Annotated in this window: 108 protein-coding genes, 1 pseudogene and 2 riboswitches (2 of these 111 running past the window's edge); of the genes and pseudogenes, 55 read left to right on the top strand and 54 right to left on the bottom strand. The window is 66.9% G+C overall.

What is annotated here, in order from left to right; all coding sequences use genetic code 11:
* The 5 genes from AC5RW2_RS01050 to AC5RW2_RS01030 form a co-directional block, all read right to left on the bottom strand.
* A protein-coding gene (locus AC5RW2_RS01050; RefSeq protein ID WP_494073474.1) for a 3'-5' exonuclease crosses the window boundary here: on the bottom strand, positions 1-672 show its 5' end (the start). 1,614 nt of this gene lie to the left of the window's left edge; the window shows 672 of its 2,286 coding nt (coding positions 1-672); the start codon lies at positions 670-672; the stop codon falls past the left edge of the window.
* A 2-nt stretch (positions 673-674) separates the two neighbouring features.
* Entirely contained in the window at positions 675-7,055 is a 6,381-nt protein-coding gene (locus tag AC5RW2_RS01045) for a DEAD/DEAH box helicase (RefSeq protein WP_494073473.1), read from the bottom strand.
* Positions 7,052-11,686: a DNA methyltransferase gene (locus AC5RW2_RS01040; protein ID WP_494073472.1), complete on the bottom strand. Its 4,635-nt coding sequence runs from the start codon at positions 11,684-11,686 to the stop codon at positions 7,052-7,054. Before AC5RW2_RS01040 ends, AC5RW2_RS01045 begins: the two co-directional genes overlap by 4 nt.
* Entirely contained in the window at positions 11,686-14,532 is a 2,847-nt protein-coding gene (locus AC5RW2_RS01035) for a helicase-related protein (protein WP_494073471.1), read from the bottom strand. The genes AC5RW2_RS01040 and AC5RW2_RS01035 overlap by 1 nt, the downstream gene beginning before the upstream one ends.
* Before the next feature lie 662 nt (positions 14,533-15,194).
* Positions 15,195-15,926 (bottom strand): DUF2306 domain-containing protein, encoded by a 732-nt coding sequence (locus AC5RW2_RS01030; RefSeq protein WP_494073470.1) that lies wholly within the window; start codon positions 15,924-15,926, stop codon positions 15,195-15,197.
* 108 nt (positions 15,927-16,034) lie between these two features.
* Between AC5RW2_RS01030 and AC5RW2_RS01025 the strand changes: the two genes are divergently transcribed.
* Positions 16,035-16,727: a TetR/AcrR family transcriptional regulator gene (locus AC5RW2_RS01025; protein ID WP_494073469.1), complete on the top strand. Its 693-nt coding sequence runs from the start codon at positions 16,035-16,037 to the stop codon at positions 16,725-16,727.
* A 17-nt stretch (positions 16,728-16,744) separates the two neighbouring features.
* Here AC5RW2_RS01025 and AC5RW2_RS01020 read toward each other — a convergent pair whose 3' ends face one another.
* Entirely contained in the window at positions 16,745-17,365 is a 621-nt protein-coding gene (locus AC5RW2_RS01020; protein WP_494073468.1) for a phosphoribosylanthranilate isomerase, read from the bottom strand.
* A gap of 291 nt (positions 17,366-17,656) precedes the next feature.
* On the opposite strand from AC5RW2_RS01020, the gene AC5RW2_RS01015 reads away from it, so the two are divergent.
* On the top strand, positions 17,657-18,598 hold the full coding sequence (locus tag AC5RW2_RS01015; RefSeq protein ID WP_494073467.1) for a DMT family transporter: 942 nt from the start codon (positions 17,657-17,659) through the stop codon (positions 18,596-18,598).
* Between the two features lie 153 nt (positions 18,599-18,751).
* Entirely contained in the window at positions 18,752-20,152 is a 1,401-nt protein-coding gene (locus AC5RW2_RS01010) for a dihydrolipoyl dehydrogenase family protein (RefSeq protein ID WP_494073466.1), read from the top strand.
* On the opposite strand, the gene AC5RW2_RS01005 is transcribed toward AC5RW2_RS01010, so the two are convergent.
* From AC5RW2_RS01005 to AC5RW2_RS00995, 3 genes are all read right to left on the bottom strand, one after another.
* On the bottom strand, positions 20,149-20,370 hold the full coding sequence (locus AC5RW2_RS01005; protein WP_494001636.1) for a hypothetical protein: 222 nt from the start codon (positions 20,368-20,370) through the stop codon (positions 20,149-20,151). The genes AC5RW2_RS01010 and AC5RW2_RS01005 overlap by 4 nt on opposite strands.
* Positions 20,367-20,711, bottom strand: a complete 345-nt coding sequence (locus tag AC5RW2_RS01000; RefSeq protein ID WP_494073465.1) for a hypothetical protein — start codon at positions 20,709-20,711, stop codon at positions 20,367-20,369. The genes AC5RW2_RS01005 and AC5RW2_RS01000 overlap by 4 nt, the downstream gene beginning before the upstream one ends.
* 103 nt (positions 20,712-20,814) lie before the next feature.
* On the bottom strand, positions 20,815-21,558 hold the full coding sequence (locus AC5RW2_RS00995) for an ANTAR domain-containing protein (protein WP_494073464.1): 744 nt from the start codon (positions 21,556-21,558) through the stop codon (positions 20,815-20,817).
* A gap of 178 nt (positions 21,559-21,736) precedes the next feature.
* On the opposite strand from AC5RW2_RS00995, the gene AC5RW2_RS00990 reads away from it, so the two are divergent.
* Positions 21,737-22,729, top strand: a complete 993-nt coding sequence (locus AC5RW2_RS00990) for a serine/threonine-protein kinase (protein WP_494073463.1) — start codon at positions 21,737-21,739, stop codon at positions 22,727-22,729.
* Here AC5RW2_RS00990 and AC5RW2_RS00985 read toward each other — a convergent pair.
* Positions 22,726-23,175, bottom strand: a complete 450-nt coding sequence (locus AC5RW2_RS00985; protein ID WP_494073462.1) for a YkvA family protein — start codon at positions 23,173-23,175, stop codon at positions 22,726-22,728. The two genes, AC5RW2_RS00990 and AC5RW2_RS00985, sit on opposite strands and share 4 nt — an antisense overlap.
* A gap of 170 nt (positions 23,176-23,345) precedes the next feature.
* Between AC5RW2_RS00985 and AC5RW2_RS00980 the strand changes: the two genes are divergently transcribed.
* Positions 23,346-23,738: a VOC family protein gene (locus AC5RW2_RS00980; protein WP_494073461.1), complete on the top strand. Its 393-nt coding sequence runs from the start codon at positions 23,346-23,348 to the stop codon at positions 23,736-23,738.
* On the opposite strand, the gene AC5RW2_RS00975 is transcribed toward AC5RW2_RS00980, so the two are convergent.
* The 7 genes from AC5RW2_RS00975 to AC5RW2_RS00945 all read right to left on the bottom strand — a co-directional run bounded on the left by AC5RW2_RS00975 (position 23,683) and on the right by AC5RW2_RS00945 (position 29,871).
* Positions 23,683-24,558, bottom strand: coding sequence for a glycosyltransferase family 2 protein (locus AC5RW2_RS00975; protein WP_494073460.1), 876 nt, complete (start codon positions 24,556-24,558; stop codon positions 23,683-23,685). The two genes, AC5RW2_RS00980 and AC5RW2_RS00975, sit on opposite strands and share 56 nt — an antisense overlap.
* A 62-nt stretch (positions 24,559-24,620) precedes the next feature.
* Positions 24,621-25,478 (bottom strand): prenyltransferase, encoded by an 858-nt coding sequence (locus AC5RW2_RS00970; RefSeq protein WP_494073459.1) that lies wholly within the window; start codon positions 25,476-25,478, stop codon positions 24,621-24,623.
* Positions 25,475-25,831, bottom strand: coding sequence for a lycopene cyclase domain-containing protein (locus AC5RW2_RS00965; protein ID WP_494001644.1), 357 nt, complete (start codon positions 25,829-25,831; stop codon positions 25,475-25,477). Before AC5RW2_RS00965 ends, AC5RW2_RS00970 begins: the two co-directional genes overlap by 4 nt.
* On the bottom strand, positions 25,828-26,208 hold the full coding sequence (locus tag AC5RW2_RS00960; RefSeq protein WP_494073458.1) for a lycopene cyclase domain-containing protein: 381 nt from the start codon (positions 26,206-26,208) through the stop codon (positions 25,828-25,830). Before AC5RW2_RS00960 ends, AC5RW2_RS00965 begins: the two co-directional genes overlap by 4 nt.
* Entirely contained in the window at positions 26,205-27,890 is a 1,686-nt protein-coding gene (crtI, locus tag AC5RW2_RS00955) for a phytoene desaturase family protein (RefSeq protein ID WP_494073457.1), read from the bottom strand. Before crtI ends, AC5RW2_RS00960 begins: the two co-directional genes overlap by 4 nt.
* Entirely contained in the window at positions 27,890-28,774 is an 885-nt protein-coding gene (locus tag AC5RW2_RS00950; RefSeq protein WP_494073456.1) for a phytoene/squalene synthase family protein, read from the bottom strand. Before AC5RW2_RS00950 ends, crtI begins: the two co-directional genes overlap by 1 nt.
* A 5-nt stretch (positions 28,775-28,779) precedes the next feature.
* On the bottom strand, positions 28,780-29,871 hold the full coding sequence (locus AC5RW2_RS00945) for a polyprenyl synthetase family protein (RefSeq protein WP_494073455.1): 1,092 nt from the start codon (positions 29,869-29,871) through the stop codon (positions 28,780-28,782).
* Positions 29,872-30,170: 299 nt separating this feature from the next.
* Between AC5RW2_RS00945 and AC5RW2_RS00940 the strand changes: the two genes are divergently transcribed.
* Together AC5RW2_RS00940 and AC5RW2_RS00935 are read left to right on the top strand one after the other, a co-directional pair.
* Positions 30,171-30,446: a hypothetical protein gene (locus AC5RW2_RS00940; RefSeq protein WP_494001649.1), complete on the top strand. Its 276-nt coding sequence runs from the start codon at positions 30,171-30,173 to the stop codon at positions 30,444-30,446.
* 81 nt (positions 30,447-30,527) lie between these two features.
* Positions 30,528-31,346 (top strand): CPBP family intramembrane glutamic endopeptidase, encoded by an 819-nt coding sequence (locus AC5RW2_RS00935; RefSeq protein ID WP_494073454.1) that lies wholly within the window; start codon positions 30,528-30,530, stop codon positions 31,344-31,346.
* 185 nt (positions 31,347-31,531) lie between these two features.
* Here AC5RW2_RS00935 and AC5RW2_RS00930 read toward each other — a convergent pair whose 3' ends face one another.
* From AC5RW2_RS00930 to AC5RW2_RS00905, 6 genes are all read right to left on the bottom strand, one after another.
* On the bottom strand, positions 31,532-32,092 hold the full coding sequence (locus AC5RW2_RS00930; protein WP_494073453.1) for a Dps family protein: 561 nt from the start codon (positions 32,090-32,092) through the stop codon (positions 31,532-31,534).
* Between the two features lie 125 nt (positions 32,093-32,217).
* Positions 32,218-33,021, bottom strand: coding sequence for a TspO-related membrane protein (locus tag AC5RW2_RS00925; protein WP_494014582.1), 804 nt, complete (start codon positions 33,019-33,021; stop codon positions 32,218-32,220).
* Between the two features lie 68 nt (positions 33,022-33,089).
* A complete protein-coding gene (locus AC5RW2_RS00920) occupies positions 33,090-33,878 on the bottom strand; it encodes an anti-sigma factor (protein WP_494073452.1) in 789 nt (262 codons plus the stop codon).
* On the bottom strand, positions 33,865-34,437 hold the full coding sequence (locus AC5RW2_RS00915; RefSeq protein ID WP_494073451.1) for an RNA polymerase sigma factor: 573 nt from the start codon (positions 34,435-34,437) through the stop codon (positions 33,865-33,867). The genes AC5RW2_RS00920 and AC5RW2_RS00915 overlap by 14 nt, the downstream gene beginning before the upstream one ends.
* Before the next feature lie 64 nt (positions 34,438-34,501).
* Complete coding sequence (locus AC5RW2_RS00910; protein ID WP_494073450.1) at positions 34,502-35,197, bottom strand: class F sortase; 696 nt, start codon at positions 35,195-35,197, stop codon at positions 34,502-34,504.
* 96 nt (positions 35,198-35,293) lie between these two features.
* Positions 35,294-36,115: a DUF4397 domain-containing protein gene (locus AC5RW2_RS00905; protein ID WP_494073449.1), complete on the bottom strand. Its 822-nt coding sequence runs from the start codon at positions 36,113-36,115 to the stop codon at positions 35,294-35,296.
* 188 nt (positions 36,116-36,303) lie between these two features.
* Between AC5RW2_RS00905 and AC5RW2_RS00900 the strand changes: the two genes are divergently transcribed.
* From AC5RW2_RS00900 to AC5RW2_RS00890, 3 genes are all read left to right on the top strand, one after another.
* Positions 36,304-36,819: a DUF6328 family protein gene (locus tag AC5RW2_RS00900; RefSeq protein ID WP_494014587.1), complete on the top strand. Its 516-nt coding sequence runs from the start codon at positions 36,304-36,306 to the stop codon at positions 36,817-36,819.
* A 64-nt stretch (positions 36,820-36,883) separates the two neighbouring features.
* Entirely contained in the window at positions 36,884-38,425 is a 1,542-nt protein-coding gene (locus AC5RW2_RS00895; RefSeq protein WP_494073448.1) for an SDR family oxidoreductase, read from the top strand.
* A complete protein-coding gene (locus AC5RW2_RS00890) occupies positions 38,409-38,873 on the top strand; it encodes a hypothetical protein (RefSeq protein ID WP_494073447.1) in 465 nt (154 codons plus the stop codon). Before AC5RW2_RS00895 ends, AC5RW2_RS00890 begins: the two co-directional genes overlap by 17 nt.
* 75 nt (positions 38,874-38,948) lie before the next feature.
* On the opposite strand, the gene AC5RW2_RS00885 is transcribed toward AC5RW2_RS00890, so the two are convergent.
* Together AC5RW2_RS00885 and AC5RW2_RS00880 are read right to left on the bottom strand one after the other, a co-directional pair.
* Positions 38,949-39,755 carry a cache domain-containing protein gene (locus tag AC5RW2_RS00885; RefSeq protein ID WP_494073446.1) on the bottom strand — a complete coding sequence of 269 codons (807 nt, stop codon included), beginning with the start codon at positions 39,753-39,755 and terminating at the stop codon, positions 38,949-38,951.
* Positions 39,752-40,537: a winged helix-turn-helix domain-containing protein gene (locus tag AC5RW2_RS00880; RefSeq protein ID WP_494073445.1), complete on the bottom strand. Its 786-nt coding sequence runs from the start codon at positions 40,535-40,537 to the stop codon at positions 39,752-39,754. The genes AC5RW2_RS00885 and AC5RW2_RS00880 overlap by 4 nt, the downstream gene beginning before the upstream one ends.
* A gap of 184 nt (positions 40,538-40,721) precedes the next feature.
* On the opposite strand from AC5RW2_RS00880, the gene AC5RW2_RS00875 reads away from it, so the two are divergent.
* From AC5RW2_RS00875 to AC5RW2_RS00860, 4 genes are all read left to right on the top strand, one after another.
* A complete protein-coding gene (locus tag AC5RW2_RS00875; protein WP_494073444.1) occupies positions 40,722-41,789 on the top strand; it encodes an ABC transporter ATP-binding protein in 1,068 nt (355 codons plus the stop codon).
* Between the two features lie 46 nt (positions 41,790-41,835).
* The gene (locus AC5RW2_RS00870) at positions 41,836-43,035 is read left to right on the top strand and encodes an ABC transporter substrate-binding protein (RefSeq protein ID WP_494073443.1); all 1,200 of its coding nucleotides are present in this window, start codon (positions 41,836-41,838) and stop codon (positions 43,033-43,035) included.
* A gap of 182 nt (positions 43,036-43,217) precedes the next feature.
* Positions 43,218-44,147 (top strand): ABC transporter permease, encoded by a 930-nt coding sequence (locus AC5RW2_RS00865; protein WP_494073442.1) that lies wholly within the window; start codon positions 43,218-43,220, stop codon positions 44,145-44,147.
* Positions 44,148-44,158: 11 nt separating this feature from the next.
* Positions 44,159-44,962 carry an ABC transporter permease gene (locus tag AC5RW2_RS00860; protein ID WP_494023477.1) on the top strand — a complete coding sequence of 268 codons (804 nt, stop codon included), beginning with the start codon at positions 44,159-44,161 and terminating at the stop codon, positions 44,960-44,962.
* Positions 44,963-45,013: 51 nt separating this feature from the next.
* On the opposite strand, the gene AC5RW2_RS00855 is transcribed toward AC5RW2_RS00860, so the two are convergent.
* On the bottom strand, positions 45,014-46,081 hold the full coding sequence (locus AC5RW2_RS00855; RefSeq protein WP_494073441.1) for an enoyl-CoA hydratase/isomerase family protein: 1,068 nt from the start codon (positions 46,079-46,081) through the stop codon (positions 45,014-45,016).
* A 144-nt stretch (positions 46,082-46,225) separates the two neighbouring features.
* On the opposite strand from AC5RW2_RS00855, the gene AC5RW2_RS00850 reads away from it, so the two are divergent.
* Entirely contained in the window at positions 46,226-47,332 is a 1,107-nt protein-coding gene (locus tag AC5RW2_RS00850; RefSeq protein WP_494073440.1) for a copper resistance D family protein, read from the top strand.
* Here the strand turns inward: AC5RW2_RS00850 and AC5RW2_RS00845 are convergent.
* From AC5RW2_RS00845 to AC5RW2_RS00830, 4 genes are all read right to left on the bottom strand, one after another.
* Positions 47,329-47,691, bottom strand: a complete 363-nt coding sequence (locus AC5RW2_RS00845) for a hypothetical protein (RefSeq protein WP_494001668.1) — start codon at positions 47,689-47,691, stop codon at positions 47,329-47,331. The genes AC5RW2_RS00850 and AC5RW2_RS00845 overlap by 4 nt on opposite strands.
* On the bottom strand, positions 47,637-49,076 hold the full coding sequence (locus AC5RW2_RS00840) for a glycosyltransferase family 2 protein (protein WP_494073439.1): 1,440 nt from the start codon (positions 49,074-49,076) through the stop codon (positions 47,637-47,639). Before AC5RW2_RS00840 ends, AC5RW2_RS00845 begins: the two co-directional genes overlap by 55 nt.
* A 603-nt stretch (positions 49,077-49,679) precedes the next feature.
* Entirely contained in the window at positions 49,680-51,482 is a 1,803-nt protein-coding gene (locus AC5RW2_RS00835) for a DUF4389 domain-containing protein (RefSeq protein ID WP_494073438.1), read from the bottom strand.
* Between the two features lie 402 nt (positions 51,483-51,884).
* On the bottom strand, positions 51,885-52,328 hold the full coding sequence (locus tag AC5RW2_RS00830) for a glutaredoxin family protein (protein WP_494023471.1): 444 nt from the start codon (positions 52,326-52,328) through the stop codon (positions 51,885-51,887).
* A 160-nt stretch (positions 52,329-52,488) separates the two neighbouring features.
* On the opposite strand from AC5RW2_RS00830, the gene AC5RW2_RS00825 reads away from it, so the two are divergent.
* On the top strand, positions 52,489-53,241 hold the full coding sequence (locus AC5RW2_RS00825; RefSeq protein WP_494073437.1) for a SurA N-terminal domain-containing protein: 753 nt from the start codon (positions 52,489-52,491) through the stop codon (positions 53,239-53,241).
* A 107-nt stretch (positions 53,242-53,348) separates the two neighbouring features.
* Here AC5RW2_RS00825 and AC5RW2_RS00820 read toward each other — a convergent pair whose 3' ends face one another.
* The 3 genes from AC5RW2_RS00820 to AC5RW2_RS00810 all read right to left on the bottom strand — a co-directional run bounded on the left by AC5RW2_RS00820 (position 53,349) and on the right by AC5RW2_RS00810 (position 55,140).
* The gene (locus AC5RW2_RS00820; protein WP_494073436.1) at positions 53,349-53,783 is read right to left on the bottom strand and encodes an Hsp20/alpha crystallin family protein; all 435 of its coding nucleotides are present in this window, start codon (positions 53,781-53,783) and stop codon (positions 53,349-53,351) included.
* Positions 53,784-53,938: 155 nt separating this feature from the next.
* Positions 53,939-54,499 carry a GNAT family N-acetyltransferase gene (locus AC5RW2_RS00815; protein WP_494073435.1) on the bottom strand — a complete coding sequence of 187 codons (561 nt, stop codon included), beginning with the start codon at positions 54,497-54,499 and terminating at the stop codon, positions 53,939-53,941.
* An 80-nt stretch (positions 54,500-54,579) separates the two neighbouring features.
* Positions 54,580-55,140, bottom strand: coding sequence for a type 1 glutamine amidotransferase domain-containing protein (locus tag AC5RW2_RS00810; protein WP_494073434.1), 561 nt, complete (start codon positions 55,138-55,140; stop codon positions 54,580-54,582).
* Positions 55,141-55,355: 215 nt separating this feature from the next.
* On the opposite strand from AC5RW2_RS00810, the gene AC5RW2_RS00805 reads away from it, so the two are divergent.
* The 5 genes from AC5RW2_RS00805 (at position 55,356) to AC5RW2_RS00785 (ending at position 58,931) form a co-directional block, all read left to right on the top strand.
* Positions 55,356-56,414 (top strand): iron-containing redox enzyme family protein, encoded by a 1,059-nt coding sequence (locus AC5RW2_RS00805; RefSeq protein ID WP_494073433.1) that lies wholly within the window; start codon positions 55,356-55,358, stop codon positions 56,412-56,414.
* The gene (locus AC5RW2_RS00800) at positions 56,411-57,445 is read left to right on the top strand and encodes a glycosyltransferase family 2 protein (protein WP_494073432.1); all 1,035 of its coding nucleotides are present in this window, start codon (positions 56,411-56,413) and stop codon (positions 57,443-57,445) included. The genes AC5RW2_RS00805 and AC5RW2_RS00800 overlap by 4 nt, the downstream gene beginning before the upstream one ends.
* A complete protein-coding gene (locus AC5RW2_RS00795; RefSeq protein ID WP_494001678.1) occupies positions 57,381-57,590 on the top strand; it encodes a CDGSH iron-sulfur domain-containing protein in 210 nt (69 codons plus the stop codon). Before AC5RW2_RS00800 ends, AC5RW2_RS00795 begins: the two co-directional genes overlap by 65 nt.
* 55 nt (positions 57,591-57,645) lie before the next feature.
* Positions 57,646-58,509 carry a phosphatase PAP2 family protein gene (locus AC5RW2_RS00790; protein WP_494026232.1) on the top strand — a complete coding sequence of 288 codons (864 nt, stop codon included), beginning with the start codon at positions 57,646-57,648 and terminating at the stop codon, positions 58,507-58,509.
* A gap of 122 nt (positions 58,510-58,631) precedes the next feature.
* A complete protein-coding gene (locus AC5RW2_RS00785) occupies positions 58,632-58,931 on the top strand; it encodes a hypothetical protein (RefSeq protein ID WP_493979599.1) in 300 nt (99 codons plus the stop codon).
* A 120-nt stretch (positions 58,932-59,051) separates the two neighbouring features.
* On the opposite strand, the gene AC5RW2_RS00780 is transcribed toward AC5RW2_RS00785, so the two are convergent.
* The 3 genes from AC5RW2_RS00780 to AC5RW2_RS00770 form a co-directional block, all read right to left on the bottom strand.
* Positions 59,052-59,600 carry a DUF488 domain-containing protein gene (locus AC5RW2_RS00780; protein ID WP_494073431.1) on the bottom strand — a complete coding sequence of 183 codons (549 nt, stop codon included), beginning with the start codon at positions 59,598-59,600 and terminating at the stop codon, positions 59,052-59,054.
* 13 nt (positions 59,601-59,613) lie between these two features.
* The gene (locus AC5RW2_RS00775) at positions 59,614-60,051 is read right to left on the bottom strand and encodes a LapA family protein (protein WP_494001682.1); all 438 of its coding nucleotides are present in this window, start codon (positions 60,049-60,051) and stop codon (positions 59,614-59,616) included.
* Between the two features lie 192 nt (positions 60,052-60,243).
* Complete coding sequence (locus AC5RW2_RS00770; protein WP_494023462.1) at positions 60,244-61,038, bottom strand: hypothetical protein; 795 nt, start codon at positions 61,036-61,038, stop codon at positions 60,244-60,246.
* A gap of 147 nt (positions 61,039-61,185) precedes the next feature.
* Between AC5RW2_RS00770 and glsA the strand changes: the two genes are divergently transcribed.
* A complete protein-coding gene (glsA, locus tag AC5RW2_RS00765) occupies positions 61,186-63,000 on the top strand; it encodes a glutaminase A (RefSeq protein WP_494073430.1) in 1,815 nt (604 codons plus the stop codon).
* 4 nt (positions 63,001-63,004) lie between these two features.
* Here glsA and AC5RW2_RS00760 read toward each other — a convergent pair whose 3' ends face one another.
* Entirely contained in the window at positions 63,005-64,468 is a 1,464-nt protein-coding gene (locus tag AC5RW2_RS00760) for an aldehyde dehydrogenase family protein (RefSeq protein WP_494073429.1), read from the bottom strand.
* A gap of 287 nt (positions 64,469-64,755) precedes the next feature.
* On the opposite strand from AC5RW2_RS00760, the gene AC5RW2_RS00755 reads away from it, so the two are divergent.
* Both AC5RW2_RS00755 and AC5RW2_RS00750 read left to right on the top strand, forming a co-directional pair.
* A complete protein-coding gene (locus tag AC5RW2_RS00755; RefSeq protein ID WP_494073428.1) occupies positions 64,756-65,826 on the top strand; it encodes an MBL fold metallo-hydrolase in 1,071 nt (356 codons plus the stop codon).
* The gene (locus AC5RW2_RS00750) at positions 65,823-67,184 is read left to right on the top strand and encodes an MFS transporter (protein WP_494001687.1); all 1,362 of its coding nucleotides are present in this window, start codon (positions 65,823-65,825) and stop codon (positions 67,182-67,184) included. The genes AC5RW2_RS00755 and AC5RW2_RS00750 overlap by 4 nt, the downstream gene beginning before the upstream one ends.
* A gap of 75 nt (positions 67,185-67,259) precedes the next feature.
* On the opposite strand, the gene AC5RW2_RS00745 is transcribed toward AC5RW2_RS00750, so the two are convergent.
* Complete coding sequence (locus AC5RW2_RS00745) at positions 67,260-68,192, bottom strand: LysR substrate-binding domain-containing protein (protein ID WP_494014614.1); 933 nt, start codon at positions 68,190-68,192, stop codon at positions 67,260-67,262.
* 249 nt (positions 68,193-68,441) lie between these two features.
* A riboswitch (cyclic di-AMP (ydaO/yuaA leader) is annotated at positions 68,442-68,606 on the top strand.
* 3 nt (positions 68,607-68,609) lie between these two features.
* Between AC5RW2_RS00745 and AC5RW2_RS00740 the strand changes: the two genes are divergently transcribed.
* The 5 genes and pseudogenes from AC5RW2_RS00740 to AC5RW2_RS00720 all read left to right on the top strand — a co-directional run bounded on the left by AC5RW2_RS00740 (position 68,610) and on the right by AC5RW2_RS00720 (position 73,364).
* On the top strand, positions 68,610-69,518 hold the full coding sequence (locus tag AC5RW2_RS00740) for a C40 family peptidase (RefSeq protein ID WP_494073427.1): 909 nt from the start codon (positions 68,610-68,612) through the stop codon (positions 69,516-69,518).
* 381 nt (positions 69,519-69,899) lie between these two features.
* On the top strand, positions 69,900-71,420 hold the full coding sequence (locus AC5RW2_RS00735; RefSeq protein WP_494014717.1) for an MDR family MFS transporter: 1,521 nt from the start codon (positions 69,900-69,902) through the stop codon (positions 71,418-71,420).
* A gap of 295 nt (positions 71,421-71,715) precedes the next feature.
* A complete protein-coding gene (locus AC5RW2_RS00730) occupies positions 71,716-72,435 on the top strand; it encodes a DUF222 domain-containing protein (RefSeq protein ID WP_494014616.1) in 720 nt (239 codons plus the stop codon).
* Positions 72,436-72,524: 89 nt separating this feature from the next.
* A pseudogene (locus AC5RW2_RS00725) lies at positions 72,525-72,839 on the top strand (DUF222 domain-containing protein); the annotation flags it as partial.
* Positions 72,825-73,364, top strand: coding sequence for an HNH endonuclease signature motif containing protein (locus AC5RW2_RS00720; RefSeq protein ID WP_494014718.1), 540 nt, complete (start codon positions 72,825-72,827; stop codon positions 73,362-73,364). The pseudogene AC5RW2_RS00725 and the gene AC5RW2_RS00720, both read left to right, overlap by 15 nt.
* A gap of 95 nt (positions 73,365-73,459) precedes the next feature.
* On the opposite strand, the gene AC5RW2_RS00715 is transcribed toward AC5RW2_RS00720, so the two are convergent.
* The gene (locus AC5RW2_RS00715; RefSeq protein WP_494014617.1) at positions 73,460-73,843 is read right to left on the bottom strand and encodes a hypothetical protein; all 384 of its coding nucleotides are present in this window, start codon (positions 73,841-73,843) and stop codon (positions 73,460-73,462) included.
* Positions 73,844-74,270: 427 nt separating this feature from the next.
* Between AC5RW2_RS00715 and AC5RW2_RS00710 the strand changes: the two genes are divergently transcribed.
* The 3 genes from AC5RW2_RS00710 to AC5RW2_RS00700 all read left to right on the top strand — a co-directional run bounded on the left by AC5RW2_RS00710 (position 74,271) and on the right by AC5RW2_RS00700 (position 76,429).
* On the top strand, positions 74,271-74,741 hold the full coding sequence (locus AC5RW2_RS00710; protein WP_494014618.1) for a ferritin family protein: 471 nt from the start codon (positions 74,271-74,273) through the stop codon (positions 74,739-74,741).
* Entirely contained in the window at positions 74,738-75,559 is an 822-nt protein-coding gene (locus AC5RW2_RS00705) for a family 1 encapsulin nanocompartment shell protein (RefSeq protein ID WP_494014619.1), read from the top strand. Before AC5RW2_RS00710 ends, AC5RW2_RS00705 begins: the two co-directional genes overlap by 4 nt.
* A 219-nt stretch (positions 75,560-75,778) precedes the next feature.
* A complete protein-coding gene (locus tag AC5RW2_RS00700; RefSeq protein WP_494014620.1) occupies positions 75,779-76,429 on the top strand; it encodes an SDR family oxidoreductase in 651 nt (216 codons plus the stop codon).
* Positions 76,430-76,483: 54 nt separating this feature from the next.
* Here AC5RW2_RS00700 and AC5RW2_RS00695 read toward each other — a convergent pair whose 3' ends face one another.
* Together AC5RW2_RS00695 and AC5RW2_RS00690 are read right to left on the bottom strand one after the other, a co-directional pair.
* A complete protein-coding gene (locus AC5RW2_RS00695; RefSeq protein ID WP_493979582.1) occupies positions 76,484-76,786 on the bottom strand; it encodes a DUF4193 domain-containing protein in 303 nt (100 codons plus the stop codon).
* Positions 76,787-76,994: 208 nt separating this feature from the next.
* A complete protein-coding gene (locus tag AC5RW2_RS00690) occupies positions 76,995-77,744 on the bottom strand; it encodes a M50 family metallopeptidase (RefSeq protein WP_494001697.1) in 750 nt (249 codons plus the stop codon).
* 72 nt (positions 77,745-77,816) lie between these two features.
* On the opposite strand from AC5RW2_RS00690, the gene AC5RW2_RS00685 reads away from it, so the two are divergent.
* Both AC5RW2_RS00685 and AC5RW2_RS00680 read left to right on the top strand, forming a co-directional pair.
* Entirely contained in the window at positions 77,817-78,431 is a 615-nt protein-coding gene (locus AC5RW2_RS00685; RefSeq protein ID WP_494073426.1) for a GyrI-like domain-containing protein, read from the top strand.
* A gap of 218 nt (positions 78,432-78,649) precedes the next feature.
* Positions 78,650-79,078, top strand: coding sequence for a DoxX family protein (locus AC5RW2_RS00680; protein WP_494001699.1), 429 nt, complete (start codon positions 78,650-78,652; stop codon positions 79,076-79,078).
* 374 nt (positions 79,079-79,452) lie between these two features.
* On the opposite strand, the gene AC5RW2_RS00675 is transcribed toward AC5RW2_RS00680, so the two are convergent.
* Entirely contained in the window at positions 79,453-79,935 is a 483-nt protein-coding gene (locus AC5RW2_RS00675) for a helix-turn-helix domain-containing protein (protein ID WP_494073425.1), read from the bottom strand.
* 215 nt (positions 79,936-80,150) lie between these two features.
* Here AC5RW2_RS00675 and AC5RW2_RS00670 point away from each other — a divergent pair, with 215 nt between their 5' ends.
* Entirely contained in the window at positions 80,151-80,570 is a 420-nt protein-coding gene (locus tag AC5RW2_RS00670) for a MarR family winged helix-turn-helix transcriptional regulator (protein WP_494073424.1), read from the top strand.
* 30 nt (positions 80,571-80,600) lie between these two features.
* On the opposite strand, the gene AC5RW2_RS00665 is transcribed toward AC5RW2_RS00670, so the two are convergent.
* Positions 80,601-81,077 carry an acyl-CoA thioesterase gene (locus AC5RW2_RS00665; RefSeq protein WP_494001702.1) on the bottom strand — a complete coding sequence of 159 codons (477 nt, stop codon included), beginning with the start codon at positions 81,075-81,077 and terminating at the stop codon, positions 80,601-80,603.
* A gap of 110 nt (positions 81,078-81,187) precedes the next feature.
* On the opposite strand from AC5RW2_RS00665, the gene AC5RW2_RS00660 reads away from it, so the two are divergent.
* Genes AC5RW2_RS00660 through AC5RW2_RS00650 form a run of 3 tightly spaced genes read left to right on the top strand, consistent with a single transcriptional unit; the run spans position 81,188 to position 82,308 of the window.
* Positions 81,188-81,505 (top strand): hypothetical protein, encoded by a 318-nt coding sequence (locus AC5RW2_RS00660; protein WP_494073423.1) that lies wholly within the window; start codon positions 81,188-81,190, stop codon positions 81,503-81,505.
* Between the two features lie 60 nt (positions 81,506-81,565).
* Positions 81,566-81,964, top strand: a complete 399-nt coding sequence (locus AC5RW2_RS00655; protein ID WP_494001704.1) for a YidH family protein — start codon at positions 81,566-81,568, stop codon at positions 81,962-81,964.
* The gene (locus AC5RW2_RS00650) at positions 81,964-82,308 is read left to right on the top strand and encodes a DUF202 domain-containing protein (RefSeq protein WP_494073422.1); all 345 of its coding nucleotides are present in this window, start codon (positions 81,964-81,966) and stop codon (positions 82,306-82,308) included. Before AC5RW2_RS00655 ends, AC5RW2_RS00650 begins: the two co-directional genes overlap by 1 nt.
* Before the next feature lie 167 nt (positions 82,309-82,475).
* Here the strand turns inward: AC5RW2_RS00650 and AC5RW2_RS00645 are convergent, their stop codons facing one another.
* Positions 82,476-82,883, bottom strand: coding sequence for a YchJ family protein (locus AC5RW2_RS00645; RefSeq protein WP_494073421.1), 408 nt, complete (start codon positions 82,881-82,883; stop codon positions 82,476-82,478).
* Between the two features lie 2 nt (positions 82,884-82,885).
* Positions 82,886-83,557: a TetR family transcriptional regulator gene (locus AC5RW2_RS00640; RefSeq protein WP_493979572.1), complete on the bottom strand. Its 672-nt coding sequence runs from the start codon at positions 83,555-83,557 to the stop codon at positions 82,886-82,888.
* Positions 83,558-83,637: 80 nt separating this feature from the next.
* Here AC5RW2_RS00640 and AC5RW2_RS00635 point away from each other — a divergent pair, with 80 nt between their 5' ends.
* Positions 83,638-84,135 carry a CarD family transcriptional regulator gene (locus tag AC5RW2_RS00635; RefSeq protein ID WP_494014631.1) on the top strand — a complete coding sequence of 166 codons (498 nt, stop codon included), beginning with the start codon at positions 83,638-83,640 and terminating at the stop codon, positions 84,133-84,135.
* 146 nt (positions 84,136-84,281) lie between these two features.
* Here the strand turns inward: AC5RW2_RS00635 and AC5RW2_RS00630 are convergent, their stop codons facing one another.
* Positions 84,282-85,340: an App1 family protein phosphatidate phosphatase gene (locus tag AC5RW2_RS00630; protein ID WP_494073420.1), complete on the bottom strand. Its 1,059-nt coding sequence runs from the start codon at positions 85,338-85,340 to the stop codon at positions 84,282-84,284.
* 170 nt (positions 85,341-85,510) lie between these two features.
* Here AC5RW2_RS00630 and AC5RW2_RS00625 point away from each other — a divergent pair, with 170 nt between their 5' ends.
* Positions 85,511-85,906, top strand: coding sequence for an SRPBCC family protein (locus tag AC5RW2_RS00625; RefSeq protein ID WP_494073419.1), 396 nt, complete (start codon positions 85,511-85,513; stop codon positions 85,904-85,906).
* Between the two features lie 260 nt (positions 85,907-86,166).
* Complete coding sequence (locus AC5RW2_RS00620; protein ID WP_494073418.1) at positions 86,167-86,571, top strand: DUF4383 domain-containing protein; 405 nt, start codon at positions 86,167-86,169, stop codon at positions 86,569-86,571.
* Between the two features lie 545 nt (positions 86,572-87,116).
* Here AC5RW2_RS00620 and AC5RW2_RS00615 read toward each other — a convergent pair.
* Positions 87,117-88,304, bottom strand: a complete 1,188-nt coding sequence (locus AC5RW2_RS00615) for an MFS transporter (protein ID WP_494073417.1) — start codon at positions 88,302-88,304, stop codon at positions 87,117-87,119.
* Positions 88,291-88,974, bottom strand: coding sequence for a FadR/GntR family transcriptional regulator (locus AC5RW2_RS00610; RefSeq protein ID WP_494073416.1), 684 nt, complete (start codon positions 88,972-88,974; stop codon positions 88,291-88,293). The genes AC5RW2_RS00615 and AC5RW2_RS00610 overlap by 14 nt, the downstream gene beginning before the upstream one ends.
* Before the next feature lie 91 nt (positions 88,975-89,065).
* Between AC5RW2_RS00610 and AC5RW2_RS00605 the strand changes: the two genes are divergently transcribed.
* The 8 genes from AC5RW2_RS00605 (at position 89,066) to AC5RW2_RS00570 (ending at position 98,660) form a co-directional block, all read left to right on the top strand.
* Complete coding sequence (locus AC5RW2_RS00605; RefSeq protein ID WP_494073415.1) at positions 89,066-90,124, top strand: amidohydrolase family protein; 1,059 nt, start codon at positions 89,066-89,068, stop codon at positions 90,122-90,124.
* Between the two features lie 92 nt (positions 90,125-90,216).
* Complete coding sequence (locus AC5RW2_RS00600) at positions 90,217-91,869, top strand: ABC transporter substrate-binding protein (protein WP_494073414.1); 1,653 nt, start codon at positions 90,217-90,219, stop codon at positions 91,867-91,869.
* 4 nt (positions 91,870-91,873) lie between these two features.
* Entirely contained in the window at positions 91,874-92,824 is a 951-nt protein-coding gene (locus AC5RW2_RS00595) for an ABC transporter permease (protein ID WP_494073413.1), read from the top strand.
* Positions 92,821-93,705 (top strand): ABC transporter permease, encoded by an 885-nt coding sequence (locus AC5RW2_RS00590; protein WP_494073412.1) that lies wholly within the window; start codon positions 92,821-92,823, stop codon positions 93,703-93,705. Before AC5RW2_RS00595 ends, AC5RW2_RS00590 begins: the two co-directional genes overlap by 4 nt.
* Positions 93,702-94,559, top strand: a complete 858-nt coding sequence (locus tag AC5RW2_RS00585) for an ABC transporter ATP-binding protein (protein WP_494073411.1) — start codon at positions 93,702-93,704, stop codon at positions 94,557-94,559. The genes AC5RW2_RS00590 and AC5RW2_RS00585 overlap by 4 nt, the downstream gene beginning before the upstream one ends.
* Positions 94,556-95,392, top strand: a complete 837-nt coding sequence (locus AC5RW2_RS00580) for an ATP-binding cassette domain-containing protein (RefSeq protein ID WP_494073410.1) — start codon at positions 94,556-94,558, stop codon at positions 95,390-95,392. Before AC5RW2_RS00585 ends, AC5RW2_RS00580 begins: the two co-directional genes overlap by 4 nt.
* A complete protein-coding gene (locus AC5RW2_RS00575) occupies positions 95,356-96,951 on the top strand; it encodes a chlorohydrolase family protein (RefSeq protein ID WP_494073409.1) in 1,596 nt (531 codons plus the stop codon). Before AC5RW2_RS00580 ends, AC5RW2_RS00575 begins: the two co-directional genes overlap by 37 nt.
* A 602-nt stretch (positions 96,952-97,553) precedes the next feature.
* The gene (locus AC5RW2_RS00570) at positions 97,554-98,660 is read left to right on the top strand and encodes a hypothetical protein (RefSeq protein WP_494073408.1); all 1,107 of its coding nucleotides are present in this window, start codon (positions 97,554-97,556) and stop codon (positions 98,658-98,660) included.
* Positions 98,661-98,910: 250 nt separating this feature from the next.
* Here the strand turns inward: AC5RW2_RS00570 and AC5RW2_RS00565 are convergent, their stop codons facing one another.
* Together AC5RW2_RS00565 and AC5RW2_RS00560 are read right to left on the bottom strand one after the other, a co-directional pair.
* On the bottom strand, positions 98,911-99,627 hold the full coding sequence (locus AC5RW2_RS00565) for an NADPH-dependent FMN reductase (RefSeq protein WP_494026255.1): 717 nt from the start codon (positions 99,625-99,627) through the stop codon (positions 98,911-98,913).
* A gap of 289 nt (positions 99,628-99,916) precedes the next feature.
* A complete protein-coding gene (locus tag AC5RW2_RS00560) occupies positions 99,917-100,426 on the bottom strand; it encodes an Lrp/AsnC family transcriptional regulator (protein ID WP_494073407.1) in 510 nt (169 codons plus the stop codon).
* 132 nt (positions 100,427-100,558) lie between these two features.
* Here AC5RW2_RS00560 and AC5RW2_RS00555 point away from each other — a divergent pair, with 132 nt between their 5' ends.
* Both AC5RW2_RS00555 and AC5RW2_RS00550 read left to right on the top strand, forming a co-directional pair.
* Positions 100,559-101,806, top strand: a complete 1,248-nt coding sequence (locus AC5RW2_RS00555; RefSeq protein ID WP_494001715.1) for an NAD(P)/FAD-dependent oxidoreductase — start codon at positions 100,559-100,561, stop codon at positions 101,804-101,806.
* Positions 101,807-101,905: 99 nt separating this feature from the next.
* Positions 101,906-102,118 carry a FitA-like ribbon-helix-helix domain-containing protein gene (locus tag AC5RW2_RS00550; protein ID WP_494014636.1) on the top strand — a complete coding sequence of 71 codons (213 nt, stop codon included), beginning with the start codon at positions 101,906-101,908 and terminating at the stop codon, positions 102,116-102,118.
* A gap of 189 nt (positions 102,119-102,307) precedes the next feature.
* Here AC5RW2_RS00550 and AC5RW2_RS00545 read toward each other — a convergent pair whose 3' ends face one another.
* The 3 genes from AC5RW2_RS00545 to AC5RW2_RS00535 form a co-directional block, all read right to left on the bottom strand.
* A complete protein-coding gene (locus AC5RW2_RS00545; RefSeq protein WP_494026257.1) occupies positions 102,308-103,618 on the bottom strand; it encodes an Nramp family divalent metal transporter in 1,311 nt (436 codons plus the stop codon).
* Between the two features lie 401 nt (positions 103,619-104,019).
* The gene (locus AC5RW2_RS00540; RefSeq protein ID WP_494073406.1) at positions 104,020-104,547 is read right to left on the bottom strand and encodes a PIN domain-containing protein; all 528 of its coding nucleotides are present in this window, start codon (positions 104,545-104,547) and stop codon (positions 104,020-104,022) included.
* Positions 104,544-104,693: a hypothetical protein gene (locus AC5RW2_RS00535; protein ID WP_494001719.1), complete on the bottom strand. Its 150-nt coding sequence runs from the start codon at positions 104,691-104,693 to the stop codon at positions 104,544-104,546. The genes AC5RW2_RS00540 and AC5RW2_RS00535 overlap by 4 nt, the downstream gene beginning before the upstream one ends.
* A gap of 29 nt (positions 104,694-104,722) precedes the next feature.
* Positions 104,723-104,844, bottom strand: a riboswitch (SAM riboswitch).
* 222 nt (positions 104,845-105,066) lie between these two features.
* On the opposite strand from AC5RW2_RS00535, the gene AC5RW2_RS00530 reads away from it, so the two are divergent.
* From AC5RW2_RS00530 to AC5RW2_RS00520, 3 genes are all read left to right on the top strand, one after another.
* A complete protein-coding gene (locus AC5RW2_RS00530; RefSeq protein WP_494073405.1) occupies positions 105,067-108,651 on the top strand; it encodes a TM0106 family RecB-like putative nuclease in 3,585 nt (1,194 codons plus the stop codon).
* A gap of 225 nt (positions 108,652-108,876) precedes the next feature.
* The gene (locus AC5RW2_RS00525; protein WP_494073404.1) at positions 108,877-109,506 is read left to right on the top strand and encodes a superoxide dismutase; all 630 of its coding nucleotides are present in this window, start codon (positions 108,877-108,879) and stop codon (positions 109,504-109,506) included.
* Positions 109,507-109,651: 145 nt separating this feature from the next.
* Positions 109,652-110,077, top strand: a complete 426-nt coding sequence (locus AC5RW2_RS00520; protein WP_494023436.1) for a pyridoxamine 5'-phosphate oxidase family protein — start codon at positions 109,652-109,654, stop codon at positions 110,075-110,077.
* Positions 110,078-110,176: 99 nt separating this feature from the next.
* Here the strand turns inward: AC5RW2_RS00520 and AC5RW2_RS00515 are convergent, their stop codons facing one another.
* The gene (locus AC5RW2_RS00515; RefSeq protein WP_494073403.1) at positions 110,177-110,800 is read right to left on the bottom strand and encodes an FMN reductase; all 624 of its coding nucleotides are present in this window, start codon (positions 110,798-110,800) and stop codon (positions 110,177-110,179) included.
* Positions 110,801-111,069: 269 nt separating this feature from the next.
* Between AC5RW2_RS00515 and fdhA the strand changes: the two genes are divergently transcribed.
* On the top strand, positions 111,070-111,090 hold the 5' portion of the coding sequence (fdhA, locus tag AC5RW2_RS00510) for a formaldehyde dehydrogenase, glutathione-independent (protein WP_494001723.1). 1,191 nt of this gene lie beyond the right edge of the window; the window shows 21 of its 1,212 coding nt (coding positions 1-21); the start codon lies at positions 111,070-111,072; its stop codon lies off the right edge, out of view.

The raw sequence follows: 111,090 nt of genomic DNA, 5'->3' as shown, positions 1-111,090 counted from the left end.
TAGGGCTAGCTTGTCCTGAACCTCAGCGACGGAGGTACCCGCGGCGAGTTCCAACAGCGCGGTAGCTTGCCACTCGGGAGCGTCACCCAGGACGTCCAGGAGCTCTTCATCTGACAAAGCGGCAAAAGTCCGGTCCACAAGATCAGGTGCGAGACCAAGAGTTGCGACAAGCTCCGATTTGGTCATTCCGCACGCCGCCAGCGGATTCGTCCAGAGCTGTGGCTGATCCTGCCCAACTTCGTGCTCTGCCTCTGTCTCCTCCACCGTCTCCACAAGGGGAGCTTCCGGGGCGTTCCCCGTGGAAGTCGGTGTATCCGTCGACGTCGGTGGCTGTGCCGCCGGAGTTGACGCCTGTAAGACTTCGAGAACACCGTTGACGGAGTTGACCTGAAGCACGCTTGAGCGTGCGATCTCAATGGCTTCATCGTGCGGCCACGCACCGTAGTAGAAATAGTGCGGTATGTTCTCGAAGGCGACTTTGAACAGCACGGCACGGTAGTTAAGGTCAATGCGCCCGGTGCGGACCCGGGGGTCTGCAGGCGTGTGCATCGGCTCTATGTGCAGACCGGGGGCGGTATCGTCCTTCTGGAGCTTTTCAAAGAAGGAATAGACCTTGGCCTTCATTGCGCCGTCGATCTTATCTTTCTTCTTGATCAGTGTCAGTAACGGCACCGTCAAGCCTCCTTCATTTTGAGCAGTCCGCGAATATCGTCAACATTAGGTCCCACCGTCGTCCAACCGGCGGCCTGGAGTTCCGAGTGCCCGTCGTCGTCGAACACAACCCCGATTTGGTAGTCGGGCCACGCTATGGAGACCGGTAGGCCATCCACCTCATATCCGAGCTCCGGCAGAACAGCGAGACCGGCATCGGCAAGTTGGAGCAACAGGGTTTTCTCAAGCACTGTCGCCTGCTCAAGAAGTTGTTTCAAAGCCGTGTTCGTCGCGTCAGCCGTCTCTTGGCGCGCCACTTCTTCTAGCACTGAGGTTCCAGCACTTACGGCCGAGCTGACGGACCCGATGGTCAAACCTATCGGCTTGAAGGCCAGTAGGTTGGACAGCTGCAGCCATAGTCGCCAAGACGCCTCATGAACGGAGGACGTCAGTGCTTCGGCTCGGTCGTCGAGGCAGAGGCCGACGGCAATAGTGGACAGGCTGTTGGGGGACCCAGCAGCGGCAAACCCAACGCTTCCGGACTGGAAGGTCCAACCAGTGGTCGCACCCTGGGGCAACGTGAGTTGTTGACCCTGTGCCAACGCTATGGCGTGCCCATACATGGAATCCGGGTCGGCCGGCTGAGGCTTCTGCTGCATTAGCATGAGCGGCACCAGTTCGGAGAACTTGGTCCAGGCTTCGGGGTCGGGCTTATTGACCCATTGCCAAAGAATACTCATAGCGTCCCGTCCCAGCACGCCCATGATGGAGGCATCCACGGGGTACTTCGCCATAAGCTGTGCGTTCAGCTTGGCGTTCATCCAAGACGGCAGCGCCGCCGGGGCCGAAGGTCCTGCCTCGAAGGCGTCCACGTCCTGCCAGGTCACGGCCCAAGGAATTATCGCTGAGGACAGCTCTGACGTATGCCGGAGCTTGTCGCGCTTTGCTGCGTCATCCGCAATCCGATTATGCTCGGGCGACGCATGGAAGGTAAACCCATCAGTGTAGATGGCGAGCACTGGGAAGTTCGGGTCCGGCGGCCCCTTCAGCAAGAAGTCGGGCCGTGTGCCGGCAACATCCACCTGGGGCAGAAGCTGCCACTGGAAGTTCTGGCCGGGCATCCGGAAAGTAATGGTGTCCGCAAGCGCTCCCGGCGTCACCTTTGTATGAGCCCCGACGGCCTTGAGCCGGTCCATCCAGGCCTTGCGGAACCGCTTTTCCAGCAGCGATTCGATCGACGTTTCGCCGCTCGGTGCCTCTTCAGTTACCGACCAATCTGAGTACGACGGCGGAGCGCCACCGTCCGCGGGCTGCTGCCCGGAGCGCAGCAGGATTCCAAGCAACCGTTCCGCACTGGCCCTGGCAACCTTGTCGACCTGCCATGGCTCGGCGTGAGGTAGGAGGCAATGGTGGCAGGCAAGCCGCTCCTCAAATCGGCAACTGCAGTCGCGCACGGTCTCCCATGCGGCGTACAGCAGCTCCCAAACACGTTTCGCATCGGCGAACTCGGCCAGGTAGCCCGTGCCTCCGGGGACCTTGTCGTGGAGCATGAGGGCGATCCGGCCGCCGCCATGTGCCGGATCGTTGATCCGCAGCACACCGAGGTGGTCCGGCGCACCCCCCAGCACTTTCTGCAGTCCCAGGAGCAGCGCTGCCTGGAGACTTGGCACTGAGAAGTCGTCGCCATAGGTCACGTCGAGCGGAAGGTGGAGCACCACGCCCTGCGTGTTGAGCTCACGGGCCAGGACAACTTCCTTAACGCTCTCTTGAAGCTCCTTCCGGAACTTGCACCAGAAGCGGTGCTCGCTCGGACGGTTCTCCTTGGCAGACTGGTCCAGCTGGCCGCAGTAGGAACACAGCCGGAACATCGGGGTCCGGACGTCGTCGCCCGCGATGATCCTCACGCCGCCATTTGAGGCGGTCCGCCCGGTGTTGATCCACCGGATGTCCACCCGGTTGAAGTACTCCGCGCCGAAGTCGTTGCCTTCGACGAACCAGCGCTTTTGCAGATGCTGCTGGTCAATGTCCGCCGCGGCCACGATGGTGAACCGTTCGCGGACCCTGTTGTCGCGGCGGTCATTAATGGCGGCCTCGTCGCGTCGAACTTCAGCGGAGACCTTCTTCATAACCACGACGTCGAGGATCTGGCCCATGTCGGCGATAGCCGGCGTCCCGCACCGCAGGCAGCTCGCCACAGGGGCGCCCGTGCCGGCGTCGGTCTTGATCCAGCCGCATTGAGGACATACCTGCCACTTCTGTACGTGGCTTTGCTGCGGCCCAAGGTCCACTGCGTCGATGAGTATTTCCATGCCTTGGGCGTAGAAGGTGGCCCCGGGGGCGAACTCGCTGAGTGCTACGGAGGCGCCGCGGTTGTACGTCACGGTGTCCGTGACGAACTCCTGTGTGTCGGCGTCCTTCCAGGACAGCCCCACATCCAGGCTGACGGAATCGTCCAGCAGGGTGTAGTTCGGAAGCACGCCGTAGGCCTCCAGAACGGAGATCCAGTAGTCGCCTCTGAGCTGCTTTAGCTGGGCGCCGATCATGCGGAGAGTCGCTTTAGCGGTCCGCAGGGCTTGAAGCGAGTCAGAGGACTTGTCACCAAGGCGCTCCGCTTCCTTGGCCGCGGTTTCGAGCTCCGGCAGGGCCTTGTCGATTTCCTTACGTCGGCCTTCAAGCTCGTCGATGTCGGCCTTCCACTCTCCCGCCGCCCGGATGAGATGCCGGGCCAGACCGCTGGGCTCGCCGTCGTCGTGCTCGGATGCCCAGGCAATCAGCCGCTGTCGGCTTCCCTCCGAAATCCGTTCGCCGAACTGGCCGAGGAATTCAGGCAGATAGACCTTGGCATTCTCCGTGGCATCCCGGATCAGGTCTCCGATGAACGATCCCGGCGCAATGCTGCCGAGTGCCTGGACGGCGTCACGAGGGTGCGGTCGGCCAACCGTCCGGGCGAATCGGTCTGCCACGTGGGCGACGTACTGGCGTCCCAGGATCTCTTCCGCATCCAAATAGGTTGCCGGCGGCCGGACCTCCCCGTTGATGACCGAGAGGGGGTCGTGCAGTTTGGGCAGATGCTCGCCGCGGCCGCGCACGAACGCGAGGACCAACGAGTTGCCGGTCATTCGGCCGGCGCGGCCAACCCGCTGAAGGTAGGAGGCCACTGAAGTGGGCAGCGAGGCGAGCATGACGCAGGACAGGTCGCCGATGTCGATGCCCATCTCCAGGGTGGGCGTAGCGACTAGGACGTTAGGCGCCTGCGGATTGTCCGAGCCGGACTTGAACTCGGTCTCGTAACGGATCCGGGTCTTGTCGTCCAACAGCGAGGTGTGTTCGCGGGCCACCACGCGCTTGCTTTCTCGTGAGGAGTAGAGGTCCCGATAGAAGTTCCGGGGGTCTCCTGCCTGGCGCTCCAGCCTCCCGCTGCACCGGATCAAGGTGCATGGTGCGCCCTCCAGCTGGTCGATGACGGTCCGGCTTCCAGGGGTCAAGGCCTTGCAGACCTTGCACGCCAAAATGTGGCGTCCGGATTCGAGGTCGTCGACGATAGGTACCGAGAGCATGATCTTCTCGGGATCCAGCCAATAGACGTCTGCTCCGGAGTTGGTGCTGCTCTTGCCCAGCACCCCGTCTTCGGCCAACGCCGTTATCAGTGCCTTGGACAGGTAGCCGCTGTCGGACGGCGCAACGCCGAGGCAGCGAGCAGTCCACCGTGAGTACCAAGACGTCGATGGCGTGACGGTGTCAAGGTTATCGGTGGCCGCGGCCGCGCTGCCGATCCGTGGGAATGCTGGCGCGGGACGACCGGAAGGGAAGGCTGGCATGCCCTCGCCCTTGGGCCGACCGCCCCAGATCTGCCAGCGTTTGCCGTCAGTGGCGATGTAGCCCTTAAGCCATTCATGGTAGATGCCGCCCTGGAGGCGAACGCGTTCCACCGTGCCGCGGAGCCACTGCAGCAGCTGCTGCTCGCTAGGCGCGGTGTCCCTCACCATCGTCTGGTGCTGGGCGGAGTCGTAGGCCTTGCGGGCGACGGCGAGCATGCGCGTCGCGCTGCCCGCGTCGGTCTCGACGGCGAGAGAACCGGTGAGCTCCAGGGTCCTGCCAGTACGCGATTGCAGACCGAGCTCCAGGAGGGCGTCGAACTGAAGCCGGCGCCTCGCGAATCGGCGTCCGCGGGCCTGTTCCGGCGGCGTTGCCTTTGGATCCCAGAATTGTCTGAAGCTCTGGCGGTCGACGTAGTCCGGTGCCACCAGCTGATGACGCTCCGCCGGTGTAGTCGCCCCGGCGATGGCGGCATCAACTACCTCCGGCAGGGTGGCCGTCTGTTCCCCCAACGCTCGACGCAAGGCGGTTCGGAGCGTCATGGTGTGGGAGCGGGATTGGACATAGCCGGCCCGGTGGGCAGCATCCTGCACACTATCGGTGAAAACCAGCGCCTTCTTCTCGCCCTCGTCCAAGCCTTCGGCCCCGAACAAATTGGAGATGCTCACGGAGAGCATTGTTGCAATGGCACTGCCCATGAAGGCGATGCCTTCCTTGGCCAGGCAAGCAGGGCAGACGTCCCGTTTCGAATGGTCGTCCGCGTCCTGTCCGGTTAGCATCAGCACGGGAATGACGCGGCCTTCGGCAAGATCGGCGCTGTCCGCTGCTGGCGGTGTTTTGGAAAGCCCCCGGTTTACCGTATGTAGCCAGTGGAGCCCTTGGACCTGTTCCGCCCCGTCCTGATCGAACTCCATGATGTCCGCCTCGGCGGCGGCAGAAATAAGTGTTCTGAAGCGCGGGTTATTCGCCAGCCGCGCCTCGCGGATTTTGGAGTCGTCCAGCTCTAGGTCCATACCAGTGGGTGCGAGAACCGCACCCCAGCCGGAGCGGCCGCAATGCCTGCAGTAAACGGCGGGCAGAAACATATCGTTCGACTGATCCACTCCGTCATCCGACCAGCGGAACCGCGGGACGGTATCCACGGCGGCATCCACGCGCGACATCTCCCGGATCCACAGATGTGTTTCGACGGTCAGGGCTTCGCGACCATAACGGGCACGGATGTGACTGAGCAGCGCGATGACGTGCGAAAGGAACTCCTCGGCGTCGGTCGATCGCACTTCCTTTGGAAGCGCGTGGTCCGGGAAGATGCGCTGGGAAAGCTCGGAGAGTTCGACGGCGGTGGTCGTGTGCTCCAGCAGGGCCGTCGTGAGTGGGTGGGTGCGTATCGCGTCCAGCAGGTCGGCGGGGCGCTCCTGAAAGAGCGCATTCACGGTGGGATCAAAGACGACGACGGCCTGGTTGCCGGGTGCCTCCCGCAATCCGGCTACAGCTGCGTTCGCTTCGGCAATCTCCAGGGCCACGGCGTGGAGATTCCTGGGCCGGGAAGTGCTGGTACCAATGGCTGCCCAGTCCTCCGCGGTCAGACGCGATTCTGTCACTACGGCATCGGGCGGAAATACCTCGCCGAAAACGGTTTCCGCGAAACGGAGCATGGCTCCGGGATCTCCCTTACTGCCAAGCGTTGCTGACGTGGCGACAGGAGTGACGCGGCCCAGCGGCCTCTCCCGGTCCGTCTCAACCAATCCGTAGGGCTGATCGGTCAGGTCCTCCGGCCAATGGCTCTTCAACGCAAGGCCGAGCCGCCGCAGCAGCATGGCCACATCGGTACCCTGCGCACCGTCGTAAGTGTGGAACTCGTCGAGGACTACGTACTGCAGACTGGTGGCGGACTTTTGCCACAGCGGCGCATCCTCGTGGCGCAGCAGAAGCATGTCCAGCATTTTGTAGTTGGTCAGCAGTATGTCCGGCGGATCCTCGCGGAAGACCTGGCGATCATTGATCAGGCCCTCCGGCGACACCTTAGTGCGGCTGGTGTCCTGCTGGCCAGTGTAGATTCCAGCGCTGACGCCTGACAGTTCGGCGTGCTTCGTCAGCAACTCTGCCAAACGCTTGGCCTGGTCGTTGGCCAGGGCATTCATCGGGTAAAGGATGAGCGCCTTCATGCCAGTGACACCCGTCCGCTTGGCACGCAACACGTGGTCCAGGATTGGGTAAAGGAAGGCCTCGGTCTTACCCGAGCCGGTGCCCGTGGTGACCAACGTGGGTGCAGGCCTCCGGTACCCACCCTTCGTGCCGGTGCCACCGTTGCTTTTACTGCTCAACCGTCGAAAAGCCGCCGCCTGATGGCCATAGGGCTCAAAGCCCTCATACCATTCCAGACAATCGCGCCATCCGGGATGGGCAGTCTCGAAAGGCAAGCGCATGCGAACGTACGGGCCCTTAAATAGGCCGTTCTCGGGATCTGCCAGAAAGTCCTTGATCGCCTGCTGGGCATTGCCATCCGTCAGCGCGAACGTAGTCGACAGATAATCGGACAATCCCCGGCGCAGGTCCCCAGCCTGACTAGTGGGTAAAAGTTCAGTCATGATGACTCCTCCGCCAGCATCTTTTCAAAATGCGCGTAGGCCTTCCGCATGTCCTCTTCGCGGTCAAAGCTCCGGAATGGGAACTCGAACGCATACTCGACGCCACTCTGGGGATGTGTCCACGTCCGTTCAACGAGCGTTAAAAGGTTTCCCTGCTTTCGATACATCCGATTCAATTCACCGGGAACTTTGCGACCGTTGGCATCATAGAGGTCGCTCTGCTCGTAGGCTCGGAGCACAGGAAATTGAGTTCGATAAATAGTGCACAGCTCGTCCCCCGATATGCCAAATTCGATGGCCGCCAGCGCGTCTAGCTCCACCTCTGCTGCCCGTCGTTGGACGCCGCTCTTGAAGCTGTGTCCGGGTGACCACGCGCTATCCATCGCGGCTTCCCATAGCTGCTCGTACTGGCTGGTTAGGCACACCAGACGAGCGGCACGTTCAATTATGGCCTTAGCCAGCGGAGATTCGACGCTGAACTTGGGAAGCTGATTGAAGAGCCCGAATTGAATCTCGCTGGACCCGGAGGACTTAACGAAGAAGTCGGCCGAGATACTGGACAGCAGCCCGAGTTGCCCAAGTAATACCTTCGCATCCGGGAACGGCCCTGCAGAATAGACCGGGTGGACATGTGATGCTCCGGGAGGGATCAGCCCGACATGTAGGGTCCTTTTACTAGCAATGGCCGCCATTCGGCGCCACGCGATCCGGAAGTGAGCGCGGACAGGCGTTGCACTCCCGTCGGGATTATTCCAGTTACCGTAATCTCGAGCGTACTTGCCTTGCTCATTATTCGGTTGATAGACCGTCCGGGGAATGAAGTCTACAGGAATTGCTTCGAGATCAATTTCGTCCCAGTCATTGTTGCTTCTGACAGTTTCGCGAGGCTGTTTGGAAAAGGGGTTAGCCACAGTAAAATGCGGGCCTTGAAGGATAACTTCGCTCCAAGAGTCCGGAACACTGGTCCCCAGTTCAAAGTACCCCTTCTTACGGTCCGCGGTCTCATGCCAACCTGCCGAATACTGAAGACCGAGTTCCCTAACACGGGCAGCCTCGCTCAGCTTTTCGAGAACCCCGGAGCTCGCCCGGTTGATCGGATAGACCATACGAGCCTCAATGGCTGGTGTGTTCGGCTCATCAAGAACGTTTGCCCAAACGGATAGAACTGAAGAATCTACTTTCAATATACGTTCGGCGTGGGGCCGAGAATCCCAGTCACCCTCGATCGTCTTGAGTGCAGGCGCTTCGCCAGAACCGTCATGAAGTAGCGAGCGCTCTGCTGTGTCCGGCTGGTACAAAGATGCAGCCATGATGAACTTGGGATCATCACGTCGATCTGAATAGACGTGAACTCCGAACTCAAGCTGGTCAGTAAGGTCTGAAAACAACTTCTTCTTGTTGCGGAAGTGCCAATGTCGTCGAAGCCGTCGATAGGTATCGGCTCGGAGGTGCGCGGCCCTCTTTTCGGTGAAGTGGGATTCAGGATGTATCAGGCCTACTGCACCCTGCAAGGACGCTGACCACCAGGTGCGCACCATGAACGCACGGTAAAGGTCGGGCTGTAGTCCACTTAGCAGCGGGTATTCACCGTGCGATCCCAAGTACTCCGCGACCACGGCAGTGGGCACGGCCGCTTCGACGAAATAGTCGCGCATTCCAGTTCGAGCAAGCGTTTCGTCGCGTTTGACCTTAACCTGCGCCTGGGTAGGCTTCTCGGACAGCTGCCACCAAGGGTCTCCTTCGGCGAGGAGCGCAGCTTCGTCTGAACGTGGACGGACCCACGGCGGATTTCCCACTTGGAGATCAAAGCCACCTCGGCCGAAGGCAGACGCAAAGTCGAGCTCCCAATGAAAGAATCCTTGCTCCTTCGCGATTTGCGCACAGACTTTGAGCCATGGGTGTTCCTCAATAGCTAAAGGGATGCGCTTTGCTTGCGATGCGCTGAGGTCGAACGACTCGATGGATTCCAGTTCTCCCCATGACGCCATCGTCAAGATGGACGTTTGTCCCCTCGTATGGCCGAACTTACCCGGTGCCTTGCCAGCCGATGCCTCGACACCGAGGATGGCTTCAAGCGCAGAGATCCATGCTTCAAGTGTTGGCGGCTCCACGCCGCCTGTCGCATTTTCGGTCAGCGGCCAGAACCAGAGGGCGTTCCACGCATCCATGACCTGGCGTAGACGTTGATATGACCCATCGGGATCATTGAGCGTTTTCTCGATTTCTTCCCGGGTGACGCCCCGCGCCTCGGAAGAATCGGCTTCCGCTGCACCCTTGCCAAAGTAGTCGATGTCCCGGCGGGCCTCGGACTCGGCCACCTGAAGCCGACGCAGGGTCAGTTTCCACAGTGATTCCGCCCGACGGCCTAGAGCCACGAGCCGGTCGACCTGGGTCTTGCTGGGCTTGGCCTTAATCTTGTTGCGCCATGATTTGAGGTCCTTCTGCGCATCGGCAGCCAAGTTCTTGACTTCCTTGGCGTCCGCGGCAGCCCCCCACCCTTCAGCGGGAAGCAGGAAGTGGTGGATGCGACCAGCGACGTTCAGGTCTTCGGCGTCTTCACGCATGGCCTCAACCAGCCCAGTGAGGGGCGCTTCCTGCGGCTCCGATTTCAGCCAGGACTTGTCGTTTACAGCTTGCCGCGAATAGGTGGCTCGTCTGGCGCCAATGAGCGAGTTGCCACGGCGTAGCCGCAGTCCGAACCAGGGCGCTTGCAGGTCCTTGACCATGGTGTCCAGCCACAGCGATACTTCGGCGAGCTCGACCGCCGTCGCATTCAAGTCAACGCCGTGTACTTGATGCAGCGCAATCTGCGCTTTGACCTTTTGCAGTTCCTGAGGGTACTCATCTGCGGGAATCTGAACGTCCAGTTCCTTCTGCTTGCGCTTGAGATATTCGTCGGCCAGCTGGCGCACGGCCTCGATTGCGAACGCCCCTGAACCTAGAGCAGGCTCGCACACGGTCAGCTTGAGGATGTTATCCGCTGGCGTCACCGTACCGTCCTGGTCCAACAGCTCCTCGAGCGCCTGAGAGACGACGAATTTCGTCAGCACTTCGGGAGTGTAGTAGGACGCCGATTGCTGGCGCTCCCGCCCGGCCAGACGGAAAACAAAAGATCCGGCCCGATGCACAACAGGACGCTTCTCCCCCGTCTGCTCGTCCACTTCCATGACGAAATGCCTGGCTTCTATGGATTCGGAGCGGTCCACGGGCACGACCCAGGAACCCTTCTCCGAGTTCCCGTCCTTGGCTACTTCGTACAGGTCCGTCTCGGCAATAAAGCCGGTGTAGGACATGAGTCCTTCGTACACCGCGCCCAACTGGTTGATGCCCAGCTCGGCATAGGAGATAAACCCTCGATCCCTGCCACGCGTTTCCTTGCTCAGCAGCAGGTGCTGAAGGACCCGCTGGAGCTCCCTGTTGCTGAGCTTTACCTCGTCGATCAAAGACGTCGCGGCGGGGAGGAACAGATCGGCCTTGAGCGGTTGGAAAACCAAGCCCTCGTTCACCGCGGAGGCTTCCTCCGACGTCGAGTCGTCCCCATGCCTGTGGCCGTCATCCACTAAGCGGAAGAGCCGCTCCAGCGACTGGTAAATATGGGTGCCTCGCTGCGACGCTGGCGATTGCACATTGACGAGGGTCAGCTCCCGCAGGCGGTCCAGGCCGTAGCCTTCGCTATATTCGCCCGCCCCAACCGGGAGAACTCCCATTTCAGGGGAGGCCTCCGCGTAGAGCAGGAACAGGATCCGATAGAGGAACCGCAGGGACTGGCGGGCAAGTATCTGCCCGTCTACGCCGTCCGCGGAGAGGCCCTGTGCGGCGCGACGTTTCAGAACATCATTGGCGATGATTTCGATGGACCTGCGGATGCCCTCGCGCAGGTCCTGGGACACGCCCACCGTATGCTTCACGGACGCTTCGAGGACGCCCTCCCACCAGATTGCTCCATCCGGTGACGGCATTAGGGAATCGCGGCCGAAGATGGCGAGGAACCGGTCTGTTTCCCCGTGTCTCTTCGTGTCATTGCGGTCCGCCACCAACAGGACGTCGGCGCCCAGATACCGCCCTTCGGCCCAGCGTTCCTGCTCGGTCAGCACCAGCCACCGGCCTGCCATGACGACCACGTACTTCGGCGCCTGCTCCGACAGGTACATCTCGGAGACGACCTTCGCGACGGTCAGGGCCAGCTTCGGCTCTTTGCTGTCCACCAGCACCTGGCCGAGTGGCAGCACGGTGGACAGCACGTCCTCCGCGGCGTCGGCCGGGGCTGCTTCGACGAACAGCACCTCGGAGTTGTCCGTCGCCCACACGCCGGGGACCAGCATCTCGGTGCCGCTGCGGTCGAACGCGACGTCCGCCGTCGTGCCCTTGAAACCGAGCGCGGTGCGCAGGAGGTCGTACGCCTCGGGTGCACCCGCGGCATCTTCGGACAACCCCGCCAGCAAAATCTGGAGGCGGCCGCGGACCTCCGAGAACCGGCTCAAGGCGCTGGAGTGGCCTTCCTTCCCCTGCTCGTCCCAGGACTTCCTGAGCTTTACTACTTCAGCCTGGAAAGACTCCCTAACTGAGTCCGTGGTGAAGAAGTGCTCACTGATCCAGTTTTCACCGACGACAATCGAATCAAAGGACGGCATTACTGGTCAGCACCTTCCAGGTCTGCGACGGGAGTATTGCGGGGAACGACGACGAGGAGCGGGCGGACTAGCCGCTGGGCGGGGGCCAGGGACTCGGCGATGTGCTGTTCCTCGGTGACACGCTCGCGCTGCCTCCTAACCTCGGCACGCTGTGTGAACTCGAAGGAGAGCTGGGTCCAGCCTTTAGCACGGTTCTTCCAGTCGTTAAGCCGCTGGTTTGCCGCAGCAGCGGCTGACTCGAAGGTCAGCTGCATGGTGTGGCGGGCTGACTCCACTGCATGTGGGAGCAACGCCTGGAAACCGTCAATCGCCACCGGGCCGGGGTTGTTTGCCTTGGCTTCGATTCCAATGTTCCTCAAGTGCTCCCCCAGGTCCTCCAGCGGTTCCGAAAGGCAAAAACTCGGATTGGCGAGGTCGGGGAAGTCGACGGCCATAAAGGCCTTGGAAACAACCTGACCGCGTCGGTTCATCAGAGTTCCCATCAGCAGGATCTGAGTGACTTCGACGTCACCGCGGACAGCGAGCACTTCGCTGCGCGACATAGAGGCCAGGGCACGGTCGCTGGCCCAGTCCAGCACCGGGTGCAGCGGTCCCAGGTAGTGGGCCTCGGGCCAGCTCATGTCATCAGATTCGCGCGCACGGTCAAGCTCCCGGGTCCCAGCTTCCACCGTGGTGGCAAGCTTGAGGCGCTCGCCCACGCGCCGCTCTGAGAGGTAGTCCTGCGGAAGGTAACCCAGACGGTGCTGGAGATCGGCCGGAGGTGTCAGCTCTGCCAGCCCGTGCGCCGCGTGGACGGTCCAACCGACCTTCTTCTGCGGTTCCTCAAATGCTTCGTTGAGGGCCTCATCGAGAAATTCCAAGTCTGACGGATAAAGACCCAATGGCTTCTCGACGGCGATGTCTTCCACCGCTGGATTGCCCTGCAGGGCCTCGAAGTCGAGGAAGTCCCAGACGTCGCCTGACTCCGGATCCGGGTCCGGAGTGCCGACGGTTTCCTCGAAGTCCTTCTTGCCCATCAGGACGTCGCGGATGGCGTCCTCTTCCTGCTTGACGCTGTACTGGCCCATCAACGAAGCCACGTCATTCAGTACGGCATGGGCCTCATGTTCGCGTTCCATTAGGCGGGTCAGGACCTTGATGTCGCCGGAGAAGCGAGTGTTATGCGGATTTAGGAGAAGCGTAGTGATTTGCGGCTTGTGCCGTTGACCGAAGCGGTCGATGCGGCCGTTCCGCTGTTCGATACGGATGAGGCTCCACGGAATGTCGAAATGGATCAGGTGGTGGCATTCAGCGTGTAAATTGACACCTTCGGATGCGACGTCCCCAGTGACAAGAACGCGCAACGGGCTTTTGCCTCGCTTGAACTTGTCGACGATGTCCTGCTGTTCAACATCGCTCAGGCCACCGTGCAGCAAGCCGACGTTCTCGGGCTTGAGGCCGAGCGCCTTCGGCAACTTCTCCTGAAGCCATTTGAGCGTGGCGACGCGCTCGGCGAACACTACCGCGCGCATAGAAGATCCCTTGGCGACGCCGATCTTTTTCAGGTAAGAGACCAACTCGTTGTACTTGGCGGACTCGCCGGTGTTGGCGTCCTCGGCGAGGCGTTTGAGGCGGCTCAAAGCCTCCGCTTCCGCGGCCTGGGTGGGTGCATCGCCGTCGAGCTTCTTGAGGCGCTCTGTCACAGTTTCGAGCAGCGCAGCCGGGCTGGACAGGAAGGCCTTGGCGAGCGTCCAGGAAAAGAGGGATCCGGTTTGCCCTGAATAAGGGGTTGGCCGGCCCTCAGGGTACAGCCAGACGTCTGAAAGCTCCTCGGCAATCGCGTTCTCGGCTGCAGACGCTGACACCAGCCGGTTATCCGGTTCCTCCCGCTCGGCCCAGTCGGCGCCCACTTCCTGGGCGACCTCCGGACTGTGCCGGTGCCGGCGGATGATCAGGTTCTCCACCTGCTTGGGATCAAAGGTCCCGTCCGGGCGGACCACGGTGGGATCGAGCAGGCGGAGCAGCTCCGCGAAGGATTCGTTGCGGCCGTTATGCGGAGTGGCCGACGCCAGGATCAGGGCCTCGGAATTCGGCGCCAGAATCCGGGCAAGCTCGTTATTGAGGGTGCCCGTATTGGTCAGGTTGTGGGATTCATCGATGACCACGGCGTCCCAGCGAAGCTTGCCCAGATGCGCGCGGTAGCGTGCACTCTTCAACGTGTCGATGGAGATGATCGCGCGTTTGTAGTACGTGAACGGGTTCCGGGTGGCCGGAAGCTTCTGCCGGACTTTTTGAATACCGGCGGAGTCCAGACGGACGAATGGCAGGGCGAAGCGGCACCACAGCTCGTGCTGCATCTGCTCTAAGACATGGCGGGGCGTGACAATGAGGATGCGCTCACCCCGACCGCGCTTGACCAGCTCGCTCAGGATCATGCCGATTTCGAGAGTCTTGCCCAGGCCGACGGCGTCCGCGATCAGAATGCGCGGGCGGATGTTCTTGGTATCGAGCGCCTTGGCGACAGCGATCTGCTGATACTTCAGGTTCCTCGAGAGCATCCGAGTGGAGACGGTCAGGTGCTCTGCCGACTGGGGCGTGGGCGTCTTGCGAAGGGTCGTCTCGAGGAACAGCCGCGCCCTGCGGTAGTTGGGGGTGCAGTCCGCGACGACCTTCGACTTGGCTGGATCGACAACTGCGATGTCGTCCAGGGCGCTGTAAAAGGCAGCTGTTGTGTCGCGAACGAGTTCCGTGAGCCCCTGAACGCGAACAAGCGTCCCATCGACGGACGGCTCCGTCGCCGTCACCATCCAGTCCTCGTCGCGGATCCGGACAACCGATCCGGGTGCAACGTTTAGGTCAGGTGTCAACGTATCCGTCAAAGAACTTCGCTCCCGTGCGATAGGTGCCCCCTGCAATCACATGCAGCTCATCCAGAATAGGCGCTTTCCGCACCGAACATCCCACCGCACTTAACGTTTTGGCTCCGATCTTCCTTCGGTGGCGGCACAGGAGATGGACCCAGCGACTAAGGTTGGACGGCCATTGGCGTGGTATGTCCTGCATAAGTAATTCTCACGTACTGGCTCAACCCTGCGGATTAGAGCTGGAGGCAGCGCTGAAACGAGCCCGAACCTTGGCCTCCAGCACTGCCCGACGCTGAAGATACTCCGGTGGCCGTAGGACCGTGAGCTGCGTGGGCCATGGAAGCTAAACCGTCGGTCCCGGACGCTAGGTTTACCGCATGAGGAGCAATCAGGCGCCGGAAGTGGCTGGCGACGGTACGACGACGTGTCCGCGCTGCAGTCACGAAGCCTGGCCCGTGGTCTACGGCATGTGGGTACCATCTCTCGATGATCCGGAGCCCAAGGTGATCCGTGCAGGGTGTGTCATCGAACCGGACAGCCCTCATTGGCAGTGTCTGAATGATGACTGCGGCTACTCTTGGCGTGTTTGGGAACTTTGACCTGGACGGATCGCATTCTGTAGCGACCGGTGATTTGCGAGACGACATTGCCGGCTTGGCTCACGGTCATCGCGCAGTCCCCGTCGGGAGTGCCGTGGCCCTGCCGGACATGGGCCGCGGGTGCCCGGACCTTCGGGCGCGGCGGCGGATGAAGTACTCGGCGACGGCAAGGTTGAGCAGCCAGGCCGACCCCATGAGCACTGCACGGCTCAGTTCGTTGGTCGGGCCCACCAGGATAATCCAAGGGATGGTCACCAAGGCCTGTGTGCCCGCCGCGATTCCGATGGCGTAACCGCGGGCCATCCAGGCACCGTGGGCGGCGAAGTTGCGCCGCTTGATCGCGAGGACGCCCAGGACGATGCTCGCCGTCATGGCCGTGCCGAATACCAGCCGAAGGACGAGCAGGATGACACCGTCGTCGGGCGGGAGGTCGTAGAAGACGGACATCCAAAGGCCGGAGAGGGCAGCGAGCAGGCCGGCAGGGATGAGGACCACCCCGGCGATCCGGTGCCAGCTGCGCCGGCCCCGCTTGTCGCGGCGCAGCGAGGGCACGAACTGGAAGGCCCCGACCAGGCTGTAGACGATGGCCGCTGGGATGTGGATCAGCACGGGAAGGGGCGAGTCGAAGAACCGCTGGTTGGCCGGCGTCACCGCCGCTCCCCCGGTCAGCTCGGCCACCCGTATGGACCCGAAGATGACCGGGATGAGGCTGATAAAGATCAAGCCGGCGGGTATGAGCCAGCGGCCGCGCGGCCGGCGCCCGGAGGCCTTGGTGACGGCGATCGTTTCTGCAGCCATTGTTTGTTCCCCAAGTTCGTGGGTGTACGGCGTACACCTTGTGATCTAAAAGTAGGTGTACGTTGTACACTTGTCAAGAGATAGCTGCCGTCAGAAAGGGTGGTCCTGATGGCTCAGCAGGTGGAGTCGGCCCGCCGCACCCCGCTGAACAGGGAGCGGGTGTTGAGCGCCGCCGTCGTGCTTGCCGACGAAGCGGGCGTGGAGCAGCTCAGCATGCGCAAGTTGGCCCAGGAACTGGGCGTGGTCCCGATGGCCCTCTACAAGCACGTCGCCAACAAGGAAGAACTGCTCGACGGCATGGTCGACGTCATTGTCGGCGAGATCGAGACGCGACCCGGCGGAACGGATTGGCGGAACGCGGTCCGTGAGCGGGTGTTGTCGGCCCGGGAGGTCCTGCTGCGCCACCCCTGGGCCCGCCAAGTACTCGAGTCGCGCACCAACAAGACGCCCGTTGTCCTGGACTACATGGACTCGGTGATCGGCATGTTCCGTGCCGGTGGATTCTCGGTCGACCTCACCCACCACGTGATGCACGCCCTGGGCAGCCGGATGTGGGGTTTCACCCAGGAGCTGTTCGACGACTCGCAGAGCGCGCCGGCGGACGTGCCGCCGGAGATGCTGCAGATGATGGCCGCGCGGTACCCCCACATCGCCGAGGTTGCGATGGCGGGCGCGCACGACGACGGAACCGTGGTGGGCCAGGGCTGCGACGACCAGTTCGAGTTCGAGTTTGCGCTGGATCTGCTGCTGGACGGTTTCGAAAGGCTCCACCAGCAGGGTTGGACCTCGGCCCGGCGCTAAGGCGGCGCGCCGCAGGATCACTGCATTTTGGCGGCCTGCACGAAATCGCGAATCAGCCCGACGTCCTTGACGCCGCGGCTGGATTCAACGCCACTGGAGACGTCCACGCCGCTAGGCCGGAGCGTGGCGATCAGCCCGCCGACGTTGGCGGGAGTCAGCCCTCCGGCCAGCAGCCAGAACCCCCGCGGCGGCTGCGCCTGAATGGCGCTAGCGTCGAAGGTCACTCCGGCGCCGGGATCAACTGCATCGAGCAGGACGCGGCCTGCCACCCAGTCCGCCTTTTCGTCCGCTGGGAGGGCTTCATAGCCCTCGGCGGAGAAGGCGCGCAGAGTCCGGAACCCCGCGTCCTCGAGCAAGCGGATGTCGCCGCGCGGCTCGTCGCCGTGCAGCTGGACGGTGGTCACCGCCGCGGCCCTGGCGGTTTCGAGCACCTCGCCGATGGGCTGGTTGCGGAACACGCCGACCGTTTCGACATCCGCCGGCACGGTTTCGCCGAGCGCGCGTGCCAATTGGGCACCGACTGTGCGCGGGCCCCCCGGTGCAAAGACGAAGCCGACCGCGTCCGCGCCGGCGTCGATTGCGGCGGCGACCGCCTCTGGAGTCCGCAGTCCGCAGATCTTGACATAGGTTTCAGCCATCATTCCTGCCCGTTCGTGCTGTGCGTGTACGTGTGCATCCGCTCGCTCTCGGGACCGAAACTGCTCAGGATTTCGACGCGAGGGCTTTGCCGTGGCCGCGGACTCCGCCAAGCACCTTCTGGGATGCGCACTAGGCGAGCGGAGCCGGCTCTGGAGCCCGCCACGCTTGGACACCATCGTAGCCGCCCGCAGGTGCGCCGCATCCGGGTCGGCGGGCGAGTTCCGGTCAGGCCTTGCCCCGGACACGTAGGGTATGAGGGACGAGCGCCGGAAGCCGACCAGAGGAGGAGAATGCGCGCCTACGTCCTCCTCCTGCTGGTGGTCATCTTCTACGCCGGCAATATCCTGACCGGCAAGGCGCTCGGCGACCTGCCGCCTTTGACCATCGCGTTCTTCCGGGTCTTCATTGCCTTCCTGGTGCTGCTCCCGCTGGGATACCGCAGCGCCTGGCAGTCCCGTCGCCTGTTCCTCCAGCACCGCAAACCGCTGCTGCTGATGACGCTCACGGGAGTCGCCCTCTTCAATACGCTGATCTACACCGCCCTCCAATTCACCTCGGCCACCAACGCCTCGGTGCTGGAAGCCTCGGTGCCCGCGGTGACGGTAGCCCTCAGCTTCTGGCTGTTGCGCGAGCGGCTCAGGGCGGTCCAGTGGTTCGGCGTCGTGCTGTCCGTGTGCGGCGCCCTATGGGTGGTGACCAACGGGCAGCTCATGAGCCTCGCGGACCTGTCCTGGAACATCGGCGATGCCATCATGGCGGCGGCCGCCGTGTCCTGGGCCGTGTATTCGATCGCTGTGAAAAAGTATCTGCACCTGTTCCCGTCCTACGGGGCGGTCCTGGTGATGACCGGGCTGTCGGTCATGATCCTGCTGCCCGTCGTGGCGACGGAGTGGCTGGTCGTGGGAGTCCCGCGGATCGGCGGAGGCCACTGGTCCGGCCTCGTGTACCTCGGCGTCTTTCCGTCGGTGATTGCCCTGATGCTCTACAACCGGGCCGTTGCCGTCCTCGGGGCGTCACAGACGTCCGTATTCCTGAACTTCGTGCCGGTCTTTACCATGCTCGGTGCGTATCTGCTGCTGAACGAGAGCATCAGCGTCATGCAGATTCTCGGCGCAGCCCTGGTGATGTGCGGCGTGTTCTTTACCACCCGGGACAAAACAAGCGCCGGGCGCAAGGGCTCGCGGCCCGCCGTGGAACCTCGCAGGGATTCAGCCGCTGAGGAGATTCCTTAGCGTCCGTCCCTTTGGAATGGGGGCCGCTATCAGGCGTACGGTGGCTTTAAGGCGGCTGGAAGGGAAGGCGCAAGCGCGTCCGAGCATGCGCTGTGACCGTAAGCGGCGAGCGTGAAAACCAGCCGCGAACAGCAACCCGAGGGAAGGATGGACATGGAACCCGAGGATTTCGACCTGCTGGTGATCGGCGGCGGGAAGGCCGGCAAGTCGCTCGCGATGGACCTGGCCAAGTCCGGCCAGAAGGTGGCGATGGTGGAGCGAGCGATGGTCGGCGGCACCTGCATCAACGTGGCGTGCATTCCCACCAAGACCCTCATCCAGTCCGGCCGGGTGCTGGACACCGTGCGCCGGGCGGGCGAGTTCGGCGTGGCGGGCGCGGAGGAGCCGCGGATGGACCTCGACCTGCTGCGCCGCCGCAAGGAGGACGTGGTGGACACCATGGTCGCCGGGCAGCAGAAGCTGTTCACGGGCTCGGGCATGGACTTTATCCTCGGCGAGGCCAAGTTCGTCGGGGAGAAGACCGTAGAGGTCGCGCTGAACCACGGCGGCACCCGCCTCCTGCGCGGCACCGACGTCGTTCTCAATCTGGGCACCGAACCGGCGCTGCCCAACATTGACGGCCTGGCCGAATCCGGGGTGCAGACCAGCAACACCCTGCTGCACCTGGAGCAGCTGCCGGGGAGCATGGTGATCCTGGGCGGCGGCTACATCGGCTGCGAGTTCGCCGACCTGCTGAACACCATCGGCGTGGAGGTCACGGTGATCCAGCGCGCCGGGCAGTTGCTGCCGCGGGAGGACGCCGACGTGGCCGGGCTGGTGGCCCGGAACTTCACCGACGCCGGGATCACGCTGAAGCTCGAGTCGTCCGCGGAGAAGATCGAACGCGCCGCCGACGGGAGCGTGACCGTGACGCTGTCCACCGGGGAGACCGTCACCGCGGACGACGTGTTGGTGGCGCTGGGACGCCGGCCGATGACGGACGGGATGGGGCTGGAGAAGGCCGGGGTGGAGCTGACCGGCAAGGGCTTCGTCCAAGTGGACGAGCGGCTGCGCACCACGGCCGACGGCGTATGGGCCGCCGGCGACGCGGCCGGCTCCCCGCAGTTCACCCACGCCTCCTACGACGACTACCGGATCTTGAAAGCCAACCTGGCCGCCGCGCGGCGCGAGGGCGAGCCCCGGTCTACCCAGGGGCGGCTGATCCCCTACACCGTCTTTACGACGCCGGAGCTCGCCAGGGTGGGGATGACAGAGGCCCAGGCCCGGGAGGCCGGCCACGACGTGCAAATCGCCAGGATGCCGGTCAGCGCGATCCCCCGCGCCCGGACCCTTGGAGAGCTGGACGGCGAATGGAAGGCCGTGCTGGACCGACAGACCGGCAAGATCCTGGGTGCCGCGTTGCTGGGAACAGGGGCCAGCGAGGCGATTGCGGTGCTGCAGATGGCGATGATCGGCGGAATGGACTACACCGCGGTGCGGGACGCGATCATCACCCACCCCACCGTCTCCGAGGGGTTGAACCTGCTGTTCACACCCGCGTGGCTGGAGGACTAGGCGTCCAGCGCCTGCTTTCCGGTGTCCTTCGTGGCGGCTTCCCGGACTTCGAGCTCCGCGGCGAGTGCGTAGTACTGGAACAACGCGTCCCGGACCGGGTGCTCACAATCCAGGTCACGGAAGCACCGGTTGCTGAGATTCAAGAGCTGGTCCGTGGGCAGGATCGACAGATCGGCGGGAAACGGCGAACGTCCGGACGCCCGAATCATGCTGTTCATGCCGCCCCCTGCAAACGTGCCAGGCCAATAAACCAGGCCGGACACTTGGGCAGATCCGCGGGAGCAGTTACCGCAAGAGTGCCGGTGAAGGGGCCCGGCTGCGCTGCGCCAACTTGCTCTCCTGCGCCGAAGCGTTCGAGCATTTCCAGGCCGCGGTGTTCAATGTGCTGCGCGTCGGACAGATCGACCGTGATGACCATTCCGCGGGCAAGGCGCTCCATACGATGGAACAGGGGTAAAAGCGCTGTGCAGCTGTCCGCGGTCAGGCACCCGCTGACCTCGATGACCGCCGAGGTACGGTCGATATCGAGCCTGACAAGTACACGCAGTTTGTGATCCATGATCGGCGCTCCATATGAGTGGATCGATGGCCAACTGCTTAACCGGACCCAACGCTACAAGGACATCTCCCCTTGCTCAAGGGCTGGAGGCGATGTGTGCCGGTTATTTGTCGAAATGAGTTTCGGCCGAGGGAGTTCCGGTGGAGGCGACGATGTCAGAGGCGAGCTCGCGGAGCTTGATGTTCCGGGTGTTGGAGGCTGACTTGAGCATCGCGAAGGCTTCGTCCTGGCTGCACCGGCTTTGGCCCATGATGATCCCGACGGCAACGGCAATGGTCGTTCGTGATTCCAGCGCCGCCTTCAAATCCGCTTCGGTCTCTCGGTGCCGGGCCAGCCGGACCGCGAGGGACAGTGCTTGGGAGGCCTGCTGGGCATATTGCTCGGCCGCGTGCAGGGCCTCCGCATCGAATCTGCGCGGCAGGTCCGAGTAGAGGTTCAACCCCGCACTGTCGCCGGTCTCGAGCGCGATCGGCACGGCCAGGATGGACCGGATGCCCTCGGCCAGGACGTCCTGGGTGTACGCGGGCCAGCTCGTCTCCACCTTCAGGTCGGGGATGTGCACCACCGTGTGCTCGCGGGCTGCCCGCAGGCAGGGGCCGTCAGAATATTCATACTGAACTTCGTCCAATTTCTGCGCACGATCGCTACTGCTGGCCACCGTGCCGGCCTTCTTATGACGCAGCAGCGTGATGCCACTCAGGAGTTCCTCGCCGGGCCGGGACAAATTGTGCACCGCCAAACGGGCCACCGCGTTGAGGAATGCTTCAATGTCGGCGCTGTCTGCCGCCAAGCCGTGAAGGAAGTCCCTGACTGTCGTCTCGGAATCATCAAAAATCTCGCCTGTCATGATGTCCTCCAGTGGCGCTCCCCCAAGTAGGTCCCACGCTACACCTCGTGGCGCGGGTCACAGCTAGAGCCAGTCGGGCGAAATCTGTTTCGCCGGCCTCCGGCCTCCCCATCCCTCGCTGATAACGATTCGGAATACCAATCGCTTCAGGCAACTATTTGGCACTCGACGCCGTACGATGCTAAGTGTGCTGTCAAGGCCAGCCGGAAAGCAGGAGACGTTGGCGAGTACGCCTCATTCAGATCGGGATTCAGATCGGGCCGGCACGCTCCTGGGCGGGCGGTACCGGCTCAAGCAGCTTGTCGGAACCGGAGCAAGCGCGCGGGTGTATCGTGCCGAGGATGAAATCCTGGGACGCGAGGTGGCCGTCAAGGTCATCCAGCGGCCCTCGATGAACGAGGCAGAGTTCCACCACGATGACGCGGAAATCAAACTTCTGGCGCGGCTGAACCACCCCAACCTGGTGATCCTGCTGGACGCGGGCATCGACCGGGTGGAAGCGGATCACCCGCAGATTTACCTGGTCATGGAACTGATCGAGGGCGCGGACCTGCGCGGGCGCCTGGTGGAGGGTCCGCTGCCGCAGCGCCACGTGGCCCAGGTCGGTCGCGAGCTGGCCGAGGGAATCGCCTACATCCACAACAACTCCGTGGTCCACCGGGACATCAAGCCCGGCAACATCATGCTTCTCAATTACGACGACGACGCCTCCCGCCTCCGGGCCAAGCTCACCGACTTCGGCATCGCCGTCGTGATCTCCGAAGATGCCCGCGAGGACGGCATCTATGGGACCGCCGCCTACCTGAGCCCCGAGCAAGCCAAGGGCGAGCCGGCCGGCCCGGCCAGCGACATCTACTCGCTGGGCCTGGTGCTGCTGGAGTGCTTGACCGGCAAGCCCGCCTATCCCGGTCCGCCGTTGGAGGCAGCGGTTGCCCGGCTGCTGCGCGATCCGGAGATCCCGGCCAGCCTCGGGCCCGACTGGGCGCTGCTGCTGGGCGCCATGACGGCTACGGATCCGGCGGACCGCCCCACCGCACGGGAGGTGGCGCTGGCGCTGGAGGAGATGGAGCTTTCACTCCGAGGCAGGCGCCGGCTATGGGGCAGGCGCCGGCTGGACATACCCGTCGTGCCGAACCACGGACCGCAGCGCCTGAAAGCGGCCGCGCGCTAAGGCTTTGGCTGGCGCTCTGCCGGTCCGGGGCCCGTCGCCGGCAGCCCGGCCAGCCGTTCTATGACGCGAAGTCCCACCGGGGTACCGGGCCAGTGCCGGCGCAATGCCTCCGGGCCCGCGGACCGGATCAGCAGCCGCAGGGCCCAGGCCACGACCAAGACGTCGTCGGCATACCCGATGACCGGTAGGAAATCCGGCACCAAGTCAATGGGGCTGGCCAGATAGGCCAGCAGCAGCACGAGCAGAATCCGGACCCGCGCCGGTACCGCGCGGTCCCCCGTCAACCGGCGCAGCAGCCGCAGCAGATCCGGCAGCAGGCGCAGGGCATCACGCATTCCCACCGTCTCCGGATGCTGGCGCGCGTACCACCACAGGCAGGCCAGCAGCACCGCATAGACCAGGACGAGGCCACCGGCAACACCGACCAGCAGGTCAATCCAGTCCACTTTCTGCTCCCTTCCCGGCGCGGCCCCGACGTCGTACTCTTCCTGGCCGCGCTACCGCAACTGTAGGGCAGACAGGGACGTCCAGGTGCGGTAGCGTCCAACCATCACGGCGGCCCGGCGAGTGCCGGGGCGGCTTCGGCAATCCTTCGGAGGGACCCATGCTGCGCGGAATGAGTACGGTCAGCTATTACACCCCGGACCTGCCGGCGGCGGTCGAGTGGTACTCCGACCTGCTGGGGAAGAAGCCCTACTTTGAGCAGCCGGGCTATGCGGAGTTCCGGGTCGGCGACTACGAGCACGAGCTGGGGCTGATCGACACCATGCACGCTCCGCCCGGACACGCCATCGACCCCGGCGGCGCGATCCTCTACTGGCATGTGGACGATGTGCGGTCCGTGCGGCAGCGCCTGCTGGACAAGGGCGCGAAGGAGCTGGAGCCCGTCACGGAACGCGGCCACGGATTCGTGACGGCCTCGGTCGTGGATCCGTTCGGGAACGTCCTCGGCATCATGCAGAACCCGCACTATTTGGAGATGCTGGGCTCCTCCGCTCCGGCGTCCTGACGTTGAAGCGCCGCAGCCACCGCTGCCCGGGTGGTTGGACCGCCCAGTTCACCGTCACCGTGGTGAGGGCCCAGCGGAAGCGCCGGGCAAACGCGGCCCGGTCGGCGAAGATCCGCCCGGCCGCGCCGACGCGCAGCCCCGGGGCGAACCGGATCCGCGCCCACGGAGCCAGCTGGAAGCTCAGGTCCAGGTCGTCGTGGATGTCCTGCCGGTCGCGATGGATACCTGCCCTGGCCCGTTCCCAGGCAGTCCGGCGCATGGCGAAGTTCGATCCCCACACCGGGGTGGCCGCCATCGCGAGGCCGGCGCCGAGCCGGTAGCCGGAGCCATAGGCGGCGCTGGCCAGCCGAGCCACCGGCCGCGGCAGGTCGTAGAACCGGCCCGGGCCGGTCAGCGCGTCGAGGCCGGGATCGGCGTCGAAGGCGGCACCGATTCGCGCCAACCAGTCCTCGGGAGGACGGGTGTCGGCGTCGCAGCGGACGATCACCGCGGCGGCGGAGGTGTCGAAGCGGGCGGAGGCGCCGTCGGAACCGGCAGCGGGGGCAGCGAAACTGGGAGCGGCGGCGGCATCGGGCCCTACGCAGGCGGCGTCGAAGCCGGCGACGGCGGCGTCGTAGCCCGCAGCCGCTGCGGCCGGGATGCCGGGGCGTGGTTCGACGACGACGCGCGCCCCGGCCGCCAGTGCCACGTGGACCGAGGAATCGGTGCAGTTGTTGTCCACGACGATGATCTCGTAGGGCGGACGGGTCTGCCGCCCCAGCAGCGCGAGGCACTCGGCGAGCGCCGCGGCGTCGTCGAGCACCGGGATCACCACGGTCATGATGGTGTGATGCCGACCCTCCGTAGGACGGGCCTTCGCGGCCCCGTTGTCGGCCAGGGGTTTCACCGGACTCCCGCGTACCAAATCAGCAGCATGGTGACCAGAAAGCCGATTACATAGTTCAGCCACAGGAACCGTTTCCACCCCGCGTTCGCGGCGGCCGAGCCGGCGTCGTCGATCCCGGCGAAGCGCAGCACGTTGGCCAGATACGGCAGGGCCAGGAGCCCGCCCAGCGGGCCCGGCCATTCGGTGGCCAGCATCAGCAGTCCGGCAGCCGCATAGGCGGCGGCGGAGACCAGCACGGTGCGGCGGGCGCCCAGCACGGTGCCGATCGACCCGAGCCCTGCCTCGCGGTCCGGGACCACATCCTGGACCGCCCCGAAGGCATGGCTGGCCACGCCCCACAGGAAGTACGCGGCCAGCAGCGCCCACAGCCCCGGGGTGAAGCCGGCGCCGGCCAGGACCAGCCCGTAGACCGCGGGCGAGACGAAGTGCGTGCTGGAGGTCAGCGAGTCCAGGAACGGCCTTTCCTTGAACCGCAGCCCCGGCGCGCTGTAAGCGTAGACCGCGGCCAGCGAGACCAGCAGCACCAGGTTGGACGCCACGCTGCCCGCGACCGCCAGGACCGCGATGAACGGCACCGTGGCCACGGCGCTTGCCTGCAGGATCGCGCGGTGTCGGGCCCTGTCCACCACCGCTCCCTCGGCCCCGCCCTTGCGCGGGTTGAGCAGGTCCGATTCGTAGTCGAAGACGTCGTTGATGCCGTACATCGCCAGGTTGTACGGGACCAGGAAGAAGATGGTGCCCACCACCAGCGGCCAGTCGACGCCGCCGGAGGCCAGCAGGTATCCGGCGGCGAAGGGGTAGGCGGTGTTGACCCAGGACACCGGCCGGGAGGTGATGACCAGTTCACGAATCACGACGGTTCCCCTCCCCCGTCGGCTCGGCCGGCCCTCTCATCCGCACGACGGCGGCGCGGGCCCGTGAGCATCAGCCACACCGCGGGCAGCAGCAGCGCCGCACCCAACGGATAGGCAAAGTCCTCGACCGGCGCCAGGCCGATCCGGAGTCCGGCCAGGGCGTGTCCGCCGTAGTCGAACAGCCCGGAGGCGATCATGACGTTGTCGAACACGGCGGTGAGCACCCACAGCGCCGCGACGGACAGGCCGGCCGCCGCGACTGCCCCGCGGGGCACCCGCCGTGCCAGGACCGCGCCCACTGCCGCCACTACCGCGACGCCGAGGAAGACCGCATTCAGCTCCAGGAAACTCATGCCGCACCACCCCCGGCCGGCGCGCCGTCGTCGCGGCTGACCAGCTGAGGCCTGGCCGCGCGGGCCGCCCGCCGGTGCCGGCCCCATGCCAGCAGCCCGGTGAACAGGATCATGGTTTGATAGCAGAGGAAGGCCAGGAAGAACGCCTCCTCCAGCGGCAACTCCGGGCCCAGCATCAGGCCGGTCATCAGCGGCGAGTCGCGGTGCACAAAGATTCCGAGCGCGATAGCCCAGACGTCCCAGGCCAGGAAGTACGCCAGTCCGGCGGCCAGGGTGACGGCCGCCGCGACCGGCCGGGCGAAGAAGAACAGCCTGTAGCGCGCGTCCAGCAGGGCCATGCAGCCCAGCAGCGCCACCAGCACGGCCAGGTAGATCATGCGCTCCTCCCAGCACTGTCCGACGACGGCGCGGGGCCGGGCGCCGCCGGGTCCGGTTCCGGCAGTGCGCCGGGCGTCCCGATCCCCTGCACGGCCTTGAGCACCAGTTCGGCACTGATCAGGCACATGGGCACGCCGATGCCCGGCCGGACCGAGCTGCCGGCGTAGTGCAGCCCGTCCACCCGGCGGCTCCGGTTGCCCGGGCGCAGGAAGGCGCTCTGCCGCAGGGTGTGCGCCGGACCCAGCGCGCTGCCGCGCCACGCGTTGAAGCCGTCCGAGAAGTCCGCCGGGCCGTAGGTGCGCCGGACGGCGATCCGGCCGCACAGGTCAGTCGCGCCAGTCCAGGCGGCCAGCTGGTCGATGGCGGCATCCGCGACCGCTTCCACGGCGGCCGCCCCGGACCCGTCGTCACCGCCCGAGCCCCAGGCCGGCTCAGCCGGGGCGGGAACCAGGATGAACACGTTCTCGTCCCCGGCGGGCGCCGCCCCGGCGTCGGTGGCGCTGGGCTTGCACACGTAGATGGACGTCTCCCGAGCCAGCGCGCACCCGGAGCGGATGCGGCCGAAGTTCTCCTTCCAGTCCCGGGTGAAGAGCAGATTGTGGTGGGCCAGCTGCGGCAGCGGCCCGCGCACACCCAGGCAGACCAGCACGGCGCTGGGACCGGGGTCGCGGCGGCGCCATACCGGTTCCGGGTGGCTGCGCAGGTGCGCCGGCAGCAGCGCGGTCTCCACGTGATGCAGATCCGCCGCGGCGACGACGACGCCCGCCGCCGTCCGGTGTTCGGCGCCGGCGGCATCCGACCAGACCACCGCCTCGCAGCGGGCCTTCGCGCCGGACCGCCCGGTGACGATCCGCCGGGCCGTGGCACGGGTTTCGATCCGGACGCCGGCCTCCCGCGCCAGCCGCTCCATCGCATCGACCAGGGCGGCGAGCCCGCCCATCGGGTAGTACACGCCGTCGTCCAGATCCAAGTGGCTCATCAGGTGGTACATCGCCGGCGCCCGGTACGGGCTGGTGCCCAGGAACACTGCCGGGTACCCCAACAGCTGATGCAGCCGCGGGTCCGTGAACCGTTCGCGGACGTAACGGTCCAGGCTCCAGCCCAGTAGCTTGGCCAGCCGGGGTGCCCGGCGCAGCACCTGCGGGTGGGCCAGGCCGCGCAGGCTGGCGAAGTCGTCGTACAGGAAGTGCTCCTTGGCCAGCCGGTATGTTTCCGCTGCCTCGTCCAGGTAGTGGTGCAGCGCCGGCCCGGACCCCGGTTGCAGGCCTTGAAACAGTTCGGCCACGTTTTCGCGGCCCGAGCGGACCTCCGTGGCCGCCGGATACCCCTCGAACCAGATCCGGTAACCGGGGTCCAGCCGCACCAGCTCCAGCTGCTCCGCGGCGCTGGTGCCCATCAGTTTGAACCAGTGGTCGATCACCTCCGGCATCAGGTACCAGGACGGGCCGGTGTCGAAGCGGTAGCCGTCTCGCTCGTGCCGTCCGGCCCGGCCGCCGACGACGGAGCGTTGTTCCAGCAGGGTGACGCGGTGCCCCGCCCGGGCCAGCAGCCCGGCCGTTGCCAGTCCGGAGACTCCGCCGCCGATGACCACCACCGGTTGGCCCGAGCCGCCGGTCTGCGGCGCCGCACCCGCTGCCCGTCGGCGGGCGGTCAGCCTGGTCTTGAACGAGGCGGTGCCCATCAGGCGGCGCTCCTGCCGCGCAGCCGCTGGCGGGCTAGGATCCGCAGGGCGATCGCGGCCTTCTGCGGCGTGCCGACGCGCACCCGGCGGGAAAGCAGCTCCTCCGCCGGTATCCGTTCCAGCCGGTTGACGAGCGCGCTGAACAAGGCATGGGCCAGTTCGACGGCGGTGCAGGCACCGGGCGGGAGCAGCGCAATGCCCCGCCCGGCGGCAGCGAGGTCCGCCCGGATATCGGCCACCAGCGCGTGCTTCCGTTGCTCGTCCCACGCCTCGGCGCCCGACTGCGGGAAGTAGCTGCGGCCCAGCTGATCCCGGTCGGCGGCGAGGTCGCGCAGGAAGTTGACTTTTTGGAAGGCGGAGCCCAGCCGGCGGGCGGCGGCGGCGAGCTCGTCGTCCCGGCCGGGTATCGCGCCCGGCATGGTTTGGAACACCCGCAGGCACATCAGGCCCACCACCTCGGCGGAGCCGTAAATGTAGTCTGCCAACGAATCTGCGGTGTGTTCGGCCACCGTGATGTCCGCGCGCATGGAGGCGAAAAACGGCCGGGTCAGGTCGACGCCGATGCCGCACGCGCGGGCGGTTCCGGCGAACGCGTGTACCACCATGTTGGTGCTGTAACCGGTTAGCAGTGCGGTTTCGGTCTCGCGTTCCAGCCGGTTCAGCTGGTCGCGCACGGCCACGGCGTCGAGCCCGGCCTCGGCAGCCGCCCCGTCCACCGCTTCGTCGGCCACCCGGACCAGCGCATAGATGTTGGCGATGTGCCGGCGTTCCTCCGGCCCGAGCAGCCGGCATGCCAAGCCGAAGGAGGTGGAATAGCGGGCAATCACGACGCCGGCGCTGCGGCCGGCGGCGTCGGTGTAGCGGAGCAGCGGGTTCGGTTCCATGGCCGCTAGTTCCCCCTCGTCAGCACCTGGTTGCAGACCCGCGCCAGTTCGCTCCACGCGCCGGCGTCCAGGGGCAGGAGGCGGGACTCCTCGAGCGCTTCGTCCACCAGGATGCGGGCGAGCCGCATCGCCTGCGCGTCGGCGCCGCAGTCCGTGAGCGCCGCGCGGACCTCGCCGACCCCCGCCTCGCCGCGGCGAAACGCGGCCAACAGGTCATCGAACCCTTCCGCCTCCGCCGCATACGCGGTCAGCACGGTGCGTTTGCCTTCGCGCAGGTCGGATTCGGCGGATTTGCCGGTGGTGCCGGGCTCCCCGAAGGTCCCGAGAACGTCGTCCACGATCTGGTAGGCCAGCCCGATGCGCCGCCCGACCGCGGCGAGTGCCTCGGCCGGGTGTCGGTCGGCACCGGCCAACAGCGCCCCGGCTTTCAGCGGCGCCTCAAAGGAGTAAGCCGCCGTCTTCAAACGTTCCATGCCGAGGACGTCGCCCAGGCCGGGGCTTTCCGTCGCCGCCGACAGCAGGACATCGTCCAGTTCGCCCGCGGCCGAGGCAAACACGGCGTCGTGGACCGTTTCCATCAGGACGTCGCCGCACGGCAGCCCGGCGCCGGAGCTGCCGGCCATCCGTAGGGCACCGGTCAGCAGGAGGTCGCCGGCAATGATCGACGCCGCGTGGCCCAGGTGCTCGGCCTCGGGCCCGGGCAGCCCCTGACCTCTGGCGTCGTCCCGGTAACGGGCTCCGATGGTCGGCAGGCCGCGGCGGACGAAGTCCCTGTCGATGACGTCGTCGTGCACCACCAGCGCGGTGTGCAGCAGCTCGAACGCCGCACCCAGCCGGGCGCAGCGGCGCGGATCCTCGCCGCCGAAGGACCGGTACGCGAGCTGCACCATCCTGGGCCGCATCCGCTTGCCGCCGCCCAGCGCAGCCTCAATCCGGTCCCACAGCACGGGAAAAGTACGCGAGAGCTTGCCGGCCCGGCTGCGGTTCCCTGCAGTGAAACGCTGAAGCTCCGCTTCGACGAGGGGGCCTACCCGCCGCCAGCCACAAGGATCCGACGCTGCCTCGGCGGCCGCGCGGCTTTCGGCGTTCAGAGTCATGACTGACCTTCTCCCCAAGGTTGGGAGCGTGCAGGCTGCCCCCGTCACTTCTGCACTTCGTTGTTCCATAGTGTGCGTCACCGGGGCCCGGTGCGCGACCATTGCCCGCAATTGGCGGGGTCAGGATCCCCAACTAGTCGGCCGGTTTGGCGGGCTCCCGCGCCGATATCCGGCAAAGGCTTGCCAGCGGCGGCCCCATCATGGAACGTAGTAAGCACACTTAGCATCGTTGGGGTATATCGTCCGGACCCCGGCGTCACGTGAGGCCGGTCAGGCTTCCTCACCCTCAGGAGCAAACCATGACACCAACACCGCAACAGCCGGTCACCGACGACAGCATCAAGGTCCGCCAGCTCAGCCACTACCAGTTCACCTGGGTAGCCGGCGAGCCGGGGGCCCGCGGCACCTGGACCCTGCAACTGGTCCTGGACCAGGGCGCGTGGGAAGAGGTGCTGACGCTGGACGCCGACGACGCCGACAACCTCCAGGACCTCCTCTCCACCGCGGAGACCGTGTACTACGACATCGCCCGCCGCACGCTGATGTTCGGCACCACCAAGGCCGGCCACCACTAGCCACGGGGCGACGGTGGAACCAGCCGGGCGCTAAACCGTCAACGGTTTCCGCGGCGGGGGCTGTGCTGAGATGCTGGTGGCGTGACAACAATCTCGACCGAACCGCCCCGGACCGCGCTGAGCTGGAAACTGGTGCCGGCGCTGCTCCTCTCGGCGTCCGGCGTGCTGCTTTTTGCCGTCGAGAATAACCCCCTCGGCTACGGCCTGCTCGCGCTGAGCGTGGCCACGGCGGGGCTGATTGACCGGGAGTTTGTGCGGCATCTTGCGCTGATCGCGGCCGGGATGCTGATCATCAGTCTGGTGCCCCTGAACGCCGACCTGAGCCTCGGGCACATGGCCCTGATGGGCGGCGCCCTCGCGTTGGCCGTCCTGGTGCCGTGGCTGATGTCCAGGTTTGTCTACCGGGAGAAGATCATCAGGTTTCCGGTGAACACGGGCCGCAAATGGCCGTTGTCCGCCAAGCTGTACCTCATCGGCGTCGTGGCGCTCGGCTACTTCATCCTGCCGGTGTATCTGGTCAGCACCGGCGTTTACCAAAATTGGCCGGATGCCTCCGACCCCACGATCTTCTGGCGGCTCTTTCTCGGCGTAAACGCCGTCGGCATCTGGGACGAACTGTTCTTCATCTGCACCACCTTCACGCTGCTGCGCCGGCATTTTCCCGACTGGCTGGCCAACCTCCTGCAGGCCGTCGTGTTCTCGTCCTTCCTGTGGGAGATCGGCTACCAGGCGTGGGGGCCGCTGCTGACCTTCCCGTTCGCGCTGCTGCAGGGCTATACGTTCAAGCTGACGAAGTCGTTCACCTACGTGGTATCCGTGCACCTGATCTTCGACTTCGTGCTGTTCCTGGCGCTGGTGCACGCGCACAACCGCGACTGGCTGCCGATCTTCCTGTACTGACCGTGCCGCTCCTGCGTGCATCAGGACGCAAAGGGGCGCGGTGGCACCGGGGACGCAAAGGGGCCCGGCACGTGGGACGCGAAGGGGCCCCCGGCACGCAGGACGCAAAGGGGCCCGGCGGCACCCCTGTGCGGGGTGCCGCCGGGCCCTGGATGCGGCGAGGCGCGCCGGAGGGCGCCGCCGGCCTACTTGGTCTTCTTGGCCGCGCCCTTTTCGGTCTTGGCGCCCTCCGTCGCGAGTTCACCGGCGCTGTTTTCCAGGTGTGCGCGCATGAACCACTGGAAGAGCTCCAGCTCGGCGGTCTGGCCGATCAGCATGTCCTCGGTGACCGGATCGATCTCGCCGACGGTTTCGATGGCCTCGCGGTGGTCGGAGATCACGCCGTTGTACACGACGTCCAGGGCGGCCAGGTGTTCGGCGGTCCCGGCGCGGTGGATGTCGTAGTCGTCCCAGCTGCGCTCCTTGACCAGGGCGCCGGGCAAGCCGTTCGGCGAGATGCCCAGGGTGGCGATGCGCTCGGCGGTCTCGTCGATCATCGCGCGGACCTTTTCGATCTGCGGGTCCAGCATTTCGTGGACGCCGATGAAGTCGCGGCCCACCACGTTCCAATGTGCGTGCTTGAGCGTCAGCTGCAGGTCGTTGAGGGCGTGAAGCCGCATCTGCAAGAGGTCGGCGACCTTGACACCCTCTTCAAGTTCGAGCCCCGGTACGGTGTAGCTTGCCTTCGATCGGTTCGTTTCCGCCATGAGAAACCTCCTTGTGTAGGTGCTGCCGCTTGTCGGCGTGCTGCTATTCCCAACCTAGCCATGGCCGGCGGTTTCGTCCCGTCGGCGGCGCGTCCGTCAGCCAAGGGCGAAATTCAGCACCCTTACTAATCTCCCGGGGCTCCCCTGGCAATGAACCGGATGACGACGGCGGAGAGCAGCACCACCGCGGCGCAGATGCCGGCCGCAATCGCGGTGCCTTCGTCCACCAGCCCGCCGTCCAGGCGCCCGACGGCAATCCAGGCCAGGCCCCAGGCGGTGGCCAGCGCAGGCGCGAGCCGGCCGCGGCTGTACAGGGCGGTTCCGACGCCGACCGCCGCCGCGACGGCAAGCACGATGGAGGACAGCAGGGTGACCGGCAGCCCCAGGCCGTCCAGCCCGGACGCGGCGAGGACGGCGGAGGTGTTGGCGACCGTGGCCACGGTGACCCAGCCCAGATACAACCCGAAGGTGCCGTCGGTGATCAGGGTGTCCAGCCACGCGCCGGACGTCGACCAGACCAGCAGCACGAGGATGCGCGCCAGCACCGCCAGCAGGACAACGATCACCGTGAGGCTGAACACCAACAGGCCGGCCTGCACCACCCAGATCCAGGCAGCGTTCAGGAGCATGGCCGCCACCGCCCAGGGACGCAGGGCCGCGTGTCGTTCCGACTGCCGCTGGGCCGGCAACAGTTGCCACACCGCGTAGGCCAGCAGGCCCAGGTAAATGAGCGACCAGATGCGGAAGGCGGCCGAGGCCGGGGCCAGCGGCGTCGAGTCCTCATTCAGCCAACCCCCTGCCGCCTCCTGGATCGGCGTTCCCATAAGCGCCCCGCTGCCCCAAAAGGCGGCAACGATGGCCGCCAGGGAACTGGCCAACACCAGGATCGGCACGGCCCGCCCGGTCCTCGTCTCCGTTTGCTGCTGCATGGTTCCTCCGGCTGTCGACGGATGTTCGGGTGCGCTGCGGGACCTTCCTGTCGTTACCGGGGGGACGGCTAGGTGTCGAGGGTGCCGCGGACGATGCTGACGCTGGAGTGCTCGGGGTTTCCGTCCAGCGGTTCGTCCGAGACGTCGACGATGGGGAACCGCGACAGGTCCAGTCCGTCCGGGATGGCGAACCTGCCGGTGTCCGAGTCCATCACGCCGAGGCTGACCAGGGCGGACAAATCCGGTGCTATCAACCACACCTCCTGGTATCCCTGCGCCTCGTTCTCGCTCAGCCGGATCTCGAGTTCCCTGGTGCCGTTGGCTTCCACTACCCGGGCCGTTCCGGTGGCCGCGTATTGCTCCAGCGGTTCCAACTGCGCCTGCGCCAGCGTGGCGGCGTTGCGGGTGACGCCCCAGGAGATGCCGATGGCGGCGACGATCGCCACCGCGGCCGCCGCGGCCAGCCAGGCGGGCAGGTGCCGGGAGGGCGGGCGCCGGGAGGGGGGAGGCCCGGCGGGGAGGCGCCGGGCAGCCTTGGGCTTGGCAGATACCCCCCGGGATGAGGCGGTCCGGGCCGGCCGGCGCCCGGCCGGCGCTGTTTCCGTGCCACCCTGCAATGGGTCCGCGGCCAGTTCGGGAGAAAGGGCGAGTTCGCGGTGAATGGTTTCCCAGACCGCTGGATCCGGCGGCTCGAGGGTTGGTTCGGGGTCGGCCCTCACCGCCTCCACCGCCCGGCGCAGCGCGTGGTACTCCTCCGCGCACCGGCTGCAGCGGCGCAGATGGTCCCTGTCCGACTGGCTGCCGACGGCGTCGTCCAGCGCCAGCAGGCTGATCAGTTCCGGTTCAAGATGCTGCATGGTCGACCTCCAATCGGCTCCTCAGGTGGTGCAAACTGCGATGAATATGGCTTTTGACGGTACCAACGGGAAGGTCCAGCCGGTGGGAAATCTGTTCGTGGGTCAGATCCTCGTAGAACGCCAGGCGCATGATGGAGCCCTTGGGTTCGCCCAGCCGCTCCAGCTCATCGTCCAGCAGCAGGCGGTCTGCGAGGACCTCCGGCGACTGGGAGTCCCGGGCGAATTCGGGGTCGGGCATGACCGCCGAAACGGCCCGCAGTTTGTGCTGCTCGCGGGCGGCGGAAGAATACGCGTCGGCGATGGCGCGGCGGGTGATCCCCACGATCCAGGCCGGCAACCGGCCGAGCGTCGGATCGAATCCTTCCCGCGATCGCCACGCCCGGATGAATACTTCCTGGGTGATATCGTCCGCCGCGGACTTGTCTTGCAGGGCCCTGGAGGCCAGCGTGTGGACGAGCGGGGCCAGGTGCCGGTAGGCATCGGCGATGGCAGCCTCCTCACCCGCCGCGAAGGCTGCGTCGATGTCCGTGTCCCACGCTTCGAAAGGATGAGGTACCAAGCCTGCGTCCTTCCGGTTGGTCGGAGGAAACGCCACGCGAACAGTTGTTGCGGGACCGGAAAAGTCAGTCGGGAACTGCCGTGACAACCACATTGTGGCTGTAATCCTCTCGCGCGTCCAGCCATTGGCCACCGCAGGTGACCAGCTTGAGCAGCGGTTGTCCATCGCGGCGGAAGATGCCGTTTCCGTCGAAATCGTCCTTGTCCATCAGCGCCACCTCGGTAACGCGGTAGGTCACGGGACCGGCGGCAGCCCGTTCCACCGTGATGCGGGTGCCCTGTTCGAGCTGCCTCAGTTCGGAGAAGGGAGCCAGGCCCGCCAAGGTGTCGACGTGGGCCGCTATCACCGCGGTCCCCGCCCGGTCACCCGGCGCGGCACCGTAGCGGTACCAACCCGCCTGCTCCACCGACTCGGGGATCTCCATGGCGTTACCCGTTGTGACGCCGACGTCGACGACGCTCACATCGATTGACGTGCCGGCCACGACCAGCCGGGTGGGCGGCGTCTCCTGATTGGCGGCGGTCAGTGGTGCGGCCAGCCGCACCGGAATGTCGGCAGGGTCGGGGATCTTGTCGACCGCCGGGACCGCGGTTTCGCCCGGCCCTGCGGGGTTTCCAACAGCTGCCGGGGAGGCCGCCGGAACCAGCTGCCGGCCCGCGGCCGGCTGCATGGGTCCGGCGCAGCCGGTAGCGGCGATCAAGACGCCGCAGCACAGGAGCCCTGCGCGGGTCCCCATCGTCGTCGTCGGTACGGTTGTCATGATTCTTTCCTCGAGGGGTGGTTGCCGGCGCCAAAGCGATGGAAGCCGGCGGCGCCCCGGGCTGGCGCCGCCGGCTTCTTTTTGGACCCGTCGCAGTTAGTCGGTGGTGCGAACCGCTTGCTTGCGACGGGCGACTGCGCCGGTGCCGAGGAGCAGCAGCACTGCTCCGCCGGCAACCGCGGCGATGGTGTAGTCCGGGCCGGCCTCTGCGGCCGCGCCCGACATGCCGCCCGGCACGGCGCCCGGCGCGGAATGCAGTCCTTCGATGTTCTGCACCGCAAGGGCCAGGTTGCCGTCATTCAGGCTGCCCCAGGCGTAGACAATCGTGTGGGTGCCCTCCGCCACCGGCACGTCGGCCGGGCCGATCACCGGTTCAGTGGTGCCCGCCGCAGCCACCGCCGCGGAGATCGTGCCCGGGTCGAGGGTGAGGGTCTGCTCGTCCGGGTTGGACAGGCCCTGGATCACCGGAGAACCTCCGGCCAGCACGTCGACGGCGGGGGCGGCGGCCGTGTGGCGCACGGTCAGCTTGCCCTTGCCGGCCTCAATGGCCGAGACGTCGTTGGTGAACAGGTTGGCGGTGGGATTGCCCTCGGCGTCCAGGTTGGCCACGGCGGTGTAGTTGCCGCCGCCTTCCAGTTGGACATCCACCGGGCCGATGGCGGGGCTGTCGGCGTTCTCGGCGTCCGAGGCGGTGATGGCCAGCGAGTACTCGCCCGCAGGCAGTGCCAGCGGACCGGCCAGGTCGCCGGGAGCGAAGTCATCCAGCGTCCGTTCGCCGTTCACCCACACGTCCACGGTCAAATCCGGGACGCCGTGCAGGACCGAGAGCTGGGCTTCCTGTTCGGCCGCCTGGGCGGGACTTGCCGCGCCGAGTGCCAGAAGCCCCAGGGCTGAAACCGTAACGATGCTCTTGCGCATTTTGTTCTCCTTCAACGGCCCGGGTGCTCCGGGCTGATCGGTGCTTACACCCCTACTACTGTCCGGGCGGGGTATTTGGATGCACTTTCATGGAAATTTTTTTTGGCGGCGTCTCTCCCCTCGGGATGCGCCCCGCCGTCGTACTTCCCGGTTGAGTGGAGAGCCGCCGGAGACGCTAAGTTTTTCCTATGGCTACGGAAGACCGCGTTAACGAACATTCAAAGGGCCGGACCGAGACCTTCGAGGAGAAGCTGGACCGGAATTGGAACGAGCTGCTGCAGGAGCTGCGGGTGATGCAGACCGGCGCGCAGATCATCACCGCGTTCCTGATGACGCTTCCGTTCCAGAGCCGCTTCAGCGATCTGGCCCCGTACCAGGTGAGCCTGTACATCGCGCTGCTGGTGCTTGCGGCGCTCATGACCGGCGTGATCCTCACGCCGGTGGCGATCCACCGCCAGCTGTTCGGGCTGCACCTCAAAGACGCGACCGTGGCGCACGGGCACCGGATCGTGAGGGTCGCGGTGCTGGGGATCGGGCTGCTGGCCACCGGTTGTGTGGCGTTCATCGTGGACGTGATCGCCGGCGACGTCCCTGCCCTGGCGGTGGGCGGCGGCGTGCTGGTGGCGATGTTCTTCCTGCTGTGGATCCTGCCGTACCTGCTGCGGCGCGGGCTGAGCGGCGCAGAGCCCCGCTCCAGGGACTGACGTCCGGCGCTTTCCGGGCCCTTGACCCCGTGACAGGGCCCGGCGCGGGTGGAAGCATGGCGTCATGGCCACTCCACCGGAACCGACGCCGCAGCTGGTGCTGGTCACCGGCGCCACCGGCTACATTGGCGGGCGGCTGGTTCCGCGGCTGCTGGCCCGCGGCTACGCCGTGCGCGTCCTGGTCCGCTCACCGGGCAAGCTCGCAACCGTTCCGTGGCACGACGACGTGGACATTGTTGCCGGCGACCTCGCCGACGCCGACGACGCCAAGCTGGCCTGCGCCGGCGTGCAGACGGTGTTCTACCTGGTGCACTCCATGGCCTCCGGGACCGACTTCGAAGGGCGCGAACTCGCGGTAGCGCACACGGTCGCGGCCGCTGCCGCCGCGGCCGGGGCGCAACGGATCGTCTATCTGGGCGGGCTGCATCCGGAGAACGTCGAGTTGTCCCGCCACATGCGTTCGCGGGCCGCCGTGGGCGGGGCGCTGCTGGAAGGCGAGGTGCCGGCGGCGGTCTTCCAGGCCGGCGTCGTGATTGGCTCCGGTTCCGCCTCCTTCGAGATGATCCGGCATCTGGCCGAAAACCTGCCGGTCATGCCGGCGCCCAGCTGGGTGCGGCGCACCGTGGAGCCGATAGCCATCAGCGATGTGCTGCACTACCTGGAACGGGCGCCGGAGCTGCCGGCCGGGCTGAACCGCACCTTCGACATCGGCTCGCGGGAACGGATCACCTACGCGGGACTGATGTACGGGTACGCGCGCGAGGCCGGGCTGGCGCGGCGGCTGATTTATGCCCTGCCGATTCCGGCTCCCGCGCTGGCCGGCTGGTGGGTGGCGCTGACGACCCCGATCCCGCACGCCATGGCCGTGCCGTTGGTGCAGTCCCTCCAGCACGACGCCGTCTCCGCGGAACACGACATCGACCGCTACATCCCGCCGCCCGAGGGCGGACTGACCGGGTACCGCCGTGCGGTGCAGTTGGCGCTGGGCAAGATGGCCAGCGGCGAGGTGGAAACCAGCTGGACCAACGCCTCCAACAGCCCGCCGTCGGACCCGCTGCCCAGCGACCCTGAGTGGGCGGGCCGCACCGTCTTCGTGGACGCGCGGGAACGCGGCTCCGCCGTCGCCGCCGAGGACGTCTGGCGGGTGATCCAGGGGATCGGCGGGGACAGTGGCTGGTACTCGTGGCCCGCGGCCTGGGCCATCCGGGGCGTGCTGGACAAACTGGTGGGCGGCGCCGGGCTCAACCGCGGTCGGCGGCATGCCGACCGGCTTAGCGTGGGCGACGCCGTTGACTGGTGGCGGGTGGAGGCCATCGAGGACGCGCCCGAGCGCCGGCTGCTGCGGCTGCACGCCGAGATGAAGGTGCCGGGCCAGGCCTGGCTGGAACTGTCGGTGGTCCCCGCGGACGGCGGCAGCGTCTACCGGCAGCGCGCCATCTACTTCCCCACCGGGCTCTCCGGCAAGCTCTACTGGTGGCTGGTGCTCCCGTTCCACGGGCTGATCTTCCCCTCCATGGCCCGAAACATCATCCGCCGGGCATCCGCGCTCGGGGCTGCCTATGACGCGACAACCGGAAAGAGTGCCCACCGTGACAAAGCGACCTGACGACGGGCCCGCCGAAAAGTACCGGCGCCCCGAGGGCCTCGACGACGCCACCTTTGAGGCCCTGGGCAAGATTTCGGAGGCGTTGGAAGCGGCGGAACACGCCCGCGGCCTGCTGTACGGCTTTCACCGGCTCACCGGTACGGCCGACCTGGCGCTGGGCGAGGCCGTGGAGCTGCTGCGCAAGGCCGGACACCGGCAACTGGCCGAGCGGGTCGATCGGGAAATCGTGGGCCGCAACGTCATCGAGGGGCATTGGACGTTCCAGATCATCGACGAGTACGACGAGATCTACTACGGTCCCTTCAAGGAGCTGGAGCGACAGGCACGTGAAACGCTGGCCGGCGGCCGCAAGCACCTGTTCGAAGCCGCCATGAAAGAGGACCGGCGCACCCACGGGCTCCGAAACCACGAGGCAAACGCCCCGGGCCAGCGGGACGCCGGCACCTGATCGCGGCCGGCACGATCTCGGACCGGTTTCCAGGGGACAGCCTTCAAGCCACGACGTGCGCCGCCGGTCTGGCCGTTAGGCCTGCGGGTACACAACCGCCAGCGGCAGCCGCCCGCAGTCCAGCACAACCAGTTCCACATCGTTGTACCGGTCGCCGCGGGGCGGCACCGTCCGGGGGCGGGCCGGAGCGGCCTGGCTTCCGGGATCGCCGATCCTCCCTGCCGCCGGACCGGTCGCCGGGACGGCACCCGGCGCCAGCAGCGTCCCCGCGGCCAGCTGCGCGTCGGCGGAAACCACCACCCGGCCGGCGCGGTTGACCAGGCCCGCGGCCGGGTGCAGACTCTTCAGCGCCGGCAACAGGAGCGGTTCCAACGACGCGACAAAGACGTCGGCCCCCGCCACGCCGACGCGCCGCTCCCCCGCTGCAACCGGGACCGTCATGGTCATGGTGTATTCGTCGGTGCAGAGGAAGTCCACGTAGGGTCCGGTGACATGCGGCAGGCCGGTTTCCATCGGCCGGGTGAACCACTCACGCCGCATGTAGGCGTCGGAGGCCGATTCCAGGGCGGGCAAGACCAGCCGCTCCATGCTCTCGCCCTGCCACCACGCCATGTGCCAGGAAGCGTCGGCCACCGCGTGGGCGGCGGCCACAAAACCGGCGCCGACCACGGGCCATTCCTCCCTCCCCACCAGCTCAGCGACCAGCGGCTGCATGGTCGCGGTCACCTGCTTGCCGCCCGGCGGCCGGGCCGGATCCTCAAACAACCCGGCCAAGGCGGGCACCCACGCGTTGACTTCGGCCAGGATGTCTTCGAAGAATCCGGTGACCTCGGCGAGCGGATCTGCCGCACGCGCCGATGCCGGTTGGGCCATGGAGTTCATCCCGTCCTCCTTTGGGCGGTAGCGGGGGTCGGGCCGGCGGGCCGGTCGGTCAGCCGGGCGTGTTCATCGATGAGCGCCGCCAGTCCCGTCTGGATCTGCTCAGTCACAGTTTCGCGCGCCGTGGCGGCATCGGCTGCGGCAACCGCATCGGCAATGCGATCGCACATCTGCACCATCGTGGCGTCGAACTCTGCGTCCTCGTGCAGCACCGACAACAACGGACCAAAGTCCTTATAGAGCCGGACGAATTCACGCGTCAGCCGCGCCGACTGGCTCAAGGCTGCCAACTCCAGCAGGAAATCGCCGACGACGGCCCCGCCGGTGCCTGTTGACCGGGAAGCATGCAGGATCCGGCGCAGCATTTCGGCGTCGTCGGGATCGGCAAAATCCGCCGCCAGTTCGGCGGCGGTCGCCGCAATGGCACGATAATGGATAGCCAGGTCGCGCAGCTCCACCCGGCTCATCCGGCCCAGGCGCTCGCGGACCAGTTCCGCACGCCGTCCGGTGGGGACGGTGACGAAGGTGCCTCCGTCGCGGCCCCGCCGGGTGGCCACCAGCCCGCGGGACCGGAGGCCCACCAAGGCTTCCCGGGCCGTCACCGTAGCCACGCCCAAGGAGGAAGCCAGCTCGGCCTCGCTGGGCAGCCGGTCGCCGTCGGCCAGCACACCCGCGGCAATCCCTTCCAGGATCCGGTCCTCCACGCGCTGCGCCTTGCCGCCCTCGCCCAGCGGGGCGAAGACCGCGGCGAGCAAGCGCTGGCGTGGCGGTGATTCCTTGGGCATGCGTCGATCCTTCCAGACGGACCGCCCGCAGGACGGCAGGACGCGGCGGAGCGCCCTCGGCCGGAACGGGCCGTAACAAGAAATCTACCCGATGTGACCCGCTTTACATTTAACCTCTGGTTTCATATGTTAACGCAAGACGATGTAGTCCACGCCACATCAGCCCTCTTGAAAGGACCCAGCCGTGCCAGCCACAGCCACCTCCGCAACCACCGCGCCGGACAGCACGGGGGCCTCCGCCACGCCTGCCATCTCCCTGCAGCAGGTCGCGAAGACCTTCGGCGACTTCACCGCCGTCAAAGGTCTGGACCTGGACATCCGCCAGGGCGAGTTCTTCTCCTTGCTGGGCCCCTCCGGCTCCGGGAAGACCACCGTGCTGCGCATGATCGCCGGCTTCGAACTCCCCACCTCCGGCCGCATCGACCTGGCCGGCCGCGACGTCACCCGCAAGGCGCCGTTCGAACGCGACGTCAACACCGTGTTCCAGGACTACGCGCTCTTCCCGCACCTGAGCGTGGCGCAGAACGTGGAGTACGGGCTCAAGCTGCGCAAGACGCCCCGGAGCGAGCGCCGCAGGCTGGTGACCGAGGCGCTGGAGATGATCCGCCTGCCCCGGGTGGCCGACCGGCTGCCCTCGCAGCTCTCCGGCGGCCAGCGCCAGCGTGTTGCCCTGGCGCGGGCACTGGTCCTGCGCCCGCAGGTGCTGCTGCTGGACGAGCCCCTCGGCGCGCTGGACAAGCAGCTGCGCGAACAGATGCAGGTGGAACTGAAGCAAATCCAGCGCGAGGTGGGCATCACGTTCGTCTTCGTGACCCACGACCAGGAAGAAGCGCTCACACTCTCGGACCGGGTCGCCGTCTTCAACGAAGGCGTGGTGGAACAGGTGGGCACGCCCGAGGACCTGTACGAGCGCCCCGGCAGCCGGTTCGTCGCCTCCTTCCTCGGCAACACCAACCTGGTGGAGGGCGCCTTGGCCAAACAGCTCACCGGCTCCGACGCCCTGCTGAGCATCCGGCCGGAGCGCATCCACATCCGCCGCCTCGACGAGCCCGTGGAAGCCGATGGCCTCTCCACCGTGGAAGCGCTGATCGAGGAGGTCATCTACACCGGTCCCGCCACCCGCTTCGTGGCACGCACCGCCGTCGGGCAGACCCTGATTGTCCAGGAGCCGAACGATGCCCGCGCCTCCGGCGCCCAGCGCGGCGACCGGGTCCGGCTGCAGTGGTCTTCCCGCTTCAACTACACCGTCTAGTCCCGCACCAACTCCGTCACTACGCACCCTGAAGGAAAGGTACTCCATGAAGATCACCAAGGCACTGCCGCTGGCGGCACTCGCCTCGCTTTCGCTGGTCCTGGCCGGCTGCGGGGGCTCCACTCCCGCCTCGTCCGCCGGCGGCGGCATCCAGGTCCCTGACATCCCGGCCGCCACCGCGGTGGGCGAGTCCGAGGGCGAAGTCAACATCATCGCCTGGGCCGGCTTCGTCGAGGACGGCTCCACCAACCCCGACGCCGACTGGGTCACCGAGTTCGAAAAAGAGACCCAGTGCAAGGTCAACCGCAAGGTCGGCGCCACCAGCGACGAGATGGTCCAGCTGATGCGCACCGGCGAGTACGACCTGGTCTCGGCCTCCGGCGATGCCTCGCTGCGCCTCATTGCCGGCGGCGACGTGGCCCCGATCAACACCGACCTGATCCCGAACTTCGGCCACATCGTGGACGGCCTGAAGGGCCAGATCTACGACACGCTCAACGGCAAGACCTACGGCGTTCCCATCGGCCGCGGCGCCAACGTCCTCATGTACAACACCGAGGCGGTGCCCGAAGCCCCTGACTCGTGGGAAGCCACCTGGGACCCGAACAGCGAGTACGCCGGCGAGATCATGGCCTACGATTCGCCGATCTTCATCGCCGACGCGGCCCTCTACCTGATGGCCACCCAGCCGGAGCTGGGGATCACCAACCCCTACGCGCTGGATAAGGAGCAGCTGGCCGCAGCGGTGGAACTGCTCAAGACCCAGAACGGCATCGCCGGCGAGTACTGGAACGACGCGCTCAAGGCCGTCTCCTCCATCTCCTCCGGGACCGCGTCCCTGGGCACCGGCTGGCAGGTCATCGTGAACATCGCCCAGGCCGACGGCGGAAAGGTTGAGTCCGTGCTGCCGAAGGAAGGCGCCACCGGCTGGTCCGACACGTGGATGCTCTCCGCGCAGTCCAAAAACCCCAACTGCGCCTACCAGTGGATGGACTGGGCCTCCTCCGCCGAGGTGAACGCCAAGATGGCTCAGAACTTTGGCATGGCCCCGGCCAACGCGCTGGCGTGCGAAGGTTCCAAGGAGAACGAGGAGCACTGCGCCACCTACCACGCCACGGACGAGGAGTACTACAAGCAGGTGTGGATGTGGACCACCCCGGTGGAGCAGTGCATTGACGGCCGCACCGACGCCACGTGCACCAACTACCAGGAGTGGACCAAGGCCTGGACCGAGGTCAAGGGCTAGTCCCTCCCTCCAGCACCCCTCCTCCATGGCAGGGGCGCGGCGCGCGGTGAGCACCGCCGTCGTGCCCCTGCTGTGGAGGCATTCCCCCAGCACGACGGCGGTGTCCCCGCCGGCCGTGCACACGCATCCTGATCAGCACCGCATCTGAAGGAGGAACGGCGGGCAGGCCCGCCGAAACCACCATGGCAGCACCAACGATCGAACCGGAGGCCGCAGCCGGCAGCGCCTCGGCGCCGGGCAGCGAGCGCAGCGGACTGGGCGACCGGATCTCCCGACTTCTCTACGCCCGGCCCAAACTGCGGCTGACCGCGCTCCTGACCCTGCCGCTGGCCTGGCTGGGCGTGCTGTACATCGGATCGCTGATCCTGTTGTTCATCACCGCTTTCTGGACCACCGACTCCTTCACCTCCAAGGTGATCCCCGCGTTCACCGTGGAGAACTTCGTGGAGATCCTGACAGTGCCGGCCTATCAGTTCACCGCGCTGCGGACCATCGGCATCGCGCTGGCCGTGACCGTGCTGTGCGCCGCGCTGGCGCTGCCGCTGGGACTGTACATGGCCAAGGTCGCCTCGCCGCGGATGCGCGCGGTGCTGGCCATCGGCATCACGCTGCCGCTGTGGGCCGGCTACCTGGTGAAGGTGTTCTCCTGGCGCATCACGTTCTCCAGCGGCGGCCCGCTGGACTGGCTGCTGGCCCCGCTGGGCATGACCGGGCCGGGCTACGGCACCGCGGCGCTGGTGGTCACGCTGGCTTACCTGTGGTTCCCGTACATGGCGGTGCCGGTGTACTCGGCCTTCCGCCAGATCCCGGACAACCTGTTCGACGCTTCCTCGGACCTGGGCGCGAAGGCTTGGTCCACGGTGCGCACGGTGGCCATCCCGCTGTTAAAGCCGGCGTTCATTGCCGGGTCCATCTTCACCTTCTCGCTGAGCCTGGGCGATTACATCGCGGCGCAGTTCGTCGGCGGGAAAACGCAGGTGATCGGCACGGTGATCGCCTCCAACATCAACCTCAATCCGCCGTTGGCCGCCGCGTTCGGCACCGTGCCCATCGTCGTGGTTGTCCTGTACCTCTTCCTGGCCCGCAAGTCCGGCGCCCTCAAGCAGCTTTAGGAACTTCACCGATGAGACTTTCCTCCTCCGCCAAGATCACCCTGCGCCTGTTCGCCGGGCTGGTGATGGCCGCCATCTACCTGCCGCTGCTGCTGGTGATCGTCAACTCCTTCAACGCCACCACCTCCGGCGCGTTTCCCATCACCGAATTCACCACCCGCTGGTGGGAAGCCGCCTTCCGCAACGAGGGCGTGCGGGAGGCGCTCTGGACCTCGCTGCGCGTGGCCACGGTAGCCACCGTGATTGCGCTGCTGCTGGGCAGCATGATCGCGTTCGCGCTCTCCCGGTACGACTTCTTCGGGAAGAACACGGTCAACCTGCTGGTGGTGCTGCCCATCGCACTGCCGGGCATCGTCACCGGTGTGGCGCTGAACAACACGTTCAAGACGGTCCTGGAACCGCTGGGCATCGGCCTCGGGCTGTTCTCGGTGATCGTGGGCCACGCGACGTTCTGCATCGTGATGGTGTTCAATAATGTGCAGGCCAGGCTCGGCCGGATGAACAAGGGCCTGGAAGAGGCCGCCATGGACATGGGCGCCAACGTGGTCAAGACCTTTTTCCAGGTCACCTTCCCGGGCTTCCGCTCGGCGTTCGTGGCCGGCGGCCTCCTGGCCTTCGCGTTGAGCTTCGACGAGATTGTGGTGACCACCTTCACGGCCCCGCCCGGAACCGAGACCCTGCCCATCTGGATCTTCAACAACATGGCCCGGCCCAACCAGGCGCCGGTGGTGAACGTGATCGCTGCCGTGCTGATCATTGTGTCGATGATCCCGGTGTACCTGAGCCAGCGGATGACCGGAGACGACAAGAAGTAGCAACAGCAGGAACGGCGCGGGTTCCCGGTTTCCGGGGCCCGCGCCGTTCGTTTAGCTGCCCGCGGCCGGTTGTGCCGCAACGGATGCGGCCAGGCCCAGTTCGTCCTCGCCCAGGTCCGCGAAGTAGGACTCGACGGCGGCACGGTCCACCTCCGCGAGCGTAGCCGGGTTCCACCGCGGATTGCGGTCCTTGTCGATCACCTGGGCGCGCACGCCCTCGGCGAAGTCCGGGGCGGCGACCAGCCGGATGCCCAGGCGGTAGTCCTGGTCGAGCACCTCCTCCAACGTGTCCATCCTGCCCGCCCGGCGGAGGGCCTCGAGCGTGAGCTTCACGGCCGTGGGCGATTTCAGGGCGATCTCCTCGGCGGCGACGCGCGCGGCCGGGACCGGCGAGGTCCGCAGGGCGGCGAGGATCTGCTCCGCGTCGTCGTAGGCGTAGCACTCGTCGATCCAGTGGCGTTCCTTGTCCAGGTTTGACGCCGGGACATCCGTGTGGGAAAAGGCCGCCATGGCTTCGATGGCCGGGGCTTCGGCGAGCGCGGCCGCCAGGGCCGGGAGCTCCGCGCTGTCCACGAAGTAGTCGGCCAGGCCCATCACGATGGCATCGGCTCCGGTCCCGGTGCCCGCGGTCAGCGCGAGGTGGGTGCCAAGCTCCCCCGGTGCCCGCGAGTACAGGAAGCAGCCCCCGACGTCGGGAATGAACCCGATCCGGGTCTCCGGCATGCCGATCTTGGTCCGCTCGGTCACCACCCGGTAGGAGGCGTGTGCCGACACTCCGACGCCGCCGCCGAGCACCACGCCGTCCATGAACGCGACGATCGGCTTCGGGTAGCGGGAGATCAGCGAGTTCATCCGGTACTCGTCTTCCCAGAAGAGCTGGTCGCCGCCGTCCTTCATGTGCCGGTAGATGGCCACGATGTCGCCGCCGGCGCACAGTCCCCGTTCCCCGGCACCGGAAATCAAGACGGTCTCGACGGCGTCGTCCTCGGCCCACTCGCGGAGGGCCGCCGTGATCGACGTGATCATGGAGTCGTTGAGGGCGTTGATGGCCTTCGGGCGGTTCAGGACGATGTGGCCCAGGCGGCCGTTGCGCTGCAGCAGTATCTCGTTGGTATTCATCGCTGGACAGCCTACCCGGCGGCGGCCGCCGCGTCAGCGGGCGTGGGGCGGCCGCCGTCGTAGCTGTGGAGGCGACAACGGTTGACAGCGACCGGCGGCCCGCAGACTCTCGACGCCGCGGGGTGCGCGGCCTATCCTGCACGAATGACCCATCCCGACGCGGAACCGGGCACGCAGCCGGCGTCCGGGCCTCCGGAACCGCCGCTGCGCCGGCTGCCGGTGTGGGCTGCTGCGGGCTGCTGCCTGCTGCTGGGGGCCGGCCTGATGGTCCTGGGACTTGCCGCGGGAGGCGCGGTCGCGCCGCCCCTGCCGGGTCTGCCCTCGGCGGGAGCAGCGACCGCTTGGGGGCTTCCGGCGGCAACGCTGCTGGCCACCGTCGGCATGGTCCTGGCCATCGGCTTCGCCTGCGTGGCGCTGCTTGCCCTCCCCGCGGGAAGCCAGGAACTGTCGTCTGCCGGCCGAAGGCTGGCCGTCGTGGCGGCCGCGCTGGGAGCCACCGCGGTGCCGGCCGTGGTGGTCCGCCTGTGGTTTACCGGGAGCGAACTGCTCGGCGTGTCCGTCACCCAACTGGACCCCGCGGAGCTGATGCGGGTGGTCTTGGAGGTCAGGCCCGGCAGGGTCCTGCTCTTCCAGGCGGTACTGACGGTCGTGGCGGCGGCGACCGCGCGGTTCTCGCGCACGGCGACCGGCGAGGGACTGGCCCTGATTCTTCTGGTGGCAGCCCTCGCCATGCCGCCGCTGGCAGGCCACGCCTCCAGCCACGACGAACACTTCCTGGCGGTTGCCAGCCTGGGCCTTCATGTATCCGCCGCTGGCCTCTGGGCGGGCGGGTTGGCGGGCGTGGCGTACCTGGCGCTGCGGGCACCTAACGATTTCCTGCGGACCGTGCGGCGCTACAGCACGCTGGCGCTGGCCTGCGCCACGGCGGTGGCTGCCAGCGGCCTGGTCAATGCCGTGCTCCAGGTTCAGGCCCCGGCCGCGTTGGTCTCCGGCTACGGGTTCCTGGTGTTGGGCAAGGCGGCGGCGTTCGCGCTGTTGATTGTGTGCGGCTGGCTGCATCGCCGCACGACGCTGCGCGCCTTTGCTGCCCGGGAACGTGCTCCCGTCGGCCTCCCGGCCATGGCGGATCCCGGGCTGTCGGCCGGACCCGCGCCGCTGCGGCCGTTCCTCCGGCTGGCCGCCGCCGAGCTCATGGTGATGGCGGCGGCTTACGGCCTGGCGATAGCGCTGGCCCGGACACCTCTGCCCTAGCTGGTTCCGCGGCGTGGCATGTCCACGACGGGCGGGGCAGGGACAGCCATTCCGTCAGCTCGGCGTCCGCCGGAACGAGCGTGCCCCCGGCGCGTGTCAGGGTGGATGCTGCGCGTCTCGGAGCGCTGGTTGGTTCTGCGCATCCAGTCGGCGGGGTAGACCTTGGGTAGAATCTTGGTCACGGCCAGCGCGGCATACATGACGGTGTTTATGGCAACGAAGGCCGCTAGGACCGCAAACAGTTCGGAGTGCAGGATCGGTTCGGGAAGCAGGATTCCGGCGGGCAGTATGAAGTAGGCGCCGGTCATGACCGGGCCGCCCTTGCTGCTGCCGGGCCGCGGCGCGTGACGTGCTTCCATGTGGCCTTCCGGCCCAGGGATATGTCGATGATTCCTTTGACGTAGACGATGTTTATAAACATGTCGAAGAACAGTTCGGGCAACAGCGTGAGTGCTAGCAGGCGTGCCCGCCAGCCGCCCTTCCACACCGTGGCCGTCCGTTCCACGGCGAACAGGGCACCCATCCCGAGCCAGAATGGGAACAAGATCCAATCATCAAGTGAGAGCACCATCAGCGCGATGAGCAGCAGGTAGGAGCCCAGGGCAATGACGCCGTAGCCGATGCCCAGTTGCTGGGCCCAGTAACGAAGCGTCTGTGGGGTAATGCCGTAGGCGCCGATGTTCTCCAGGGCACCGCGCTGCCAGCGCAGGCGCTGCGCCCACAAGGTGCGCCAAGTGGGCATCAGTTCGGTGACGACCGTGCACTGCGCCGGGGAGATCGTTAGGGCGCCGAGAGACTTCAGCGCGATGGTTAGTTCGTTGTCTTCCGTCAGTGACGCCGTGTCATAGACGTCACCTGGCTTCCCTGGAATCGACCGTCCGCGCTGCAGTGCCGCCGCGCGCAGCGCAGCGGGACGAAAGAGGGAGGCGGTGCCGGTGAGCACGAACACCCGGCCGCGGCGGCGGCGCATCTCACGGGCATAACGGATGTACTCGTTGCGTTGGAACTGGCCAAGCAGCCCGTGCCCTTCCTCCCCGTTAAACAACCCGCCTACAGCCATCAGCGCGCGGTCGTCTGTGAAGCGTTGGACCGCGGCCGCCAGAAAGCCGTCATCGAGTCTCGTGTCGGCGTCCATCACCATGACGACGTCGTTGTCGCCTTGTCCCGGCAGCAGCATATTGAGCGCCTGGTTCAGCGCTCCGGCCTTCTTTTGCGTGTTGTCCACTGTTTCGAAGACTTCGACCCCGGCTTCGGCGGCAAGTCGGACGGTGGAGTCGTTGCAGTTATCGGCGACAACGATGACTCGTTCCGGCTTGTGCGACTGGGCCAGCAGAGAAGCGATGGTTTCGGGGAGGGAAGCCTCCTCATTGTGGGCCGGAATCAACACGGTCACCGTGACTGGGCCTGCGTAGACACCGCGGGTTGCGGCCATCACCAGCCTCGGAGCCAGGGGAGTTGCCCGGTGGTCGATGGAGCGGCGCGATCTGGTCGACACGAGCCGCTCGAGCAGCGCTATGCCGGTCACAAGCAGAAGCGCCAGGGCAGCGGCCGCCAGAATCACCCGCGCGGGAGGAGCCTGCGTGTCGTAGAGGAAGCTCCAAAGCCCGAAAATAACGCCTTCGGAGGGGGAAGCGGGCGCTTCCCGATCGTTTGCGGCAACGGCGGAGCAAAGCCCCGTCGCCGCGCCCGCGGCAGTCACCCCAATGACCGCGCCGACTCCCCGCTTAAACCGCCCCCGCTCCATACACCCGCTCCTGCTGGAATGAACGTCTCAGCTGAAGACTAGCGGGTACCGGTTTGGGGCCTGCAGGGTTATCCGCTGCGTTTGCTCAAGTTGTTATGTGACCCGTGGTGGCGGCTTGAACACGTCGGAGCACCCCCAAGCCGCAACCGTCGATGACCGGCAGTGCGCGAGCCCATTTGGATCTGGTTGACACTCCCCATGCTTTTGGGGCGGCCAGGGTCAGCGCGTCGTTGGTGCGGCGGGTCATGCGTGCGAACCGGCGGTTTCGGACCGGAGAGGCCTGCCCGCTCGTGCAGGTAGGAGAAGTACAGTTCCCTGGCGGTCGGCAGGATGATCAGCTGGACGGTCGTCCGGCCAGATCCGAATCGACGATGCGGGCGTCGTCAGTTCCAGCACAACTGTCCCTCCCTCTCCGATCGGATTCTACGGGGAGCGCCCGACGGAGCGTGCGACGGTCGACACGGCTGAGCGGCGCCGCCCGGAATCATCGGCGAGCAATCTCGTCCTTACCTGGCTTCGCCTAATGCGGAGACACACCCTAGCTGGGTCCGCTGCGTGGCCAGAAGGAACGCGGGTGAAGGCTGCCAGGAGCAGTCTCTTGGCTTAGGTCGTTCCTGGCGGGCGGGTCCACGGCTCCGGTCCCCCGTTGCCCGGGGGCGGTGTTCCGGGTGTCCCGGGTTCTTGCGGCCGGGCTGTCGGCGCCTGCGGGTTGGCGGGCCCTGGCCCCTGAGGGGCGGTCCCCGGGTAGACGGGCCCTGGCCCCTGAGGTGCGGTCCCCGGGTAGACGGGCCCTTGCGCTGCGGCCGGGGCCGACGGATCGACGGGCCCCTGCGCTGCGGCCGTGGCAGACGGGTCGACGGGCCCCTGGTCCAGGCGGAAGGGCGGGTACTCGTCGCGCATCAGCAAGACGTAGGCCGCCACCCGGTAGGCCCAGCGGTTGATGCCGATGATCAGGGCGAACAGCTCCTGCCGGTAACGGCCGCTGAAGAGCAGGATCACCGCGGTGATCAGCACGAGCAAGCCCAGCAGCGAGGGACCCCACGTTGCCGGGGACGCATAGGCGTCCTCGCCCCAGCCCCTGCCCCAACCGCGGTCCCAGGCGGCACCGGTGCCGCTGGTGAAGATGCCGACGATGAGCAGGTGCGGGATGGCCAGCAGCCACCATTTCACCAGCACGAGCCAGTGCGAGAGGCGCTGCGGGTACGCCACGTCCAGGTTGGCCGGGTAGTCCGCGGCGGCCAAGGTGAACGGCGGATACCGGTCCGTGCCCAGCGCGGAGTACCCGTAGAAACCCACACGCCAGGACCAGCGCAGCACTCCGACGTTGAACCAGAACCAGGACCTCGGATAACGCCCGGTGAACAGGATCACGATCCCGGCCGCGATCGTGGCCACCAGCACGGCAAACCACAGCACGGCCAGGACGATGTAATGCGGAATCGCCAACAACCACTTGACGAGCCAGAGCCAGCGCGAGAGCCGGTCATCCAGGAAGCCGGTCACCAGCACCGGGTATGTCTGCGTCGACCTTCCCCACCCGGCGCTCGCGGCCGGCGCGGCTCCCGGGCCCTGGCCCGGGCGGCGGTACTGATCCATGCCGTCCGGGCGCTGGCCCGGACGGGAACGATCCGGATCGATGTCGCGGCCCAGGCCCGCGGAACCGAGCAACAGGAGGGGAATGCCGATGACCAGGCAGACCAGCCCGGCGATCAGCAGGCCGTTCCCGGCCGGTCCCAGCACATCGGATCGTGCCCCTGCCTGCACCTCCACCCACACCGGGCGGGAGGCGTCCGCGTTCATCACGACGAGCGACCACCGGCCGGGCTGCAGGTCCCAGGCAACTTGCTGCGGGCCGCTGCCGGAGGTCGATTCCGTCCAGAAGTCCTGCTCCCCGGGCGGAGCCGGCACGCGGTCCCCTTCCGAGGTCACCTCGTCGTCGTCATCGAGCCACGACGAGCGCCCCGGCCGGTCTCCGTCGTCGGACCGGGAGGCGTCACCCAGCGAGGTGTAGGAAACGCCCTCCAGGTAGGCCGCCGCGTCGGAGGCCTCGGCGATGCCCACGAACACCTCTTGGTCCGGAACCACGGGGGTGACGCGCACCTGAAAATTGGCCAGGTCTCCGACCGGCGGAATATTGGGCATCCCCGCTGCCCCGGGGTCGACGACCACGGAAGGGCCGACCAGGGCATACCCCGTGCTCTGGTACTGCTCCGTCGGCCCGGTCAGGTAGCGGCCGTCGCTCTGCACGGCGTTGGCACCCAGAATGACGGCGGCGCTGATGGTCAAGGCCAGCCCGGCGACGCTCAGCAGCACGCCGAGGATCAGCAGCACCCAGTGTCCGGGCTTCATCCGTGCGGCTGGCCGCGCCGGACCGGGCGCGGGAGACGGGACAGGTTGGGCGGTCATGACGGTCCTTTCGCAGCGCGTGCCGGAACCGTGCCCGGACTAAGCGCCTACGGCTGGGTTGGCAGGATGCGGGCAGCCGGACCGGCGCCCGGCTATCGGGTTCTCGTGCGTCAGCGCGTCAGCAATCCGCCCAGCGGTCTCCAACGTCGCATCAAGGGGACTGGCAGAGGCATTCGAAACCCGCATGGTGCCACCTCCCCCTGGGTGCGCTTCCCCGTCACAGTGTGCCCTCCAAGGCCCGGCTCCCGCCCCCAACAGGAACGAGGCCAGCCTGGACGCCGGCGCACTTCAGGCAGCCCCAGTCCGTCAAATGCCGGCGGTACACATGCCCGGCCGCGCTCGGCGCGTGTGGCTGCAGGCACCATGGTACTCAGCCGCTCGGACCGGGGATAGAGTCCGCGCTTACCTGCCGGCCAAGGCCCGGCCGACAAGGTTGGGCTCCGGGTTCGTCACGACCTCTCCGCCCAGCAACACCGTGGGAACGGTTTCGTTTCCGTCGTTGTGCTGCCGGACGAACGCCGCGCCTTCCGGGTCCTGCCAGATGTTCACCCAGTGGGCGGCCCGGCCGTTGCGGCCCAGGGTTGCCCTGAGCCGCAGGCAGTAGACGCAGCCGGGCCGCCAGAAGATGACCACCCGGCCAGGATCGTCGCTTTGGTCCCGCAACGCGGTCCACGGGGCGGCCCGCCGGCTGCCGAAGAAGGGACTGACCGCCCACGCGCCGGCCAGCAGCAGCGTGGCGAAGATGATGGCGGGCAGCCATTCGCCGTCCTGCCCCTTATAGAGCAGGGCAGCCACGCCAAGCCCGGCCAAAGCCGCTGCGGGGAACCATCGCTCGAAGCGTTTCATGGACACAGCGTACGCGCGCCCTACCGCCAGCCACCGTCGCCCTCCCTCCGCTTTTGCCTAGGTTTCTCCCAGCTTTCGCCACGGCAACACACATGCTGGCCCAGTAGTGTCGCTCACTTATGCACCGAGATGGGAGAACAGAGTGACTAAGAAGTGGTTAATGAGCCTGGCCGTTGCCGGCTCCATCGCCGTCCTCACCGCCTGTGGCGGGTCGCCGGCGGAGGAGAGCGGTTCGAGCCCGGCGGCCTCCGCGGAAGTCGGCGCGGGTGCGGAAGGGCAGGCCCAGCTGCCGGAGCCGGATCTTGAAGGCATCCCGGACGTGGTGGCCGTGGTCAACGGGACGGAGATCCCGAAGGACAAGTTCACCGCCGCGTACGAAGGGCAGTTCCAGCAGATGGCCATGCAGTCCCAGATGACGGGGCAGGAATTGGACCAGGACGCGCTGAAGAAGCAGACGGCCGAGGCCATGGTCGGCACGCAGCTGCTGATCCAGGAAGCGGACCACCGCGGGATCAAGGCGTCCGACAAGGACGTGCAGGCCTCACTGGAGGAGATGGCGAAGGCCAACCAGTTCAAGACCGTGGACGAGCTCATGGCCGCCATCAAGGAACAGGGCATGACCGAGGACGAGGTCAATGCCGAGATGGAAACCCAGGTCCGGGTGGACAAGCTGATTGCCGAGGAGGCCGGCAACGCCAAGCCCACCGAGGACGAGCTGAAGGCCGCCTACGAGCAGGCCAAGAAGCAGCAGGAGCAGATGGGCGAACAGACCGGCCAGAAGGCCGAGGTTCCCTCGATGAAGGAAATGCGGCCGAACCTGGAGCAGCAGATCCAGGCGCAGAAGGAAACCGAAGCCACCCAGGCCCTGGTCACGGACCTGCGTGAGAAGGCGGACGTCAAGATCCACCTCTGATTCCTCCTCTTTCGAAACTACGACGACGGTGCCCGACTTAGCGGGCACCGTCGTCGTAGTTGTGGGGCGGCTGACGTAGTTGCCGGGCGGCTGACGCAACCGGCGCCCTACCCGCGCCTGACCTGTATTTTCTGTCGCGGCGTTTCCGCCTCCACCCTTGGAACAGGGGCCTTGATTTCAAGCACCCCGTCCCGGTAGGTGGCGGTGATGTCCTCGTCTTTGACGCCCTGGGGCAGCGGCACGCTGCGGGAGAAGGATCCGTAGCGGAACTCCGAGCGGTAGCTGCCCTTCTCCTTCTGCTCCTTCCGCTCGTGGCGCTCGGCGTGGATATGCAACTGTCCCTCGGAGACGGAGATCTCGGCGTCCTTCTCCGGGTCGATGCCTGGCAGTTCGGCGCGGATGGTCAGGACGTTGTCTTTGATTTCCTCCTCCACCCGGATCATGGATTTTTCCTGTTCACCTTCGAAGAAGCGGCGGAACGGCTCCGCCAATTCGAAGGGCGAGCGGCGCTCGAACGGCGGCCACCTCAACAAATCGCTCATGGCTCACACTCCTGTGACAGAAACCGGCAGGCTGGCGGCCAAGCGCCGCCGGCCCGTCATACCCTTCAGTTTTCGCAGGTGCGGGTCCTGGCATAACGCACCCGGTGCGTCGGCACGGCAACATGGTATAGCTGCCCGGAATATACGGGAATGGGTTAGGCCTGCGGGCGGATGGCGGCATAGAGCAGCATGTCCCGGCGCACGCCGCCGATGGTTTGGTAGCTGCGCAGCAGGCCCTCGCGGCCGAAACCCGCGGATTCGGCGGTCCGGATCGAGGCGTTGTTCCAGGGCTCGATGTAAAGCTCCAGCCGGTGCAGTTCCGGGATGGTCCAGGCGAAGGTCGCGAGCGCCGCGAGCGCATCCGCCGCCCGGCCCTGCCCCCGGTGTGCCGGGCCCATCAGGTAGCCGGCGGTGGACCGGCCTTCCGGCAGGTAGGTCAGCCACAGTCCGATCTGGCCGACCGCCCGATCCGACTCCGCGTCCGCCACCGCGAAGGAGTACCCGGCGCCGGAGGTGAACCGGCCGTTCTGGCGCAGGATCCACTCCACGGCGTCGTCCTCCCGGCACGGCGAAGGGATGGAACTGATTAGCGGGATGTACGGATCCCGGGCCAACTCCAACGCCAGATGGGCGTCATCGCTGCGGAATTGGCGCAGCACCACGCTGCCCTGCGCCGGCGTGACCTCCGGCCAAGCCAAGGGCAGGCGTGCATCCATGTCTGCGATGGGGCCGGTTCCCTTCTGCGGGGCCGGCACGGGCGGCGCGGAAGGGGGCTGCACGGGCGTAACGTCCGGGCTCAAGTGGTTTCGGCCAGGACGTCCATGACGGCGGCCACGAACTGGTCCAGATCGCCCGGGTTGCGGGACGTGACCAGGGTCCAGCCGTGCTCGCGGTCGATCACCACGGGTTCGTCGTCCCAGTGGCCGCAGGAATTCATGATGTCCGCCTTGAGCGAGACGTAGGAGGTGAGGGTCTTGCCGCGGGTGCGCCCGGTTTCGACCAGGAGCCACGGTCCGTGGCAGATGGCGGCGATCGGCCGGCCGGATTCGGAGAAGGACCGCACGATGCCCTGGGCGTCCGGGTCCAGGCGCAACTGGTCCGCGTTCAGGGTCCCGCCGGGCAGGACCAGCAGGTCGTAGTCGCCGTCGGAAACATCCGGCAAAGACTTGTCCACCGGGATTTTTTCGCCCCGGTCCCAGTCCCCGACCAGGGTTTCCACGTCGCCGGCTTCGGGTGCCGCGATCGTGACGTCGACCCCGGCCGCGCGCAGTTTTTCGACCGGGATTTTCAGTTCGTCCTGTTCGACGCCGCGGTTGCTCACCGCTACCAGGACCTTTTTGCCGGCAATTTCGGGCATGTCTTCCGTCCTTCCTACGGGGATGTTCGGACTCTTCCCACCTTGCCACCGCTGGGAAGTGAAGCCAAGCGGCGGGGGACGTTCCTGCTGCGCGCTGCGGGCCAGCGGCCGGGCGGGGCCTTGACGTCCCGCGGCCGCCGGGATGCACTTGAGATCAACAGATCGCCGCCGAGCGCGGTACATAACGCCATGCGCGGGCTACATAAGGAGACGCCGTGAAGCTTCCACATCCCCGGGGTCCTGTCAGTGAAACACTGCTGGCCGCGCTGCAGCGCAACGACGTTCCGGACGCCCTGCCGCAGGTGCAGGACGCAACAGAGCAGGCATTGGCCGCAACGGCGGGCATCCTGTTCGACGACGATCTGCAGCTGGCACTGTTCTGCCTGTACGAACTGCACTACGGCGGGTTGGACGGGGTGAACGACCGGTGGGAGTGGAATCTGCCGCTGCTGCAGGTCCGCGCGAAGATTGAGCAAGACTTGGAAGCGAGGCTGCGGGAGTCGGTGTCCGTGGCGGTGCCGGAGCGGCTGACGGCGCAGGCCGTGGCGGACCGGCTGTTCGAGATGGCAGCCGACGACGGCGGGCCGAGCGTCTCCGGATTCATGGCGCGCGAGGCCACGCTGGAGCAGGCGAAGGAATTTGTGGTGCTCCGCTCGGTGTACCAGCTCAAAGAAGCCGACCCGCATACCTGGGCGATTCCGCGCCTGCACGGGCGGGCGAAGTCGGCGATGGTGGAGATCCAGGCGGACGAGTACGGCGGCGGAAAGCCGGGGCGGATGCATTCGCAGCTGTTCGCGCGCACCATGCAGGGGCTGGGCCTTAATTCGTCCTTCGGCGCATATGTGGACTCGGTTCCGGCCATCACGCTGGCGTCGGTCAACGCCATGTCCATGTTCGGGCTCCAGCGGAGGCTGCGCGGAGCCATCTGCGGGCATCTGGCCATCTACGAAATGACTTCCTCCATCCCGAACGGAAAATACGCCCGCGGCTTCCGCCGGCTGGGCTTTGACGGCGAGGTGGCCGAGTACTTCGACGAGCATGTTGAAGCGGATGCAGTCCATGAACAGATTGCCGGACGGGATCTCGCCGGCGGGCTGATCGCCGAGGACCCCACGCTCGCCGCGGACGTCTTTTTCGGTGCCGGCAGCGCCTGCTATCTGGACGGACTCGCCGGCGGTTGGCAGCTGGACGCGTGGAATGCCGGCAGGTCGGCGCTGCGCCAGCCGCTCGATCCGGGCCAAGAGGCGCCGGTCGCCGCCGGCGCATCGGTGTGAGCATCGAGTATGTCCTGCCGCTGAAGTGGCAGGACTGCACCGGCGACGCCGAGCTGACTGCGTACCTCATGTCGCTGCCTGCCTGGGTGGACATCACCGTGGTGGACGGATCCGCCGACCCCGTGTTCGAACGGCATCACCGGCTCTGGCGGCGGCGGGTGCAGCATCTCCGCCCGGACGGACCGGCCACGCCCAACGGGAAAGTCCAGGGGGTGCTCACCGGATTGCGGCAGGCGCGGCATGACCGGGTCATCATTGCCGACGACGACGTGCGGTACACCCCGGAGAGCCTTGCCGCCGTCGCGGAATTGCTGGCGCAGGCCGAACTGGTGCGCCCGCAGAACTACTTCGACCCGCTGCCGTGGCATGCCCGCTGGGACACCGCGCGGTCCCTGCTGAACCGGGCGTTCGCGTCCGACTACCCGGGCACGCTCGGCGTCCGCCGCTCGCTGCTGCTGAGGACCGGCGGCTACCGCGGCGACGTGTTGTTCGAGAACCTGGAACTGATCCGCACGGTCCAGGCCGCGGGCGGACGCCAGGTCCGGGCCGACGGCATCTACGTCCGGCGGCTGCCGCCCACCTTCCGGCACTTCGTGGGCCAGCGGGTTCGGCAGGCCTACGATTCGCAAACCCAGCCCGGGCGCCTGGCCGTCGAGCTGCTGCTGGTCCCGCTCCTGCTGCTGCAGGCGCGCCGGCCGGCGGGCTACGGGGCGTGGGCGGCCGCCGCCGTCGTCCTTGCAGAAGCGGGGCGGCGGCGCGCCGGCGGTGCCCGGGTGTTCGGCGCGCGGGCCGCGCTGTGGGCACCGCTGTGGGTGCTGGAGCGGGCCGTGACCTCATGGCTCGCCGTGGGCTGGCGCTGGGCGGGCGGCGTGCCGTATTCCGGCCGTCGGCTGCGGAGCGCGGCCAGCAGCCCGGCATCACTGCGGCGGCGGTTCAGCCACTTTAACGCTTCGATAGGAGAAATTTATGACGAGCCAGGAACCGACCGAGATCGTCGTCTGCCCCGACGGGCCGCTGCTGGTGCGCGGTGACTTTGACCTCGTGGACGGCGACGGCGAGGCGGTGCCCCGGACGCGGGAGACGGTCGCCCTGTGCCGCTGCGGCGCGTCGGGCATCAAACCGTACTGCGACGGAACGCACAAGCTGATCGCGGCGAGGCGGAAGGCCGCGCAGTAGCGCGGTCGTGCGGCGCCGTAACGCGGTGGTGCGGCACCGCCGCTGAGGGGGCGTAATGCCTGACGAAGTCAACGACGACGCCGACGCGCCGTCCCGGCCGGTCGACGGTCCGCGCGAAGAGCGCTTCCTGGGCGGGCGGGACCTGACCCGGTGGAACACGCCACCGGGCAGGTTTTTGGCACGCGGGATGCACCGCCTCAGCAGCATCCTGGGTCCACACGCCGCGTTGATCCTCACGCTGGCCGCCGGGGCGCTGGTCGCCGTGCTGCTCACCGTCGCGTCGACCGAGATCTACGAGGCGGTGACCGACGAAGACGGCGTTGCCGAATTCGATCAGCCGGTCCTGGACGCTGCACAAACCGTCCGGTCACCCTGGCTCAATACGGCGGTGACCGCGTTCACGAACATCGGCGGGCCCATCGGCATGCCGATCCTCGCGTTGCTGGTCATGGGTATCCTGACCTTCCGCCGGCGGTCCTGGACACCGGCCATCCTGATCACCACCGCCGCCGCCGGGTCGCTGTTAATGACGGTTGCCGCCAAGCAGTTCATCGGACGGGCCCGGCCGCCGCTGCGGGAGGCGGTGCCGCCGTTCGAATATTCGGCGTCCTTTCCCAGCGGGCACTCCCTCAACGCGGTCGTCATCGCCGGCGTGGTGGCCTACCTGCTCATCCTGCGCCAGGCCAAGCGGCGGTCGAAGATCCTCACCGTCGGCGCCGCTGCCCTGTTCGCGGTGGCCATGGGATTGAGCAGGGTCTTTCTGGGCCACCACTGGTTCACCGATGTCCTGGTCGCCTGGACCCTCGGTGCCGCGTGGCTGGCGCTGGTCATCACCGCCCACCGCCTCTACCTGACCGTTTGGCACCGCGGGGGTGCACGGGGTCCCGCCCAGAGGAGATCCCCGCCGGCGGCACCCTAGGGCGGCACCCTGGGCCGATGCCCTCAGGCGGGTTCGACCGGGACACCGACCAAGGTTGCCTAGCACCCCGCCGGCGAGTGGGCGGGGATAGTCTGGAAGTCCCGACGTCCAAGGAGATGCCCATGAGTTCCGTCCTCCCCACCCTGCTCACCAGCACCGGTCTGCTCGGCGGTTTCAAGACCGGCCAGGCGACGAAGAACCGCCCGCTGGCCGGCGCCGTGCTGGCCGCCGCGGGGGCCGGAGCCTTCGCGATGTGGCAGCGCAACGCCGGCACCGGGCGGGCGGCGGCACTGACCGGTGGCTATCTGGCGGCCTTTGGCGCGTCCCATCCGCTGGCCAAGAAGATCGGCGCCTGGCCGGCGGTGTATACGGTGACGGCGGCGACGGCGCTGGCTTCGCTGGTCTTCGGCCGCAAGCGCTGACCGCCACCGGCGCGCGGGCCACCAAGGCTCTATTCCGAAGCCGCGGCTCGGTTCCCCGGCGCCGTGGTTTATTGCGTACGACTGCGCTCGGTTCCCGAACGGTGTTTTATCGCCCGGGCGTCATGCCGCCGGCAGGTCCCAGTACAACCGGCCGGCTTCGGTTCGCGCACCCGCCGCCGGCTCGTGTAATGATTTCTTGCCGCCGGGCAGCAGGTGCACGACCTCGAAGGCGTGCAGCAGCACCAGGACGTCCGAGATGATCCGGCGGTGGCAGCGCCACCACACGCTCTCGCTGCACATGATCGCCACGTCGGCGGCCTCGGCGTCGGTCAGCAGGCGTCCCAGTCCCTTGGCGAATTCCGGGGTGCGGGTGTAGGCGGCATAGGCCCGGAACGCAGCGACTTGCCACCAACTGTCCGGCTCAGGCTCGCCGGCGGGAATCCGCCGTCGGCCGCCCAAGTCTTCTTCCCAGCGGTAGCCGAGGTGCGCGGTCGGAAGCCATTCGGCGAGCGCGTCGCGACCCATGTCCGGATGCTTGCGGCTGCCCGGGAACCGGCGGACATCGACGACCTTCTGCACGCCGGCGCCGTGGAGCAGTTCGGCCAGCTCTTCGGGCGTGCTGGTGCCGTGACCGACCGTGAACAACCGGCGATGTACGTCCTGTGCCATCTGCGAATCCGCATTAACGCGGGGCAGAACCGTTCTTGCGGCTCACGCGGGTGCGGTAGCGCAGCTGGATGATGCGGGCTGCCCCGGCGGCGGCGACAAAAATTCCCCCGGCGACCGACGCCACGAACAGCGCCAGCCCCAGTGCGACTTGCCCCTCGAAGCCGAAATAGCGCAGCAGGACCTGGTCCTGGTTCTGCGCGATGAACACAATCAGCAGCACCAGCAGGAGCAGTGCAACGACCACCGACGTCCAGATCATCCCCAGCCGGGTGCCTTGTTGCCTCGCCTCGCGCCCGTCAAGCGCGTCCCGGCCTGTCCCGCCGGTTTTGGGCCCAAGATCGCCGGATTTGCCCTGCCCGGAGCCACCGGACGGCCCCGCTCCCGATCGGCCGGTGTGGGTACCCCCGGCTTCGGCTCCGTCCCGTCCCGTGCCCTGCGGATTGGAAGTCATTGCTGTCCTGCCTTTCGCCGCGGCGCCTTTTCCCTCAGCGTAGACGATGCATCAGCGCAGCAACACCGGCGTCAAACCGCAAACACGTCGTGCGCCACGACTTCCTGCACTTCGATCTGCCCACCTGGCAACTCCCAATCATGAACCGGACGGGGCGCATGGCCGCGCCTACGTGTCCGCTGCCGGCCCTTGCTACTCCGCGAGGTTGCTGCGCAACAACTTGAAAAAGCGCTTCTGGTAGTCCGGCCATTCGTCGCTCACCAGGACGCGTTCAATCCCCTGCCGGACCCACTCGGCGTCCCAGTAGCCCAGCTTCACCAACTGCGGCAGCAGAACCGCCAGCTTGCGGTTCTCCCGGGGATTGCCCTCATCGAACTGCATGGCGCTGGCACCTTTGATTCCCGGTACGTGGAACAGCTCCTTGAGCGTCACGTCGATTAATCCCGGCCGCGCCCGCAGGAACTTGAGAAAGTCGATGGCTTCAACCTGCGTCTGGCTCAACAGCAGGAGCATCGCACCTCGGTGCGCCGGGGCCGGCACGAGGCCGTCGCGGACCCAGTCGAACATCGCGTCAATACCGCGGTTGCGGTCCCAGCCTTTGGGATTGCGCAGATAGCGGGCAGCCCATGCCTCGACGAACAGGTCAAGGTGGCCCGGAAACAACACCGGCGGCACGTCGCGCGCAACTTTGAAGTCGGTGTAGGACAGGTTGGCGGACCGCTCGGCGCCGATGCAGGCCATGTGGGCGATGTCCGCGGCGGCCCAATGGTCGGGCTTCAGCGGGCCCTGCCACCACCCGTCCGGCGAGCGCTCGCCGGTCGGCTCTGCCGAGACCACCGTCCGGAACCGCCGCACCATCGACTTCTGGCGCCGCTTTTCGCTGTCCGGCATGGCTGCCGCGTAGCCAAGGACCCCGTCGCGATCACCGGCGCCCAGCAAGTCGAACAGCGGATTGTCGGCGGCCGGCACCGGCCCGGGATCGGTCATACCGCCAATCTAACCCGCAGGCCGCCGACGACTCGGCTTTCCGGCATGATCGGCACCTCGGCGGCCCGCTCGCCGGGCATGGCCCGTGGGCCGGGCCGGGACCCGCCCCGTTGGTTGTACGTTCCAGCCACCCCATAGGCTGGCATCATGGACTCCCCTATCCAGAGCTATCTCCGCACCCTGCACGCCGAGCTCGCCGGCCTCAAGGACGGCAAGCCGTACGGCGGGATTCCCGCGATGGCCGGGGCGGACCCGGACAAGTTCGCCATCTGCCTGGCCACCGTGGACGGCTATGTGTACGAGGTCGGCGACTCTAACGAAGAGTTCACCATCCAGTCCATATCCAAGCCCTTCACGTACGGGCTCGCGCTCTCCGACCTCGGCCTCGACGCAGTGGACCAGAAGGTGGACGTAGAACCGTCGGGCAACGCCTTCAACGAGATCTCCCTGGCTCCGGGCACCGGCCGCCCGGCCAACGCGATGATCAATGCCGGAGCACTGACCGCCACCTCCCTGATCAAGGGCAGCGGCGGCAAGACCGGTTTCCGCCGCATCCTCGAGCACTATTCCGCCTTCGCCGGCCGCGACCTGTCGGTCAGCGAACGCACGTTCCAGTCGGAGGCGCGGCACGGCTACCGCAACCGGGCGCTGGCCCACCTGCTGCGCTCCTTCGAGATCATTGAGCAGGATCCGGACCCGGTGGCCGAGGACTACTTCCGGCAATGCTCGGTGCTCGTCACCTGCCGCGATCTCTCGGTCATGGCGGCCACACTGGCCAACGGCGGCACCAACCCGCTCACCGGAAAACAGGTGCTGGACCTGGAGGTGGAGGAACGGGTCCTCTCCGTGATGGCTACCTGCGGCATGTACGACGACGCCGGTGCGTGGCTCTCGGACGTGGGCATGCCGGCGAAGTCCGGGGTCGGCGGCGGCCTGCTCGCGGTGCTGCCGGGCCAGTTGGGCCTGGCCGTTTATTCGCCGCCGCTGGACGACCACGGCAGCAGCGTGCGCGGCGTGGCGGCCAGCCGGCGGATCTCGCACGACATGGGGCTGCACTTCGTCCGGGCCGCGCGCACCGGCCGCAACGCCATCCGCGCCAGCTACGACATCACCGACGCCCCGTCCGGGATCCGCCGCAACGACGAGGCCGCCGAGGTGCTGCGCGCCAACGGGCACCGCGCCCGCGTCATCGAGCTGAACGGCGACCTGCTGTTCGCCGGCACGGAATCCATGGTGCGCGAGGTCAGCGACCTGGACGATTCCGTGGAACTCGTCATCCTGGACATGCGCCGGGTGGACGAAACCGCCCCGGTCGCCCTGGACATGCTGGAGCAGCTTCGCGCCTCGCTCGCGGACGCCGGGCGCGAACTGGTGATGATCGACGGCGAGGGCGCCCTGGCCCAGCGGTTCGAGGAATCCGGGCGGCCGGTGCCGTCGTTCGCCACCCGCAGCACCGCCGTCGAATTCGCCGAAAACCGGCTGATCGCCGGATACGGCGATCAGCTCTGTATGCCCGCCACCGTGGATGTGGCCGACTCCCCTGCGCTCAGCCCGCTCGACCGGGAGGACTCCGCCGCGCTCGCGGAGCTGATGGAAGAGCGCAGCTATGACGACGGCGAGCTCATCCGCCGGGTTGGCCAGCGCTTCGCCGGCGTCTATTTCATCCTGTCCGGCCGCGTCACCACCACCTCCACCGGGCCGGAGAACATCAGGGTCAAACTCACCACCCTCAGCGCCGGCATGACGTTCGGCGAAATGGCGCTGGGCAGCGCGGACCGGCAGGAAACCACCGTGCGCGCCGACGGTCCCGTTCGGGTCAAGCTCCTCCCGGCCGAAACCATGAGCCGGCTGGAGAGCGAAAACCCGCGCCTCGCCGTCGAACTCTGGAAAGCCCTGACCCGCGACGCGTACGCGCACGTGGACCGCTACATGCGCGAAACGGCCGTCCGCATCCGCGACTGACGGCTTAGAACGGGTACTGCGCGTGCCCGTTCTGCTGGATGGTGATCCAGCGCTCCTCGGTGAACGAATTGATGCCGGCCTGCCCGCCGAACTTGCCGTAGCCCGACTCTTGGATGCCGCCGAACGGTGCCATCGGTTCATCCAGCACCGGCTGGTCGTTGACGTGGCCGATGCCGGTCTTGAGCCGCTGCGCGACCTCGATGCCCTCGGCCAGGTTCTCCGTGATAACACCGGAGGTCAGGCCGTAGTGCGTGTCGTTCGCCAGCTTCACCGCCTGTTCCGGGCCGTCCACCTCCATCACCGTGGTCGCCGAACCGAAGATCTCCTCGTCGTAGATGCGCATCTCCTCGGTGATCCCGGAGAGCACGGTCGCGGGCACCACGGCCTGGGCCGCCTTCCCGCCGCCGGCCAGCACCGTCGCGCCCTTGGACACGGCGTCGTCGATCAATGCATACTGCCGGTCCGCCGCGGCCTGCGTGACCTGCGGGCCTATCACCGTGTCCTGCTTCATCGGGTCCCCGGTGGGGAGCTTGGCGACCTTCTCCGCGAACCGGCTCGAGAACTCCCCGGAAATGCTGCGGTCCACGATCACGCGATCCACGGACATGCAGATCTGCCCGGCGTTCATGAACGAGCCGAAGGTCGCCGCCTGCACGGCGTAGTCGACGTCGGCATCCTTGAGCACCACCAGGGAGTTCTTGCCGCCGAGCTCAAGCACCGCAGGCTTCAGGTTCTGCGCCGCCAGCGTGCCGACGATGCGTCCCACCTTGGTGGAACCGGTGAAGTTCACGTTGCGCACGCGGGGGTCGGAGATCAGGGTGCTCACCACCTCGTTCGCGTCCGCCCGGTCATTCGTGATGACGTTCAGCACTCCGGCGGGCAGGCCCGCATCCAGCAACGCGTCCGCCAGGAACAGGCCGCAGGAAAGGGGCGCGTCCTCGCTGGGCTTGAGCACCACGGTGTTTCCCACGGCCATCGGGATGGCCATGGCCCGCATGCCCAGGATGAAGGGCGCGTTCCACGGAGACAGCGCCGCCACCACCCCGTAGGGCTGCCGGACGGAGAACGAGAATTTGCCGGGCAGGTCGGTGGCCAGCACGTCGCCGCGCGGCGCGGTGGTGGCCGCGGCGGCCGAGCGCAGGATGTTGGCGGCCAGCTGGACGTTGAACCCGGCCCAGACCGCCACGCCGCCCACCTCGCCGGCCATCAGCTCGATGCCCTGCTGCATCCGTTCTTCGAACAAATCCGCAGCTTTCAGGAAAATCTTTGCCCGCTGGGTGGGCGGCGTAGCGGCCCAACCGTCGAAGGCCGCCGACGCCGCGTCGACCGCTCGCGTGACATCTTCCGGCCCGGCGGCAGCGACGGTGGCGAAGGGTTCGCCCGTGTAGGGGCCGATGTCCTCGGTGGTCTTGCCGGAGGCTGCCGGGACGTGCTCGCCGTTGATGATCAACTCACGCGTGATGGGCATGGCGCTCTTTCCTTTCCGAAGTGGCTGGGCCACGCCGCCGGCCACAGCCGAAGCGCCGGCCGTCCCCGCGGCCCGGATAAGGCGGAGCCTACTCCCGCCGCCGTGCCCGGACAATGGCACGGACGCGGATGGGGATCGCCCGGCAGCCGAACGGGCCGGCCACGTTATAAGTGAAACCGTTTAAGTAGGTCGGTTATTACCGTTTTACGAAAGTGTTTGTGAGCCGCATCATGGGATTCAGGTTCCGCCGGCACCACAGGCGGAAAGACTTCCGAGGAGCTCGACCCATGACCCATTCCCTCAAGCCGCACGTCGTCACGCTGGGCACCGCGGGCGGTCCCCGCTGGTGGACCGGTGAGAATGCAGGCCGCCGGACCGGCATCGCCACCGCCGTCGTCGTCGGCGATGCCGTCTATCTGGTGGACGCCGGCAACGGCGTCGGACGCCAGCTGATGAAAGCAGGCCTGCAGGTTTCGTCGTTGCGCGGGATTTTCCTGACCCACCTGCATTCCGACCACACGATCGATCTGGCCGGGCTGGCCATCTTCGGATTGTTCACCCTCACGCCCGGACAGCGGAGCATCCGCATTCTGGGACCCGGCGACCGGGGAGAATTGCCGCCGGCTTCACCCCGCGCCACGGTTCCGCCGTCGCCCGTTTTCCCGCAATTGCCGACGCCGGGCACCCGGGACATGTTCCACCACCTGATGCAGGCGTACGCCACCGACCTCAACGACCGGGTCATCGACGCCCTGCGCCCCTCGCCGCTGGACTATTTCGTGGCCGAAGACATCGTGGTCCCCGACGCGATCGGCTACCACCCGAACCAGAACCCGACGCCGGCCGGCATGGAGCCGTTCGAGATCTACCGCGATGAGCTGGTCACCGTGACAGCGACCCTGGTGGAGCACCCGCCCGTGGCACCCGCCTTCGCCTTCCGGTTCGACACGGCCGAAGGGTCGGTCACGATCTCCGGCGACACCGCCCCCTGCCAGAACCTGGTGCGGCTGGCCCGCGGCACCGACCTGCTCCTGCACGAGGCCATCGACTTCGACTGGGTGCAGCGGGCGTACGGCAGCATCGATTCCGACGAAGCCCGGGCCTCAATGGACCACCACCGCAGGTCCCACACCTCGCCGCAGGACGCCATCGCGATCGCGCAGCAGGCCGGCGCCCGCACCTTGGCGCTGCACCACCTGGTGCCGGGAACCACTCCGGACGCAGTCTGGCAGGCACACGGCAAGGACTTCATCGGCACGTTCCTGATCCCCGACGATCTGGACGTTATCTCCTTCTCTTCCAGCGACCCGGAATCCACCGGAGTCGCCGATCATGACGAAATGGCGGTTGCACCATGAGCAATAACACGACGACGGCGTCGGCCCCTGCGGCGAACGACAGGCAGCCCGGGGACCTGAAGGTCCCCAGCCTCAACACCCCGGAGATGCGGCGCATCCTGGCGTCCAGCTTCCTGGGCAGTGCCATCGAATTCTACGATTTCATCCTCTACGCCACCGCGGCGGCGCTGGTTTTCAACACGGTGTTCTTCGTGAACCTGGACCCCGCGGTGGGGATCTTCGCCTCCTTCGCCACGCTGGCGGTCGGCTACATCGCCCGGCCGCTCGGCGGGATCATCTTCGGCCACTTCGGTGACCGGCTGGGGCGCAAGGGCGTGCTGATCACCTCCATGGTGCTCATGGGCGTGGCGACTACCCTGATCGGCCTGCTGCCGACCACGGCGCAGATAGGCATGGCCGCTCCGTTGGCGCTGATTGTCCTGCGCATCGTCCAAGGCTTGGCCGTCGGGGGCGAGTGGGGCGGTGCCATGCTGATGGGCCTGGAACACGCACCGAAGGAACGCCGCGGGTTCGCGGCCAGTTTCGCCAACATGGGAGGTCCCGCCGGTGCGGTGTTGGCCACCCTGGCGGTTTCGGCCGTGTCCGTGCTGCCGGACGAGCAGTTCCTGACCTGGGGCTGGCGGCTGCCGTTCCTGATCAGCATCGTCCTGGTGGGCATTGGCCTGATCGTTCGCCTCAAGGTCGCCGAGTCCCCGCTGTTCCTTGCGCTGGAGGACAAGGCCGAGGAGAAAAAGATCCCGATTCTCGAGGTGCTGACGAAGTACCCGAAGAACGTGATCATGGGCACGCTGGTGGGGATGAGCTCCTACACCGTCCAAGGCCTGATGACCGTCTGGGCCATCTCCTATGTGGTGGACGAGGTCGGCCTGGACCGGACGAGCGTCCTCAACGTCAAAGCGTTGGGCGCGGCGCTGACCGTCGTCGCCATCTGGTTTGCGGCCCGGCACAGCGACAAGCTCGGCCGCCGGCCGGTGATGCTGATCGGCATCACCGCCGGTGCGGTACTGGCCTTCCCCATCATGTGGATGCTGGAGCTCGGGACGCTGTGGCTGTTCGCGATCGGGCTGTTCCTGGCCAACGGAGTCATCCAGGGCACGATCTTCGGACCGTTCGGGGCGTTCACCGCCGAGCTGTTCCCGACCCGGATGCGCTACACCGGCGCCTCGCTGGTCTACCAGCTCTCCTCGACGCTGGGCGCAGGTTTTACCCCCATGATCGCCAGCGGGCTGGTGCTGGCGGCCGGCGGCGAGCTGTGGCTGGTGGCGACAGTCTGGGCCGGCGCGTTCGTCCTCGCAGGGCTGTGCATCTTGGCGATCAAGGAAGGAAAGGACCAGGACCTGACCGCGGAGAACATGTAGTTCCTCCAGCCGTGCCGTAACGGGCATGCGGCGGCCGTTGCCCAAGGCAGCGGCCGCCGTCGCGGTTAAGCGGGATCACGCCGTCGTGTGCTCATCCCAGCCGCTCGCCGCAGCGCCGCCGACCTCTGCGCAAAAATCCAGGAATGCCCGCAGCCTGAGGCTGGGCCGGGTGACGCTGGCGTAGGCCACACAGATGTCGCTGTGACCGACCGGCCCGTCGATTTCCACCGTGGCCAGGGGAAGCCCGTCGTAGCTGTGATTGCCCGGCGGCCGCTGCACCAGCACGGTGTAGCCGAGGCCGCGCGCCACCATGCCCCGCACCGCCTCAAAACTTGACGAACGCCAGGCAATCTTCGGATCCAGCCCGGACAACCGCAGATTGACCAACTGGTTATCGCGCACGGTGGGGATGTCCAGCGAGACGAAGTCCTCTTCGGCCAGCTCGGCGAGCCGGACGCTTTTGCGCGAAGCCAGCGGGTGGCTTGCAGCCAGCAGGACGTAGGGCCGGCCTTCCTTGACGGTGCGGGCCTGCACGCCGGGCAAGAGGTGCCGCGTATGGGTCAGCACCGCGTCCAGATAGCCCTCTTGCATCCGATGCTGCAGCTCGGCGGCCTCGCCTTCCTCCATGGTCACGGTGAGGCGCGGATGCGGCTTGATGAACCGTTCGCTGATCACCGGCACCCAGAAGGCGGACAGGGTGCTGTAACAGCCGATGGCCAGCGGGCCGACCAACCCCTGCTGGCGCTCGATGATGCTGTTCTGCACGTCGTCGGCGTGCCGGACCAGGCTCCGGACGTCCCGCAGGAATTGCTGCCCGACGCCGGTCAGGGCGATTCCGCGGGACCGGTGCCGCACCATCAGCTGCGCGCCGACGATCCGCTCCAGCTCTGTCAGCGCTTGGGACATCGCCGCCTGAGAGATGTGGCTGGCGGCCGCGGCGGCCGAGATTGAGCCGTGGTCAGCGACTGCAACAAAGTACTGAAGCTGTTTAAGCGTGAAGTCCACCACTCTGCCAGCGTACAAGTTAGCCCGCAGCGACTGCTTAATCGGCCGATTGTTGCGCCCGATGTACCGTGACGGACGCGTGCAACGGCCGCCTGGGGGTTGCTCGCTCCTGACCGAAAGATGGCTCTCAGGTTATCCACAGGTAAATTTCAGGGCTTGGACAGTTACCGAACCGTTATGTAATGTTTTCAGCACGTCGGCGATCATGCGCCGATGTCCTCGGAGGGTATTGCCTAGCTCTGCCAGCCTTTCCGAGTTCGTTCGCTAGACATCTGGCAGAGGCGGGGGACCCACATTCCGGGCCCCTCTTGGGGCTCTTGGGGTTAAGTCGTATGGAGTGCTTACCGCGCTGCCGCACGGCCGGGTGACTCCCACCCGAACCCGACAGCTTACCTCGCAGGCATTGGGAGAGGTATCTTCTTGCTGCTCAAAAACAATCGCGCACGCCACCGTGCCACCCCGGTCCGCAACACCACCGTGGCCGGTCTGTCCCAGGCTGTCTCGTCCCGCGCCGGAACCGTCGGCCGCGGCGCCGCCGTCGTTACCGCCGCCGGTGGCCTGATGCTGGGTGCCGGCCTGCCGGCCAATGCCGCCGCCGATGTCACGGTCCCGACCTACGGCGCTGCCAATGCAACGGACACCGTTGCCGCTCCGGCCAACGCCGGCTTCGAGGTGGAGCGCGCTTCCGTTACCAGCTCGGCCGCCGACGCCGGTGCCGCTACCGGTGCCACCACGCACACCGTGGTCGCGGGCGACACGGTGGGCACGATTGCCGCCCAGTACGGCAAGAATGTGCAGGACGTGCTGGCCATCAACGGCCTGGGCGCGTACTCCATCATCTACCCGGGCGACCAGATCGCGCTGACCGGGTCCGTCCAGTCCGGTGGCGGACAGGCAGCGCAGGGCGGCGGCGGAGCCGCCACGACCCTGGCTGCGTCGACCGACGCCGCGACTGTCTCGCTGGCCAGCGCCGACATCAAGCCGGCCTCCACCGGTGGCAACCAGAGCATCGTGGACATCGCCCTGTCCGCCCAGGGCACGCCCTACGTCTGGGGCGGCACCTCCACGGCCGGCTGGGACTGCTCCGGCTTCACCCAGTGGGTATACGCCCAGGCCGGCGTGGACCTCCCCCGCCTCAGCCAGCACCAGGGCGGCGCCCTGACCCCGACCAGCAACCCGCAGCCGGGCGACCTGGTGGTGCAGAACGGCGGCGGCCACGTGGGCATCTACCTGGGCGGCGGCAAAATGATCAGCGCCCTGAACCCGAGCCAGGGCACCATGGTGCACAACGTGAACGCCATGCCCGTTACCGGTTACTACACGATGTAACCACCCCTAAAACTCCTGGACCGGCTATTCCCCCAACGGCCGGTCCGGGATCACAGGGAAGCCTCGTCGGCCTTGCGCCGGCGGGGCTTCTCCTCTTTTAACCCGTAAGCGCGACTTTCCCTCCACTTTAACTACGCGGCGGGAGTCCTCTTGAAGGGGACCGGTGGGGGAACCATTTGGCGCGCCCCCCTCCCCCGCAGGAGGCGGTTGCCGCCCGGCGGCGAGCACCGGCGTCGTTGTTTATTCGAGGTTGACCGCCGGGAATAGGAGTCAGCGGGGGCAGGTTAAGCTGTTACTCCGCCTGCGCCCGGCGATCTTGGGCTGTTCCGGCCGCCCCCAACAGCACGATTTCCACTCGAGGATCTTCCCGTGAATAAAGAAATGTCGACGAACAGAGCCTCGGCACGGCCCGGGTCTGCCACGGGCAGCGGGCTGACGGCTGATGAGACGCGCCGGAACCGGCGCGTGATTGGCATCCTGTTGGTCTCTGCGTTCGTGGTGATCCTGAACGAGACCATCATGTCCGTGGCGCTGACCGAGCTGATGGACGACCTGGGCATCAGCGCCCGCGCGGCGCAGTGGCTGACCACGGCGTTCATGCTGGCGATGGCCGTGGTCATCCCGGTGACCGGATTCCTCCTGCAGCGTTTCACCACGCGCCAAGTTTTCACCGCTTCGATGGCGCTGTTCTCCGCGGGAACGCTGCTGGCCGCGCTGGCTCCGGGGTTCGAGGTGCTGCTGGTGGCCCGCGTGGTCCAGGCGTCGGGCACCGCGATCATGATGCCGCTGCTGATGACCACGCTGATGAACCTGGTGCCGGCCGAGGACCGCGGCAAAACGATGGGCAACGTCTCGATTGTCATATCGGTGGCGCCGGCCATCGGCCCGACCATCTCCGGCATCATCCTCAACACCTTGTCCTGGCGCTGGATGTTCTGGCTGGTGCTGCCGATCGCGCTGGCCATGCTGGTGGTGGGCAACCGGCGGATCCAGAACGTGACCGAGCCTCGGCCGGTGCCGCTGGACCTGCCGTCCGTGGCCCTCTCCGCCATCGGCTTCGGCGGGCTGATCTACGGCCTCAGCCAGGTCGGCGCGGGGCACGGAACAACGACGGCGGGGCCGGGCACGGGTGCCGCCATGTGGGTTGCGTTTGCGGCCGGCGGCGTGGGGCTGCTGGTATTCCTGCTCCGTCAGGTTCGGCTGCAGCGCTCGGACAGGGCGTTACTGGACCTGCGGACCTTCCACTCCGGCAACTTCTCCGTGTCCGTCGGGCTGATGGCTGTCAGCATGGCCGCACTGTTCGGCACCATCATTTTGCTCCCTATATATATGCAGCAGGTCCTGGGGCTCGAGCCGCTGCAGATCGGGCTGATGCTTCTGCCGGGCGGGCTGTTGATGGGCCTGCTGGCCCCGGCCGTCGGGCGGCTCTATGACAGGTTCGGCCCGAGGGTGCTGCTGGTGCCGGGAACGGCGGTAGTCAGCGCCGTGCTCTGGTTCTTCTCCACGGTCAGCGAGGACACCGCCCCGCTGACGCTGCTGGCGGCGCACATCGTGCTCAGCGTCGGCCTGGCGCTGCTGTTCACGCCGCTGTTTTCCGCTGGTCTCGGGTCGGTGCGGCGGCAACTGTACTCGCACGGAAGCGCCGTCATCGGCACGGTGCAGCAAGTGGCCGGGGCAGCGGGCACCGCCATGTTCGTCACCGTCATGTCCATGCAGGCGGCCGTTCTTTCCGCCGAAGGTGCGGCAACGACGACGGCGGTGGCAGGCGGAGTGCGGATGGCTTTCCTGGCCGGGGCCCTCATCTCCATCGTGGCCGTGGCGGCGGCGTTCTTCATCCTGAAACCGGTAGAGGAGCCCGCCGGCGAGCCGGCTTCAGTGGAGGGCGCGCCGGTCGCCCGCTGACGGCGGGGTTCGGGTGGGATTTGAACGCTTGGCTTTCGCCGCCGCCGCCCGTGCCTGAGCACCCATCCACTTCTTCTCCACAGCCAGCCCCGTGTGCTTGCTCATCCACATGCCGACCCTTGGTTCTCCTACCCTGTTCGCGGGCTTCATGGGCTGTATCTATGGCGATCGAGGTGCTGGATGAGGCTGCGGGGGCAGGGCAGGACGATTCCGTCCTGCTGGCCCGGGTCCGCGCCGAGGTCAGCGAACTGAATAATCGCCTTGGAACGACGGGCTGACACGCAGTACCAAGTCGGTGGCCCGGACGGCGGCAGAGGTTGAAGAGCTGGCCAACATTGTTGGTCAAACCCAGCTGATTCTGGCGGGCATCATCAAAGAGCAAAACATCGCCGCCGTTGGGGATACAGACAAGCCGCATGACCCCGAGGCACCGAATCATCGTATGCGCGGCGCCTACAAATCGAACGAAGACTATCTGCGGGCGAAGTTGGGCATTGCACGGCAGGAGGCTGCACGACGCTTCCAACTCGCGGAAGCCACCGAAGTCCGCCCGGCGCCCCCGGGTAAGCCTGTTGTGTCGCCCAGGCTGCCGGTGCTCGCCCGTGCAATGGATGATGGAATGGTCTCCGGTCAGGCCGCAACTCTGATCCGACGGGCTGTCGATGGGCTGCGGCGCACCGCCGAGCCGGAGCAGCTCCGCAAAATGGAAGAGGCACTGGTTCAGCATGCCTCCGATTACGACACCGACTCGCTCAGGCTGCTGATCCGGTATTGGGAAGGCGGCCTCAACCCTGCCGGCGCCGATCTCGGGACAGCCGAGCTCAAAGCACGCCAGGGCCTGTTCTATCGCGGCCGGCGCAATGGCCTGCATTGCTACGAAATCAACGCCACCGACGAACAGAATGAAGTTCTTGCAACCGTCTACAACACCGCCACCAACCCTCGTTTGAGGGAGAGGACGGCCACGGCCGGGGCAGTCGGATTTGACGCGGTTGAAGATGCGGCCCCCGGTTAAACGGCGCTTCCGGCGACGACGACGAGGTCTTAACCCCGGACACGGATGCTCGAGACAGCGGAGCGGATGCTTTAGTTGATGCGACGGTAGAGGACGGGCGTACCCGGCAGCAGAAGCAGCTCGACGGCCTCATTGGTGCCTGCAAAATCGCTCTCACCACGGATCTTCTACCAGCCACCGGCGGTCGACGGCCGCAGCTGCTGGTCACCATCGACTACAAGGACTTGGCCTCCGAATTCGGACGTCCGGGAACCAGCATCTTCTCCGGGCCGCTGAGCGCCAAGGCAATACGGCGGATAGCTTGCGATGCCGACATCATCCCGGTGATCCTCTCCGGCACGGGTGCGGTTCTGGATGTCGGCCAGTCCCAGCGGTTGTTTCCGAAGTACATGCGGCTGGCAATCATCGCCAGGGATGGAGGTTGTGCCTTCCCCGGCTGTACTGCGCCCTCGCCCTGGACCGAAGTGCATCACATCCAGTGGTTTGAGAAGGGTGGTCCCACCTCGGTCGACAATGGCGTCTTGGTCTCCGGTCACCACCACCATTTGCTGCATCAGGGAGATTGGCGGGTCACCGTGAGCAAGGGCGTGCCTTGGTTCCTACCGCCGCTCAGCGTCGACCCGGCTCAAAGGCCGCTCCGAAACCACGTGTGGTTGAAAGACGCGCCGCTGCCCGAACGCCTGCCGGAGCCGGCCGAAGTAGGTTCAGAACCCTGTCAGTCCGGCAGCCCTCCCCCGGACGGAGGCCCATTAGACCCTGACGCGACGGTCCGCAGGACGCCGTTCGGCCACTTAGGTCCGCCGAAGGTCCCGATGCAGTCGGAACTCGATATCGGGACGGACAGCGCCGCGGGGGTCACCGCGCCGCCCGGCAGAAGTTCCAGCCCCTTCGATGGTTGGCCGGCCCAGCCTGAAACGCCGCCGTTCTGAAAGCGGCGTTGCCGCCGGACTCGGCTGCCCTGGCGCCCCACAGGCTTTCCCATTCCGCGCAAGAGCGGTTTGGGAGTGGCCAGTTGTTTGCCTAATTACCGAGCGCCGTTGTTGTCGCAGGCTTGCTGCATGGAGGCCAGGGCATCGGCCGGAATCTGGTCGCCGGACTCGGCGATCTGCGACATCGGCCCCGTGATCTCGGCGGGAACACCGGCTGCGTCGGCGGCAGAAACCAGACCAGCGAGCATCTCCTGTTCCTTTGCACCGATGCTGCCGTCCTGAATCGGAGCACACACCTGCTTGACTGCTTCCCCGACCGCTGCGTTGGCCAAGTTGGACGCGGCTTGGTTCACGGCCTCGGAAGCGGAATTAGCGGCCTGGTCGACGGCGTCGGAGGCGGCCTGTTCAACCTGAGCGCAGCCGGTGGCAAGCAGGGCGACGAGTGGCAGCATGAGCAAGGCGGAGTATCGGCGAATCACCCTGCAACATTACTATGCCGCGGTAGCGTTCCCGATAACGCGTCGGCGGCGCCGGGCCGTGCCTGGCGGTCCGGCGATAACGCGCCGGCGGCGATGAGCCTTGCCTGGCGGTCCGCCGTGAACTCGCCGGCCGCGACGGGCCGTCCCTGTGGTTCTTCATGGATTCTTCCGGTGGGTACTGCGTAGGGCCTAGCGCGGATTTCACCGGCAGAAGCCCTACGCGATGGGGCAATCCCAGCGCCCGGAAGATGGCCGATCCGGGCCGGCCAGAAATAGACAAGAACGCAGCAGTTCGGCCGATCTATGGCTACGCCTGGCGGTCATACGGTAGCCAGGCCGCACTCCCGGGCCTTCCGCCCGTCAAAGGTAGTCAGCCGGCGGGGCCGTGGCTACGCTGGCAGAGAGGCAACCTCACGGAGGAATCCAGATGGGCTTTGACCAGTACCACGAACCCGCCGCAGAGCTCTCCGCCGAGACGCGGACCTTTGCGCGTATGTGCGCCAACCTGACAGAGGAGGCCGAGGCCATCGGCTGGTACGCACAACGGATGTCGCTGGAGAAGGACCCGGAATCGGTCGCCATCATGGAGGATTCCCTGGCGGAGGAGTTCAAGCACTTCAGCATGGACCTGGAGTTTCTCCTGCGCAGGAAACCGAAATGGCGCCAGATCGCCCGGGGCACCCTCTTTCAGGACGGCGACATTGTGGCCAACGGCGGGGCGGCCGAGGCAGCAACGGCTGCCGGCACGGCTGCGGGCACCGACGAAACTGCAGTCCCTGCACCCGGGCCGGTGGGCCGCTCTCCGTCGGGTGCGGCACGTCGTACGGACCCTCGCCGGTGGCGAGCCGGTTCTGATTCGTCCCTGGGAATCGGCAGCCTCAAGGAGGACTTCTCATGACCATGGATCACCTGCTGCGCGAGCACGCCCCCATCTCCGACGGTGGTTGGGCGCTGCTGGACCGGGAGGCCAGGGAGCGGCTCACCGTTGCGCTCGGGGCCCGCAAAATGGTGGATTTCGCTGGTCCATTCGGCTGGGAGTATTCGGCGACAAACCTTGGCCGCACCGAAAGCATCACGGGTCCGGCCCTGGCCGACGGCGTGGCGACGCGGCGGCGCGGGGTGCTGCCCCTGGTGGAGATGCGCGCACCGTTCAAGGTTTCCCGGCTGGAACTGCTTGACCATGACCGGGGTGCGGCCGATGTGGACCTCACGGACCTGGCCGAGGCAGCAATGCAGATTGCGATTGCGGAGAACGCGGCCGTATTCCATGGCTGGCGCCAGGTCGGCATTGAGGGGGTCACGAGCGCGACCCCGCATTCGCCGGTGCCCCGCGTGACTGACTTCAATGACTACCCCAAGCGTGTTGCCAAGGCCGTCTCGGCGCTGCTCCAGGCCGGCATTGGAGGTCCGTTCGGCCTGGCCCTCGGCCCCGGACACTACACCGCCGTGGTGGAGGCGACCGAGCGGGGCGGGTATCTGCTGTCCGAGCACCTGCGCAAGTTGCTGGGCGGTCCGATTGTCTGGGCGCCGGGAGTCCGCGGGGCCATCGTGATGAGCCTGCGCGGCGGCGATTTCCTGTTCGAATCGGGCCAGGACCTCTCGGTGGGCTACGACCGGCATGATGAAAAGTTCGTCTACCTGTACATCGAGCAGTCCTTCAGTTTCCGGGTGGCCACGCCGGAAGCCGGTATCCATCTCACCGGCAGCGACGGCTAAGACGGCGGAATCGGAGGGCCGGGCTCGCGGCGGCCTAACCAGCGGACCAACCCGCCGAACGGACGTCAACGGGGAGCCAGCGCGGCGACGAGCAGCCACCGAATCAGGCACAGGTGGGGCCGGGCGACGGCCGGGCGCCGTCACCGTCAAGGACGCCGGCCATTGGCCGCCACCTGACTCCGTGCCTAGATTGGGATGGACGACACCGAAAGGAACCTTATGTCACGCATTGCCATTTTCGGGGGCCACGGGAAGGTCGCGCTGCACCTGTCCCGCATCCTCACCGCGCAGGGCCATGAAGTCAGCTCCATCATCCGCAATCCGGACCACGTCGCCGATGTCCGGGAAACGGGTGCGGTGCCGGTGATCGCCGACGTCGAGAAGACAACCACCGACGACCTGACAGACCGACTGCGCGGCCACGACGCCGTCGTCTGGTCGGCCGGCGCTGGCGGAGGCAATCCAGCCCGGACCTATGCAGTCGACCGGGACGCGGCCATCCGGTCGATGGACGCAGCCGTGGCGGCCGGGGTGCAGCGCTACATCATGGTGTCTTATCTGGGCGCCGGCAAGAACCACGGCGTGCCGGAGGACAACGCGTTCTTCCCCTACGCCGATGCCAAGGCCGCCGCGGACGACTACTTGAAGTCCACATCACTGGACTGGACGATTCTGGGGCCGAGCTCGTTGACGTTGCAGCCCGCGACCGGGAAGATCCAAGCCGGACCGGGCACTCCCGGCGGTGAAGTGAGCCGCGAAGACGTTGCCATGGTGGCGGCCGAAGTGCTGGCCGTTCCTGCCACGGCGGGCAAGGTGATCGAGTTCATCAACGGCGGCACGCCGATCGGCGAGGCCGTCCGAAGCGTGTGACTTAACCACAGAACCCCGCGCTGGTCTCAGCGCGGGGTTCGGAAGATTGAGGTTTTAGCCTTCGCAGTCGCGGCAGTACTTCTCGCCGTTCTTTTCGCGGGCTACTTGGCTGCGGTGACGAACGAGGAAGCAGGAGCCACAGGTGAATTCGTCCTCACGGGGAGGAACAACCTGGACCACCAGTTCTTCACCGGAGAGGTCGGCACCGGGCAGATCGATGCCCTCGGCGGTGTCCGAGTCTTCCACGTCGATCAGCGCGGTCTTCGCACCACCGGAGCGCTGAGCCTGAAGGGCTTCGAGCGACTCATTATTGTTGTCGTCGTCCTTGTTGCGCGGTGCGTCGTAATCGGTTGCCATGCGGGTTTAAAACTCCTGAAGCTCTCGTTGTTTTGACCTATCTGCGAGCGCCCATCATAGCTGCTCTTCCACAGATTTCAACATCGGTCAACAACGTCTCACACACGGCGATAATTCCCGTGGATCAGCGCGCTGTCCGCGGGCCCCACGGCGAATGACACAGTTGTGAGCAGGGCCACTCCAGAAGGCCGAGGGGACCGGGAATCCGTTACAGAATCGCCAGCGGGACGACAGCGGCCGCGGTCGCCACGGCAGCCGCCCAGCAAAGCAGGATGACCACCGCGAACCCGGCCAGCCAGAGCGCGGCCGGGACCCCGGTCCTGCGCGCCATGATGAAGGCGTCGGAATTGGCCAGCTGGTGCCGGCGCCGGGTGTGCACGCTCAGCAGATTCAGCCAGTCCCGCACGGCCCCCACCAGGAGCCCGACGCCGATGGCGAGCGTCAGGTGCCCGAGCCACTCCACCGGCGCGAACCACACCAGCAGCTGAGCACCTACCGCCAACCCCACGGCGATGACGACGCCCTCGAGGTTCCGGATGAACAGCAGCGTGGCCAGCAGCAGCAGCGCGCTGACGGACAGGGCGGCACCGGACCAACCGCTGAAGGCGGCCCACACCAGCGCTGCCCCGACCAGCGCGGGCACCGGGTAGCCCCAGAAACCCGTCCAGGCCGCTGATGCCCGGCCCGCCCCGCGGCTGATCATGGCGCCGGACTGGTCAAACCGCAAATGGATTCCGCGCACCAGCCGCCCCGTGGCCAGCGCAGCGAAGGCATGTCCAAGTTCATGGACCGCCGTGACGAACAACCCGAAATACCGCCAGCTTGCTCGGGGCACCGACAACAGCAGCGCCGCGGCCAGGATGACCGCCAGCTCCAGCGCTCCGGCTTGGAGTGGTTCACCGCGCGTGAAGCCGGCGGTGATCCTGGTCCACCATTCGGCGGCGATTTGCTGCAGCATGTTCCTCGTTTCATCCGTGGCTACGCGATATAACTAGACCACACAGCCCGCTGCCCACCACCGGAAAGCCCCATGGACAAGCTGGATTTCAAGAAGGACCAAAAGGAGCTGTACGCCCCGGGCAAGGATTTCCAGCTGGTTACCGTGCCGCCCATGCAGTTCCTGCAGGCCAACGGCCACGGCAATCCGAACACGTCAGACGGGTACCTGCAGGCGGTCGAGGCCTTATACGCAGTGTCCTACACGCTGAAGTTCACCAGCAAGAAGCAACTCGGGCGCGATTATGTCGTCGGCCCGCTGGAAGGTCTCTGGTGGGCGGAGGACATGACCGCCTTCACCCGGCGGGCCAAGGACGAGTGGTCGTGGACGATGATGATCCGCCAGCCTGACTGGCTGCAGCCGGAACACATCGAAGACGCGATGCGGCAGGCGGCCACCGCAAAGGATCTTCCCCCGGTGAGGTTGCTCCGGCACGGATGGCTGGACGAGGGACTAAGCGTCCAGGTCATGCACGTGGGTGCCTACGACGACGAAGGACCGGCCCTGGCCCGCCTGAGGGATGAATTCCTACCGGCCAACGAGCTGGAACCGAACGGGCACCACCACGAAATCTATCTCGGCGACCCGCGCAAGACCGAACCGGCCAAGCTCAGGACAATCCTGCGCCAACCGGTCCGCCGCGCCTGAGCGTTCGGCAGCGGCGGCATGCTCCGGGGGCTCGAGGCGGCGAGCCCGTGCGGTCCGGCCAGCTGGGGCTGCTGCCCGCCTCGCACCGTCAGACACGGGACCGAAAGTTGACACTTCAACATAATTGCTGTCAATATTTGATTGAAGCGTCAAGTTATTGATGCTTATCGCTCGTTCCAGACGGCCGATCCTCTGACCATTGAAACGGTGAAAACATCATGACTAACTCCGCTTTGACCACCACTGCACGCACAGTCCTTCGCGTCGTCCTGGGCTTCCTCTTCGTCGCCCACGGCTGGCAGAAGTTCAACGAATGGACCATCGCCGGCACCCAAGCAGCCTTCGGCCAGATGGGCATCCCGGCCGCCGATATCGCCGCACCGATCGTGGCCGGCCTGGAGCTCGCCGGCGGCATCGCCCTGATCCTCGGCCTGCTGACGCGGCTCGTGGCGGCACTGTTGACGCTGGACATGCTCGGCGCCCTGGTGCTCGTCCACGCTCCCGCCGGCGTCTTCGTGGACGGCGGCGGCTACGAACTGGTGCTGCTGCTCGGCGCCGCAGCGCTGGCGCTGGCACTGGTTGGCCCCGGCCGGATCTCGGTGGACCGCGCCGTCTTCGGCAAGACCAAGCTGGCCCCCCTGGCTTAAGTTCTCAGGCGGCCCGGCCGGACCTCGCGGGGCAACCCCCGGGAACGGGCGGACACCCAGCGGGCAACCGCCGGAACAGGCGGAAACCGCAACGGGCAACCTTGGATCGAGCGGACGCCCGAACTGAAACGGGCAGGCGCAGCCGAAAGGCTGCACCTGCCCGTTTTTCCTGTCTCCGGCCGCAGCCGTTGGCGCATAACCAGCGCAACCGGTGGTGGCGCAGAACCGGCGCGACCGGTGGCGCAGTTCCGCCGCAGACGCTGGCGCAGTGCACGGAGGCGAGCAGCGGGCGGCGGGTTCGTTGTCGGAACACGTCCGGCCGCGTGGCCCAATGTGCACGGCGACCCGCGCCGGGCGTGCAGCGGCGTATAACGTCAGGCGGCCATCAGAAGCGGCGGCGGCCCGCCTTGAACGCCCGCGCCCAGTTGGCGGCACGCGTCCGCCGGGGCGTGCGGGGCCAGGTCCTTGTCGGCGAGGACTCCAGAAAGCAGGTCAGCAGCATCTGCACATTCCTCCCGCGCGCGGCCAATGGGCCGGGAGGCCGATGGCAGGGACTGAAGATGCAGCACAGCCCTTCCTTCGACCGCCGCCATCTCACGGTGAACTGCCGCCAGGAAGGCGGCCAGTCCCGACCCCAGCGACGCACAGACTGCCGCGAGGATCTCCGAGGAGGCCTCCTTACGGCCGCGTTCGATCTCCGAGAGGTACTGGAGTGACACGCCGGCCCGGCTGGCGACGTCGTCGAGGGTGCGCCGCTGGCGACGCCGCTCCCTGCGCAGCACCGCCCCATAGACGTCGCGGAGCAAAGGTGAAGGCCCTGAACCTGGACCGCGGTGAAGCTTCTGAAGTTCGAGCACGGCGGAACTCCCTTCTGGCTGCTTCCATCGTAGGAAGCGGCGCCGTCGGCGTCAGCAGGGTCTGCTCAGGGCAGAAAGCGTCCCCGTCTGCGCCGGGTCCAACCGCGCGCCCGTCAGGAACCGGCGACGCAGGCCCCGAGGGTGCCTTTGCCGACTAAGCGGCGTGTCCGGCAATTTCAGTCGATCAGCCGCGCGGACCCTTGTAGGGTGGCGGCATGGCACCTCTACGACCTATCGGTTATTGGCTGAAGCTCGTTGACCGGCTGCTCGACGAGCAGTTCATCGAGACCATGGAGGAACACGGCATCACCCGCCGGCAGTGGCAAATGATGAACCTGCTCGCGGACAAGCCATCCACCGCCGATGAACTCGCGGAAGCATTGGGGCCTTTCATTCCGGAGGAAGAGGGCGAAGGGCCCCAGGAACCGGTCGAAGAACTTATGGAAAGCGGCTGGGTCAGCGCCGAGAACGGCCACTATGCGCTGACCGACACCGGGCGGGCCAGCCTGGCCTCCCTCGGTGAGGTGGTCGACCGCACGCGCGCCCGCATGGCGGACGGCATCAGCGAGGAAGAGTACACGGCCGCCCTCGACGTGCTGGAGCGGATTGCCCGCAATCTGGGCTGGGAGGGCTAGGCACGACGGCGGCCCATCGCCGTCGTCGTCTCAGCGGAAGTTGGACTCTCCCAGGTAGGGTGCCAGGATCGACCGCTGGCGCTCATTCAGGCGCAGCAGCCGCCCCGTATCCGTGTGGAAGAACGCGAGCGTGGTTTCGGCCAGCACGCACTGCTCGGCGGTTACCGGGTCCATGATCCGGTAGGCGATGGTCAGGCTGGCGCCCTTGATCGCACTGATCCAGACCTCCACGTGGGCCGGGATGTTGCGGTAACTGAGCGGCCGGACGTATTTCACCCGGTGCTCCGCCACCAAAGCCTGGGTGGATTCGGGCAGGTCGGAGAAGACCGGCAAATCCACCTCGAGCCCGGGACCGCCGGTGCCGGCCGGAGGCCCGAACGCGTGGATGCGTGCCTCCTCCAGGATGCGCAGGATTTCCACGTTGTTGATGTGCCCGTAGGCGTCCATGTCTCCCCAACGCATCGGCACGTTGCAGGTGAGGCGCTGGGCGGAAGGTGTCTGAGTCATCGCCCGATTCACTTTACCGGCCGTTCACGCTGGGGAAACCGTTTGGCATTCCGCATGGTGAACCCTATAGTGGGAGGGCGCCACAGGGTGTGACGCGCAACACAGGTCTCGTGATGAACACATACAAAACAGAAGATACAGCCAGCAGCACTGTGGGATTCGACGTTTGGGTGGACGTCGAACTGCACGTAGATACCGAGTTGGGACTCATCCAGTTCTGCCTCGAGGGGGAACGCGTTCTGGGGTGGTCCGACGATATTGACGCCATCGCCGCAGCTGCCGCGGATTCCGGCGGCGCCGCCCAGTGGTGCGAAAAATACTCCAAACTCCTGGTGCCGAGTTCACACAAGGGGGCGGGCAACCGCTTCTTCACCGTGGCCCGCATGGACCAGGACAACGACGACGACCGGGACCGGCCGGCGGCCTGACGTCTGACATGTGACGTAAGCCGTCGCCGCGCCTACCGCGGACTTGGTTACCATGAAGCCGTGCCTACCTCTTCGCCCTCGCCCAGCCCGGAACGCGGCAAACTCGCCGACAAACTGCTCCGCGGCGGCACCGAGCCCGACCCGCGGTTCACCCTGGCCAACGAGCGTACCTTCCTGGCGTGGATCCGCACCTCGCTGGCACTCCTGGCCGGCGGCATCGCGGTGGAGGTCTTCACCGGCGGCGTCTTCGTCCCGGAAATCCGCAAGACCATCGCCATCATCCTCCTGGTCCTGGCCATGGCGATCGGCGGCGGCTCGTTCTTCCGCTGGCTCAACGTCGAGCGGGCCATGCGCCACAAGACTCCCCTGCCGCTGCCGCTGATAGCCCCGATCCTGGCGGTAGGCGGCGGTGTGGTGGCGGCCTTGCTGGTGGTCTTCGTCGTCCTGCGGCCGTCCTGATGCGACGCGCCCGCGCCGTGCCGGAGCCGGAACACCACGACGCCGGCCTGCAGCCCGAACGCACGTCCCTGGCCTGGAGCCGGACCACCCTGGCCATGATCGTGGCGACAGCCATGTTCCTGCGCTGGATGCCGGAATACGGCTGGTTCACCGGGACGCTGGTCGCCGTGGCGCTGTGCACGGCGTTCGGCATCTACGTCACGCAGAAACTCCGGTACCGCCGGGCGGTCTCCGGCGTGGCCGACGAGAGGATCCACGCCGACGCCGCCGCTGCCGCCTGGGTTGCCGGCAGCGTGGTGGTGCTCGGCGCGCTCGGGATCTACGCCGTCCTGGCCCTGGACTGAACAACGACGACGGCGCGCCCGTGCTCGCGCTCGCGCGGCGTGAAGGAGGAGGCGGCACGGGCGATGGACAGGCGCTCAACGCTCGCGCGGCGTGTTGCCGGGCGCAGGGGCGACTGACGGACGCCCGGGGTGGTGCACCGCCGCCGCCCATCTCGGCCGGGCGGCGCTCAGGCTATGGCGTCGCGGTAGACCCAGCGGCCGTCCTCGCGCACGAAGGTGCTCTTCTCCTGCTGCGTGCGGTCCAGGCCGCCCTCGCGGTAGCCGGCGCGGAACTCCACGGTGCCCGCACGGTCGGTTACGCCGCCGCGGACGGTCTTGAGGATTTCCAGTCCGGTCCAGTGCAGCGCGGGGTCCAACTCGAGCTGCGCGGGCCGCGTTTCGGAATGCCACGTGCGCAGCAGATAGGCGGCATCCCCGACGACGAACGCCGTGTAGCGCGACCGCATCAGCGCTTCCGCCGTCGGCGCCTCGGCCTCGCCGCGGTGGAACGGCCCACAGCACTCGCCGTAGGCCCGGCCGCTCGGGCACGGACACGGCGTCGTCGTCGTAAGGGCCGGAGTTCTTGTGTTTCGCATGGTCAGTGGGACAGCTGCAGGGCAGCGGCGTAAATGTCCGGCAGGTTGTCATTCCGGCCGGCCTCTCGCCGGGCCACCCACACCTCGAATGCGACCCGGACCACTGCCGCACAGGTCTCGAACGCCAGCCTGATCTGCAGGTCGCTCACCCCGTCGCGGCCGAACCGGTCCATCAGGGCGTCCACCAGCCCGGTTGTCCGGGTGGCATTGTGCTTGAGCATGGCGGCTTTAAGCAGGGGCTCCTTGCGGATGAGCTGGTTGACGAGCAACATGCGGCGGGCTGCCGGAGCGTCGTTGTCCGCATACCCCTGCATCACCTCTTGGTAGACGCGCTCAAGCTCTTCGCGCGGGTTGCCGGCCGGATCGATGGTGAGCAGCCCGGCCTCGAGCGCGGCGTCAAAATCCTGGTGTGCCGGCAGCGCGGCTTCTTCCTTGCTGGTGAAGTACCGGAAAAACGTGCGCTGGGAGATCCCGGCCGCGTGGGCGATGCCGTCCACGGTGGTGGCATCCACGCCGTGTTCCTGGAACAGATGCAGCGCAGCCTCGCTGATTTCCGTCCGGGTCTGGCGCCGCCGCCGCTCCCTTAATCCGGGTGCAGCGACAGGGAGCTCAGCCGTGGTCGGGCCGGGCACATCGGTTCTGGAAGCGCCGCTGGTCGGCGTTTTCTGTGGCATAGCAGCTTCCAAGATACCCCATATTTGAGTATTCGCTGCCAATGTGGCAGTATCTGCCATAATGGCATGAAAGGGCATCAATGAACATTAAAGTTGGCGACACCCTCGTCTATCCCCCGCACGGCGCTGTTACCGTGACCGATCTCCGGACCCGTCCGTTCAAGGACTGCCAGACCAAGTTCGTACAGTTCCGCGCTCATCACGACGGCCTGCTGATCGAACTGCCGCTGGGCAACGCGGAAACGGTCGGCGTACGCAAGGCCATCAGCAAAAAAGGCGTCAAGGAAGTTTTTGCGATCCTGAAGGCGAAGGTGCCGGAGGACCAGGAAAATTGGTCGCGCCGGTTCAAGGCCAACCAGGAAAAGATCAACAGCGGCGACATTTACCGGGTCAGCGAAGTGGTCCGCGACCTCTCGCTGCGGGCAATCGAACGCGGCTCCTCGGCCGGTGAAAAGCACCAGCTCGAACAGGCCATGCGGATCCTGTCCTCGGAGCTTGCGCTGGCCGAAAAGACTGACAATGAAACGGCGCGGGCCATGATCGAAGCCGTTTTCGGCCCGCTGGAGGCCACCGTTTAACAGGCCGCGCCCGCAGGAACGACGTCCGGGCACTGCCGCTTGACGGCGCCCCGCTCCATCAGGAGCGGGGCGCCGTCGTCGTTAGAGGATTCCCAGCCGTGGCCGCCGTCGGCGTTGAAGGATTCCCAGCCGGGCCGCCGTCGGCGTTAGAGGATTCCCAGCTGCTGAAGCTGATTCGCCAGGCCTTTCCCGTCGGAGGCGTAGATCCACGGGATGCTGCGCGCGGGTCCGACCGGGCCGTCCTGGGAACGGCCGCCGGCCAGCACCGCTTCGCTGACCGACAGCTGGCGGATGGCGATGGCCGCCACGTGGTCGGGATAACGCAGCGCAAAGCCGGCGTAGATAGCTTCGTCGTGCTGGCCGTCGTCGCCGATCAGCAGCCACTTGATCTTCGGGAATTCTTCGGCCAGCCGCCGCAGCTGGTCCACCTTGTGCATCTGACCGCTGCGGAACCAGCGGTCCTTCGTCGGCCCCCAGTCCGTGAGCAGCAGCGCACCGTCCGGGTACATGTTCCGGGACAGGAAACGCGTCAACGTCTGAGCAACGTTCCAGGCACCGGTGGATAGATACAACACCGGGCTGCCCGGATGCTCGCGCGTGACCCGCTCGAGCATCACGGCCATACCCGGCGTCGCGTTGCGCGCATGTTCATCCAAGACGAACGTGTTCCAGGCCGCGAGCATCGGGCGGGGCAGCGCCGTGACCATGACGGTGTCATCGACGTCGGACACCACGCCGAAGCGGGCGTCCGGCGGCACCACATAGACCGCGGCTTCCACCGGTTCCGAGTCCTCGCAGCGCAGCGTGACGGTGTGCCAGCCGGGAGCCAGGCTCACCGAAACCCTGGCGTCCACCACGCCGCCCCGGTCGGCCACCACTTGGTGCTCGATGCCGTCGGCATAGATCACCACCCGCGCGTTGGCCACGGGCGGGCTGATGAAATTGCGCCAGCCGCGGATGCCGTCGGCCACCAGCTTCGAGGGCATGCGGCCGTTGTCGAAGGCCCCGGGCCGCGCCATCACGACCCGGGCCAGCACGCGGATCCAGCCGTCGGTGCCGTAGCCGGTAAACGGCATGACGGTGGCCACGTCGCCGCGCTGCCGTGCCCGCCGTTCCCGGACCGCCTGCCAGCGGTCTTCAAGGCGCATGCCGATGTGGGCTGCCTTCTCATGGAGATCGTCGCCGTTGCCGGTAAGGGATGCCATGGTCCAAGTCTGTCATGCACACGCTAACCGGCTCGAACCTGCGGCAGCGCGCGCCGCCGCTCGCCAACCACGGACCCTCCCGACGGCATCGCGAGCCCGCGGATCCTCCCGGCGGTGCCGGGCGCTCCGCGGGTCTTGCCCGCGTCGGAGCGAACCTGAAGACTGGCCACATGACGTTTGCATCGCGGCACATCAGCATCGCCATCAACCGACCCGTTGGAGAGGTCTACGAGTTCGCCGCCAAACCCGAGAACATGCCGCAGTGGGCCGCCGGACTCAGCTCCTCCATCGGAGTGGTCGACGACGCCTGGGTCGCCGAGACCGACAGTGGACCGGTGCGGGTCACGTTTACCGAGCGCAACGACTTCGGCGTGCTGGACCACTACGTGACCTTGCCGTCGGGCGAAGCTGTCTACAACCCGCTGCGTGTGCTCGGCAACGGCGACGGGACAGAGGTGGTGTTCACCCTCTACCACCGTGACGGCATGGACGAGGCGGCGTTCGAAGCCGATGCCGCCGCCGTGGACCGGGACCTGCACACGCTCAAGAGGCTGCTCGAGACCTAAACCGGCCCCCTGTTCCGGACCACCAGGGCAGCCGCGCCGACAGGACCGGCCGGCCCGCCGCCGTCGTCATTTTTCCGTGCCGCCGCGGCCAGGCGGACGTAAACTGAAAGCGCTGGTTCTGACGTCAGATGCGCCCCTACCAACAGCCGAGTTGTTACTCGACGAAGTTTCGAACTCATTGTCTGGGAGGAGAAATGACTACCGCATCACCGCATGCGCATCACGCACACGTTTCGCGCGGAAATGTGCGAAATGCCGCGATGACTTCGGGAATTGTTCTCTTGGTGATCGGTGTGCTGGGCTTCATCCCCGGCATCACCATGGAGTACGGAGAAATGGCTTTCGCCAGCGGCTCCGGCGCCATGCTGATCAACGCGTTCCAAGTGTCCATGCTGCTCAACATCGTCTACCTGGTGGTAGGCGTGGTGGGCTACATCATGAGCCGCACCACCAGCGGTGCCCGGGACTTCCTCATGGGAGCCGGCATCCTGTACCTGGCGATGTGGCTGTACGGCCTGATCGTCGGCCCCGGCGAATCAGCGGCCAACTTCCTGTCCACCAATGCAGCCACCACCTGGCTCAACTTCGTCCTGGGCGCCGTGATGCTGGCCCTGGCCATCGCCTACATGGTGCGCCACCGGGACGAGGCGCGCGAAACACGCTAACCGAAGCCGTCCCGCCGGTTTCGGCGGACGGTTCGCTGCGGACCCCAGTCGATATGACTGGGGTTCGCTGGCTTCCGGGGCCGTCGGATACTGGCTCCGTGACACGTGAGCACAGGAGCCGGGTGCCGTCGTTCGCCGACGGCTCGGTCATTCTCGGCAACGATGAGAATACGCGTCCCGCGGCGCCGACCGTGGCCGGGATAAATGGAGTGCAGTTCACCAAGCGACGGGAGCGGGCCTGGTCACCGAACCAAGCAACGCGCTCGAGCCGATGCGTGACGGGTACACGGGCACGCAAGGCGACCGCGTCACCTGAACCCCCTGGGCTTTACGAACCAGGTGCCCATCTCTCCGGCGGCGCTCAGGCAGAGCCCGGCGTTGAAGCGGTGAGGTGGCCGCCCATGACCACCTTGTCGATGTCGCAGATCTTCGGGTCCCAGCCTCTCCCGGAAACACGCGTTCTAGACGGCGTTGAGGAGCAGCAGGATTCCGGCAAAGACGACCAATGCGGTTCAATCTGGGCGGCGTGCGATCGGGGAGACGTCCTAGGCAGTCGTCGGCCGGGAGGCTCTTGCCCCCGCGATCCCGAATCCGAGTTCGCAGAGTGCGACGACTGCGAGCATAACCAGCACGGTCGACCACCCTACACCCGACTCGACGAGCAGTCCGGGCACTAGCGGCCCCGCCGCTGCGGCGCCGTACCCGATGCCTTGGCTGATCGCCGAGAACGAGGCCGTCTGAGCGGGATTCGGAGCGGTGAAGACGATCAGTGCGATCGAGAGCCCGAAGGCGGAGCTCAGGGCGACGCCGAGAACGGCGATCGCGAGCGGCATGAACGCCACGGGAGCGAAGGCGAGACTCAAGAGTCCGGTGACAGCGAGCGAGGCTGTGGTGACTAGCAGACCGACGCGCCATCGAGCCCGCGAAGCGAGGGTCGGCGCGATGAGCGACGCGGGGAGGCCGGCGATGCTCATCCATGCGAGCAGCAGGCCGGCTTGCTCGGGACCTGCGCCGCGATCGATGGCAATCGTTGGCAACCAGGCGGTGAGCGAGAAGTAGATGAGGGCTTGGCAGCCGAAGAATCCGGTGACCGGCCACAGGCCCCTCGCACGCAGTATCGATGGCCGGGGCGCGTCGAGCACGGACGAACCGGCGGCCCCGCCGCGATCTACGCGAGCACCGAACGTCAGGGCGAGCGCCAGAGCGATCAGCAGCGGCACCGACCATGCCGCGAGGGCAGGCCCTACGCGGTCGTCCAGGGCGCGGAAGAGCGGTACCGAGAGGGCTGCACCGGTCGCCGCGCTGACACCGAACGAGGTCGTGTAGACGCCCGTCCAGAACCCGCCCCTCGCGGAGAGCGAGTGGCGAATGATCTGCGGGGCGAGGACGCCGAGCAGCGCGATGGACGCCCCCACCACGATCGTGCCTAAAAACAGCGTCGCGGGAACGAGGGGGCGCAGCAATGCGGCGAGCGCCAGCGCGGCGAGGAGGGCGGAGATCGCTCGGGAGAGGCCGAAACGCGAGACGAGCAGCGGGGCGAGCGGCGAGGCGATGCCGAAGAGCAGCACCGGGATCGAGCTCAGCACTGCGATCGCCGAGTGGGAGAGCGCGTAGCCGCCGCCGATTTCGACGAGGAGCGGTGAGACGCTCGTGATCGGGTAGCGAACGCTGAGCCCGACGGCGACGATGAGAATTCCTGCTGCGATCCCTTCCCGGCGGCTAGGGCTGCTCATCGAGCAGCTGTTCTTGCTGCGCGAGGACTCCCAGGGCGGCGTCGCGTGCGCGTTCGGGATCACCTGCGACGATTGCTCGGAGAAGTGATTCGTGCTGATCGGCGCGATCCGGATCGCCGCCGGCGGCGAGGCACGACGCGTCTGACACCGATTCACGCAGGGACGTGTCGAAGCTGGCGTAGATGTCGGAGAGCAACTGGTTGCCGGAGGCGAGCGCGATGCCCAGGTGGTAGGCGACGTCGGCTTCGGTGAAAGCGGCGGCATCGCGGGCCGCGATCGCGGCGCGGCGCCTTTCGAGCAGCTCGGTGAGGAGCTCAATGTCGGCGTCGGTGCGGGCGCTCGCAGCCTCGGCGGCGGCGAGCGCGTCGAGGGCGCGGCGCACCCTGATCACCTCGCGGCTGTCGGCGGAGTGCAGTGCGCGCCGCAGCGCCACCTGCGTCGGGTCGGTGGCGATGACGTACGTGCCGTCTCCCTGCCGAGCTTCGAGAAGACCGAGTTGGACCAGTGCGCGAACACCCTCGCGAATCGAGGGCCTGCTGACACCGAGCGCGACGGTGAGCTCGGCTTCGGAGGGGATGCGGGCGCCCAGCATCCACCGACCCTCGCTGATTTCACGCTTCAGCTCATCGACCACGGTGTCGACCAGTGAACGTCGTTGAATTTGTCGCACTTCATCATCCTTGCAGGGTTCGGCAATTGTATGGTTATCATATGTCTTACGTTTGACAGACGCCAACCCGCTGTCTCGAGAAGGGCTTCCAATGACGGTGACCCATACCCCGCCCCTGCTGCGCACTCCCGGCCTCGTCGATGGGCATATCCACCCCGACAAGTCGTCGTGGGGCGGCCCCTGGATGTCGCGCCGCTCGGCGACGACGCTCGCCGAACTCATCGAGAACGATCGGGCCACCCAGTTTGACTTCGCGACGAGCGTCGAAGACCGCGCGTACGCGCTCCTCTCACACGCGCTCGCAAACGGCACTCTCGCCATGCGCGCACACGTCGATGTCTCCTCCGAACTCGGCACGGCAAACGTCGAGGGTGTGCGCGCAGCAGCAGAGCGCTTGGCCGGGGGCCTCACAGTGCAGATCGTCGCGTTTCCTCAGTTCGGGCTCCTGACAAACCCGGGCACGCTCGAAGCGATGGCCGCATCGCTCGATGCCGGCGCCGACCTCGTCGGCGGGATCGACCCGGGAGGTATCGAGGGGGACCTGCACGGTCACCTTAACGCTATCTTCGGGTTGGCCGACCGGGCCGGCCGCGATCTCGACATCCATCTTCACGACGGGGGCGAGGACGGCCTCGCGCAGATCCGCGAGATCGCGCGACGCACCGTAGCCGCCGGCCGACAGGGGCGTGTGACCATCGGCCACGCCTTCGCCCTCTGCGACCCGTCGCTCCCGAGCCTCGGCGAAACCCTAGACCGCGTGGCGGAGGCTGGCATCTGGATCGCCACCTGCGCGCTCGGGCCCGATCCGGTGCCCGATCTCGACCGGTTCGAGCGCCACGGCGTTCGCCTGGTCGCGGGATCCGACGGGGTGCGCGACTCGTGGAGCCCGTTCGGCACCGGCAGCATGGTCGACCGAGCGCACCTGCTCGCGTACCGCACCGGCGCGATCAGCGACGCCGAACTTGAACGCGCATTCCGTATCGCCTCCACGCACGGCGGTGAGATGCTCGGGCTTCCGGAGATCGTGGAGTGGTCGCCCGAGAGCAACAGCCGGCTCGAGTTTGCGGCCGCGAACCTCGCGCAGCTCGTCACCGACCGCCCGGCGCCCCTGCGCGTGCTGCGCGGCGGCCGGGTGGTCGCGACGCGCTGAGCGACCCTCCTCACCGCCCACCCACTAACGCCATTTACGAATACACCACCGAAATACCCGCAGAATACACCGCAGGAACAAAGGAGTCCCCCGTGTACAAACGACCACTCACGCTCACCGGCGCGTTCACCGTTGCGGCGCTAACGCTCACCGCATGCTCCGGCGGCGGTGGGTCAAACGGCAGGAGCGGCGCATCAGGCGACGCTGCCTTCGACGTCGACGCCTCAAGCCTCGCGACGACCACCGAGCCGGGCACGCAGCCAGTCGATGAGGTCAGGTGGAATCTGCCGTACGAGCCGCTCTCGCTCGACCCGATGCTCACCTTCAACTACGCAGAGAACACGGTCGACGCCAACCTCTGCGAGGGGCTCACCCGCATCACTCCCGACCTCGAGATCGAGAACGCGCTTGCCGAATCCATTAAATCGCCGGACGATACGACCTACGTTTACTCCCTGCGGAGCGGCGTCACCTTCTGGGATGGCACTCCGCTCACCGCGGATGACGTCGTCTACTCCCTCGCGCGACAAGTCGGGCCCGACTCGATGACCTACTGGTCCGACTACTTCAAGAACGTCGCGTCGGTCGAGAAGACCGGCGACGCCGAGGTGACCGTCACCCTCAACCAGCCCGACGCGCTCTTCGCCCAAGGGATGTCGAGCGCCGCAGGCGCAATCGTCTCGAAGGCGGCAGCCGAGGCGGCCGGCGAGCAGTTCGGCACTCCGAAGGGCGGGCTCATGTGCACGGGCCCGTTCGCGCTCGACAGCTGGGAACCGGGCAAGGCCATCTCACTGGTGAAGAACGCCGATTACTGGGATGCGAACCTCGTGCCCCGGATCGACAAGCTCACTTTCAGCTTCATCGCCGACGAGTCGACCGCGGTCAACGCCCTGCGCACCGGCGACGTCGACGGGCAGTTCTTTTACCTGCCCCCGGCCGGTCTCACGCAGCTCAAGGAAAGCAATGCCAGCATCACGTTCGGCAAGTCGTACATTTTCTGGTCGCTCCGCGCAATTCAGGAGACGGGCACGTTCTCGAACCCTAAGGTGCGCGAGGCGCTCCTAGCCGCTATCGACACCCAGGCCATCGCCGATGTCGTGTTCCAGGGAGCGGCAATCCCGTCACCTGTTCTTACCGGGCCGGCGTACTACGGCGACGACGAAGCCGGCACGCTCTACCAAGATGCCTTCGACAGCTACTCGATCAAGCCCGACATCGACAAGGCCAAGTCGCTGCTCGCCGAAGCCGGCGACGTCTCGGCTCCGATCGTGCTTGGCGTGCAGGGCTCATCTGCGGTGCACGAGCAGACAGCTAATCTGGTTCAGGCAGCGGGCGAAGCCATTGGGCTGAAGATCAAAACCAAGGTGATTCCGGTCGAACAGTTCGGCAACCTCTACTTCGACCCGAAGGCACGCGAAGGGCTCGACGGCTTCTTCACCACGTACTACGGCAACGTGACGGATCCGCTCGACGTCTACACGACGTTTATGCCGGACAGCAGCAACAACTTCATCAAGTACGACGGGGCCGCCCAGGAGCTGGACAACGCGCGCAAGACACTCGATCCGCTCGAGCGCGCTGAGTACACCATCGCCGCGCAGGCGAAGATCGCGCGTGACCTGCCGTGGCTGCCGATGGGTGACCTTCCGGTGATTCTCGTGCAGAACAACGAGATCTCGGGCGCGACCGCCTCCTCGGCCTACCTCGGCTACCCGTGGGCGGCCACCATCGGGGGCGTGAAGTAACGCCGTGTCCATCCCCGCATTCCTCCTGCGACGTATGGGCGGCCTGCTGCTTGTGCTCCTCGTGACCTCCTTCGTGGTCTTCGGCATGCTGTACCTCGCTCCCGGGAGCCCATTGAGCTTCGTGCTCGGTCCCCGGGGCGGCACTGCCGAGCAGATCGCGCGGGTCACGGCCCAGTACCACCTCGATGATCCGTTTTTCGTGCGGTACTTCTCGTGGATCGGAGACGTCTTGAGCGGAAACCTCGGTGATTCCGTGGTCTACCGCCAGCCCGTGTCCGACCTCATCGGCGGTCGCATCGGCACGACGGTCGCGCTTATCGCCCTCGCCACGCTCATCATCGCCGTGGTGGGCGTCGGGCTCGGGCTCGTCGCCTCGCTCAAGGGCGGCTGGGTCGACCAGGTCGTCACCACGCTCGCGACCCTCGGCCTCGCCACCCCGGCGTTCGTCGTCGGCGTCGCGCTGATCAGCGTCTTCGCGGTAGGTCTGGGATGGTTCCCGACGAATGGCACCGGAAGCGGCGGGATTAACACGCTATATCACCTCACGCTCCCGGCGCTCGCCCTCGCTGTCGCCAGCGCGGCCTACCAAGCCCGCATCACGCGCGCTTCCGTGCTAGAGGAGGAGGGCCGCGAGCACGTGCAGACCGCCGTCGCACGCGGCCTCCGCTCCGGTATCATCGTGCGCCGCCACATCCTGCGGAACGCGCTGATCCCGGTCACGACCGTGCTCGGGCTCACCGTCGCGACGCTTATCGCCGGCGCCGTCGTGATCGAGAACGTGTTCGCGCTCGACGGGCTCGGCTCGCTCCTGGTCCGCGCGATCCTCCAGCGCGACTTCGCCGTCGTACAAGCCGTGATCCTAGTGCTCGTCGTCGCATTCGTCATGGTCAACGCCATCGTTGACTTCCTGTACACGATCATCGATCCGCGCATCCAGTTGGGGAGCAAGAAATGACCGCACCTCGCACCACACAGATCCCGCGACGGGGCGCTCAGTTTCAAAATCCGGGCCGCTTCACGCTCGCGGGTCGCAAGCTCGGGCCGACCGGCATCATCGCGGTCGCCGTGCTCGCCGTGTTCGTCGGGGCGGCGCTCTTCGCTCCGTGGCTAGCTCCCTACGACCCCGACTTTCCCGATCTGTTCGCTGCCCTCTCTGGGCCGAGCGCGCAGCATCTGCTCGGCGCCGACGCGCTCGGTCGAGACCTGCTGTCGCGCCTTATGTACGGCGCGCGCATTACGCTACTCGGGCCGACGCTCGTGATCCTCATCGCGACCGTCGTCGGCACGGCGCTCGCGCTCATCGCGGCGTGGAACCGCGGCAGAGTCGACACCGCGATCTCGTGGGTGCTCGACGTGCTGTTCGCGGTACCCGGCATCGTGTTTGCGCTCATCGCGGTCGCGATCTTCGGCCCGAATCTACCGACCGTGGTGGTCGGACTCTCAATCGGCTACATCCCGTACGTCGCCCGCGTGGTGCGCGGCGCGGCGCTCCGCGAGCGCGGTATGCCCTACGTGCAGGCGGCGTGGCTGCAGGGTCAATCAGGGGTCGGCATCAGCGTGGGGCAGATTTTCCCCAACGTGCAGCCGATCGTCGTGGCGCAGGCCGTCTCGTCGCTCGGGTTCGCGGTGATCGATCTCGCCGCCGTCTCGTTCCTCGGGCTCGGTGTGCAGCCGCCCACCGCAGACCTCGGCCTCATGGTGAAGAGCGGCTTCGACTCCCTAATGCGCGGCCAGGCGCTTGAAGCGATCGCGGCGGGTCTCGCGATCGTGCTCATCGTGTGGAGCATCACCGTCATCGGCGACCGGCTCGCCTCGAACGCAAGGAGCATCCGATGAGCGCACCGCTGCTCGAAGTGGAGAATTTGCACGCCAGCCTCGTCACCAAGTACCGCCGGCTCGATCTGCTGAACGGCGTGAGCTTCACGCTTGACCGCGGCGAGGCCCTCGGCCTCGTCGGGGAGTCGGGATCGGGCAAGTCGCTCACGACGCGCGCCATCACCCGCATGCTCGGGAAGGGCTTCCGCACGGAGGGCGCAGTCCGCTTTGACGGTAAATCGGTGCTCGGCATGAAGCGGGAGGCGCTGCGGAAGTACCGTGCCAGAGACGTGGGCATGATCTTCCAAGATCCGCGCGCCCACGTGAACCCGGTGCACACCGTCGGCGACTTCCTCACGGAGGCGCTGGTGCGCGACCGTGGGGTGAAACTCGACGAGGCGAGGCGCCGCGCGGTGCAGTTACTCGACGATGTTGGCGTGCGGCACGCGGAGCGCCGACTCGTGCAGTACCCGCACGAGCTCTCCGGCGGGATGCTGCAGCGCGTGATGATCGCGAGCGTACTGCTCGCTGAACCACAGTTGATCCTCGCCGACGAGCCGACCACCGCGCTCGACGTCACCGCTCAATCCGATGTCATGGCAATCCTCGACGAACAGCGCAAGGCGCGCGGGCTCTCGCTGCTCTTCATCACGCACGATCTCGAGCTCGCGAACGCCTGCTGCGATCGGCTCGCCGTGATGTACGCCGGCGAGATCGTTGAGCAGGGCGCGCACGTCTACGAGTCACCGCGTCATCCGTACACCGTCGAACTGCTCGATGCGCGGCCGAGCATCGAGGAGCGCCTCGAGCGCCTCCCCGTACTCAAGTACAACCTGGAGATTCACCAAGCACTGAAGGCGAGGGCCGACGCATGAATGCACCCATCATCACCGTGGGCGAACTGCGCAAGGTGTTCCCGGCGCCGCGCGGCTCCAAGAACGAGGACGTCGTCGCCGTCGACGGCGTCTCGTTCGACCTGCACGCAGACGAGTGCCTCGCGATCGTGGGAGAGTCGGGGTCGGGCAAGACGACGGTCGCCCGCATGATCGTGGGGCTCGAGACCGTGACCGGGGGCACCGTGACCGTGCACGGGCAGGACCGCACGGCCGCTCCCCGCAGCCTCGCCGCCCGCCGAGAACGCGCTCGCGAGGTGCAGTACGTCTTCCAAGATCCCTACTCGTCGCTCAACGCGCGGCAGCGCATCGGCGAGGTCATCATGTCGAACCTGCGACTGCATGCGCGGTCCGCGGGCGCAGAGTCCCCGGCCAGCACGGTGAAGCAGCGCGCGCAGGCAATTCTCGATTCGGTCGGTCTGGCGCAGCGCATGTTTGACCGATTTCCGAAGGAGCTCTCGGGCGGCCAGCGCCAGCGCGTCGCGATCGCGCGGGCGCTCGCGGCAGACCCGCAGGTGATCGTGCTCGACGAGGCGGTCGCGGCTCTCGACGTGTCGATTCAGGCGCAGATCCTTAACTTGCTCTCCGACATCAAGGCGGAGCGCCGGGTGAGCTACCTCTTCATCTCACACGACCTCGCGGTCGTCAATCAGATCTCCGACCGCATGGTCGTCATGGAGAACGGGGTGATCGTCGATCAGGGGGTGACTTCGGAGCTGCTCGCGCAACCGACCCACCCGTACACCCGCTCGCTGCGGGCTGCGGTGCCGGGGCCGGGATGGAAACCGACGCGTCGCGAGAAACTGGCCTCATGACCTGCGCTTGCGACAACTACGCCGCACCCGAGGCCCCGCAAGCATCGCACGCCCCGCGCACCACCGCCGTTCGCGCCGCGTACGCAATCGTGCACGAGTTGCAACGGGACGGCGGCGCGGGGTTCGCGGAGATGCGGGACGCTACGGTGCTTGTCGCCGGCGAGTCCATCGTCGCGATTGAGAGCCGCGCGGCGGGGGCCAAGCTCGCGGACCGAGCCGATCAGGTGATCGACCTCGGCGAGAGTCTCCTGATGCCTGGCCTCATCGACCTCGAGGGGCTCGTCGATATCGATCACCTGCTGCTGGACTCCTGGTGGAGTCCCGGGCACGAGGCGCGTTTGCAGTGGTCGGACGCCTACGCCCGGGTCCCGCGCGAGGTGCTGTCAGCCTCCGACCGCAGCCTGCTGCGGCGATATGGACTCGTGCAATTGCTGCTACACGGCATCACGAGCGCACTGCCGATCTCGACCGAAGTGCATGGCGCGTGGGCCGAAACCCATGACGATCTACTCGACACTGCGCGCACCGCGAGCGCGCTAGGCATACGCGTCTTTCTCGGGCCGTCGTACCGTTCGGGCGTACATGTGACGCGAGCCGACGGGTCAGCGGGCATCCACTGGGACGAGCGGCGGGGCGAGGCGTCGTTCGCCGATGCCCTGCGCTTCCTCGACACCGTGGACGAGCTGGCCGACCCGCTCCTCACAGCCGTGCTTGCGCCGTGTCGCATCGAGACGGTGAGCGACGAGATTCTCGCCGAGACCGGGCGCATCTCGGCCGAGCGCGGCGTGCTTGTGCGGGCCCACGCGACGCAGGGGCTCGACTCCGAGATCGGCGTGCTCGCGAGGGAACGCGGCACGACGCCCCTCGGGCTGTTGGAACAATCGGGGCTGCTGAACGATCGGCTTATTCTCGCGCACGGCGTGTACCTCGACGTGCACCCCGAGGTGCACGGGGAGGATCGCGGAGACCTCGCCCGGCTCGCCGCGGCCGGGGTATCGATCGCCCACTGCCCGCTCACGAGCGCGCGCTACGCGTTCTTGCTTGAGCGCTTGTCGCAGTATCTGGACGCCGGAGTGAACATCGCGCTCGGCACCGACTCGTTTCCGCCTGACCTGATACGAGCCATCGACACCGGGGTGCAGCTCGCGAAGGCCCAGCACCACGATCTCGGGCGGGGCATGCTCGCGGAGTATGTGGAGGCGGCGACGCTAGGGGGGGCCCGAGCGCTACAGCGACCCGACCTCGGCCGCATTGCGCCGGGAGCCGCCGCCGATCTTGTCGCGTTCGCGCTCGACGATGTGCGCATGGGGGCAGTTGACGACCCGATCCGCACGCTCGTGCTCGCCGGAACCGGCCGGGACGCGCGTTTCAGCATGGTCGCGGGGCGGGTCGTTATGCGCGACGGGGCGATTCCGGGTGTCGATCTCGACGAGCTGCGCCGCGAGGGGCAGCGCGTCTTCGAGCAGTTACGCGCGGCGTACCCCGAGCGCGACGCGCTCGCCGGGCCGAACGGTTCGAGCGAAGCGGAGCTGTTCCCGCCCGTGTTCCCACCGGCCTGAACGGACCTGCCGCAGCCGGCGCACCCGTCTCCGCGGCACGCGCCGCCTTCAGGCTGATCGGATGAGTGACTACTGGCGCATCGTTCATCAGCACGGACATCGTGGCGTTCAGTCGCACTGCGATCATGCTGAGCTGCCGCACCGAGAACGGCGTGACGGGTATCGGGATTCCCACCCCTCAGGGCATCTTCTTCGTCGCTGACGACGCGCAGGGTGAGCCCGTCGTGTACGCCCGCTTTAAGGCGACGCCCGGCACCGAACGGCTGCGCTCCGAGCCGGCGACTGCCTCCGGTAATTCAGCGAGCTGCAGATCAAACGTGACCCTGGGGGCCTGCGTCGTGATGCGATGGTACAGGCCCCGCGCGGTGGGTTGTTTTCCGGCCGTGATCCAGGTCAGCGTGCCCTCGTCCAGGCGATGTCGGTGGGAAGGCGCAGGACGTGTGGCCGCGCCCGTGCCGCGCGCTTCTGCGCGTTGAAGAGGTCATCGAGCTAGATGCGGGTGCCGCCGTCCATGGCGGACTTTCAGCGGAACTATTCGAGTCCGAACCCCAGTCGGCAAGACTAGGGTTCGCCGGCTTCCGGCCCCGTCGGATACTGGCCCCGTGACACTCATGATCGTGTGCGGTCTGCTGGCGGCCGCGGGGCTGGCAGTCCTGGGCTTCCGCGGCAGGGAGCAGTTCCAGTCGCCCTCGGGTAGGGACGACGGCGGTGCGGCAACAGGTAGCGACGGCGGTGCCCCCGTGAACAGCGGCTATGTCCTCGTGGACGACCACGTCTCCCTTGTGCAGGACGCCGGTGACGTAGGGAATGACCACGCCACCGTGTACGACGGCGCGCTCGTCCTCGACGGCGGCACCTACGGGAACGACGACGGAGCGCTTCCGCGCCGCGGCCGCGCCCTGCCGGGTGGCGGCGGTGCGCTCCTGGCGCACGTTGCGCGCAGGGTGCTGTGGTGGGCGACAGTGCTGCTGGTCGCAGGCGGGGTGGCCGGGCTGTGCATGGCGGGCGCCGGCGGCCGGTTGATCATGCGCCTGTTGGCGGTGACGTCGCCGGAGGACGACGGAAGGCTGACCGATAACAACCAGACCATCGGAGAGATCAGCCTGGAAGGGACCGGGAGCTTCGTCCTTTTCGGCGCGGCCATCGGCTGCGGGACGGCACTCCTCTACGGCTTGGTGCGGTGGTGGCTGCCGGCCGGCCGGGCCGGCGGAGCGGCCTTCGGGCTGTTGCTGTTATTAGTACTCGGTACCGCGCTTGGGCCGTTGCAGCCGGACAGCCGGGACTTTGAGGTGGTGGGCCCTGGCTGGCTCTCGATCGCGGCCTTCTCCGCGCTGGCCATTGCCCACGGCATGCTCGTCGCGGTGGCCACGGCTTGGCTGTCCCGTCGCCTCCCGCTGCTGCGGACGGCCAAGGACCTGCAATGGTACCTTCCGCTGCTGCTCCTACTGGTCCCGCTGGGCGGCGCCAGCGTGGTGGTCGCGGCCTGGATCGTCGCCGCCGTCGTGGTGGGCTGGGCACTTGCGGCCCTCAGAGTGAAGCTCTTCGCAGACTGGCGCGCCGGGCGGCCTGCGGGCCCGGGACGGCGGGAAGAACTGCTGCAGCGGAGGGTACTGCTGGGCGGACGCATCGCTTTGGTGGTGCTGGCTTCGGCCTGCACGCCCGGTTTCATCATCTCCATGGCCACCATCCTTGCGGCCGAGCGCGGGTAGTCCACCTACTGCTTCGGTGGGTTCAGCCGACTTAGCGGTGCCGCTCCATTTGCTGCGGCGGGTTCAGCCGACTTAGCGGTGCCGCACCGATTTGCTTCGGCGGGTCAGTCGACGGAACGGTGCCGCGGCCGCAGAGAACAGCACCGCCCCCGCCGGATGGGGAAACGGCGGGGGCGGTGCTGGCCGGCCCGAAGACCGGCGGCAGGACAGCCCGCCGAACGGAGGCGGCGGGCGTGCCGGGCTTGGGGTCTTAAGCGGCGGCGTTCTGCGGAGTGCGGATGGTGGCGAAGCCTTGTGCCCACAGCACAAGCTGGTCGGTCATCGGGGCCAGCGTTCCGGCATTCTGCTCGGTCGGCTTGAACTCGGAGAAGTTTTCGAAGTCGGTGAACAGCGAGAACATCACCTGGTTGCGGACCACAGCTACCTGCAGCTCGGCCAGCATATTGCGCAGGTGTTCGGCGGCGCGGACGCCGCCCATCGAGCCGTAGGAAACGATGCCGGCAGCCTTGTTGTTGAACTCAACGTTCAGGTAGGACAACGCGTTGGCCAGCGCGGACGAGACCGTGTGGTTGTATTCGTTGGCCACGAAAATGTAGCCGTCAAACTCGCTGATCTTGGCCGACCAGGCCTTGGTGTGGTCGGCCTGGTAGTTCTGGTACGCGGCCGGGTAGGCCTCGTCCAGCAGCGGCAGATTGAAGTCGGCGATGTCGACGACCTCAAAGGTGGCGTCCGTCCGAGCGGCCAGTTCGGCGGCGACCCAGTTGGCGACGGAGTCATTGACCCGGCCGGGGCGCGTGCTGCCGGTGATGATGGCGATCTTAGGGAGGCCGGCGGCGGCTTCGCTGCGAGCGGCCTCGGCCGGCTGGGCGACGGGTGCATCCGTGCGGGGTTCCGCAGCGGAGGCCGCAGGGTTGGCGGCAGACCGGCGGGCGCTGGACTTGCTGAAAAGATTCTTAAACCAGGACATTGCAGCCTTCGATAGATTGCTTGAGCTTTCAACTATCCTATCCGGCCGAAGAATGACATGTCAACAAAGGATAAGGCTGGCCCGCTCCAGGGCATGGGTGGGGCGACTGGGATCGCCCTGAATCCGGGCCGGCGCGGCGGAGAGGCGGGCTCTTCCGGGGTTCCGCAGCCAGGGTACGGGCGTGCCCATAGAAGCCGGCTCCCCAAATAGGGAGCGAGACACGCCTCCGGGCAGCCCTCCCCCTCGCCAACATGGCGAGACCGAACCCCACGAGGACACCCTCTCCCCATCAGGGAGCGAGCGAACTGCCGGGCGGGCGGACGTGTTCGAAGATGACCGTGGTATTCGTGCCGGCAACCTCGGGGCGGACGCTGAGGTTGTTCGCGACCAGGTCGCGCAGCGCGTTGGAGTCCGCCACGGCGACATGGATCAGGAAGTCGCGGTCGCCGGTCACAAAGAAAATCCCCTCCACCGCGGACAGGCCTGACAGGAAGTCCTTGAACTGGGTCAGGTTCGACCGCGCGTGCGCCTGCAAGCGGATGGAGATCAGCGCCTGCAGGCCGCGCCCCACGGCCGCAGGGTCCACGTCGGCATGGAAACCGCGGATCACGCCGCGTTCGCGCAGGGAGCGGATCCGGCTCAAGCACGTCGAGGGGGCGATGCCGGCCGCCGCCGCGATCGCGTTGTTGGGGGTTCGGGCGTCGGCTTGGAGCATCTCGACGATCAACCGGTCGATGCGGTCCAGCCCCGACCCCGCGGGAGCCCCGAACGGGCGTCGAAGATCATTCGATTCGACCATGTGATCACCACCACTTTCTGAACTTACTGCCTGCGTGCCTCACTCTTACAGAATCTTCTCCTAACGGCTTGAGAAACGGGTAAACATTCTTCAGGATGGGTCCGAGAGAAGAGTCGACCCGAGGAGCACACGATGTACTCTCGCGCACACGCCCCGAGCACCGCCGTCGTCGTGGGTGCAGGCATGGTTGGCTTGGCCACCGCCTGGCATCTGCAGGAACGCGGCGTGGAAGTCACCGTTCTGGACCGATCCGGCGTCGCCGCCGGCGCCTCGTGGGGCAATGCCGGCTGGCTCACGCCCGGCATGGCCATGCCGTTGTCGGATCCGACCGTCTGGACCTACGGGCCTAAGGCGCTGGTTGACCCCACGGCGCCGCTGCACATTCCCGCCCGCCTGGACCCGCAGCTGTGGAAGTTCCTGGCCCGCTTCGCGCTGCACGGCACGCAGAAGGCCTGGGACCGGACCATGGCCGCGCTGACGCCGATCGACAAGATGGCGCTGGAGAGCTTCGATGAGCTGACCGATAACGGCGTCGAATCGTGGACGCGCAAGGGACCCTTCATCGTCGGGTTCGAGGCGGAGAAAGAAAGCCGCCACTTTGTCCACGAGCTGGCCAACGTGGAGAAGGCCGGCCAGTCCGTCCCGCTGAGCCGCCTGGACAACCCCCAGGTCAAGGTGCCGCAGCTGTCCGCCGGCGTCTCGACGGTGTTCGAGCTGGAAGGCCAGCGGTTCCTTGAGCCCGGCCCGTTCGTCGAGGCCCTTGCCGCATCCGTGGTGGCACGCGGCGGAAAAATCATTTCCGGCGCCGAAGTGCGCTCCCTGCGCCACGGCCACACCGGGATCTCCGTGGAGACCTACGCGCATGAGCCGTTCCACGCCGACGTCGTGGTCCTGGCCACCGGTGCCTGGCTGCCCGATCTCGCCAAGCCGCTGGGCGTTCGCACCATGGTGCAGGCCGGGCGCGGATACTCGTTCAGCGTGGCCACCGACCAGCCGGCCGAGTTCCCCATTTACTTCCCGGCGCGCCGCGTCGCCTGCACCCCCTACGAGGGACGGCTGCGCATCGCCGGAACCATGGAGTTCCGCGGCCCGGACGAACCGCTGCAGACCGGGCGGATCGACGCGATCCTGGCCGCCGTGCGGCCGCTGTTCACCAACATGGACCTGGAGAACCTCGAGGATCTCTGGGTCGGCCCGCGCCCGGTCACACCCGACGGGCTGCCGCTCATCGGCGCCACCCGCTCCCCCGGCGTGTACGTTGCCGGCGGGCACGGCATGTGGGGCATCGTGCTGGGCCCGGCGACCGGCAAGCTGCTGGCAGAACAGATTGTCACCGGCCGGGTGCCCGACGAGATCCGGCCGTTCGACCCGCTGCGCTGACCCTGCTGACGGCCGCTGACGACCCGCTGACAGCTCGTCCGGGGCGGGACTAGTATGGGCGGCACTTGGGGCGCCATGCTCCACGGGAAGGTGACTGTCATGGAATCGCTCACGGTGCCCGGGCTGGACGCGCGGACCATGGAAGGACTCCGGATCCTGGCCGATACCCACCATCGCTCACCCGAAGCTGAGGCCCGGGCGATCCTTGTGCAGGCAGTACGCGGGCTGGGCGAGGCGGACGAACTCCTGGCTTCGATCATCGGCGACGACGATTCGCGCCACGACGGCGAACGCCGGACCGGCCGGCAGTAGGCGGGCCCGTCGCCGCGCGGCGCCCGACCGCGCAGGCAGTCGACGCGCTCAACACCGCGCCGGCGCCGTCGAGCGCTCAAAACCGCGCCACCGCCGCCGAGCGTTCAAAACCGGGCGCCCGCCGTCGTCGTTGTTAAACAAGCGCTGCCCCGCACCGAAACGGTGCGGGGCAGCGGAGCCTGCGGGAAATCAGCCGCCGAAGAGCGGCGAGACGGAGTTCCACAACTGGTAGACACCGAGGACCACGAACAGCAGGGCACAGATGCCCAGCGCGATGTTCGTGTGCAGGCGGTTGGCCCATTCCTTCGGGATCCGCTTGCCGTTGAGCAGGCCCAGCAGCGTCAGTGCCAGGAACGGCATGAACAACGACCCCAGGGCGCCGTACAGCAGGATCAGCGCGATCGGCTTGCCCAGCATGAACAGCAACATGGGCGGGAACGTCAGCCAGAGGACGTAGAACTTGAAGTACTTGCCGCCCACGCGCGTGTCCGGGTGGCCGGACTCCTTCTTGCGCATGTTGCCCCAGAAGTCGGCGAACATCAGGGACACGCCGTTCCAGACGCCGATGATGGAGGAGAAGGAGGCGGCCCAGAAACCGACGAGGAAGCCGGTGCCGACCACGTCTCCGTACTCATCCTTGAGTACCCCGTACAGGTCCAGCAGTCCTTCGTCGCCGGCGCTCAGTGAAACACCCGCGGTGCGGACCACTTCGGCGCCGACAATCAACATGGCGATGACGAAGATGCCGGTCATGACGTAGGCCACGGAGTTGTCGATGCGCATGACGCGCATCCACTTGGGTGTGTGCCAGCCCTTTTCGCGCAGCCAGTAGCCGTAGGCCGCCAGCGTGATGGTGCCGCCCACGCCGCCCGCGAGCGCCAGGGTGTAGAACACCGCGCCCTCTTCCTGCGGGATCATGGGCACCAGGCCGCCGATCATCTCCGGGATGTTGGGCACGGCGATGATGGCCAGCCCGACGACGGTAACGAACATCAGCCCGACGAAGAAGGCGGTGATCTTCTCGAAGGTGGCGTACTTGCCGAACCAGACCATGACAAATCCGGCCAGGCCCATCAGGATCGCCCAGGCCCACAGCGGCAGCACCGGGAACATCGCGGCCAGCGGCAGCGCTGCCGATGACATTGCCGTGGCACCGTAGACGAAGCCCCAGATCATGATGTACGGACCGAAGTACCAGGTGGTCCAGCGGCCCAGCGAGCGCCAGCCCTCAAAGATCGTCTTGCCCGTTGCCAGGGTAAAGCGTCCGGCACCTTCAACAAGGATGATCTTCAGGATGACGCCGACGATCACCGCCCAGAACAGCCCGTAGCCGTACCGGGAGCCCGCCACCAGCGTGGCCACCATGTCCGCGGCGCCGACGCCTGTGGCGGCGACAACGAGACCGGGACCGACGATCTTCCACTTGGCGGGAGCGCCGCCGTCGTTATCCACCCGTGCAGCGGCATCGAGCGTGCCCGGGGCATTGTTCTCAGTGGCCATGAGCCATGTATTCCTTACCGTGATGGAGCTTGTCCGCAGAAAGAGGGGGCAAGAGTGCCGCCCGTCACCGGACCCCGTCCAGTTTCTCACGCGTTCTGAACGCCCGGTCGGTAAATAGCCGAGGCGGCCACTCGCGGAACCGTTCGGCGCAACACAGGCACCCTTCGGCGGGAAAGTGGCGTGCGATTGTGGTCGTTCGCATACCCGCTGCGGTTGATCACGGGGGTCGGGGGGCGTCGGACGAGGTCGGTCCTCTGGGTGCGGCGCTGGGGGTGCGGGCCGCGGTGTGCTTGGGGTGCGGCGCTCGGGGCGCGGGCCGCGGTGTGCTCGGGCTGCGGTGCTCGGGGCGCGGGCCGCGGTGTGCTCGGGGTGCGGTGCTCCCGCCCGTGGATGCTGCAAGCCTATGGATGGGCCGGCACCCAGGGGTCGCAGGCTTCGACCGCAAGCCGCCGATAGGCCTCGGCGTTGCCGGACACCACGGTCAGGCAGTGCCTGGAGGCGGTCGCGGCGATCAGCGACTCGACGGCCGGCACGTCCTGAATGGCCAGCGGCGCCCACGCCTCGGCCACCTGCTGGTCCACCGGCAGGATAAAGGCCGAGAACCGCGCGGTCAGCTCGACCAGCCACGCGTCGGCCTGCCCGGTCAGCGCGGCTTCCTGGGTGCTCAGCGCACGCAGCTCCCCCAGGGTCAGGGCGGAGATGTAGACCCGGGACCGCCGGCGCCGCCGCAGGAAGTCGACGACGGCGAGGGCCGGGCTTTCGCGCCTGAGCTCGACCACGACGTCGGTGTCCAGCAGCAGCCCGCGGGCCCGCCGCGGTCCGGTAGCGGCGGCCGGCTCCTGTGCGGCTGCGGGAGTCTGAGGCGTGGGCGCGGCCGTCGCCTGCGCGACCGTGGGGGCCTTCGCCGTCGGCACGGTCCGCGTGGTCATTGCGCCGCGGCGATGTCGCGCTGCTGCCCGCGGGGCTGCCGGGCGGCATCCAGCAGGAAGTCTACGAAGGCCTCGCGCGCTGCGGAAACCTGTTCATAGTCGGCCAGGCTCAAGACCTGCAGTTGCGGGGAGTGAGGGATGTCCATGGCAGCCGGCGCCGGGCGCCGCGTCCTTTCGCGTGCTCTTGCCCGCATCGGTAGCCGAGGCTGATGCGGGCCGCTTCGTCATCCGAACCACCCAACGAGCGTGGGGTTGGTATGTGGCCAAGTCGGAGCTTGGCGGCCACAGTTCTTGAAGCTGTTGGCAGTATAGCCAGAGCGGCCGCCTGACCGTCGGAGACCGCGGTCACATCGCGTAACAGGAATCCAGGGGCCGGGCACCCATGCCCCATTCGCGAAAATGTCGGTGCCGGACGGTAGACCTATAACTGCCGGCAGGCACCGGCTGGCGGCGGGATATCGTTGGGGGGACCCGCCGCCGGCCGGGTTGGCACCTGCGCACCTGTTTGAAGGAGGCACCGTGTTTCTGCTCGACTCCGAAGTCGACGGGGCTGACCGCGACCTGGTCTACACAGCCAGCGACCTCGTCGTCGCCGCCCAGTGCGAGTACCAGCTGCTGCGTAAGCTGGACGAGAAGCTGGGGCGCTCCCCCGTGGCGGATTTTGGCCGCGACGAGATGCTCGAGCGCACGGCGGAGTTGGGCGATCTGCACGAGCACCGGGTCTTGCAGCACTTCCGCGACACCTTCGGCGCCGGCGTGGCTGAGATTGCCGAGACCCGCAGCTACACGCGGCAGGATTTGCAGGCCAAGCACGACGAGTCGATCGCCGCGCTGCGCTCCGGCGCAGACGTGGTGTTCCAGGCGTCCTTCTTCGACGGCCGGTTCCATGGACGGTCCGACTTCCTGATCAAAACCCACAACGACGACGGAGCTGTTGCCTACGCGGTCTATGACACCAAGCTTGCCCGCCACGCCAAGGTCACCGCGCTGCTGCAGCTGGCCGCGTACGGGGACCAACTCCTCCAAGCCGGCATCGCCGCGGCTCCCACCGTGACCCTGGTGCTGGGCGACCGGCGGCACAGCAACCACAGCCTCACCGACCTGCTGCCGGTCTTCCGCGAACGCCGCACCAGGTTCCTCAACCTCGTCACAGCACACCGCGAACAGCCGGACCCGGTCCGTTGGGGGAACGAAAGGGTCACCGCCTGCGGGCGCTGCAACTACTGCTCCGAACAGGTTGAGCTGCACCGGGACCTGCTGCTGGTCGCGAACATGAGCACGCTGCGCCGTCGCAAGCTGCGAGCGGCCGGGATCTTCACCATCGACCAATTGGCCGCCCTGGAACTTCCACCCGGTGAATCGCCCGACGGCCCGCTCGCCCGGCTCCGCGACCAGGCACGAATGCAGACCGGCTCGGCCACGCCGGACGGCCGGGTCACCTACCGCAAGGACGGCACGGAACACGAGGTTTCGTACCGCGTGCTGGAGCAGCACACGCTGTCCCGCCTGCCTGCGCCCAACCCCGGCGACATCTACTTCGACTTCGAGGGCGATCCGCTGTGGCAGGACGAGGACGGCGAGTGGGGGCTGGAATACCTTTTCGGCGTGGTGGAACATCCGCCGGCTGCCGGCACGGCCCCGCCGTTTAAGCCCTTCTGGGCGCACAGCCGCGCCGGCGAACGGCAGGCGCTGGCGGACTTCCTGGAATATGTCGCCGATCGGCGGCGCCGGTATCCGGGGATGCACATTTACCACTACGCCAACTACGAGAAGGCCGCATTACGCCGGCTGTCGCTGCAGCATCTGGTGGGTGAGGAAACCGTGGACAGTTTGCTGCGCGAGGGCATCCTGGTGGACCTCTACGACACGGTCCGGCACAGCCTGCGGATCTCGGAAAACTCCTACAGCATCAAGAAGCTCGAGCCCTTGTACATGGGAGACAACCTGCGGTCCGGCGACGTCAAGGACGCCGGAGCTTCCGTGGTCGCATACGCCCGCTACTGTGCGGCTAGAGACGCCGGCAACGACGCCGAGGCAGAGACGGTCCTGAAAAGCATTGCCGACTACAACGAGTACGACTGCCTCTCCACGATGGAACTGCGCAATTGGCTCCTGCGGTTGGCGGCCGAGCGCCGAGTCGTGCCGGGGCGTACGGCCGCCCCCGCGGCGGCGGCTGCCTCTGCCGCGAGCGGGACGTTGGCCGCCGACGACGAGCCGCTGCCGCCCGAGGAGCGGCGGCTGCACGACTACGTCGAGGCTGCCGCCGACAGGGCCGCCCGCCGAAGCGAAACGCTGTCCGCCGATGAACAGGCCGTCGCCATGGTCGCGGCCTCGGTCGGCTACCACCGGCGGGAAGCGAAGCAGTACTGGTGGGCGCATTTCGACCGGCTCGACGCCCCGCTGGAGGACTGGGCGGATACCCGCGACGTCTTCACCGTGGATTCCGCGCGCGTGGTTTCCGGGTGGGAAAAGCCGACGTCGCGTAGCAACCCGGTCCGCGTGCTGCGGCTCACCGGCAGGCTGGCACCCGGATCCACCATCAAGGAAGGCAGCCTGCTCTGCCGGCTCTACGACCAGCCCTTCCCGGAGTTCCTCTGCGACCAGAACGACGGCGTCAATCACCGCGCGTTTTGTTTCGGCGCGGAAGTGCTGGAACTGGGTGCGGACGGTGGGAAGGACACGCTCCTGGTGAAGGAGCGGCTGCCCCGCGGTGCCGACGAGTACAACGAGCCGCCGGTGGCGCTCACACCCGACCAGCCGCTGCCCACCACCTCCATCCGGCAGGCCCTCGCAGACCTCGCCGCTGCGGTTGCCGGCACATTGCCCGGCTTCCCGGCCGAACCGGCGCTGGACCTGCTGCGCCGTCGCCCGCCGCGGCTGGCAACGCTGGCGCGGCTGCCCGAGGTCCAGGACCACCCGGACGGCTACGTGGACGCCATCACCGCCGCCGTCGCCGACCTGGACGATTCCTACCTGGCGGTCCAGGGACCGCCGGGCACCGGCAAGACCTACGTCGGCTCGCACGCCGTCGCCCGATTGGTGGCCCGGGGCTGGAAGGTCGGTGTCGTCGGCCAGTCGCATGCCGTGGTCGACAACATGCTGCGCGCCGCCATCGAGAAGGCCGGCGTGCCGCCGGAAGTCGTTGCCAAAAAACCCAACGGCGACCACGACCTGCCGTGGCCCAACCGGAGTACGGACGATGTGGCCCGGTTGCTCGCCTCCCCCGGGGGCGCGTTGATTGGCGGCACGGCGTGGACCATGACGGGGTCTGCTGTCCCGCCGAAGTCGCTGGATCTGCTGGTCATCGACGAAGCCGGCCAGTTCTCGCTGGCCAACACGCTGGCCGTCTCCCGGGCCGCCAGGCGCCTGCTGCTGCTGGGTGATCCGCAGCAGCTGCCCCAGGTGACCCAGGGAACGCATCCGGAACCGGTCGACGAGTCGGCACTCGGGTGGCTCTCTGACGGCCATGCCACGCTGCCGCCGGAGCTGGGCTATTTCCTCGCCCTGAGCTGGCGCATGCACCCGGACCTGTGCCGGGCCGTCTCCGTCCTAGCCTACGAGGGGCGGCTCAAGTCGGCGCCGGCCGCCGCGCTGCGACGGCTGGAAGGAGCTCCGCCCGGGGTGGAATGCGTGTACGTGAACCACCACGGCAACGCGACGTCGTCGCCCGAAGAAGCCGCCGAGGTACTGGCCCAGGTCCGCCGGCATCTGGGCCTGCCCTGGCACGCGGACGGCACGGCCCGGCCGCGCCCCCTGGCCGGAACGGACATCCTCGTGGTGGCACCCTATAACGCCCAGGTCCAGCTGATCCGTTCCGTGCTGGACGGCGCCGGGCTGGCGGAGGTCCGGGTGGGCACGGTGGACAAGTTCCAGGGCCAGGAAGCGCCGGTCGTGATCGTTTCCACCGCGGTGTCCGCCGCGGCCGAGGCGCCGCGCGGCATGGAATTCGTGCTTAACCGAAACCGGAACAACGTGGCTGTCTCGCGCGGGCAGTGGCGGGCGGTTATCGTGCGTTCCCGCGCCCTCACGGACTACCTGCCGGCACGGCCCGCCGGGCTGGAGGAGCTGGGGGCGTTCGCGGGGCTCTGCGACTGCACGAATTGACCTCACCGCGCCCGCTCTCTGGATGTGGAATGTCGTCTCAGGGGTCAAACCGCCCGACAGGCTGCGGATGCGCGGCTACGTCAGTGGCGAAATTCGCTACGGTGCCAGCCTCGGTCATGTTTGAATGAGGATTGGCAGCTTGGCGGGCCAACCACCCGTTGTCCGTGCCGGCTGGAAGTGTGCACTGAGTAGTTTCCGCACAGTAATTCCGACGAGAGGAAGAACATGAGCAAGTACGAACTGCCCCAGCTCGACTACGATTACGCGGCCCTGGAGCCGCACATCTCGGCGAGGATCATGGAGCTGCACCACTCCAAGCACCACGCCACCTACGTGGCCGGCGCGAACACCGCGCTGGAGCAGCTGTCCGACGCCCGCTCCAAGGGCGAATTCGGCAACGTGCCGAAGCTGTCCAAGGACCTGGCCTTCCACCTCGGCGGCCACACCAACCACTCGATCTTCTGGAAGAACCTCTCCCCGGAAGGCGGCGACAAGCCCACCGGCGAACTGGCCTCCGCCATCGATGAGTACTTCGGTTCCTTCGACGCGTTCCGCGGCCACTTCGGCGCCGCAGCGCTGAGCCTGCAGGGCTCGGGCTGGGCCGTGCTGGCCTACGAACCCCTGGGCGGCAACCTGGTCATCGAGCAGCTCTACGACCAGCAGGGCAACATCCCGGTAGGCACCATTCCGCTGCTGATGCTGGACATGTGGGAGCACGCCTTCTACCTCGACTACGTCAACGTCAAGGCCGACTACGTCAAGGCGTTCTGGAACATCGTCAACTGGGCCGACGTCGCAGCCCGCTTCGACTCCGCCCGCACCGGCGCTTCCGCGCTGATCACCCCGGCCAAGTAACACTGGCCAACCGTGCTCGGGCACGGAGATGACCCAGGCACCGCCGCTGGGCCGGACAACCGGCCCAACGGCGGTGCCTCGTCGTTAAGATGTCCGCTTGTATCAAGGACTTCCTTTCACCGAAGCGATGCAGAAGGATGAAGGCATGATGTTCGAACACGATGACGCGGTCCTTGAGCTCACCGACGAGCAATCGTGGATGCTGCTGGAGAGGACGAAGCATGGCCGCCTCGTCCTCACGGCCGCCGGGGAAACCGATATTTTCCCCATCAACTATGTTGCGCGCGATGGCAGGCTCGTCCTGCGCACGGCGCCGGGCACCAAGCTGGCCGAATTGACGATCAACGACCAGGTCTTGTTCGAGGCCGACGGCATCAGCAGCGAGGAAGCATGGAGCGTTGTCGTCAAAGGCACGGCCCGGGTACTGCAGGACCAGGAGGACATCGCGGCCGCCGAAGCGCTGCCGGTCGAGACCTGGATCCCGACTCTCAAGGATTTCTATGTGGAAGTGAAGCCGGCCAGCATCAGCGGACGCCACTTCAAACTGGGTCAACAACCCGAACGTTTTTAGCCACGGCAAAGGCCCGGTCGGGGTGGTGACGCTGCGCGGGTGCGCATCGCTGGACCACTCCCGACCGGGCCTTCGTCTTGCTCAGCGGTAGACGCTCATTCAGTGGCCGACGCTGGCGAGGATCTCCTCGAAGCTTTTGGATTCGACGCCGCCACGGCCGCGCTCGGTCACCGGAGCGCCCTCCACCAGGTCGACCAGTTCGGCGGCCGCCCGGTCCGAGCGCTCGGACAGTCCGCCGGTTCCCGCCTCACCGGCGCCCCAGTCCTCCGGCGCGGCATAGACCGTGGTTTGTACCGTGCGGGCACGGAGGTAGCTGAACAGCGGACGGACGGCGTAGTCCAGGGCCAGCGAGTGGCGGGCGCTGCCACCGGTGGCGCCCATCAGCACCGGTTTGCCGGCGAGCGCGCGCGGCTCGACCACATCGAAGAAGGACTTGAACAGCCCGCTGTAGGAGGCGCTGAAGACCGGGGTCACCACGATCAGCGCATCGGCTGCCACGGTTGCCTTGAGCACTTCGTCCAGCTTCGGCGCGGCGTAGCCGGTCACCATGTTGTTGGCGATATCGACGGCGTAGTCACGCAGCTCCACCAGTCGGACCTCGGCCTCGACGCCCTTCAGGCGGAACTGGTCCACGGCAGAGGCAGCCAATTGGTCAGCCAGCATCCGACTCGAGGACGGAACGCCGAGTCCGGCGGATATAACAACGATCTTGCGCTCTGACACTGAGACCCTCCTGGTTTGTTCATGCAATCGCATCTAGATGGGTCAACCAAGGCACCGCGAAGATTATTCCGGGGCGAGCTGACGGCGGAGGGCGGGGCGCCGCGCTTCCGCCGCGGGCGTCGGCCCGCAAGAAGCACACGAGCCGCCTTCGACCGGCCACAAGAGGTGTTGGACTGCAGGGCCAAGGCTGCCTCAACCCTAGCCAGCCCCCATCCAAGAGGGCTACCGTGGCACCCACCATCCATGACTTCCGCATCAGAGGAATCCCCATGAGCAGCAATCGAGCAGTG

Source organism: Arthrobacter sp. B0316-1-20, from assembly GCF_059091865.1.
Note: the sequence above shows the minus strand (reverse complement) of the source record. Positions and strands in the feature narration are given on the sequence as shown.

What these genes read in the sequence shown, in the direction of transcription:
- AC5RW2_RS00900 (WP_494014587.1), top strand. Translation starts at nt 36,304, where the DNA reads ATGGCTACGGAAGACCGCGTTAACGAACATTCAAAGGGCCGGACCGAG.
- AC5RW2_RS00980 (WP_494073461.1), top strand. Translation starts at nt 23,346, where the DNA reads ATGAGTACGGTCAGCTATTACACCCCGGACCTGCCGGCGGCGGTCGAG.
- AC5RW2_RS00520 (WP_494023436.1), top strand. Translation starts at nt 109,652, where the DNA reads ATGATGTTCGAACACGATGACGCGGTCCTTGAGCTCACCGACGAGCAA.
- AC5RW2_RS01005 (WP_494001636.1), bottom strand. Translation starts at nt 20,370, where the DNA reads ATGAACAGCATGATTCGGGCGTCCGGACGTTCGCCGTTTCCCGCCGAT.
- AC5RW2_RS00580 (WP_494073410.1), top strand. Translation starts at nt 94,556, where the DNA reads ATGAATGCACCCATCATCACCGTGGGCGAACTGCGCAAGGTGTTCCCG.
- AC5RW2_RS00780 (WP_494073431.1), bottom strand. Translation starts at nt 59,600, where the DNA reads ATGGCACAGGACGTACATCGCCGGTTGTTCACGGTCGGTCACGGCACC.
- glsA (WP_494073430.1), top strand. Translation starts at nt 61,186, where the DNA reads ATGGACTCCCCTATCCAGAGCTATCTCCGCACCCTGCACGCCGAGCTC.
- AC5RW2_RS00535 (WP_494001719.1), bottom strand. Translation starts at nt 104,693, where the DNA reads ATGGACATCCCTCACTCCCCGCAACTGCAGGTCTTGAGCCTGGCCGAC.
- AC5RW2_RS00700 (WP_494014620.1), top strand. Translation starts at nt 75,779, where the DNA reads ATGTCACGCATTGCCATTTTCGGGGGCCACGGGAAGGTCGCGCTGCAC.
- AC5RW2_RS00860 (WP_494023477.1), top strand. Translation starts at nt 44,159, where the DNA reads ATGAGACTTTCCTCCTCCGCCAAGATCACCCTGCGCCTGTTCGCCGGG.
- AC5RW2_RS00885 (WP_494073446.1), bottom strand. Translation starts at nt 39,755, where the DNA reads ATGAACTCCATGGCCCAACCGGCATCGGCGCGTGCGGCAGATCCGCTC.
- AC5RW2_RS00705 (WP_494014619.1), top strand. Translation starts at nt 74,738, where the DNA reads ATGACCATGGATCACCTGCTGCGCGAGCACGCCCCCATCTCCGACGGT.
- AC5RW2_RS00540 (WP_494073406.1), bottom strand. Translation starts at nt 104,547, where the DNA reads ATGACCACGCGGACCGTGCCGACGGCGAAGGCCCCCACGGTCGCGCAG.
- AC5RW2_RS01010 (WP_494073466.1), top strand. Translation starts at nt 18,752, where the DNA reads ATGGAACCCGAGGATTTCGACCTGCTGGTGATCGGCGGCGGGAAGGCC.
- AC5RW2_RS00590 (WP_494073412.1), top strand. Translation starts at nt 92,821, where the DNA reads ATGACCGCACCTCGCACCACACAGATCCCGCGACGGGGCGCTCAGTTT.
- AC5RW2_RS01045 (WP_494073473.1), bottom strand. Translation starts at nt 7,055, where the DNA reads ATGACTGAACTTTTACCCACTAGTCAGGCTGGGGACCTGCGCCGGGGA.
- AC5RW2_RS00650 (WP_494073422.1), top strand. Translation starts at nt 81,964, where the DNA reads ATGCGACGCGCCCGCGCCGTGCCGGAGCCGGAACACCACGACGCCGGC.
- AC5RW2_RS00905 (WP_494073449.1), bottom strand. Translation starts at nt 36,115, where the DNA reads ATGCGCAAGAGCATCGTTACGGTTTCAGCCCTGGGGCTTCTGGCACTC.
- AC5RW2_RS00815 (WP_494073435.1), bottom strand. Translation starts at nt 54,499, where the DNA reads ATGGATGCACGCCTGCCCTTGGCTTGGCCGGAGGTCACGCCGGCGCAG.
- AC5RW2_RS00790 (WP_494026232.1), top strand. Translation starts at nt 57,646, where the DNA reads ATGCCTGACGAAGTCAACGACGACGCCGACGCGCCGTCCCGGCCGGTC.
- AC5RW2_RS00925 (WP_494014582.1), bottom strand. Translation starts at nt 33,021, where the DNA reads ATGCAGCAGCAAACGGAGACGAGGACCGGGCGGGCCGTGCCGATCCTG.
- AC5RW2_RS00695 (WP_493979582.1), bottom strand. Translation starts at nt 76,786, where the DNA reads ATGGCAACCGATTACGACGCACCGCGCAACAAGGACGACGACAACAAT.
- AC5RW2_RS00940 (WP_494001649.1), top strand. Translation starts at nt 30,171, where the DNA reads ATGACACCAACACCGCAACAGCCGGTCACCGACGACAGCATCAAGGTC.
- AC5RW2_RS00665 (WP_494001702.1), bottom strand. Translation starts at nt 81,077, where the DNA reads ATGACTCAGACACCTTCCGCCCAGCGCCTCACCTGCAACGTGCCGATG.
- AC5RW2_RS00850 (WP_494073440.1), top strand. Translation starts at nt 46,226, where the DNA reads ATGACCCATCCCGACGCGGAACCGGGCACGCAGCCGGCGTCCGGGCCT.
- AC5RW2_RS00995 (WP_494073464.1), bottom strand. Translation starts at nt 21,558, where the DNA reads ATGACAGGCGAGATTTTTGATGATTCCGAGACGACAGTCAGGGACTTC.
- AC5RW2_RS00565 (WP_494026255.1), bottom strand. Translation starts at nt 99,627, where the DNA reads ATGTCCTGGTTTAAGAATCTTTTCAGCAAGTCCAGCGCCCGCCGGTCT.
- AC5RW2_RS00870 (WP_494073443.1), top strand. Translation starts at nt 41,836, where the DNA reads ATGAAGATCACCAAGGCACTGCCGCTGGCGGCACTCGCCTCGCTTTCG.
- AC5RW2_RS00735 (WP_494014717.1), top strand. Translation starts at nt 69,900, where the DNA reads ATGTCGACGAACAGAGCCTCGGCACGGCCCGGGTCTGCCACGGGCAGC.
- AC5RW2_RS00560 (WP_494073407.1), bottom strand. Translation starts at nt 100,426, where the DNA reads ATGGTCGAATCGAATGATCTTCGACGCCCGTTCGGGGCTCCCGCGGGG.
- AC5RW2_RS00690 (WP_494001697.1), bottom strand. Translation starts at nt 77,744, where the DNA reads ATGCTGCAGCAAATCGCCGCCGAATGGTGGACCAGGATCACCGCCGGC.
- AC5RW2_RS00950 (WP_494073456.1), bottom strand. Translation starts at nt 28,774, where the DNA reads ATGGAACCGAACCCGCTGCTCCGCTACACCGACGCCGCCGGCCGCAGC.
- AC5RW2_RS00845 (WP_494001668.1), bottom strand. Translation starts at nt 47,691, where the DNA reads ATGGAAGCACGTCACGCGCCGCGGCCCGGCAGCAGCAAGGGCGGCCCG.
- AC5RW2_RS00775 (WP_494001682.1), bottom strand. Translation starts at nt 60,051, where the DNA reads ATGACTTCCAATCCGCAGGGCACGGGACGGGACGGAGCCGAAGCCGGG.
- AC5RW2_RS01040 (WP_494073472.1), bottom strand. Translation starts at nt 11,686, where the DNA reads ATGCCGTCCTTTGATTCGATTGTCGTCGGTGAAAACTGGATCAGTGAG.
- AC5RW2_RS00945 (WP_494073455.1), bottom strand. Translation starts at nt 29,871, where the DNA reads ATGACTCTGAACGCCGAAAGCCGCGCGGCCGCCGAGGCAGCGTCGGAT.
- AC5RW2_RS00910 (WP_494073450.1), bottom strand. Translation starts at nt 35,197, where the DNA reads ATGACAACCGTACCGACGACGACGATGGGGACCCGCGCAGGGCTCCTG.
- AC5RW2_RS00710 (WP_494014618.1), top strand. Translation starts at nt 74,271, where the DNA reads ATGGGCTTTGACCAGTACCACGAACCCGCCGCAGAGCTCTCCGCCGAG.
- AC5RW2_RS00760 (WP_494073429.1), bottom strand. Translation starts at nt 64,468, where the DNA reads ATGCCCATCACGCGTGAGTTGATCATCAACGGCGAGCACGTCCCGGCA.
- AC5RW2_RS00670 (WP_494073424.1), top strand. Translation starts at nt 80,151, where the DNA reads ATGGCACCTCTACGACCTATCGGTTATTGGCTGAAGCTCGTTGACCGG.
- AC5RW2_RS00545 (WP_494026257.1), bottom strand. Translation starts at nt 103,618, where the DNA reads ATGGCCACTGAGAACAATGCCCCGGGCACGCTCGATGCCGCTGCACGG.
- AC5RW2_RS00525 (WP_494073404.1), top strand. Translation starts at nt 108,877, where the DNA reads ATGAGCAAGTACGAACTGCCCCAGCTCGACTACGATTACGCGGCCCTG.
- AC5RW2_RS00960 (WP_494073458.1), bottom strand. Translation starts at nt 26,208, where the DNA reads ATGATCTACCTGGCCGTGCTGGTGGCGCTGCTGGGCTGCATGGCCCTG.
- AC5RW2_RS01025 (WP_494073469.1), top strand. Translation starts at nt 16,035, where the DNA reads ATGGCTCAGCAGGTGGAGTCGGCCCGCCGCACCCCGCTGAACAGGGAG.
- AC5RW2_RS00625 (WP_494073419.1), top strand. Translation starts at nt 85,511, where the DNA reads ATGACGTTTGCATCGCGGCACATCAGCATCGCCATCAACCGACCCGTT.
- AC5RW2_RS00990 (WP_494073463.1), top strand. Translation starts at nt 21,737, where the DNA reads ATGCTAAGTGTGCTGTCAAGGCCAGCCGGAAAGCAGGAGACGTTGGCG.
- AC5RW2_RS00605 (WP_494073415.1), top strand. Translation starts at nt 89,066, where the DNA reads ATGACGGTGACCCATACCCCGCCCCTGCTGCGCACTCCCGGCCTCGTC.
- AC5RW2_RS00680 (WP_494001699.1), top strand. Translation starts at nt 78,650, where the DNA reads ATGACTAACTCCGCTTTGACCACCACTGCACGCACAGTCCTTCGCGTC.
- AC5RW2_RS00840 (WP_494073439.1), bottom strand. Translation starts at nt 49,076, where the DNA reads ATGGAGCGGGGGCGGTTTAAGCGGGGAGTCGGCGCGGTCATTGGGGTG.
- AC5RW2_RS00645 (WP_494073421.1), bottom strand. Translation starts at nt 82,883, where the DNA reads ATGCGAAACACAAGAACTCCGGCCCTTACGACGACGACGCCGTGTCCG.
- AC5RW2_RS00895 (WP_494073448.1), top strand. Translation starts at nt 36,884, where the DNA reads ATGGCCACTCCACCGGAACCGACGCCGCAGCTGGTGCTGGTCACCGGC.
- AC5RW2_RS00630 (WP_494073420.1), bottom strand. Translation starts at nt 85,340, where the DNA reads ATGGCATCCCTTACCGGCAACGGCGACGATCTCCATGAGAAGGCAGCC.
- AC5RW2_RS00555 (WP_494001715.1), top strand. Translation starts at nt 100,559, where the DNA reads ATGTACTCTCGCGCACACGCCCCGAGCACCGCCGTCGTCGTGGGTGCA.
- AC5RW2_RS00880 (WP_494073445.1), bottom strand. Translation starts at nt 40,537, where the DNA reads ATGCCCAAGGAATCACCGCCACGCCAGCGCTTGCTCGCCGCGGTCTTC.
- AC5RW2_RS00855 (WP_494073441.1), bottom strand. Translation starts at nt 46,081, where the DNA reads ATGAATACCAACGAGATACTGCTGCAGCGCAACGGCCGCCTGGGCCAC.
- AC5RW2_RS00835 (WP_494073438.1), bottom strand. Translation starts at nt 51,482, where the DNA reads ATGACCGCCCAACCTGTCCCGTCTCCCGCGCCCGGTCCGGCGCGGCCA.
- crtI (WP_494073457.1), bottom strand. Translation starts at nt 27,890, where the DNA reads ATGGGCACCGCCTCGTTCAAGACCAGGCTGACCGCCCGCCGACGGGCA.
- AC5RW2_RS00755 (WP_494073428.1), top strand. Translation starts at nt 64,756, where the DNA reads ATGACCCATTCCCTCAAGCCGCACGTCGTCACGCTGGGCACCGCGGGC.
- AC5RW2_RS00585 (WP_494073411.1), top strand. Translation starts at nt 93,702, where the DNA reads ATGAGCGCACCGCTGCTCGAAGTGGAGAATTTGCACGCCAGCCTCGTC.
- AC5RW2_RS00685 (WP_494073426.1), top strand. Translation starts at nt 77,817, where the DNA reads ATGGACAAGCTGGATTTCAAGAAGGACCAAAAGGAGCTGTACGCCCCG.
- AC5RW2_RS00615 (WP_494073417.1), bottom strand. Translation starts at nt 88,304, where the DNA reads ATGAGCAGCCCTAGCCGCCGGGAAGGGATCGCAGCAGGAATTCTCATC.
- AC5RW2_RS00640 (WP_493979572.1), bottom strand. Translation starts at nt 83,557, where the DNA reads ATGCCACAGAAAACGCCGACCAGCGGCGCTTCCAGAACCGATGTGCCC.
- AC5RW2_RS00750 (WP_494001687.1), top strand. Translation starts at nt 65,823, where the DNA reads ATGAGCAATAACACGACGACGGCGTCGGCCCCTGCGGCGAACGACAGG.
- AC5RW2_RS00820 (WP_494073436.1), bottom strand. Translation starts at nt 53,783, where the DNA reads ATGAGCGATTTGTTGAGGTGGCCGCCGTTCGAGCGCCGCTCGCCCTTC.
- AC5RW2_RS00575 (WP_494073409.1), top strand. Translation starts at nt 95,356, where the DNA reads ATGGAAACCGACGCGTCGCGAGAAACTGGCCTCATGACCTGCGCTTGC.
- AC5RW2_RS00770 (WP_494023462.1), bottom strand. Translation starts at nt 61,038, where the DNA reads ATGACCGATCCCGGGCCGGTGCCGGCCGCCGACAATCCGCTGTTCGAC.
- AC5RW2_RS00920 (WP_494073452.1), bottom strand. Translation starts at nt 33,878, where the DNA reads ATGCAGCATCTTGAACCGGAACTGATCAGCCTGCTGGCGCTGGACGAC.
- AC5RW2_RS00975 (WP_494073460.1), bottom strand. Translation starts at nt 24,558, where the DNA reads ATGACCGTGGTGATCCCGGTGCTCGACGACGCCGCGGCGCTCGCCGAG.
- AC5RW2_RS00810 (WP_494073434.1), bottom strand. Translation starts at nt 55,140, where the DNA reads ATGCCCGAAATTGCCGGCAAAAAGGTCCTGGTAGCGGTGAGCAACCGC.
- AC5RW2_RS01020 (WP_494073468.1), bottom strand. Translation starts at nt 17,365, where the DNA reads ATGGCTGAAACCTATGTCAAGATCTGCGGACTGCGGACTCCAGAGGCG.
- AC5RW2_RS01015 (WP_494073467.1), top strand. Translation starts at nt 17,657, where the DNA reads ATGCGCGCCTACGTCCTCCTCCTGCTGGTGGTCATCTTCTACGCCGGC.
- AC5RW2_RS00965 (WP_494001644.1), bottom strand. Translation starts at nt 25,831, where the DNA reads ATGAGTTTCCTGGAGCTGAATGCGGTCTTCCTCGGCGTCGCGGTAGTG.
- AC5RW2_RS00825 (WP_494073437.1), top strand. Translation starts at nt 52,489, where the DNA reads ATGAGCCTGGCCGTTGCCGGCTCCATCGCCGTCCTCACCGCCTGTGGC.
- AC5RW2_RS01000 (WP_494073465.1), bottom strand. Translation starts at nt 20,711, where the DNA reads ATGGATCACAAACTGCGTGTACTTGTCAGGCTCGATATCGACCGTACC.
- AC5RW2_RS00865 (WP_494073442.1), top strand. Translation starts at nt 43,218, where the DNA reads ATGGCAGCACCAACGATCGAACCGGAGGCCGCAGCCGGCAGCGCCTCG.
- AC5RW2_RS00830 (WP_494023471.1), bottom strand. Translation starts at nt 52,328, where the DNA reads ATGAAACGCTTCGAGCGATGGTTCCCCGCAGCGGCTTTGGCCGGGCTT.
- AC5RW2_RS00930 (WP_494073453.1), bottom strand. Translation starts at nt 32,092, where the DNA reads ATGGCGGAAACGAACCGATCGAAGGCAAGCTACACCGTACCGGGGCTC.
- AC5RW2_RS00620 (WP_494073418.1), top strand. Translation starts at nt 86,167, where the DNA reads ATGACTTCGGGAATTGTTCTCTTGGTGATCGGTGTGCTGGGCTTCATC.
- AC5RW2_RS00720 (WP_494014718.1), top strand. Translation starts at nt 72,825, where the DNA reads ATGCGGCTGGCAATCATCGCCAGGGATGGAGGTTGTGCCTTCCCCGGC.
- AC5RW2_RS00550 (WP_494014636.1), top strand. Translation starts at nt 101,906, where the DNA reads ATGGAATCGCTCACGGTGCCCGGGCTGGACGCGCGGACCATGGAAGGA.
- AC5RW2_RS00785 (WP_493979599.1), top strand. Translation starts at nt 58,632, where the DNA reads ATGAGTTCCGTCCTCCCCACCCTGCTCACCAGCACCGGTCTGCTCGGC.
- AC5RW2_RS00795 (WP_494001678.1), top strand. Translation starts at nt 57,381, where the DNA reads ATGACGAGCCAGGAACCGACCGAGATCGTCGTCTGCCCCGACGGGCCG.
- AC5RW2_RS01030 (WP_494073470.1), bottom strand. Translation starts at nt 15,926, where the DNA reads ATGGCTGCAGAAACGATCGCCGTCACCAAGGCCTCCGGGCGCCGGCCG.
- AC5RW2_RS00635 (WP_494014631.1), top strand. Translation starts at nt 83,638, where the DNA reads ATGAACATTAAAGTTGGCGACACCCTCGTCTATCCCCCGCACGGCGCT.